The organism is Actinomadura madurae (genome assembly GCF_047130825.1).
In the GTDB taxonomy this organism is placed as follows: Bacteria; Actinomycetota; Actinomycetes; order Streptosporangiales; family Streptosporangiaceae; genus Spirillospora; species Spirillospora madurae.
In genome coordinates this window covers 1,130,502-1,241,858 of record NZ_CP083237.1, presented here as the reverse complement: position 1 = coordinate 1,241,858, position 111,357 = coordinate 1,130,502, and the positions used below count along the sequence as shown (strand labels likewise).

The following is a 111,357-nucleotide window of genomic DNA, read 5'->3' as shown; positions in this document are numbered from 1 at the left end:
CCGTACGGGGCGTGCGGCCGGGCCTCGCCCTCCAGGTCGGCCATCGCCACCTCGGCGCGGCCCGCCAGCCGGTGGTTCCTCGGGAGGACGGCGACCTGCCGCTCCGTCAGCAGGTCCTCGGTGGCCAGTCCGGTGACGTCCTGCCGCGGCGTGTACAGCAGCGCGGCGTCGGCGCGGCCCTCCCGCACCGCCCGATCCGCCCCGTACCCGAGCAGCATCTCCACCGGCACCGCGTCCGGCTCGCGCTCGTAGGCGGCCAGGATCGCCGGGAGCAGCCCGCCGCCGTCCCCGCCCGGCTTCAGCGCCAGGACCAGCCGGGGCCCGGTGTCACCGGCGCGGCGGGTGCGGCGGACGGCGGCCGCGACCGCCTCCAGCGCGGCGGCCCCCTCCGCCAGCAGCGTCTCCCCGGCCGGGGTCAGCACGACCCGGCGGCTCGTCCGCTCCAGCAGCGTCACCCCCAGCCGCCGCTCCAGCCGGCTGATCGCCCGCGACAGCGGCGGCTGCGCGATGCCCAGCCGCTCGGCCGCCCGCCCGAAGTGCAGCTCCCGCGCCACCGCCAAAAAGTAGGTCAGCTCGCGCGTCTCCACCACGTCCATACCCCCAGGGTATTGATCGCGCGCCGATCGGTGTTGGAGCCCGCGGCCCCGCCGGTGGTGGGGTGAAAGGCATGAACGACACCACGACCGCCCTGGTGACCGGGGCGAACAAGGGCATCGGGTACGCCATCGCCGCGGGGCTCGCCGCACGCGGCATGACCGTCCTGATCGGCGCCCGCGACCCGGGCCTGGGCGAGAAGGCCGCCGCGTCGCTGCGCGACGCCGGGCACGACGCCCGCGCCGTCACCCTGGACGTCACCGATCCCGCCACGGTGCAGGCGGCGGCCCGGCGGGTCGGCGACACCACCGGGCGCCTGGACGTCCTGGTCAACAACGCCGGCATCTCCGGCGGCGCCGACCACCTGCCCGACGAGGCCGACCTCGACGCCGTCCACCGCGTGTTCGACACCAACCTGTACGGCGTGATCAGGGTGACCAACGCGATGCTGCCGATGCTGCGCCGCTCGCCCGCCGGACGCATCGTCAACATCTCCAGCGGCACCTCGTCGATGACCGCGATGACCGACCCGGACCACTACTTCTGGAACGCCGCCGCCTCCGCCGCCTACCCGGCGTCCAAGGCGGCGCTGAACATGCTCACCATCCAGTACGCCAAGCGGCTGCGCGACACCGGCATCCTGGTCAACGCCGCCGCGCCCGGAGCCTGCGCGACCGACTTCACAGTGGAGTTCGCCCGCCTGACGGGCCGGACCATCGACCGGACCGCCGAGCAGGGCGCCGCGATCGCGATCCGGCTCGCCACCCTCGGCGACGACGGCCCGACCGGCGGGTTCTTCCACGACGACGGCCCCGTCCCCTGGTGAACCGTCCCCTGGTGAGCCGTCCTCCGGGTCAGGCGGCGCGGGGGTAGCGGGCGCGCATCGCGTCGATGTACCGGTCGCGGGAGACGGGCCCGCCGAAACGCAGCCGGTCGTAGGCGGTGAACGGGGGCGCCAGCGCGTCCAGCTCGTCGATCAGGGCGTGCAGCCGATGCGTCCAGGCCGGCGTCCCCGCGTCCGGCTCCCCCGGCGCCGCATCGATCGCGCTGACCAGGGCGTCCTTGTACTGGATCGTCTGGGGCGTGACCGAGCGCAGGCACACGTACTGGCCGCTCAGGTAGGAGTTCCACTCCGCCTTGCCGGCGGCCTCGTCGTCCCAGTGCGCCAGGAACCACTCCTCCAGCGCGTCGACGCCACCGGCCCGGTCGGCGAGGGCGAACAGGTCGGACGGGACCATCTCCGCGCCGTCGGAGCGCAGGTATCCGGGCAGGGGCAGCCCGCCGTCCAGCATCAGGCGGCGGACCCGTCCGGCGTCGCGGCCGGTGCGGGCGCACAGGTCCTCCAGCTCGGTGAACCACGCGGTGACGTAGGCGTCGTCCTCGGGCGTCATCGGATGGTCGCCGTTGACCTCCCGGAACCGCTCGGCCAGCTGCGCCTTCAGCTCGGAGTCGCTCATCCCCGGACGCTAACCCGGGGTCGTTTCGGCGCCCGCCGAAATGTGACCGCCCCGCCGCCCCCCGCCGCTCACCAGGGCGACAGGACGAGCGCCTGGACGGCCACCGCGGTCGCCGCCTGCGCCGCCAGCCACGCCCGCGGCCGGGACCGGTGCAGGGCCGCGGCGACCATCGCCCATGCCGCGAACGGCAGCCAGATCCGCTCGACCTCGCCCTTGGTGACCCCGGAGGCGTCCAGGGCGAGCACGCCGAGCAGCGCCGCCCCGGCCAGCGCGGCCACCGGACCCGCGGGCGACAACGTCCGCGACCTGCCGTCCCGCCACAGCGTCGCCAGCGCGCGGGGCAGGGCGTGCGCGACCGCGGGACCGGTGAGCAGGCCCAGCACCGCCAGGTTCGCGACCGCGAAGTAGGCGTAGGAGCGCTGCGCCGACCCGCGGCTGACCAGGTAGGTGTCCAGGGTCGCGCGGACACCGTCCGGCCACCAGAACCCCAGCAGCGTGAACGCGGCCGGCGCCACCGCCAGGCCTGCGGCGAGCGCCACGAGCACCCGGACCCTTGGACGGGCGAGCAGCAGCACCGCCAGCGGCACCGCGAACAGCGGCAGCAGGCCGTAGCTCAGATACGGCAGGCACCCCAGCAGCACCCCGCCCGCGACGGCGCAGGCAAGCGCCCACGTCCCCGCCCGGCGTGCGGCCAGCGCGGCCAGCGCCGTGCCCCACGCGCCCACCGCCAGGAAGAACGCGTCCATCGACGTGGCGACCCACACCGCCATCGGCGCCAGCACCAGGAACGGCAGCGCCGCCCGCGCCGCCTGCTCCCCAGCCACGCACCGCACCGTGACCGCGATCGCGGCCACCGCCGACGTCCCCGCCGCGATGATGAACGCCGCCGCCCATCCCGTGCCGCCGAACCCGGCCTTCTCCAGCGCCCACAGCACCAGCATCGGCATCGGCGGATGCCCCCGCACGTGCGTGGTGTAGCCGCCCAGCCGCTCGGTGAAGGTCTGCAGCCACAGGAGCGGGTCGGGCCGCAGCTGGGCCAGGCCCGCCGGATACTCGGTCGGCGCGTCCAAGGGCGCCGCCGGCGCGCCCCACCCGCCGGAGACCGCCAGCGCGACCGTCCACAGCGCGGCGCCCGCCCAGGCGACCGACGGCAGCGCCCGCCACGGGAGCCGCGCCGCGAGCACCGGCAGGGCCGCCACCGCCGCGGCGGCGACCGCGGCGGCGGGCAGCATCTGCCAGGTCAGGGGCCACCCCCGCGCCCGCGCGTGCAGCGGGGGCAGCCGGTCCTCGGTCGCCAGCCCGGCGCGCCGCAGGTACCAGCCCACCGCGAACGCGGCCGCGATCCCGGACGCCCACACGGCGACGGCGATCCACCCCGGCCATCCGCGCCGTCTCGGGGACAGGGTCGCCGCCGGGCGCTTGCGGACATCGGTGAGGGTCATCGGCTCGGTCCCTTCGCAGATGGCCGGGGCGCGCGGGTCGCTCCACCGCCCCGGAGGCGGCGGCGCCCGATGACGGCGCGCGCCACTGCGGTACAGACCGCCACCGCGGCGATGGCGCCCAGCACGATGAGGAGGTTGCGCTCGTAGGGCAGCGGCAGGCGGGACGGCTCCTCGGCGCGGCGCCCGTACCCCAGCACGAGCGGGAGCGCGACCGCCGTGACGCACGCGGCGACGACGAGCGCCGCCCGCACGACGCGCCGGAACCGCGCGGGCAGGAGCCCGGTGACCAGCCCAGCCGCCAGCACCGCCGGGACCAGGACCCCGTCGTGCAGGATCGCCGCCCCGGCGAACCACGCCGCCCACCGGGCGACCGGCACCTCCATCACGATCCCGCGGAGCCCGAGCGCGATGAGCGCCAGACCAGCGGTGTACGCCGCCGCCAGCGCGGCGGTCCGCGCGTTCACGAGACCACCAGCCGGTGCACCCATTTGGTCTGCATGACCCCGGGCCGGTTCGGCGCGATCAAGCGGCAGGGGTAGCCGTGGTCGAGCGCGAGCGGCTCGCCGTTGAGGCCGAGGGCCAGCAGGGTCAGCGGGTCGCGCCAGTGCGGCGGGGCGACCCGCGAGGTGCGGTAGAGCCCGTAGCGCTCCAGCGACTCGACCCGCACCTGCGCGTCGTCGGAGACGCCGGCCATGCGCAGCACGTCCCGCAGCCGGACGCCCCGCCAGGACGCCTCCACGCTCCAACCCTCCACGCACGCGATGGGCAGCCGCGCGGTGTGCTGCGGCAGCGCGCGCAGCTCGTCCAGGGACAGGCTGACCTCCCGGGCGACGCGGCCGGTCACCGTGAGCCGCCAGGCGGGGTCGCGGGCCATCGGGCCGACGCCGGTCGCGGCGGCCGACTTGTTGACCGGGACGCCCTGCGGCCCGTTGCCCGGACGGCGGGGGGCCAGCACCGCCAGCCGCGCCAGCGGGGTGAACGCCTCTCCCACCGTGGTCGCGGCGATGACACCGCTCGCCCCGGCGACGGTGAGCAGGAAGCCGCGGCGGCCCACCGAGTCCTGCGGCCGGGTCATCACCGTCCGGCGCACCTTCGACCACCGCTCGGTCACGTGGATGACCAGCGCGCCGACCAGGATGTAGGCCGTCCAGTAGTGCGCGGTGGTGAAGAAGAACCGGAACGGGTACCAATAGGCGATGTTCAGCACCCCGGTGACGAACTGGAACAGCGCCGCGCCGACCAGCACGAACACCAGCAGCCGCTGCACCCCGTGGACGACCGAGCGGGCCGGCGGCCACTGCCACAGCTTCGGGTAGACCGTCCACATCTTGGCCAGCAGCAGCGGCACCGTCGCCACCCCGCCGATGACGTGCACGCCCTGGGTGACCCGGTAGAGGTTCACCGGCCGGGACGGCCAGCGCATCCACCCGGCGGGCTGCTGCATGAAGTGGCTGACCAGCCCGGTCCCGAACGAGACCAGGATGCAGACGCCGAGCGCGATGCCGAGCCAGGACGCGACGCGCTCGTCGTGCAGGCGGCTGGTGAACCGCCCCGAGAGCGTCGTCAGCACCGCCGGGGGCTTCACGAACGCGGGTCTCACGACCGCAGGGCGACGAACCATCGGCCCGCCTCCTCCCAGAACTCGGTGACGGTCGCGGCGCACATCGCGGCCAGGCCCGCGGCGGCGTCGGCGGACACGTGCGCCCAGGCGAACCACTCGCCGACCGACCGGGGCGAGCGCAGCCGCAGCGGCTCCACCCGCGACCCGGCGCCGGGCGGCTCGACCTCCATCAGCACCTGCCCGCCGGGCGCCAGCAGCGCCAGGACGCGGCGCAGCAGCGCGGCCGGGTCGCCGCCGATCCCGATGTTGCCGTCGGCGAGCAGCACGGTGCCCCAGCGGCCGGTGCCGGGGACGCGGCCGAAGACGTCCCGGCACAGTGCCGGGCCGCCCGCCGCGACCGTCAGCGCGACCGCGGAGGGGGCCACGTCGATGCCCAGCACCGGGAGCCCGCGCCGCGCCAGCGCCACCGTCAGCCGGCCGGGCCCCGAGCCGACGTCGAGGGTCGGGCCCGCGCAGCGGTCCAGCAGGCCGCCGTCGCCGGGGCGGACCGCCAGCCAGTCCTGGAGGGGCAGCGGGCGGCGGCGCCCGTCGGCGTGCTCGATCTCGACCGGGGCGCTGCCGCGCAGCGCCTCCTCGTACAGCTCACCGATCATGCCGGGACGGTCCTGACCCCGAGCTCGCGGACGGCGGCGGCGAACCGGGTCCCGGGCGCGGACGCGGCGACGGCCTCGGCGTCGGCGGGGGTGTCGACGTCGGTGAGCTCGGGCAGCGCCGCCACCCGCAGCCCTGCCGCGCGCAGCCGCGCCAGCTGGACCGCCCCGGTGTCGGGCCGCGACATCGGGACGCCGCGCAGCAGCCGCGCGTCGGGGCGGCGCAGCCCGAGCAGCCAGAACCCGCCGTCGGCCGCGGGGCCGAACACCGCGTCGCCGCGGCCCAGCTCCCGGGCGGCGCGGGCCAGCACGGCGGGCGTGACCTGCGGGGTGTCCATGCCGATCAGCACCATCGGCCGGCCGTCCCAGGCGTCGTCGAAGGCGGCGGCCAGGCGCTCGTCCAGGCCGGCGCCGCGCTGGGCGGTGACGGCGAAGCCGTCCGGCAGCCACGCGCCGGGCGTCCCGGCGAGCGCGAGGGTGCGGCGGGCGGCGGGGGCCGCGGCGACCGCGGCGAGGGTGTCGTGCAGGGCCGCCCGCGCCAGCGCGGCGGCCTCGGCGGGCGTGTAGGCGGGCGTCAGGCGGGTCTTGACCCGCCCGGCGACGGGTTCCTTGGCGATGACGATCAGGTCGGCCTGCGCGGTACCCGTCATGGCGCGACCTCCGCCAGCACGCGGCGCATGTCGCGGACGGCGCGGACCGTCCCGCCGACCGTCCCGGTCACCTTCGAGGCGCCGGTGCGGGGCAGGTAGGGGACGTCGATCTCCCCGATCCGCCATTCGGCGCGGGCGGCGCGCAGGACCATCTCCAGGGGGTAGCCGAACCGGCGGTCCTCCAGCCCGAGGGCCAGCAGATCCGCGCGGCGGGCGGCGCGCATCGGCCCGAGGTCGTGCAGCCGGGTCCCGGCGCGCCGGTTCAGCGACCGGGCCAGGACGGCGTTGCCGAGCCGGGCGTGCGGCGGCCACGCGCCCCGCCCGGACGGCCGCCGCCGCCCGAGCACCAGCCCGGATCCGCCGTCCGACTCCAGCACGCCGAGCGCGGCGGTCAGCCGGGGCAGCTCGGCCGGGTCGAGCGAGGCGTCGGCGTCCATGACGCACACGACCTCGGTCTCGGCGGCCAGGAGCCCGGCGTGGCAGGCGGCGCCGAAGCCGCGGGCCGGCGCCGGGACGACGCGGGCGCCGTGCTCGGCGGCCACGCGCGCGGAGTCGTCGGTGGAGGCGTTGTCGACCACCAGGGCCCGGAAGCCCTCGGGCATCCGGGTCAGCACCCAGGGCAACGCCTCGGCCTCGTTGAGGCAGGGAAGAACCACATCGATCACAGCTCTGACGCTACTTTCCGTGACGGGAGGATGACCCTTACGAACTGGTGACGGGCCGCCGGGCGAACTCGGCGACGCCGTCGGCGAACGGCACCGACGGGGAGAAGCCCAGCTCGCGGCGGGCGCGGTCGGGCCGGGCGACGATGTGGCGGACGTCCCCCAGCCGGTACCCGCCGGTCACCCGCGGCCGCGGGCCGCCGAACACGGCGGCGAGCGCGTCCGCCATGTCGCCGATGGTGCGCGGCTCGCCGCTGGCGATGTTGTAGGCGCGCAGCCCGGCGGGCTCGGGCGGCCCGGCCGCGACCCGCTCCAGCGCCAGCACGTTGGCGCGGGCGACGTCGCGGACGTGGACGAAGTCGCGCCGCTGCGCGCCGTCCTCGAACACCAGCGGCTCCTCGCCGCGCATCAGCCGCGACCGGAAGATCGCCGCGACCCCGGCGTAGGGGGTGTCGCGCGGCATCCGCGGCCCGTAGACGTTGTGGTAGCGCAGTGCCGCGACGGACCCGCCGGTGGAGCGCGCCCAGGACGCCGCGAGGTGCTCCTGCGCGAGCTTGGTGTCGGCGTAGACGTTGCGGGGGCCGGGCGGGTCCTCCTCCCCGACGGCGCCGGGCGCGAGCGGCCGCCCGCACGCGGGGCAGCCGGGCTCGAACCGCCCGGCGCGCAGCGCGTCCTCGGGGCGGGGCCGGGGCCGGACGGGGCCGTGGACGTCGCAGGAGTAGGCGCCCTCCCCGTAGATCACCATCGAGGACGCCAGGACCAGGACGCCGACGCCGGCGCGCGCCATCTCCGCCAGCAGGACGGCGGTGCCCTGGACGTTGACCGAGGTGTAGTCCGGCAGGTCGGAGACGTCCACGCCGAGGCCGACCTTGGCGGCCTGGTGGCACACGGCGTCGACGCCCTCCAGCCGCCGCGCGACCTCGGCGGGGTCGCGGACGTCGGCGGGCCCTCCGCCGAGCCCGTCCGGCCGCAGGTCGAGGCCGCGGACGCGGTGGCCCGCGGCGGTCAGCGCCTCGGCGATGTGCGAGCCGATGAATCCGGCCGACCCGGTGAGCAGTACGTTCATGCGGATGAACGTAGGCCGCCGGTCCCGCCCGCAGCGCCGCGAAGGGGCCCGTCAAGGCACCTTGTTCGAACCTTGTAAGAACTTCACCCGGGCCCCGCCGCGGTCAGGCGACCGCCCCGCCGACGACCGGGGCGAGCAGGCCGACGGCCTTGTCGACGTCGGCCTTGGTGGTGGTGAGGTGGAACGCGCAGCGCAGCCTCCCGGCGCGCACGGTGGCGACCACCCCGTTGCGGCGCAGCATGTCGGCGGTGCCGTCCGGGACGGGCACCGGCACGATCGCCGAGTCCCCCGGCGGCAGGCCGAGGCCGGCGCGGAACCGGCGCGCCAGCCCCACGTCGTGGTCGTGGATCGCGGCGACCCCGACGCGTTCGAGCAGTTCCAGGGCGGGGGCGTGCCCGGCCCAGCACTGCCAGGCCGGGGACAGGTCGAGGCGGCGCGCGTCCGCGGCCAGCCGCAGCGGCAGCCCGTAGATGGAGTCCCAGATGTCGGCGCCGGCGTACCAGCCGGCCCCGGCCGCGGGCAGGTCGTCCAGCGCCTCCCGGGTGCCGGTGAGGAAGCAGGTGCCGCGCGGGCCGAGCAGCCACTTGTAGCCGCCGGCGACGAGCCAGTCGACCCGCTCGGCGGGCAGCGGCAGCCAGCCGGCGGCCTGGGTGGCGTCCAGCAGGATCCGGGCGCCGTGGCCGCGGGCGGCGTCGATCAGGTCGTCCATGGGGGCGACGCGGCCGTCGGCGGACTGCACCGCCGACACCGCGACCGCGCTCGTGCCCGCGCGGACCTCCTCGGCGATCCGCTCCAGCGGGACGGACCGGACGGCCAGGTCCGGGCGGGCCGCGAACGGGAACAGCAGCGAGGTGAAGTCCCCGTCGGCGACCAGGACCTCGGCGCCGGCGGGCAGGGACGCCGCGACCAGCCCCACGAAGTAGGACACCTGCGGCCCGCACGCGACGCGGGCGGCGGGGACGCCGAGCAGCCGCGCGAACGCCTCCCGGCACCTGGTGACCGCCTCGTCGAACGCGCCGGAGGTCATCAGCCCGGCGGCGCGGTCCCGCTCGGTCGCCAGCATCGCCTCGTGCGCGGCGCGCGGCGGCAGCCCGTAGGTGGCGGTGTTGAGGTAGGTGACGCCGGCGGTGAACTCGCGCTGCGCCTCCTGGATGGAAAGGCTCATGTACTGATGGTCGGCGACGAACGACCCATAGCACAAAGTACGGTTTTCTTGGCCACTCATCAGTGCGGTTGATAGCTTGCGGGGATGCTGGACCTGCACCGGGGCCGGATCCTGCGCGAGGTGGCCAGGCTCGGCTCGATGACCGCCGCCGCGAAGTCCCTCGCCTACACCCAGCCCGCCGTCTCCCACCACGTCGCGCGGCTGGAGGCCGAGGTCGGCACCCCGCTGGTGGTCCGGCACGGCCGCGGCGTCCGGCTGACCGAGGCGGGCCGGATCCTGGTCGAGCACGTCGAGGACGTCCTGGCCCGCATGGACGACGCCGAGGAGCAGATCGCCGCGATCGCCGGGCTGCGCGCCGGCCGGGTCCGGGTCGCGGTGTTCCCCACCGCCGCGGGCGGGCTGCTTCCCGACGCGCTGGCCCGGCTGCGCGCCCGCGCGCCCGGCGTGTCGGTCACGCTGGTGGACGCCGAGCCGGCGGAGGCGCTGGCCTTGCTGCGCGCCGGGGAGACCGACATCGCGGTGGTGTTCCGCCACGTGTCCAGGCCGCCCGAGACCGACTCCCGGTTCCGCGAGATCGTGCTGCGCGAGGACCCGCTGCGGCTGCTCGTCCCCGCCGCGCACCCGGTCGCCTCGTCCGGCCGGCCGCGGCTCGCGGACCTGGCCGGCGAGACGTGGGCGTCGGGCTGCGCGCGGTGCCGCGACCATCTGCGGTGGGCGTGCGAGAAGGCCGGGTTCACCCCCGACATCGCCTTCGCCACCGAGGATCATGTCGCGATCCAGCGGCTCGTCGCGCGGGGGCTGGCCGTCACGACGCTGCCGGGGCTGGCGCTCGACCTGCACGCCGAGCCCGGCGTCGCCGTCCCCGACGTGCCGGACGTCGGCGGCCGCACGATCAGCGCGATCGTCCCGGCGGGCCCGCGCCCGCCGGCGGTGGCGGCGCTGCTGGACGAGCTGGCCGCCTCCTCCGCGCCCTCCCCGGCGGGCTAGGACAGGTGGCGGTGCAGGTCGGTGAGGCGGCCCGCGGCGGCGCGGACGGCCTCGGTCAGGCCCGGCAGCCGGTCGTCGCCGAACCGCACCGACGGGCCCTGCAGCGCCAGGGCCGCGAACACCCGCCCGCCGCCGTCGCGGACCGGCGCGGCCACCGCGCGGACGCCGGCCAGGCGTTCCTCGTCGTTGACCGAGTAGCCGCGCTCGCGGACCCGTTCCAGGTCGGCGTCCAGGTCCGCGCGGGCGACGATGGTGGCGGGCGTGTAGCGCGGGAACGGCTCGTCCATCGCGACCGGGTCGTCGTCGTAGGCCAGCAGCGCCTTGCCCATCGCGCACGTGTGGATCGGGTTGCGGTCGCCCGGCGGCTGGTCGTAGCGCAGCGGGTGCACCGACGGCAGGTGCATCAGCACGGCGACCTCGTCGCCGGCGCGCACGCCGAGGCTGACCGCCTCGCCCGTCCCGTCCCGCAGCGCGGTCAGCTCGGGCTGCAGCAGGGTGGCGCCCATCCGCTCCAGCGCGAGCCGGCCGAGGATCGCGGTGGTGGGCCCGAGGAAGTACCGCTCGGTCGCCGGATCCTGCGCCAGCATCCCGGTGGCGTGCAGCGCGTGCACGATGCGGTGCGCGGTGCTGACCGACAGCCCGAGCCGGTGCGCGATCTCCGTCGGGGTCTGCCGGGCGGCGCCCTCGAAGGAGCGGAGCACGGCCACCGACCGGTCCACCGTCTGTGTGCCCGGCTTGGGGTGGTAAGTCCCTTCCGTGCGCTCGTCCGTCACGGGACCCATCCTCCCACCGCGTCCGGGCGGGACGGCCGCAGGGGGCGTGCCATAGTGGGCACGTGGCACCCGACACCCCGGTACGCGCGTCCAGTCCGCACAGGGTCCGCGGGGCGGCGCGCGCCCCGTCCCCGTCGCTGACCGTCCGGCACGGGATCGGGTTCGCCATGAACCCGTGCGCGAGCCTGCTGCGCCTGTACGCCGAGGCGGGCCCGGTCGCGGCGATCGGGACGCGCCGCAAGCCGTTCGTGCACCTGTTCGGCCCGGACGCCAACGCGTTCGTGTTCGCCAACTCCGCCCTGTTCCAGTGGCGGGAGGCGTTCGACCTGCTGGTCCCGGTGAACGGGGAGACCGCGCTCATCGTCAGCGACGGCGCCGACCACCGGCGGCGGCGCCGGCTCGTCCAGCCCGCGTTCCACCACCGCCGCGTCGCCGGTTACGTGGCGCGGATGGCCGCCAACACCGACGCGGCCCTGGACTCCTGGCGCCCTGGCCAGACCCTGGACGCCTACGCCGAGCTGCGCGCGGTGATCCGCCGCAACACGGTCGAGGTGCTGTTCGGCGACCGGCTCGCCGCCGACGCCGAGGTGATCGGCCGGCGGCTGCAGGTCGCGCTCGCCGCCATCGACCAGAACTTCGTCCTGCAGATGATGCTGCGGTCGGTGCCGAACCCGTACATGCGGCGCGTCGCCGCGTCCCGCGACCTGGTCGTCCGCCGGGTCGACGAGGAGGTCCAGCGGCGGAAGGCCGAGGGCGGCGAGCACGACGACGTGCTCGGCATGCTGCTGGCGGCCCGCGACGAGGACGGGACGGGCCTGACCCGCCAGGAGCTCCAGGACCAGGTCATCAGCCTCATCTCCGCCGGCTACGACACCACCAGCGCGGCGATGGCGTGGGCGGTGTACGCGCTGCTGGCGCATCCGGAGGCGGCCGAGCGGGCGCGGCGGGAGGTCGCCGAGGTGGTCGGCGACCGCCCCGTGGAGGCCGCCGACCTGCCCGCGCTCACCTACCTGGACGGCGTGGTGAACGAGACGCTGCGGCTGTTCCCGCCCGCCGTGCTCAGCGCCCGCGTCCCGGTCGAGGACTTCGAGTACGCCGGCCACCGGATCCCGGCGGGCGCGATGGTGTTCTACTCCCCGTTCGTCACCCACCGGATGCCGGAGGTGTGGCCGCAGGCGGGACGGTTCCGCCCGGAGCGGTGGGACCCGTCCTCGGACCTGCACCGCCCCACCACCCCGGCGACGTTCCTGCCGTTCGGCGGCGGCCCGCACCGCTGCATCGGCTCCACGCTGGCGACGACGGAGCTCAAGACCATGCTGGCGTGCCTGCTGCGCCGCACCCGGCTGCGCCTGGTCTCGCCCGCCGTCACCCCCACGAGCGTGACGGCCATGCGGCCCCGCGGCGGCCTGCCCGTGCGGGTCCTGTGACCGGCCGCTCCCGGCGGCCCTACCGGACGGCCCGGGACAGGCGCTCCGCCATGGCGGCCAGCAGGTCGCGGAGCTCGGGCGGCTCGCGGACCTCGAAGTCGATGTCGAGGTAGGCGATGCGCAGCGCCGTCCACTCCAGGGACCCGGGCGCCGTGCGCAGGACGCAGGTGCGGTCGTCGACGGGCTCGACCTCGGCGCCGGTCACCCGGAAGCGGTCGGCCAGCTCCTCCGCGGACGCGTGCACCAGCAGCACCGCCCGCTGCAACGGACGCGACAGCGCCAGCGAGCGGCTCACGAACTCGGCCGCGTCCGCGGCGGGCGGCTCGCGCGGCGGGCACCGGACGCCGGTCGGCAGCGGCGACGACACGCGGTCGACGCGGAACGTCCGCCAGTCCTCGCGCCCGAGGTCGAACGCGACCAGGTACCAGCGGCGCCCGGCCGACACCAGCCCGTGCGGCTCGACGTGGCGGCGGGTCTCGCCGTCACCGGCGTCGCGGTAGGCGAAGCGGACCCGTTCGTGGTCGCGGCACGCGGCGGCCAGCACGGTCAGCGTCGCCGGATCCACGACCGGTCCGGCGGGCGGGCCGGTCAGCGGCGTCGTGGCGGCGTGCAGGGCGCTCACGCGGCGCCGCAGCCGGGCCGGCAGCACCTGTTCGAGCTTGGCCAGCGCGCGCACCGACGCCTCCCCGATCCCCTCGACCGCTCCCCCGGTGGCGGCGCGCAGCCCGACGGCGATCGCAACGGCCTCCTCGTCGTCCAGCAGCAGCGGCGGCATCGCGGCCCCCGCCTCCAGCCCGTAGCCGCCGGCCGCGCCGAGGGTGGCGTGCACCGGATAGCCGAGGCCGCGCAGCCGCTCCACGTCGCGCCGGACGGTGCGGGGGCTCACGCCGAGCCGCTCGCACAACTCCGGGCCGCTCCATTCGCGGCGGGCCTGCAGAAGGGACAGCAGCCGCAGCAGGCGTTCCGACGACATGACCCCAGTATGCGCGGCAATGAGGCCAGGTCCTGACCTCCTTGCCGCCTAGCGTCGCGGTCATGAGCACGGACCACATCGTCATCACCGGGGCCAGGCACAACAACCTCAAGGACGTGTCGCTGCGCATCCCGAAGAACCGCCTCGTGGCGTTCACCGGAGTGTCGGGGTCGGGGAAGTCCTCGATCGTGTTCGGCACGGTCGCGGCGGAGTCGCAGCGGCAGCTGGGCGAGACGCTCAGCTGGTTCGCCCGCGACCGGATGCCCAAGCGGGAGCGGCCGGACGCCGACGCCATCGACCACCTCGCCCCCGCCGTCGTGGTCGACCAGCGCCCGATCGGCGGGAACGCCCGGTCCACGGTCGGCACGATCACCGACATCTCGCCCGTCCTGCGGGTGCTGTTCTCCCGGCACGGGACGCCGAGCGCCGGCGAGGCCGCCGCCTACTCCTTCAACGATCCGCGCGGCATGTGCGCCGAGTGCGACGGGCTCGGCGCCGTCGTCCGCGTCGACCTGGACCGCTTCCTGGACACCGGACGGTCGCTGAACGAGGGCGCGGTCGACTTCCCGCCGTTCGGCGTCGGCACGTTCGTGTGGCAGCTGTACGCCGAGTCGGGCCTGTTCGACCCTGACAAGCCGCTGCGCGACTTCACCCACGAGGAGTGGGACCTGCTCCTGCACGGCAAGGGGTTCCGCGTGCCGCGCCTGAACCGCACCGGTTCGATGGGCCACAACGCCTACGAGGGCATGCTCGAACGGTTCCACCGCCTCTACATCCGGCGCGACATCGGCTCGCTGCCGCCGAAGGCGCGGGACGCGGCCCGCCGCGTCACCCGCGAGGACCCCTGCCCCGCCTGCGGCGGCGCCCGGCTCAACCCGGCCGCGCTGGCGTCCCGCATCGGCGGCCGCACCATCGCCGACCTGCACGGGATGGAGACCGCCGACCTGATCGCCGCGCTGGGCGAGATCACCGACCCGGTCGCGGCGCGGGTCGCCGGCGCCGCGGTCACCCGGCTGCGGCGGCTGGAGGACATCGGCCTCGGCCACCTCACCCTGGACCGCGCGACCCGCACCCTGTCGGGCGGCGAGGCGCAGCGCCTCAAGGTCGTCCGGCACCTGGGGTCGAGCCTGACCGGGCTGACCTACATCTTCGACGAGCCCAGCGCCGGCATGCACCCCCGCGACGTCGACCGGCTGAACGCGCTGCTGCGGCGGCTGCGCGACAAGGGCAACACCGTGCTGGTCGTCGAGCACGACCCGCACGTGATCGGCGCCGCCGACCACGTGATCGACATGGGGCCCGGCGCGGGCGTGCACGGAGGCGAGGTGGTCTTCACCGGCACGGTCGCCCAGCTGCGCGGCGCCGCCACGCCGACCGGCCGCGCACTGCGGCGGACCGCGCCGGTCAAGACCGGGTTCCGGCGGCCGTCCGGCTGGCTGGCGGTGGCCGGCGCCCGCGCCAACAACCTCAAGGACGTGACGGCGCGGTTCCCCGCCGGCGTCCTGACGGTGGTCACCGGCGTGGCCGGGTCGGGCAAGACCAGCCTGGTCCTGGGCGAGTTCGCCGCCCGCCACCCCGGCGCGGTCGTGGTGGACCAGTCGGCGATCGCGGCGTCCCGCCGCTCCACCCCCGCCACCTTCCTCGGCGTGATGGACCCGCTCCGGCGCCTGTTCGCGCGGGCCAACGGCGTCGAGGCCGCCCTGTTCAGCCACAACTCCGCGGGCGCCTGCCCGGACTGCGACGGCAACGGCGTCATCGTCACCGACCTGGCGTTCATGGACCCCGTCACCACCACCTGCGAGGCCTGCCGGGGCGGCCGGTACCGCGCGGAGGCCCTCGCGCACACCCTGCGCGGCCGGACGATCGCGGACGTGCTGGCGATGACCACCGAGGAGGCCCGCGACTTCTTCACCGGCCCGGACGAACGCGGGATCGCCGCCCGGCTGCGGGCCCTCGACGAGGTGGGGCTCGGCTACCTGCCCCTCGGCCGCCCGCTCGGCACCCTGTCGGGCGGCGAGCGCCAGCGCATCAAGATGGCGACCCGGCTGCACCGCACCGGCACCGTCTACATCCTGGACGAGCCCACGACCGGCCTGCACATGTCCGACGTCGACGCCCTCCTCGCCCTCCTGGACCGCCTCGTCGGCGCCGGCAACACCGTCATCGTCGTCGAGCACGACCTGCACGTCGTCAAGCACGCCGACTGGGTGATCGACCTCGGTCCCGGCGGCGGCCGGCACGGCGGCGAGATCGTCTTCTCCGGGACGCCCGCCGAGCTGCCGGACGCCCCGTCCTCCGTCACGGCCGGCTTCCTGCGCCGCGACCTCGCCCGGCTGCCCGCCGCGGCGGTGTAACGCCCGCGGGCCGGATCCGATCTCCGGACGGAGAGGATCCGATCATGACCCTGCGCCGCCGCGCGTCCGCGCTCGCGACCTCCGCCGCCCTCGCCGCGTCACTGGCGGCCGTTCCCACCTTGGGCAGCCCCGCCTGGGCCGGGGCGGCCTGGGAGCCGTCACCGCTGCGCGTCGCCCACGGCGACATCGTCGACGCCCGGGACCGGACGGTGCTGCTGCGCGGCGCCAACGTCAACCAGCTCGTCGACTACGCCGTCAACGACCCCGCCCTCCCCACCGTCGTGCCGCTGACCCGCGACGACTTCGCGCAGATGGCGACGCTCGGGTTCACCGTGGTCCGGCTGAACGTGTCGTGGTCGGCGCTGGAGCCGCGTCCGGACGCGTTCGCCACCGGCTACGTCGCCAAGATCCGGAAAGCGGTCCGCGACGCCGCCGACCACGGCATGTACACGGTGCTGGACATGCACCAGGACGCGTGGGGCAAGGCCGTCGGTACACCGCCCGACGCCACGTGCCCGCCCTTCATGCAGAGGGCCCGCGGCTGGGACGGCGCGCCCGCGTGGGCCACGCTCACGGGCGGCGTCACCACCTGCACACTGGGTGGCATCCGGGAGGTGTCCCCCGCCGTCGCGCTGGCGTTCCAGAACTTCTACGACGACAAGGACGGCGTCCAGAGCCACCTCGTGCGCACCTGGGCGCGGCTGGCGTCCGCGCTGGCCCGCGAACCCGGCGTCGCCGGGTACGACCTGCTCAACGAACCCAACCCGGGCCTGCGACCGCCCGGAACCGCGGCCGCGCAGCTCGGCCGCTTCTACGGCCGCGCGATCGCCGCGATCCGCGCGGCCGAGGACGCGGCGGGCGCGCCCCGGCGGCTGATGATCGTCGAACCGTCCGCGCTGTGGTCGGCCTTCGGCATCGACGCGCTGCCGCCCCGGGAGGCGCTGCGCGACGACCGGCTCGTGTTCTCCCCCCACCTGTACAACGAGTCGATCACGCTGGAGAACTCGGGCGCGCTGATCTCGATCGAGCGCGGCTTCGCGCTCGCCCGCGCCGCCGCCGACCACTACGGGGCGGCGCTGTGGAGCGGCGAGTGGGGCTGGTTCGGCGACCCCGGGACCGACGGGCCGAAGGTCGTCCGGTACGCGGCGGCCGAGGACGCGCACCGCGCCGGCGGCGCCTGGTGGGTGTGGCGGCAGGCGTGCGGCGACCCGCACAGCATCGGCGACGGCGGGACGACGACGGCCGGCGGCCTGAACCGGCTGCGCTGCCCGGACGGCACGCCGCTCGGCCGCCCGGCCGCGTTCACCGGACCGCTGTCGCGCCCCTTCCCACGGGCCGCGCCCGGACGGCTGACCGCGCTGTCGTCCTCGTCCTCACCACGACGCCTGTCACTGACGGGCACAACCGGGCCGTCCGGCAACTGCCGCCTGGACGTCTGGATACCGGGCGAAACCCGCCCCGATCTCACCACGTCCGGCATGACGTCGATGCGAACGGTGAAAGTGCCGGGCGGCTGGCGCGTCACCGCCTGCGCCACCGACACCTACCACTTTCAGGCACACTGACCTAGCCGCCGGTGCGGGTCCACTGCTGGTCGGCCCAGGCGGGGTCCAGCGGGGTGTGGGCGATGTGGTTGGTGTAGTTGGACAGCGTCTTCATCCCCACGCCCAGGATGACGTCCATGACGTGGCGGCGGGTGTATCCGGCGTCCAGGAACGCCTGCACCTCGGCTTCCTCGACCCAGCCGCGGCCCGACACCATCAGCTGGGTGAAGCGGCGCGCCGCCTCCAAGGCGGGGTCGTTCAGCGACTTGCCGGCCCGCAGCGCCTCCACCACCTCGGGTGACACCTTCGAGCGCAGCGCCATGGTGGAGTGGGCGGCCACGCAGTACTCGCAGCCGTTCTCCACGCTGGCGGTGATCCAGACCACGTGCTTGGCCCTCACCGGCAGCGAGGACTTGCCGAACAGCTCGGCCAGCGCGTTGTATCCGGCCAGCAACTCGGGCGACTCGGCCATCACGGCGTTGAGGGAGGTCACGAACCCCATCCGCTTCTTCGCCGCCTCCAGATGGGGACGGGCCGCTTCGGGCGCGGTGGTCTCGTCATGGACGGTGAACTCGGCCATTCTCATTCTCCTTCGGAGGGCTCCGGCAGGCTCAGCGATTGCAGGGCCGCCGTCACGGTCGCCTTCAGATCGGCCGCCGGCGCCCCGGCCCGCGACCGCAGATTCACCCCGTAGGCCAGCAGTGCCAGCACGTCCGCGGTGGCCTCCACCTCCACGCCGCGCCGCAGCTGGGAACGGGATCGCGAGGTCCCGAGCGCCGCGGCCATGGCCGCTCGCAGCCGCGCGTGGTGCTCGTCCAGCAGCTTGCGCACCTGGGCGTCCTGGCCGTCCAGCTCATCCGGACCGCCGGCCCCGGCGTGGGCGTTGGAGACCATGCAGCCCCAGCGGGCGTGCGGGCCTTCGCAGCGCGCCCGGATCAGCTGGTCGAAGAAGGCGGCGATCGCCGGCAGGCCGCGGCCGTCGGCGGCCAGCGCCTCCAGCACCGGCCGGGACCGCCGCTCGACGTAGCGCCGCAACGCCGCCAGGTAGAGTTCCTGTTTGCCGCCGAAGGTGGCATACAGGCTGGAGCGGCTGAGTCCGGTCGCCGCCACCACGTCACCGACTCCGGTCGAGGCCGACCCGCGCCGCCAGAACAGCTCCACCACCTGGTCCAGCACGTGCTCGGGATCGAAGTGCTTGACGTCGGGCACGACCCCTCCCCTATCTTGGAACGATCGTTCCAAGATAGGCATCGGGCTGCACCGCCGCAACCCCCTCCGAAGAGGGCGGTGGCCGCGGTTCTCGTTTCGAGGCCGGTCAGTCCACGAGGCGGGCGGGGAAGCCGCCGGTCGCGATGGGGCCCCAGCGCTCGATGGTGACGCGGATCAGGGACTTGTCCTGGCGGCGCATCGCCTCCCGGTACTCGTCCCAGTCGGGGTGCTCCCCGGCGATGCACCGGTAGTAGTCGACCAGCGCGTCGGCCGCCTCGGGCATGTCGATGACCTCGGCGGTCCCGTCGACCTGCACGTAGGGGCCGTTGAACTCGTCGGACAGCACGCACACCGACACGCGGGCGTCCCGGCGGGCGTTGCGCGCCTTGGCCCGCTCGGGGTAGGTGGAGATCACGATGCGACCCTCATCGTCGACCCCGCAGGTCACCGGCGACATCTGGGGGCGCCCGTCGGACCGGGCGGTGGACAGCAGCGCGTGATGCCGGGGACGCAGGAATTCCAGCAGTTCGGGACGGTCGACGCGGTTCGCGGTGGCGATCGAAGGAGCCATGCCGCAACCTTACGGACCCCCGCACCGATGAGTTCTCGCGCGGTCGCCCGTCTACCCATCGAAGCCGAATCCAGGGAGGACGACGATGAGTGACCGTGAACCCGTCCGGGCGCGCAACCTCGACATCTACGGCAGCGGCGAGCTGGCCTGGGACACCGTCCGCGACGCGCTGACGGCGGCGCTTCCGAAGCCGGAGACGCCGGTGTACCTCGGCACGGTCCGGCCGGACGGCCGCCCGCACTCGGCGGGCGTCGGCGCGCTGTGGTACGAGGGCGACCTGTACATCGTCAGCGGCCCCGGCACGCGCAAGTCCCGCAACCTCGCGGCGAACCCGGCATGCACGATCTCGGTCCGCACGCCCATCGGGGACGTGGTGCTGGAGGGCGACGCCGAGCGCGTCGCCGACCCGGCCGTCCTGGAGCCGGTCGCGGCCGGATACCGGGAGGGCGGCTGGCCCGCGCAGGTGGACGGCGACGCCTTCACCGCGCCCTTCAGCGCGCAGAGCGCCGGACCTCCGCCCTGGTACCTCTACCGGATCACCTTCCACACGGTGTTCACGGTGGGGACGGTGGAACCGTTCGGCGCGATGCGGTGGGAGTTCGAGAGCTGACGGTCGGCCCCCGGTACCGACTTTGGTCTACCCGCCGTGGCCCATCGGGCGATGGACCGGCCGCGGGCGCTGGAAAGACTGGCGGCATGACAGGGGGCATTTCGCCGAGCGGCGCGCCCGCCGGCCGCTGGACGCTCGTCCACGACGGGCACCGGCTGGAGGTCGAGACCGAACGCGCCGGCTGGGACCACAAGGCGCGCTTGTACGTGGACGGCGACCGCACGGAGGAGGCCACGGGCTTCCCCAAGGCCACGCTGGCCTACGGGGAGCTGAGCGTGGTGGTCGCGTTCGACGCCAGGGGCCTGCTCGACGGACAGGCCGCACACTGCGAGCTGCGCCCGCCCAAGCCCGGCGAGGACGCCGAGGATGAGGAGAAGGACGAGGAAGACGAGTCGCCCGCCGATCCGGTGACGTTCGAGCCGCCTGCGGGGACTCGGGCGGCTCGGCGCGAGGCGTTCGCGCGGGCCCATCCGACCCTGTACGCCTCCCGGCACGTGGCGATCGCGACAGGGCAGGTGCTGTTCCCGCTGCTCGGGCTGGGCGCGCTGGTCAAGGTGCTGCTGGACTGGGTCCCGTGGCCCGACGTCCGGTTCCCCGACCTCGATCCGCCGTCGATCCCGTGGCCGGACATCCCCTAGCCCGACGTTCCGTGGCCCGACCTGCCGGACGTGTCCGTTCCACCGTGGGTGGGCGCGATCCTGGCGGCGGCGAAGTACGCGGTGCCGATCCTCGTCGCGGTGGGCGTCGCGGCCAAGGAGGTGGAGCGCCGCAAGCGGTCAGCCGCTCAGCAGGGCGAACAGCCCGGCGCAGGTGAGCGCGACCATGACGGCGGCGATCGGGAGCTGCCCGCGCGCGGTCGCGCCGGGGCCGCGCAGGGCGAGGTCGTGCGCGGCGATCGTCCCGGCGATGTGCCCGAGGACGATGGCGTTGACCTGGACTTGCGCGGTCAGGGTGGGGCCGGCGAGGTCGTGGTCGACGCGGTTGCCGGTGGAGCCGAGGAGGTTCAGGCCCGTCCCGAACGGGTCGCTGGCGAGGATGAACGTGGTCTGCCCTTCGAGGACGAGGAAGGAGAAGTAGTGCGCGACGGTGTAGCCGAGCGCGATGGGGAGCAGGGTCGCGGCGAACCGTCCGGGGAGGGCGGCCGGGTCCTGGCCGGTCAGCCGGGCGCTGAGCCGCAGCGCCGCGGCGTACAGGCCGGTGACGGCGGCGATCGCGGCGGCGAGTCCTAGCGTTCCGGCGGGGACGCTGGAGGGGTCGACGGTGTCGCGCCAGTAGGTGGTGCGCGTGATGCCGTCGAACCCGGTGGAGCCGATCAGCACGCACGCCGTCGCGGTGAGGCCGGGCTCGGCGGCGCCGTTCATGAGCCCGGTGAGCGGCGTGCGCAGGACGAGCGTCCCGTCGCCGCGCCGCCCGACCGGGCAGAGCCGGGCGAGCAGGCTGGAGTAGGCCTCGAACCCGTCCCCGCGGGCGAACCAGTCGCGGCCGAACCACCAGGCCAGCGCCAGATTGACGGACGCGTAGGCGACGACGAGGGTCCCGACGACGCGCGGGTCGGAGCGGTGCGGGGCCACCAGCTCCAGCCATACGAACCCGGCGAGCCACACCGCCGCGGGCCAGTACCCGAGCCGGGCCGGGAGCGCGCGGCGCCCCGACGGCGGGGTCCGGGTGAGGCGGCACAGGGCGGCGTGCAGCGTCCGCAGCGGGTTGACGCGCCGCCACACGGGGCCGAGCAGGACGCTGGCGGGCACGAGACCGACCCAGAACGTCACGAACAGCGCCCAGGGCGCGAGGTTCGCGGTCTCCGAGGGCGGTCCGGCGAACGCGACCGTGACGACGAAGGCGGCCGCGGCGAGCGCGAGAGCACGGCCGGAGACGGTGAGAGCCGGCGCGTCCAACGCACGGGCGAGGGCGGCGGGCAGCGGGCGCCCGGCCGCCGGGTGAAGGCGGGGACGTCTCCACGCCGCCGTGAGCGCCAGGAACGAGGCGGCCACGGCGGCGCCGCCGCCCACGATGGCGGCGACGGCGTCCAGGGGCAGGTCGGTCCGGCCGCCGAGCCCGTGGGCGAGGACGTGCACGGGTCACCCGACCTGCAGTTCGAAGACGCGGGCCCCGGAATGGTGCAGCTCGGCTTCGAACACCCCCGGGGTGACGGCGGTGAACCGCAGGGTGGCGGGGCGCCCGGCCGGGAGCTCCAGCTCGCGGTCGTAGCCGTGCAGGTGGAACTCGTCGGCGGTGTCGCTGGTGACGGTGATCTCGACGGTGGCGCCGCGCGGCACCTTCACCCGGCGGTGCGCGGTGCGCACCTTCCCGCCGGTCACCGTGGCGCTGATGCGGATCGCGGACGGCGCGGACGCCGACGGACCACCGCCCGGCCCGGTGGCCGGGGCGCTGGACGATCCGGTGCTGGACGATCCGGACGGCGCGGGCTCCCCGCAGCCGGCGGCCGTCGCCAGTGCCGCCGCGGCCACGACCGCCCCCGCGATCGACCTCGCCCGCGTCCGCAGCCTCATCGTGCCCCTTCCGTCCCGGTGTCCCACACCACATATTGTGACACTAGACAATGACACATTGGAAAGTGACATACTCCATGCGGGGGTGTTCGCCCCCGTTCTGTCCGGGTTCGCTCGGCGAGGGAGGAGCGGTGTTGGATCACCTCACGGGCATGGAGGCGGCGTTCGCGGTGCCTTTCGCCGCAGGGGCGCCCGCCAAACCCGCGGGCGGTGCGGCACTCGACCAGATCCTCATCGCCTCCGGCGGCGCCGCCGTCCTGACCGCGGTGCTGCTGGTGCTCGGCTGGGGCCACCGCACCGGCCGGGTCACGCTCCTGGCGCGCCTGGCGGAGGCGGCCGCGCGGGGTCCGGGCCGCGGCACGCCCGGCTGGGCGGCGCTGCCGACCCCGGTCGCCATGGTGTCCCTGCTCACCGCGCTGCTCGGAATGTACTGGGACATCTCCCTGCACATATCCCACGGCCGGGACGAGGGGCCCCTCGCCAACATCGCCCACTACCCGATCCTGATCGGGCTGTTCGGCATCTTCACCGCCGGCGTGCTGGCCGTGGTGCTGCCGAAGGGCGAGCGTCCGGGCGCCGCGTCCGTGCGGATCACCCGGGACTGGCACGCCCCGGCGGGCGGCGTGCTCCTGGCCGGCGCCGGCTTCTACGCGCTGCTCGGCTTCCCGCTCGACGACGTGTGGCACCGCATCTTCGGCCAGGACGTGACGCTGTGGGGCCCGACGCACCTGATGCTGATCGGCGGGGCCGGGCTGTCGCTGGTCGCGATGATGATCCTGGAGCGGGAGGGCCGCCGCGCCGGCGCGGACCTGGAGCAGCCGTCCGGCTGGGTGCGGTACGTGCGGCGCTGCATGCACGGGGGCGGCCTGCTGATCGGGCTGTCGGTGTTCCAGGCCGAGTACGACTTCGGGGTGCCGCAGTTCCGGCTCGTCCACCAGCCGCTGCTCATCGCGCTGGCGGCCGGGTGCGCGCTGGTCGCGGTGCGGCTGTGGGCGGGACGCGGCGGCGCGGTGTTCGCCGTCGCGTTCTACATGCTGGTGCGCGGCGGGGTCTCGGTCCTGGTCGGCGGGGCGATCGGGGAGCTGTGGGCGGCGGTGCCGCTGTACTTCGCCGAGGCGCTGTGCGTGGAGGCGGCGGCGCTGCTGCTGGCGCGGCGCCCGCTGGCCCTGGGCGCGGTGTCGGGCGTGCTGATCGGCACCGCCGGGTTCGGCGGCGAGTACGCCTTCTCCCAGATCGCGTTCCGGCTGCCGTGGACGCCCGACATCCTCGCCGAGGGCATGGCCATGGCCGTCGTGGGCGGCGTCGCGGGCGGGCTGTGCGGGGCGCTGCTGGCCGAGGGCCTGGAAGGTCGGACGCCGCGTCCGGCGGTGGCGCGCGGGATCCTGGCGGGGGCGATCCTGGCGGTGGCCGCGGCGGTGGCGAACGGGCTGATCATCTCCGTCCCGCCCGACCGGACCGCCACGGTCACGCTCACCGATGTGCGGGGCGACGCCGCGCACCGCACGGCCGGGGCGCGTATCGAGTTTGCGCCCGCGGACGCGATCGACGGCCCGGCCTGGGTCACCGTCACCGGCTGGCAGGGGCAGGGCCTGCACGTCGCCCACCTGGTGAAGGAACGCGACGGCGTCTACCGGACGAGCGGTCCGATGCCGCTGCACGGCGACTGGAAGACGCTGATCCGCGTCCACGACGGCCGGACGCTGGCCGGCGTCCCCGTCTACATGCCCGAGGACCCGGCGATCGGCGCGCGGGAACTGCCCGCCCCGCAGCGCTTCACCCGGGACCTGCAGGGCGAGCGGACCGTCCTGCAAAGGGAGCTCAAGACCGACGTGCCCGGCTGGCTGTGGGCGGCCTGCTCGGCGGTCGTGCTGCTGTGCACGCTGGCTCTGGTGCTGTCGCTCGGCTGGGGCGTGTCGCGGATCGCGCGGCGGCTCCCCGAGCCGGCCGCCCCCGCCGCGTCCGGAGAGCGCGCGAAGGCGGGCGCATGACGGTCGCGGAAGGGACGCTGGCGTCCCATCCGATCATCACCGCGGTGCCGTTCTTCGTGCCGACGTTCATCGTCGTCGCGGTGATCGTGTTCGTGGTGTGGCGGGACCGCCGCCGCGGCGACGACGACCCACCGCCGGGGCCACCGCCGGGGCCACCGCCGGACGATCCCGGCGCTGCGTAGACTCTGCGATCATGAGCGATCGGCCGTCCACCGCCTCGTACTTGTCGGAGCTGTTCTCGCTGGAGGGCAGGGTCGCGGTGGTGACGGGCGGCACCTCCGGGATCGGCCGGGCCATCGCCGAGGCCCTGGCGCGGGCGGGCGCGTCCGTCGTGGTCGTCGCGCGGCGGGAGGCCGAGCTGGCCGCGACCGTCCAGGATCTGGAGGCCTACGGCTGCCGCGCCGCGTCCGTCAGCGCGGACCTCGGGTCACGGGACGCGGTCGCGCGGGCGGCCGAGGACGCCGCCGCGGCGTTCGGCGAGCCGGACATCCTGGTCAACGCGGCCGGGATCAACCTGCGCCCGCCGATGGACGAGCTCGGCACCGACGTGTGGGACGCCACGATGGCGGTGAACCTGGACGCGCCGTTCCTGCTCGGCCAGCGGTTCGGCCCCGGCATGGCCGAGCGCGGGTTCGGGCGGCTCATCCACATCGCCTCGCAGCAGGCGTTCCGGGCGTCGGTCACCAGCGGCGCCTACGGGGTCTCCAAGTCGGGCCTGGTCGCGCTGGCCCGGTCGCAGGCCGAGGCGTGGTCGAGCCGCGGCGTCACCGCCAACACCCTCGTGCCGGGGTTCGTCATGACGCCGCTCAACGCCCGCCTGTCGTCTGATCCGGCGATGGTGAGCGCGCTCGCCGAGCGGACGATGGTCGGCCGCAACGGGATGGCCGATGACTTCGCCGGCGCCGCGGTGTTCCTGGCGTCACCGTCGGCGGCCTACGTCACCGGCCAGTCGATCTTCGTGGACGGCGGCTTCTCCGCCCACTAGCCCGCGTCCGCGCCCCGGGCCGTCCGGCCGAACAGGCCGGTGGCCTCGACGGCGGCGGCCGGGTCGGCGGCGTGCACGATGCCGCCCGCGGGCCGCCCGTCCTCGTCGTGGACGCGCCATCCGCCGAGCTGCACCACGGGGATCCGGCCGGCGCGCATGGCCAGGGCGATCTCCGACAGCGTCCCCCACGATCCGCCGACGGCGATGAGCGCGTCGGCGGCGTTGACGATGACGTTGTTGCGGGCCTGGCCGAGGCCGGTGGGGACCGCGACGGTCAGGTCCGGCCCGGCGGCGGCGCGGTCGGCGGCGGGCAGCACGCCGACCACCGTCCCGCCGGCGGTGCGGGCGCCGGCGGCCACGGCGGCCATCACGCCGCCGTGGCCGCCGCAGACGACCACGGCCCCGTGCTCGGCGAGGATCCGGCCGGTCTCGTAGGCGTGGTCCCATTCCCGTTCGGTGCACTCGCCCGGCCCGCACACCGCCACCTGGACGGCCACGGCGCGCTACTCCGCGCCGTGCCGGGCCGCGATCTCGTCGATCGTGGCGGCGAGGTCGAAGTCCTTGCCGGTGAGGCCGCCCGCGCTGTGGGTGGTCAGCGCGAACGTCAGGGTGCGCCAGCGGATGTCGATGTCGGGATGGTGGTCGGCGTCCTCGGCGGCGCGGGCGACATCGGTGACCACGTCGATCCCGGCCAGGAACGAGGGCGCCTTCACCCGCCGGCGGATCTCGTCGCCGTCCCGGCTCCAGGCGGGCAGGTCGCGCAGGCGGTCGGCGACCGCGGCGTCGTCGAGCGTGTCGGCCATCGGGTCACTCCCTGGTCGTGGGCGCTGATGACCTTCTCCCTTCCCACCGCGGCCCGCCCGGTCACCCGATGCCGGACGACAGGTCGTAAAGGACGGTGCCGTCGACGGTCGTGGCGGGGAAGCCGGCGGCGACCCACTCGCTGATCCTCTGCGCGGCGTCGCTGCCGCTGCCGCCGCCCCTCATGGGGCCGCCGCGCCCTCCGCCCGCGACGAAGTAGTGGATCTTCCCCTGCCGGACGAGGCGCTGGAACTCGGCGAGGGTCGGCGCCGGATCGGTGCCGTTGAAGCCGCCGACCGCCATCACCGGCTCGCCGGTGGCGAGCTGGTGGCCGGCGGCGGTGTTCGACCCGACGGCCGCCGCGACCCAGGTGTAGGAGGCCGCACCTGCCTTGAGCGCGGACACCACCGCGGCACTCGGGGTCCCGGCGTCCAGGAGCCCGCCCGGACCGCCCCCGGCCGGCCGTCCTGCATTGGGGCCGCCGCCCCGGGGGCCACCGGGCATCCCCGCGCCCGGGCCGAAGCCCTGGGGCGGCCTGCCGGCCGGACCGCGAAATCCGCCGCCCGGACCGCGGCGACCCGGTCCGAAGCCGCCGGACGTCCCCGGGCCGGCGGTCACGATGGCGCCGGTGTGCGGCGTCCGGACCGTCTCGGCCGCGTACGCGGCGGGCCCGGCAAGGCAGGACAGGACCGCGAGGATGACGACCCCGCCGAGGAGCCGCCCGGGAAGCAGCCGCACGGCGGCGAGTCCGGCTGCCGCGATGAGCCCGGCGGCGGCGACCACGGGCGCGAGCCAGGGGTGCCAGTCCGGGGAGCGTCCGAGCAGCACGTACGCCCACACGGCCGTGACCGCGACGGTCGCCGACAGGATCGCGGCGGCCTCGGGCGTGCGGCGCCGCTCCCACAGCAGCGCGGCGCCCATGCCGGTGAGCGCGGCGATCGCGGGCGCCAGCGCGACCGTGTAGTACTCGTGGAAGATCCCCTGCATCCAGCTGAAGACCGCGGCGGTGAGCAGCAGCCACCCGCCCCACAGCGCCAGCGCGGCACGGGCCGGGTCGGTGCGCGGCGCGCGCCGGGTCGCCCACAGCCCCGCGACCAGCAGGACGAGCGCGGCGGGCAGCAGCCAGGAGATCTGGCCGCCGATCACGGTGCCGAACATGCGGCCCCACCCGGCGTCCTGGTTCAGGTTCCCGAGGCCGCCGGTCTCGTCGCCGTTGAGGCGTCCGAGACCGTTGTAGCCGAGCGCCAGCTCCAGCACGGAGTCGTGCTGCGACCCGCCGACATGGGGACGGGACGAGGCCGGCACCAGTGCCACGACCGCGACCCACCACCCGGCCGACACCAGCAGCGCGCCTCCGGCGGCGATCAGCTGCCACAGCCGCCGCCGGACGGGCGCGGGCGCGGTCACCAGGTACACCAGCGCGAACACCGGGACGACCAGGAACGCCTGCAGCATCTTCGCCAGGAACCCCGTCCCCATGCAGGCCGCGGCGAGCACCAGCCAGCGGGTGCTCGCGGTCTCCTGTGCCCGGAGCAGCGCATAGGCGCCGAGCGTGAGCAGGAGCACCAGCAGCGCGTCCGGGTTGTTGAAGCGGAACATCAGCGCCGCCACCGGCGTCAGCGCCAGCGCCGCGCCGGCGAGCAGGGCCGCCCAGGCGGGGAACCGGCGCCGGACCGCCGCGTACAGGACGCCCACGGTCGCGACGCCCATGAGCGCCTGCGGGACGAGGATGCTCCAGGAGTTGACGCCGAAGGCGCGCGCCGCCAGCGCCATCGGCCACAGCGCACCGGGCGCCTTGTCGACGGTGATGGCGTTCGCGGCGTCGGACGAGCCGAAGAAGAACGCCTTCCAGCCGGTGGCGCCGGCCTGGACGGCCGCGGAGTAGTACGCGTTGGCCCAGCCGGACGCGCCGAGCCCCCAGACGTACAGGACGCCGGTCACGGTCAGCAGCGCCAGGAGTGCGGGCCGGGCCCAGGCGGGATCGGCGGCGGGGCCTCGCAGCAGCCGGCGCGGGAGGCCGCCCCACCCTCGCGGGGCGCTCGGCGTGGGCGGGGCGTCGTGGGTCGTGGAGGTCATGTCGTCTCCCTGCGGTCAGCCGAGCCTGTACAGCTGGGCGCTGGACGCCGTGCCGGACGACGTGCCGCCGTACTCGCTCGCGTCGACGAGGGTCCCGTTCCGCTCGACCCAGGCGGTGACATCGGCGTCGCGGCCCTCGGGCCCCATGCGTCCGCCGAGCAGGATGTAGCGGATCTCGCCCTCCTCGACGTACCGCTGGAGCTTGGCGACGGTCATGGCCGGGTCCCTGCCGGTGAAGCCGCCCATCGCGATGACCGGGCGCCCGGTCCGCAGGATCATCGAGGACGCCTCCTGGGCGCTGGAGACCGCGACGAGCCAGCCGGCGCCGCCCTGGTTCCTCTCCAGGTAGGAGATCATCCCCGCGTCCACCTGCCCGCCGGGCCCGCCGCGGAAGCCCCCGGGGCGCTGACCGCGCCCGTCCGAGGGCGGCCCGTTCTGACCGGACGGCTGCCCTGGCGGCCGGAGACCGCCGGGCGCCTGCCCGCCAGGCACGCCGGGAGACCCGCCCCGCCCGGGGCCGCCGGGGCCGCTCCCCGAGGACGGTCCGGCCAGCGGGTTGGTGCCGTTGGTCACGGCCGACGCGGCCGAGACGGCGTAGGCGCCCGGTCCCGCGAGCCCGGCGGCCACCGCGAGAGCGAGCCCGGCGACGGCGGCGCGCGTCCCGGCGCGGCCGCCGAACCGTCCCGCGAGCAGGCCGAGCACCGCCAGGACGGTGGCGGTGGCGACGGCCCATCGCAGCCACGGATGCCAGGACGGTGTGCGGTCCAGCAGCACGAACGCCCACGCGCCGGTGACGGCGACGCCCGCGGGCAGCACCCACGCCCGGGCGGCCGACCGCCGGTGCGCCCCGAACAGCAGGACGGCCCCGGCGCCGGTGAGCGCGCCGATCGCGGGAGCCATGGCGGTCGCGTAATAGGGGTGGAAGATGCCCTCAGCGAAGCTGAAGACGACGTAGTGGACGGCGAGCCATCCGCCCCACAGCAGGAGCGCGGCCCGTGCGGTGTCGGTGCGGGGACGGCGCCGCAGCAGGATCAGCCCGGCGGCGAGCGCGAGAACGGCGAACGGGATCAGCCAGGAGATCTGGCCGCCGAGGATGTCGTTGAACAGCCGCCCGGCGCCCGACTGGCCGCCGAACCCGCCACCGCCTCCGCCTCCGGGGCCGCCGCGTCCGCCCGGTCCGCCGTTCTCGCCGAAGACGCGGCCGAGCCCGTTGTACCCGATGACCAGGTCCCAGGCGGTGCCGTCGGTGCTGCCGCCGACGTAAGGGCGCGAGCTGGCGGGGACGGCGTCCACGACCAGCATCCACCAGAACGACGACACGGCCAGGACGGCGCCGGCGGCGAGCAGGTGCACGACGCGCCGCACCAGGCCCGGCCGGGCCGCCACCAGATAGGCCAGGCCCAGGGCCGGGACGACGAGGAACGCCTGCAGCATCTTGGTGTTGAAGCCGCAGCCGACGAAGAACGCCGCGAGCAGCAGGAACCGCGGCCGTCCGGTGTCGATGGCCCGTCCGCAGGCCCACGCGGCGGCCACCATCAGCAGGACCAGCAGCGTGTCGGGATTGTTGTCGCGGTTGATCGCGACGGTGATCGGGGTGAGGGCGAGCACGGCCGCGGCGATGACCGCGGCGGCGTGCCCGAAGGCGCGCCGCACCGTGGCGTACAGGACGGCGACGGCGGCGACGCCCTCGGCGACCTGCGGAAGCAGCAGGCTCCACGTGGAGAATCCGAGGACCCGCGCGGACAGGCCCATCACCCACAGGGCCATGGGCGGCTTGTCGACGGTGATGAAGGAGCCGGCGTCCAGGGCACCGAAGAAGAACGCCTTCCAGCTCTGGGTGCCGCTCTTGACCGCGGCCGAGTAGTAGGAGTTGGCGTATCCCGCCTTCGACAGCCCCCAGGTGTACAGCACGCACGCGGCGGCGAGGATGATCCAGAGCGCGGGCCTGGCCCAGCGCGGGTCGCCGTCGCGACCGAGGAGCACGCGCCGGACGCGGTCTCCCCGCGCGGCGGACCGTGCCGCGGAGCCGGGCGGCGCCATCGTCGAGGTCATCAGAGGGTCCCTCCGGTCTCCTCGGCCGCCGGGACCGAGTCCCCGCCGGCGGGCCGCCCGCCGAGGCGGCGCGGGTGGAAGATCCAGGCGCGCATCAGCAGGAACCGCACCAGGGTCGCGGCGGCGTTGGCGGTGACGAGCGCGGCGACCTCCACGGCCCGGGACGCGCCGGGCGCCGCGGCGTGCAGCACGGCCAGGCCGCCGGTGCTGAGGGCCAGGCCGAGCAGGAACGCCAGCCCCCCTTCGAGCTGCTGCCGGAACGCCCGGCGGGTGCCGGTGACGCCGAAGGTGAAGCGCCGGTTGGCGGCGGTGTTCCCGATCGTGGTGATCACCAGGGAGAGCGCGTTCGCCGCCAGCGGCCCCATGACCAGGCGCAGCAGGACGAACAGCACTAGCTGCGCCAGGGTGCTGAGAACGCCGATGACGGCGAAGGCGGGCAGCTGCCGGGCCATCCCGTCCGGGAGCGCGGTGGCGGGGCCGGGCCGCCCGCCGACGGGGGCGCGGAACGCGCCGGTGAGCATGCGGCGGGCGACGCGCGCCATGCCGCGCAGGTCGTCGCGGGCGGTGCGCAGGACGTCCACGCGGCTGTCGGGGTCGTCGACCCAGTCGACGGGGACCTCGTGGATGCGCAGCCCGTTGCGTTCGGCGAGCAGCAGCAGCTCGGTGTCGAAGAACCATTCCTCGTCCTCGACCGAGGGCAGCAGCGCCTGGACGATCTCGGTCCGGGCGGCCTTGAAGCCGCACTGCGCGTCGGTGAAGCGGGCGGCGAGCGCGGTGCGCAGGAGCAGGTTGTAGCAGCGGGAGATGACCTCGCGGCGGGGGCCGCGCACGACCGCCGAGCCGCGGGTGAGGCGGGAGCCGATGGCCAGGTCGCTGTGCCCGGAGATGAGCGGCGCGACGAGCGGCAGGAACGCGTCCAGGTCGGTGGACAGGTCGGCGTCCATGTAGGCGACGACGTCGGCGTCGCTGGTCCCCCACACGTGCCGCAGCGCCCGGCCGCGTCCCTTGGCCTCCAGCCGGACGGCCTGGACGCGGGGGTGCAGCGCCGCCAGCTCCTCGGCGATCCGCCAGGTGGCGTCGGTGCTGGCGTTGTCGGCGACGGTGATGCGGAACGGGTAGGGGAACGTGCCGGCCAGGTAGGCGTGCAGGCGCTCCACGCTCGCGGCGATGACGCGCTCCTCGTTGTGGACGGGGACCACCACCTCGACGAGCCGTCCCCGTCCCCCGTGGCCGTGCGGGGGCGGAGGCGGCGCGGCGGGCGTGCCCCGTTCGGTGGCAAGGTGACTCATGTGACCGAGGTTCGGCGGCGGGCGTGGGAGGGCCGTGAGCCGTCCATTAACGCCGCATGAGAAAGGCGCCGGGCGGCCGTCAGTCGGCGGGGGCGGAGGTTCCGGGCAGCCGGACGCGGGCCAGGACGCCGCCGCCGGGGGCGGGTTCCAGGGCGACGCGGCCACCGCACTCGGCGACGACCCGCGCGACGATGGACAGCCCGAGCCCGGACCCGGGCAGGCTGCGCGCGGACGGGGACCGCCAGAACCGCTCGAACACATGCGGGAGGTCCTCGGCGGGGATGCCGGGGCCGTGGTCGCGGACGGTCAGCTCACCGGACTTGAGCCGGACGGCGACGGTCCCCCCGGGCGGGCTGAACTTGACGGCGTTGTCCAGCAGGTTGACGATGGCGCGTTCCAGGGACGCCGGGTCGCCGAGCACGTGCCACGGTTCGGTGTCGGCCTCGATGTCGAGGCCGGGGCCGCGGAGCCGGGCGCGGTCGACCGCGCGGGCCACGACGTCGTGGAGCGCGACAGATTCGTGCACGGGCTCGGCCTCGGCGGGGCGGGCGAGTTCGAGCAGGTCCCCCACCAGGCTGGACAGCTCCCGCATCTGCGCCTTGACGCTGACGAGCAGGTTGCGGCGGGCGGCCCGCGGCAGGTCGCGGCCGGTCGCCTCCGAGCGCAGCAGCAGATCGATGTTGGTGCGCAGGCTGGTCAGCGGGGTCCGCAGCTCGTGCCCGGCGTCGGCGATGAGCTGCTGCTGCCGCCCCCGGGACGCGGCGAGCGCGGCGGTCATGCTGTTGAAGGAGCGGCTGAGCCGCGCGATCTCGTCGGTGCCCTCCTCCGGGATGCGGGTGCCGAGGTCCTCGGTGCGGGCGATGTGCTCGACGGCGCCGGTCAGCTCGTCCACCGGACGCAGCGCCGCCCGGGCGATCATGAGGCCGGCCCCGGCGGACGCCAGGACGCCGAGGGCGGTGACCGCGGTCAGCAGCAGCGCGAGGTTGCCCAGGGGACCGTCGACCTCGTCCAGGGAGATCGCGTAGGACACGGCCGCGGGGGTGCCGTCGCGGGTCAGGAAGGAGCGGGTGAGGATGCGGACGTCGTCCTCGGCGCCGGCGGCGGTGACGCCGCTTCCGTCGTGGTAGACGTACTCGCGCTCGCCGCGGGCGACCTCGGCGTCCTCGGCGGTGACCGCCAGGGCGCCCGCGCCGGGGACCGTGCAGCGCCGCCCCTCGGCGTCGACCAGCTGGAGGATCTCGAACGGGCCCGGCGGCAGCGTCTGCCCGGGGCTGCCGGTCGGGCTGGAGGCGCAGACGCCGAGGGTGCCCTCGGCCTGCACCCCGCGGGGCAGCCGCGGCTCGCGGAACGGCCCGGCCCGCTCGCCGGGCGGGCCGCCGGACACGGCGCCGAGGCGGCGGTCGAGCTCGCGGTACAGCTGGTTGCGGGTCAGGAGCCACCCGGCGGTGGCGCAGGCGGCCACGGCCAGCGCGACCGCGGCGGCGGTCAGCAGCGCCATCCGGGCGCGCAGCGTCAGCCGCCGCGTGACCGGCGCCCGGGTGGTCACGGGGACGCCGCCGTCCGCAGCACGTACCCGACGCCGCGGACGGTGTGCACGAGCCGCGGCAGCCCGCCCGCCTCGGTCTTGCGCCGCAGGTACATCACGTAGACGTCCAGAGAGTTGGAGGCGGGCTCGAAGTCGAAGCCCCAGACGGTCTCCAGGATCTGCTCGCGGGTGAGGACCTGGCGGGGGTGGGCGAGGAACATCTCCAGCAGCATGTACTCGGTGCGGGTCAGCTCGACCGGCCTGCCGGCGCGGGTGACCTCGCGGGTGAGGGTGTCCATGCGCAGGTCGTCGAAGGCGAGTACGTCCTCGGCTTCGCCGTCGCCGGCGGCGGCCGTGTTCATGGCGGCGCGGCGCAGCAGGGCGCGGACGCGGGCGAGCAGCTCGTCCAGCTCGAACGGCTTGGCGAGGTAGTCGTCGGCGCCGGCGTCCAGGCCGGTGACGCGGTCGCCGACCATGTCGCGGGCGGTCAGCATGAGCACGGGCATGGTGGCGCCGAGGGCGCGCAGCCGCCGGCAGGTGGTCAGGCCGTCCATCCGCGGCATGAGGACGTCCAGGACGACCAGGTCGGGGGCCTCCTTCTCGACCTGGTCGAGCGCCATGACGCCGTCGGCGGCGCCGGCGACCCGGTATCCCTCGAACTCCAGGCTGCTGGACAGTGACTCGCGCACCGCGGGCTCGTCGTCGACCACCAGGATCCGCGCAGGCCGCGCCCCCCGCATGCCAAGCTCCATGTACTCACGGTAAGCACCGCCGGTGGGGGCCCTGACCGCCGGAGGGCCTTTCTCATGGTTCTCTCAGAATCTTCTGAGGGGCGGTTCAGGAGGCCCGGTCCCCGGGCGCGCCGGTCTCGCCGGTGACCTCGGCCCACACGTCGGTGCTCTCCACGCTCGCCTGGACGACGACGGCGCCCCCGCCCGGGACGGGGGCGGGGCGGGTGGCGGTGGCCCAGGTGGTCTTGGCGACGTCGACGACGACGTCGCGGGAGACGTCGACGATGATGCCGCGCAGGGTGTCCTGCATGGCGAGCTTGAGCGCGTCGCGCAGCAGCTCCCGCAGGACGGCCTCGATGGCGGCGGTGGCGGCGCGGGCCGCGGCACGGACGGCCAGGTCGCGGGCCGTGCGGGCGACGGCGCTGCCCGCCGCGACCGCCAGCAGCTCCCCGGCGCCGCGGGCGGCGTCGGACCGGCGGGCGCGCGCGGCCAGGTCGGCGGCGGCGCCCGTGAGCGGGGCCAGCTCGGCGGCGACCCCGGTCTCCTCGGCGGTGTCGCGCAGCGCGGCGGCCAGGTCGCGGGCGGCCTGCTCGGCGGTCTCGCGGACGACGCGGGCGACGACGTCGCGGCCCGCGGTCATGGCGGCGTCGACCGCCGCGTCGGCGACCGTGTCCACCGCGGCGTCCACGACGGCCTTGGTGGCGGCCTGTACGACGGGCTGGGACGCGGTCGCGGTGACGGTCCGCCCGGCGACGTCCAGGGCGGTGGCCGTGGCGGCGCGGGCGAGCGGGCTGGTGGCGGCGAGGCGGCGCGCGGCGGCGGCCATGGGGTGGCGGGCGGCCTGCTCGGCGAGGACCATCGCGGCGGTCGCGGCCTCGACCGCGCCCGCGGTGGCGGGGTTGGCCGCCGCGGCGGCGCGGGCCTCGGTGACGGCGCGCTCGGCGGCGCCCCGGGCGACCCTGACGGCGGCGTCCCGGGCGGCCTGCTCGACGGCCTTCATCGCGGGCGTCCCCGCCAGCCGCTCAACGATGCGGGAGGCGGCGAGCGCGGCGGTGTCGCGGGCGGCGTCGCGAAGGGGCTCGCCCGCGGAGACGGCCGCGCGCGCGGCGGACGCCGCGGCCGGGGCGAGCCCGTCCCAGATCTCCTCAAGCCGCTCGGCGGCGGCCCGGTCGGCCCTGCCGGCCCGCTCCGCGAGCCCGCCCGGCCGTTCGTCGTTGTCCTCCACGGTCACGCCCCCTCATCGCGATCCGCCCATACTCACCATAACTTCCGATTGACCATGTCACTCCCCCGGTTTGACCGTCACCGCCCGCAGGACGCGCAGGGGGTGCGGGTGCGGCGCGCGTAGGCGCGGGCGGCGACGGCCATGCCGGCGCCCCACGCGAAGTAGGCGGGGACCGCCACCCAGAAGAACGCCTCCGGCAGGTCGAGCCCCCCTTCGGGCGGGAACGGGTTGCGGCCGTGGAGGCGCTCCCAGCACATCTGCAGCAGCATCAGCCCGAAGTAGACGACCAGGCCGCCGGAGATCGCCGCGCCGGGCCACAGCACCAGCCGGCGGGGGACGCGCCGTCCGGCCAGACCGGGGACCCAGCGCGGCCACACCCGCCCGAAGGAGTGGACGAGGGCGAGCGGCAGCAGGCTCCCGCCCAGCACGAACCCGGCCTCGAAGAGGACCACCGACGGGCCGCTCGACATCGGCGACTCCCCGAACCCCACCGCGGCCTGCGCGGCGATGCGGGCGACGCATCCGGCGACCGCGAGGTAGGCGGCCCAGAACGCCCAGGCGGGCGTGCGGGCGAGGGGGCCGGGCGCCGTGCCGGGACGTCCGCAGGCGGCGCATCCGGTGCGGGCACGGGCGGTGTAGGCACGGGCGGACAGGCCGGTCATGATCCCGGCGCCGACGACCGCGGCCCGCGACAGCGCGCCGAGCGGGTAGAACCCGATGCCGAGCCCGGGAAGGATCCCGCCGACCACGTCGAGCAGCAGCAGCGCGCCGGAGGCCACAAGGCACAGGGCGGTCGCCCAGGCCGTCGCCGTCACGGCCAGCCGGGGCACGCGGCCGAGACGGTCCGCACGCGGCAGCGCGAGCACGGCCAGGACGGCCGCGGCGGCACCGCACAACGCGACGCCTCCCCACCCGGTGAACGCGACGAGGTCGTCCCCGACCGGTGACAGGTCATCCGGCTGGTGACCGGACGCCCAGTACACGCGCACGATCCCGTAGGCGGTGACCCAGGCGAGCGCGACGGCCGGCAGGCGGTGTCCGAGGGCGCGGCCTCTGCCGGTCGCGCGGCCGGTGAACGTGGTGACCATGAGCACGATCGTGCGCGTGGCGGCCGGGCCCACGCCTCCCCGCGGTGGCCGATCCCCCTCCCCCGCGCGGGGGAACACCCATGGCTTGCTCGGCCCGGTAATCCGCTTGGCCGGGCAGGGCGGGGGCGGTAGAGTCGCGCCCGGAACCGAAAGGGAGGTGAGGACGTATGGCCGTCGCCGCGGTGGTTGCTGCCCGCAGCACTCAGCCAGTCCTTCTTCCCTTGGCCGCCGGCTGACCTCCGCGCTCACGCATCCGCGGCACGTCCACGCCGGGGCCCCTTCACGTAAGGGTTCCATTCCGTTGTCTTCAATGTTCACGGGTTCGTCCCGTCTGGCCGCCTATGGCTGGGACGACACCCTGGAGAACGAGTTCACCTCTCATCGCGCCGCGGGCCTGACGCCGGGCCGCGTGGCCGCCGTCGACCGCGGCCTGTGCGACGTGGTCACCGAGGACGGCCCCGTCCGGGCCTCCACGGGCCCGGCCGCCGTCGACGATCCGCTCGCGGCGCCGTGCACCGGCGACTGGGCGGCCCTGGACCCGTCCGGACCGGACGGGCGGCCCGCCGTCGCGGCGCTCCTGCCGCGCCGCACCGCGATCGTCCGGTCGTCGGCGTCCCGCGACTCGCGCGGCCAGGTGCTCGCCGCCAACGTCGACACCGTCGCGATCGCCGTCTCCCTCGCCACCCGCCTCGACCTCGGACGGGTCGAGCGGCTGCTCGCCCTGGCCTGGGAGAGCGGGGCGCGGCCGGTGGTCGTCCTCACCAAGTCCGACCAGGCCGCCGGCGCCGCCGAGGCGGAGATCGAGGTCTCCGCCGCCGCGCCGGGCGTGGACGTCGTGGCGTGCAGCGCCACGACCGGGGACGGCGTCGACGCCGTCCGGGCCGTCCTCGCCGGGACGGTGGTGCTGGTCGGGCCGTCGGGCGCGGGCAAGTCCACGCTCGGCAACGCCCTGCTGGGCGGCGAGGTCCTGGCGACCGGGGCCGTCCGGGAGACCGACGGCAAGGGCCGGCACACCACGGTGCGGCGCGAGCTGCTGCCGCTGCCCGGCGGCGGCGTCCTCATCGACACCCCCGGCCTGCGCGGCGTCGGGCTGTTCGAGGCGTCCGGCGGGCTGGAGCGGACGTTCGCCGACGTCGAGGAGCTGGCCGCCGCGTGCCGGTTCGGCGACTGCGCCCACCGCACCGAGCCGGGGTGCGCCGTCCTGGCCGCGGTCGAGGACGGGACGCTGCCGCGCCGCCGCTTCGACAGCTACCGCAGGCTCCTGCGCGAGAACGCGTGGGCGGCGTCGCGCACCGACGAGCGGCTGCGCGCCGAGCGGGAGAACCAGCGCAAGGCGATCAGCCGCTGGCAGCGGCAGATGTACCGGGAGCGGGGGCGGAACCGATGAGGTGGACGACGAGGCCGGAGACGGCACGCGACGCCGGCGCGATCCGCGCGGTGGTCGCCGCGGCGTTCCCGACCGTCCAGGAGGCCGACCTGGTGGACGCGCTGCGCGAGGACGCCGCGTGGGTGCCGGGACTGTCGGTGGTCGCCGAGACCCCGGACGGGCGCGTCGCCGGCCATGCGCTGCTCACGCGGTGCACGGTCGGCGGCGAGGCCGCGCTGGCGCTGGCGCCGGTGGCCGTGCTGCCGGAGTTCCAGCGGCGGGGCGCGGGTGCCTCCGCCGTCCGGGCCGGGCTCGACGCCGCGGCCGGGCGGGCGGCGGCCGGCGCCGAACGGCTGGTCGTGGTGCTCGGGCATCCGGAGTACTACCCGCGGTTCGGGTTCGTCCGCGCGTCGGGCCTGGGCGTCACGGCGCCGTTCCAGGTGCCGGACGAGGCGCTGATGGCGCTGGTGCTGGACGGGCCGGGCCCGGTGCCGTCCGGGACGGTCGGGTATCCGGCGCCGTTCGGCGTCTGACCACCGGGGTCCCCGGCCCGCGGGTCCGTCCGCGGGCCGGGGGCCCTCAGCGCCCGCGGCGCCGGTACGTCCGCACCGACAGCGGGACGAACAGCGCCAGCAGGACCAGCGACCAGCCGATGGTCGCGGCGACGGGATGGGCGACCGGCCACGCCGCGTCCCCGGTGGACACGCCGGGGTTGCCGAACAGCTCCCGGCAGGCGGCGGTGAGAGCGCTGACGGGATTCCAGTCGGCGATGACCTGCAGCGGCTTCGGCATGCCGCCGGTGGGGACGAACGAGTTGGACAGCATGGTCACCGGGAACACCAGCGGGATCAGCTGGTCGGCGGTCTGCTCGTTCTTCACCACCAGGCCCAGGTAGCAGCCGGCCCAGCTCAGCGCGTACCGCATCAGCGCCAGCAGCAGGAACGCCTCGGCGGTCTGCCAGACCCCGTTGTGGGCGCGCCAGCCGACGACGAGCCCGGCGACGGCCATGATGACCATGCCGAGGATCCCGTTGAGGATCTCGGCGCCGGTCTGCCCGAACGGGACGGCCGAGCGCGCCATCGGCATGGAGCGGAACCGGTCCATGACGCCGCGCGAGGCGTCGGTGGCGACCCGCATGGTGACCGCGATGGTCGCGGTGAAGGTGACCATCGCGAACAGGCCCGGCATCAGGTACTCGCGGTAGTTGCCGCCGCCGGGCACGGAGATGGCGCTGCCGAACACGTACCCGAACAGCACCACCATCACCGCCGGGAAGATCAGCGCGGCGACCAGCTCGCCGGGTTCCTGGCGGATGCGGCTGATCTCGCGGCCGATGAGGGTGAGCCCGTCGGCGAGCGCCCAGCGCAGCCGTCCGGACGGCGACGCGGGGGCGGTGAGGGCGGTCATCGGACGGTCTCCTTCTCACGTTCGGGGGTGTCGGCGCCGCTTCCGGTGAGGCGCAGGAACACCTCGTCGAGAGTGGGGCGGCGCAGCGCGACGTCCCCGACGGCGACGCCGGCGCGGTCGAGGTCGCGGACGACGTCGGCGAGCCGCACGCTCCCCGGCGGCAGCGGCACCGAGAGGCGGTCGCCGTCCAGCGTGGGGTACGCGCCGGCGAGGGTGTGCAGCAGCTCGGCGGCCGCGCCGGCCATCCCCGGGTCGGCCAGGACGACGTCGAGGCGGTCGCCGATCGAGGCCTTCAGCTCGTCGGGCGTGCCGGTGGCGATGACGCGGCCGTGGTCGATCACGGCGATGTCGTCGGCGAGCTGGTCGGCCTCGTCCAGGTACTGCGTGGTGAGCAGGACGGTGGTGCCGTCCGCCACGAGGCCCCGGATCGCGTCCCAGATCTCGCCGCGGCTGCGCGGGTCGAGGCCGGTGGTGGGCTCGTCCAGGAACAGCACCTGCGGGCGCAGGATCAGGCTGGTGACCAGGTCGAGGCGGCGGCGCATCCCGCCGGAGTACCCCGCCACCTGCCGGTCGGCGGCCTCCATCAGCCCGAACCGCTCCAGCAGCTCGTCCGCGCGGCGGTGCGCCTCGCGGCGCGGCAGGTGGTAGAGGCGGCCGAACATGCGCAGGTTGCCGCGCCCGGTCAGCTTCTCGTCCACGGCCGCGTACTGCCCGGCCAGCCCGATGCGGGCGCGGACCTGGTCGGGCCGGCGGGCGACGTCGAACCCGGCGATGCGGGCACGCCCGGAGTCGGCGTCCGACAGCGTCGCGAGGATCCGCACGGCGGTGGTCTTGCCGGCGCCGTTGGGGCCGAGGACCCCGCAGACCGTTCCGGCGGGGACGGCCAGGTCGAGGCCGTCCAGGGCCCGGGTGTCCCCGAAGCGCTTGCGCAGCGCCTCGGCCACCACGATCGGTTCGTCCGTCACGATCCCTCCTTCTGAGTACGGCGTACGCAGCTACGGTAAACAACTGGGTACGATGTACGCAACTAGGATGCTCGGAGGCGGACGGCGAGGAGGTCAGGTGGCAGGCGGCGAGCGGTCCGGCGGAATCTGGTCGATCCCCGAACGGCAGGGCCGGGGACCGCGCCCCGCCTACAGCCGCGCCCAGATCACCGAGGCGGCGATCCGCATCGCCGACGCCGAGGGCCTGGAGGCGGCGTCGATGCGCCGGATCGCGGCCGAGCTCGGCACCGGCGCGATGTCGCTGTACCGCTACGTCCCGTCCCGCGACGACCTGATCGACCTGATGGTCGACCACGCCGCGCTGGAGATGGACGTCCCCGACCGCCCGAGCGGCGACTGGCGCGCCGACCTGACGCTGATCGCCGAGAACACCCGCGCGGTGGGCCTGCGCCACCCCTGGCTCGCCGGACTGGTCCGCCCGCGCGCCACGTTCGGCCCGAACCGGCTGCGGCTGATGGAGTTCGCGTTCGGCGCCCTCGACGTCGGCATCCCCATCGACGACATGCTCACCCTGCTCGAAATGCTGAACGGCTATGTCGAGCGCGCCGTCCGCGGCGAGATCGCCTGGAGACGGGAGAGCGAGCGCGGCATGACCCCGGAGCACTGGATGCTGGAGAGCGCTCCCTACGTCAGGAAGCTCCTCGACAGCGGCCGGTACCCGATGTTCAAGCGCATCGTCGTGGACGCGCGCCTGCCCCACATGACCACCGAGGAGCAGTTCCGCTACGGCCTGGACCGCGTGCTGGACTGCATCGCCAGCGCCCTGCCGTCAGACCGGACCTGAAGAGCGTACACTCGGCGGCGAGCGAGGGGTTCTCGATGTCGGCGACCAGGCCTGCGTCCCCCTGGTTCCCACTACTTGGTCTCCTTCGGGGGCCCGGACAGGCCCGGCGCCGATGACGCCGCACGATCACATCACCCGGATTCGGGTGCTCCTCAGTGCCGGCGCGGGTCCGGCCGCACCGGCCCGCGGCGCCCGCGGACCTCGGATCGGAGACCCGACATGATCATCAAAGACCCTCCCGCCCCGGCCGCCCGGCTCGCCGGCGGATCGGCGGCGGCCTGAACATGGCGGATCCCGCAGCATCGCAGGAGCGAGACGCTCCCCGGGAGGCCCCCCGCAGTGGTGCCATCATCGGGGAAGAGGGCCCGCCGATCAGGTGGCGGCCCCCCGCAGGGCCACGGCCGGCCGACGGGCGGCACCGCCTGGCCGCGTCGTTCGACCTGATGGCGGCCGTCCTGGCCGGCGCCGATCCGGTGGAGGCCCTGGCCCTTCTCGCCGAGCACGCCCGCGCCATGGCACGCGTGCCGCTCGCGTTCGTGGCGCTGCCCGAGGAGGGCGGCGGGACGCTGCGCATCGATGTGGCGGTGGGACCCGCCGCCGACAGGATCCGCGGCCTGACCGTCCGCCGGGGCCGTTCCATGATCGGCCGGGCGTTCAGCTCGCGGCGGCCCCTGTCATCGCGTGTCGCGGTGGACCAGGGGCTCAGCGAGCTGCCGGCCGGGCCCATCCTGATGCTGCCGCTGGAAACGGGTGAGGCCATCCGCGGGGTGCTCGCGGTCGCCGGCTCGCCGGGGGCACCGCCGTTCACCGCCGCGCTCGCGCGGGACCTGCTGCTGTTCGCCGACCTCGGGGCGAGGCTGATCGAACTGGCCGAGGAGCGGCGTGCGGCCGGGCCCGCGCCGGCGGACGGGGCGCACGCGACCTCCTGACGGCGGCCGTGGACGACCGTGACGCGGGCGACCGCGTGTCAGAGCGGGAAGAGCTTGGCGTAGGGGGCGAGGATCCGGACCGTGCGCGCTCCGAAGTCGACGAGGACGGCGTGCGCCTCCACCTCGGTGACGCGGCCGAGGCCGTACTTGTCGTGGGTGACCCGGTCCGCCACGTCGAAGACCTTGACGGGCGGGGCGGGCGGCGGTGGCTCGAAGGGGCTGGTGGGCAGGTGTCGCCGCCGTGCGGCTCGAGGGGGTTTCATCACCGCCAGTATGCGCCTCTCCGGGGCGTGGCGGGAACCGGATCCGCTTTTGATCTGGAATTTCCCGCGCCGCGCCGTCCCCGCGCCCTGGCCATCGCCGAGGTATGTGGTAACGTTCGGTTCAGTTGCGGTTCCCAAGCATTTGCGTGCGCCTGCGGATCAACCACAGGCGCACTTTTTGTTTTCTGGATCTTCCGGATGGGTCATCGCGGCGTCCTCGGACCCACAAGGTGTGGGACCGGGACCGAGCCAAAAGGAGATGACCATGGCCACCGGCACCGTCAAGTGGTTCAACGCGGAAAAGGGCTTCGGCTTCATCGAGCAGGACGGCGGCGGCGCCGACGTCTTCGCCCACTACTCCAACATCGCGGCCCAGGGCTTCCGCGAGCTCCAGGAGGGCCAGAAGGTGTCGTTCGACATCACTCAGGGCCAGAAGGGGCTGCAGGCGGAGAACATCGTCCCCGCCTGAATCTCCCCGGCGGCGCAGCGGGCGGCCCCGTGAGGGCCCCCGTTGCGTCGCCTTGTCGCGCAGCGGAGCACTCCTCGACACGTGCTATCTGCGAGGAAGGTTCCACCTTGCCGTTTCCCGACCGATCGAATCGATCATCAGGCCGGAGCCGCACCGCGCGGTCCCGCCCCGGCCGGCACCGCCGGGGGACCCGCCCGGACGGTGACGGCGGGCGGCCGCCCGCGACTCCGGGCCTCCCCCCGGTCACGTCCTTCTCCGAGCTGCGGATGCCGCCGGAGCTGCTGGCGTCGCTGACCCGCGAGGGCGTGACCGCGCCGTTCCCCATCCAGGCGGCGACGCTGCCGAACGCGCTCGCCGGCCGGGACGTCCTCGGACGCGGCCGGACCGGGTCCGGCAAGACCCTCGCCTTCGGTCTCGCACTCCTCGCCCGCCTCACCGGCCGGCGGGCCGAGTCCCGGCGCCCGCTGGCCCTGGTCCTCGTGCCCACCCGTGAGCTGGCCCAGCAGGTCACCGATGCCCTCGCCCCGTACGCCGGCGCCCTCCGCCTGCGCCTGCTCAGCGTCGTCGGCGGAATGTCGATCGGACGGCAGTCCGCCGCTCTGGCGCAGGGGGCGGACGTCCTGATCGCCACCCCGGGACGGCTCGCCGACCTGATCGACCGCGGCGACTGCCGCCTCCACCAGGTGGAGATCACCGTGCTGGACGAGGCCGACCAGATGACCGACATGGGGTTCCTGCCGCAGGTCACCCGCCTGCTGGAGCAGACTCCCGCCGACGGCCAGCGGATGTTGTTCTCCGCGACGCTCGACGGCGACGTCGACAAGCTGGTCCGGCGGTTCCTCACCGACCCGGTGACGCACTCGGTCGACCCGCCCTCCGGGGCCGTCACCACGATGGAACACCACCTGCTGCACCTCAGCGACACCGACAAGCACGAGACGATCGCGCACATCGCGGCCCGGGACGGCCGTGTGATCATGTTCGTCGGCAAGAAGCACGGCGCGGACCGGCTCGCCCGCAAGCTGGCGTCCCGCGGCATCCGCGCCGCGGCCCTGCACGGCGGCAAGACCCAGTCCCAGCGCAACCGCACCCTCGCGGGCTTCCGGACGGGCGACGTGGCCGTCCTGATCGCGACCAACGTCGCCGCGCGGGGCATCCACGTCGACGACCTCGACCTGGTCGTCAACGTCGACCCGCCCGCCGACCACAAGGACTACCTGCACCGGGGCGGACGCACCGCCCGCGCCGGGCGGCCCGGCACCGTCGTCACCCTCGTCCTGCCGCACCAGCGCCGGGAGACCGACGCGCTGATGGCCGCGGCCGGCATCACCCCGCGGGCGACCGAGGTGCGGCCGGGTGACGGCGAGCTCGCCAGGATCACCGGCGCCCGTTCCCCGGCCGCCGGCGCCCCGGCACCGGTCGGCGAGCCACGCCGGAACCGCTCCGGCGGACGGCGCCGGCGGGGCGTATCGTCGAGGAACACCTGACCTGCGGTACGCCGGGTGATCCGCGCCCTGCCGGTGGCATGAGCGCGGGCACGCGGGGCACCAATCCGATGAGGTGACGACTGCGTGCCGCCCGGCGACGCCGGGCGAGGGTCCGCGGGCCCGGAGCATGTTCGTGATCGGAGAAAGCACATGACGATCCTTCCCGGCCCTGGTGCATCGCGGCCGGTTCCGCACACGGGCCGATGGCAGCTGCCGAGCGGGCGGGCCGCGGCGGGCCACGTCCGCTCGATCGTCCAGAACGCCCTGCATGTATGGGAGCCGGGTCCGGCGGCGGCGAGTCTCACCGATCGGCTCGCGCCGCTGCTACAGGACTTCGTCGCCCGGGCGACCGCCCGGTGCCGCGGATCGCTCGTCCTGCGGCTGGAGCTGCACGCGCCGACCCGCCTGCTGCTCGGCGAGATCCTGCAGCAGACGACCGCGGGGCCGTCCGGCGACGACGCGGCGGACGGCGAAGGCGGCCGCGGTGCCCACATCGCCGCCATCGCGGTCACCTACGGCAGGCGGCCCGCCCGCGGCGACGCGGGCGCCTGGTACGCGCATGCCTTCGTGTGGCCGTCGCTGCCGCTGAGCTACGGCTGACGGGCCGTCAGAGGATCCGGGAGACCTTGTAGGCGACGCCGCCTTCGACCAGGTATCCCGAGCCGGCGCAGACGATGCCGTTCAACCATGCGTACTGCTCGGCGCCGGTCTCGAAAAGCGGGCTGGTGCGGAAGTAGTAGCGGGCCGGGTCGATCCGGTGCCGCTTCTCCGGGTCGGCGATGTCGGCTCGCAGCTCCGGCGGGACGATCCAGCGTCCTCCGTAGGTCATCTGCACCAGGGCGCCGTCGTGGGTGCGCAGGGTCAGCCGGACGTCCAGCGTCATGGACCCGTCCGGGCGGAACACCGCCCAGTCGCCGCCGCCGGGCAGCACGTCCCCGCGCAGGTCGGGGCCTTCGAACGTCCCCCCGGCGCTGCCGAACACGACCCGCTGGCCGGACGGTCCGCCGATGACCAGCGGAGGATCCAGGTCGACGACGATGTCGAACAGGTGCTCCGTCTCGATGCCGCCGATCGGCTTGACGCGCGTGTCGAAGGTCACCGCTCCTCCCCCATCGCGGCGTCCCCGAACAGGAGCTTGCGGACGGCGTCGGTCGACACGCCGCTCTGAGCGCACAGCGTCGCCAGGTCGAAGAAGAACCGTTCACCGGCGATCAGGTCGTCCTTGAAGGTGAACCGGATGAACACGGGCAGCTCGGCGCGGCGGCCGTTCGGGACCACGCCGAACCGGTCACCGGTCATGGTCATCCGCACCGTCCCCCAGCAGACCAGCGAGTCCGCGTTGGAGGCGTGTCCTTCCAGCTCGACGTCGTAGTCCGGGAAGGCCCTGAAGAACAGGGTCAGCACCTTCTCGTTCTCGGCCGTGCCCCTCGCCCTGGTACCGAGGGCGGGGGTCTCCAGCACCATGTCGCGGTGGAGAAGCCGCATGGCCGCGGGCACGTCCTGCCGGCTCTTCGCCACGGCCAGCGCCTGCGCCAGCTCGAACATCCGATCTCCGTTCATCGGCTCTCCCTCTGGTGTGCGGCCGTTGCCCGGGCTCGGAGTTAAACATACGATCGGTCGTATGTCTAGTTTGGCGGGATGTGGCAGGATGGCGCCGATGAACGAAGCAGCGGTGACGGACGGGCGCCTGGTGCGCGGTGCGCGGACGCGGCGGACCATCGCGCGCCATGCCGTGGACGTCGCGTCCCTCGAAGGGCTCAACGGGCTCAGCCTCGGGCGGCTGGCCGGCGACCTGGGGCTGTCCAAGAGCGGTATCCAGACGCTGTTCAGGACGAAGGAGAACCTGCAGCTCGCCGCCGTCGAGTCGGCGCGCGAGCAGTTCGCCGACGCGGTCGTCGGCCCCGCCCTGGCCGCGTCTCCCGGCGTGACCCGGCTCCGCGCCCTGATCGAGCGCTGGATCGTCTACGCGGAGACGCCGCTGTTCACCGGCGGCTGCTTCTGGGCGGCGAACCTGCCCGAGTTCGACAGCCGCCCCGGGCCCGTCCGCGAAGCCCTGTTCCGCCAGCACGGCGAGTGGCTGTCGGTCCTCGCCGGCGAGCTGCGGCACGCCGCCGACGCCGGCGAGATCGCGGACCTGGACGCCGACCTGGCCGCCTTCCAGATCGACGCGGTGCTGATGTCCGCCAACACCGCCCTGCGCGTCGGCGACGCCGGAGCCATGACCAAGGTCCGCCGGGTGATCGACGGCCTTCTCGCCCGCTGACGGGCCGGACGGGGCGCGTTCGGGACCCCGCGCACCACGAACTGGTTGCGCAGCAGCAGCACGGCGTCGCCGCGGAGACTGCCGGTGTCGGGCGGCCGCACCGTCGTGGCCGGCCGCCGGTAAGCGGCAAATCCCGAGCACGACGCGGCTCGGCCAGCGGCGGTACGGCTAGTACCTATTGATGGGGAGTGACATGCGGGCCAGAGGCATCAGTTACGAAACCGGGATCGTCTACGAGGGGGCGGTCGGCAACGCGCGCTTCGGCTCCGAGGCGTTCACCGCCGTCGCCGAACACCATGGACGGCAGATGCCCGAGTGAGGCGTCCTCCGGCTACCGCGAACGGGGCGCGCGACCGATCCCCCACCAGGCCACCAGGGCACCGAGCAGGAACAGCGCGGCGCAGGCGAACATGCTCACACCGAACCCCTGGCTCAAGGCCTCTGGATTGCGAGTGGCGTCCTCGGGCAGGTTCGCGAGCAGCGGCAGCGCGGCCACGACCAGCAGCCCCGCCGCGCGGGCGACGCCGTTGTTGACGCCGCTGGCGATGCCGGCGCGACCGTCCGGCACGGCGGACAGGACCGTCACGCTGATCGGCGCGGTGATCGCCGAGATGCCCAGCCCCGTGGCGACGATGACCGGGAGCACGTCGGGCACATAGGAGGCGTCCGGGCCGACCCGCACCGCCATCAGCGCCCCGATCGCGCAGACCACGGACCCCGCAGTGAGCAGGACGCGGGAGCCGGCGCGGGTGACGAGCGTGCCCGCGCGGGGCGACAGGACGAGGACCACGACCGTGATCGGCAGCAGCGCCGTCCCGGTGGCCAGCGGCGAGTAGCCGCTGGTGATCTGGAGCTGCATCGGCAGCAGGAAGAACAGCCCCGCGACGGCCCCGTAGAGGCAGAACGATGCCAGGTTCGCCGCGCTGAACTCCCGGGCGGAGAACAGTCCCAGCGGCAGCATGGGCGCCGAGGCGCGCCGTTCGACCAGCACGAAGGCGACCATCGCGAGCATGCCGACCGCGGCCGCCGCGACGGCGACCGGCAGGCCGCCGGAAGCGTCGGTGAGGCTGTAGGTCAGGCCGCCGAGACCGATCGCCGCCAGCGCGGCCCCGGCCGCGTCGAAACGGCCGGGCACCGCCTCGTCGCGGGTCTCGGGGACGTGGCGGAGCACCAGTCCCGCCACCACCGCCGCGATCGGGATGTTGATCCAGAACACCCAGCGCCATCCCGCGACATCGACCACCACGCCGCCGAGCAGCGGCCCGGCCGCGCCGGCCACCCCGCTCATGCCCGACCAGGCGCCGACCGCCCGCGCCCGGTCGCCGGGCCGGAACGAGGCCTGGATGAGCGCCAGGGACCCCGGGACGAGCAGCGCGGCCCCGACGCCCTGCAGCGCCCGCGCGGCCACCAGCCAGCCGACGGTCGGCGCGAAGCCGCCCAGCAGCGAGGCGACCGCGAACAGGACGAGGCCCGCCAGGTACGTCCGCCGCCGCCCGTAGCGGTCCCCGAGCGCGCCGCCGACGAGGATCAGCGCGGACAGCGCCAGCGCGAACGCGTTCACCGTCCACTGCATGCCCGCCATGCCCGTCCCCAGCTCGCGCGCGATCTCCGGCAGCGCGACGTTCAGGACCGTGGTCTCCAGCAGCACCAGGCCCGCCCCCAGCGAGGTGGCCACGACCACCCACCGGCCGGCGGGCTGCGACAGCCGCAGCCCGCCGGCGGCGGTGACCGGAGACTTGAGCACATGTGTCATGGAGACCTTCAGACCTGGAGGAGCAGCCCGTACTGCCTACGAGGGTGGGCATCGGCGGGATCGACCGGCAACACCGATCTGTGCAACGATCGATGCGGACGCCGCATGGATAGTGACCGACCTGGCCGGAGACGTCGACGATGGATTTACGGCAGCTGGAGGTCTTCCTGACGCTGGCCGACGAACTGCACTTCGGCCACACCGCCGACCGGCTGCATCTCACCCAGCCGCAGGTGAGCCGGGCCGTGGCCGCACTGGAGCGCCACATCGGCGCCCCGCTGTTCGAGCGCACCAGCCGCCGGGTCCGCCTCACCCCGCTGGGCCGCCGCCTCCGCGCCGAGGCCGAACCCGCCTACCGCCTGCTGCTGGACGCTCTCCGCGACGCCCGCGCCGAGGCCCGCCAGGCCGGCGGAACGCTGCGCGTCGGATTCCTGCTGCCAACCGGTGGCGAGGCCCTCAGCCATCTGATCCGCGCCTACGAGGCCCGCCACCCCGGAAGGCGCCTCTCCCTGAGCAACGTTCCGTACGCCGACCTCTACGAGCCGCTTCGCGGCAACGAGATCGACGTCCTGATCTCGTATCTCATCCTCGATCGCGACGAGCAGTCCGACCTGACCGCGGGCCCGGCGATCGACCACACCGCCCGGGTGCTGGTGGCCGCGGCGGCCGACCCGCTGGCGGCCAAGGACTCGATCTCGGTGGAAGACCTCGCCGGCCGCCGCACCAGCGCGCTGCCGCCCCGGTTCCCCCGCGTCCTCTTCGACCATTTCGTGCCGCCGGCCACCCCCTCGGGCAAGCCGATCCACCGCACCTACGACCTCGGTGATGACGACTACGGCGTGATGACGGCCGCGGTCGCCCGGGGGCACCTCGTCCACCCGAGCGTCGACGCCTTCACCTCGCTGCTGACCCACCGCCACGACCTCAAGCTCATTCCCATCCGCGATCTGCCCGCGGTTCCGATCGGCCCCATCTGGGTGACCGCCCGCGAGAACGCCCGCATCCGCGCCCTCGCGGACGTTGCCGCGAACCTCCCGCCTGTGAAGCCCGGCGGCCCCGACGCCTGAGCCGACGGCGGGCACGCCGGCGGCGCGGTCAGGGAACCGCGTATCCGGTGATTCCTTGACCACGCCGCATCGGGGTGATCCGCCGAGGATCAGGGGTGGGCGAGCAGCGCCTCGGCGCTGTCGGCGTCCACCGCGCCGTCGGCGTCCTCGACGGGCGCGTTGTCGGGACGCGGCGTGTTCATCAGCACGGCCACGACCAGCGCGCCGACCAGGATGATGCCCGCGGCCCACGCACTGGCCGTCGCGAACCCCTCCACCACCGCCTGCCTGGCCGTGACGGGGCTGGTGCCGTGCGAGGCCAGGTAGTCCACGGTCGCGCTGGTGGCGATGGTGTTCAGCAGGGCGGTGCCGATCGAGCCGCCGATCTGCTGCGCGGTGTTGACGGTGGCCGAGGCCACGCCCGCGTCGTCCCTGGCGACGCCGTGGGTGGCGTAGTTGATGGCCACCGGCATGATCATGCCCGCGCCGAAGCCGAGCAGCAGCTGCGCGACCAGCACGCCGGCGGCGTACCCGGTGTCGGTCTCCAGGGTGAGCATCCACAGCATGCCGGCGGAGCTGATGACCATCCCGGGCACGATCAGCGCCCGGGGCGGCACCTTGGGCAGCAGCCGGGTGGTGAGCCCGCCGGCCGAGAGCAGGACCACCGTGGCCATCGGGAGGAAGGCCACGCCCGTCTTCACCGGCGAGTACCCCTTGACGACCTGCATGTAGTAGGTCATGAACAGGAACGCCCCGAACATCCCGATCACGGCCATGCCCACGGCCATGTAGGCGCCGCCGCGGGTGCGGCTGGCGACCACGCGCAGCGGCAGCAGCGGCTGCCGCACCCGGCTCTCGACGAAGGCGAACGCGGCGAGCAGCACCGCGCCGGCGGCCAGGAGGCCGACGACCTTCGCCGAGCCCCAGCCGTCGGACTCGGCCTGGCCGGTCCCGTACACGACCGCGACGAGCCCGCCGGTCACCAGCAGCACGCCGGGGACGTCGAACCTGGCCTTGCCGTCGCGCCGCGACTCCTCCAGCAACGCGAACCCGCCGACCGCCGCGAGCAAGGCGATGGGGATGTTGACGTACAGGCACCAGCGCCAGTCCAGGTAGTCGGTCAGCGCCCCGCCGACCAGCAGGCCGACCGCACCGCCCGCTCCGGCGATGCCGCCCCAGATCCCGAACGCCTTGGCGCGGTCCTTCGGCTCGGTGAACGTCACCGTCAGCAGCGACAGCGCGGACGGCCCGAGCAGCGCGCCGAACCCTCCCTGCAGGGCACGGGCCACCAGCAGCATCTCGACGTTCGCCGCCGCGCCCCCGAGCGCCGAAGCGGCGGCGAAGCCGAGCAGCGCGACCAGGAAGGCCCGCTTGCGGCCGGTGTAGTCGGCGATCCGGCCGCCGAGCAGCAGCAGGCTGCCGAACGCCAGCGTGTACGCGGTGATGATCCACTGCCGGTCGCCGTCGGAGATCGCGAGGTCCCGCTGGAGCGACGGCAGCGCGATGTTCACCACGGTGGCGTCCAGGATGATCATTAGTTGGCCCAGGCCGATGAAGAGAAGCGCGGCCCAGCGGCGCGGCGAGACCGCCGGGCCCGGCGCCTTCGTGGTTGCCATGAGTGCGTCCTTGTCCGCGAGGTGTGCGTGCCGCGCGAATCGTCGGCGCGGCGTCCTGACGCACATGGAGATGCCGGCGGTCCGATCCCTGTGACAGCGCCGCGATGTGTCGTACACCACCGTCACAAATCAGTGGGTACCGCTGTCTTGTGCGTGTGGCACAGTCGAGACCGAAGGAGCGGGCCATGAGCGAGGACACCACGGGGGCGGACGAGCCTCGCACTCCCGGCGATCAGGTGGACTCCGCCACCGCGGCGTTCGTCACCCACCGCAACCTGCTGTTCACCGTGGCCTACGAGATGCTCGGCTCGGCCGCGGACGCGGAGGACGTCCTCCAGGAGACCTGGCTGCGATGGGCGGGCGTCGATCTGGACACCGTCCGGGACCAGCGTGCCTACCTGGTTCGGATCACCACCCGCCAGGCGCTCACCCGGTTGCGCACGCTCGGCCGCCGCAAGGAGTCCTACGTCGGACCCTGGCTGCCCGAGCCGCTGCTCACCACGCCGGACGTCGCCGAGGACGTGGAGCTGGCCGACAGCGTCTCGATGGCGATGCTGCTGGTGATGGAGACGCTCTCCCCGACCGAGCGGGCGGTGTTCGTGCTGCGCGAGGTGTTCGATCTGGCCTACGACGAGATCGCCGAGGCCGTCGACAAGAGCGCGGCCGCCGTCCGCCAGATCGCGCACCGGGCACGGGCGCACGTCGCGGCTCGCCGCCCGCGTGACGTCGTCGTCTCCCCCGCCGACACCCGAGCCGCACTCGCCGCCTTCCAGAAAGCGGTCGAAACCGGCGACCTGCAGGACCTCCTCGACATCCTCGCGCCCGACGTCGTCGCCCTGAGCGATGGCGGCGGACTCAAGCAGGCCGTTCCGCGGCCCATCGTGGGAGCCCGCAAGGTGGGACGCGTGCTCTCCGCCGGCCTGACCAGGTTCACCCACGACGCGTCGGTCGAGCCGGTCCAGGTCAACGGCTGGCCGGGCCTCATCATCCGCCTGAACGGGGAACTCGACGGCGTCCTGGCGATGCGCGTGGAGAACGGCCTGATCACCGGCCTCTACTTCGTCCGCAACCCCGAGAAGCTGTCACGCGTGCAGCAGGAGACCGCCCTGAGCCGCTGAGCCGTCGACACGGGGGTCGCAGCAGGCCGCCGCGATGGCGACCCCGGCGTTTCCCTGGGTCCGTTTGCCGACCGGCCATCTGATCGGGTCCTGTGGACCACGGCGCGCACAACCTGGCGCGCCGGGTCCCGGCCCCCGACCTCGACGGCGCATGCATATCCCATGATGGCAGAGTCGAACTATCGATCCTCATGCACTCGGGTTGAACGTGCTCCGCCTGCTCCACCTGGAACGCTGATCAGACGGCGAACACCTATGCCGCAGAGAAGTCACAATCTCCACGCTGTCTAGCGTCTCAGGAGGTTAGATGACACCCGTGGGCGTGGCTTTCTCATTCTTGCGGTGGTTGGCATGGAAGCGTGCCTTCTTCTGGCGATTCCCGCACGTGTTCATGTCGCACCATTTGCGGGTGCGGCTCTGGCTGGTGTCGAAGAAGGCGGCCTGGCACGTTGGCGACGCGCACAAGGCCAACTTTCCGTCTCGCTCACCTGCGAGGATGCTGATCGCATCGGCGGCGATCACGCTCAGGGCATCTTCTACACAGGAATCCGCACCGAAACGCCACTGACGATCACCGTCGGGCGTCAGGACGGCCGCGGCCCGACCCTGAATGCTGCAGTCATTGATGATCTGGATCGCCGACACAGGGAGAGCGCTCTGAAGCGCGGCCGCCGTCGCGGCGGCGTGGATCGCTTCCCTCAGTTCCCGAGCACGCTCGAGTTGGGCAGTGGTGCAGGAGTCCACGGCTAGGTCGTTCACTGCCAGCCAGTCGACGAGTCGCTGCGGTGTGGGAATGCGCTCCAATGGGGTGCCATTACGTTCTGTCAGAGTCCCCGTGAAGCTGGTCGCCAGCACGCTACCGAGGCGAAAGTCAGGGAACCCAGCACGCATGGAACCACCTTAGCCTCGATCGCCCATCCGGCACCCCGAAGCCGCGGGGGCAGGCGGGCGTGTATGCGAGCCGGCGGCTCGTCACGGGTTGCGCTGCGAACGCCCCGCCCCCGGGGTGGGGCTTCCTGAAGGATCCCGGGGCCGGCGGGTTGCGCGCGGGTATGAAGACACACTAGAACCGTCTTAGCCGGTTCCGCCAAGCCAGGAGGTCTCATGTTCCGTCCGACCAGCGACGTCCAGGCATTCGAAGCCCATGCGACTGACGCTGACCTCGACGATCTGCGCGGGCGACTGGCCGCGGCGCGCCTGCCAGAGGCCGAGACGGTGCATCGCGCCGCGCCTGACCCTCGCCGATGGGACCAGGGCGTTCCTCTCGCCGACCTGGTCGATGTCGTGGACTACTGGCGCACCGGGTACGACTGGCGGTCGTTCGAAGAGCGCCTCAACCAGATCGGCCAGTTCCGCACGACCATTGACGATCTGGGGATCCACTTCCTGCATCGCCGATCCGCGCGCGCAGACGCCACGCCGCTGATCCTGACGCACGGCTGGCCGGGCAGCATCGCCGAGTTCATCGACGTGGTGGACGAACTGGCAGATCCAAAAGACGCGGGCACGCCGGCGTTCCACGTCGTGTGTCCATCGCTGCCAGGCTTCGGTTACAGCGACAAGCCGGCCACCACCGGATGGGGAACCGAGAAGATCGCGGCCGCGTGGGTGGAGCTGATGGGAAGGCTCGGCTACAGCAAGTTCGCAGCCCACGGCGGTGACTGGGGAGGAAATATCACCACGGTCATCGGCGGCAGGTTCCCGGAGCAGGTTCTCGGCATCCACACCACCTTCGCGGAGGGACCACCCGGGCTGACAACGGACGGGCTGACAACGGTCGAGCGCAGGTGGACTGAGGAAACCCACCATTTCTGGCACCACCGGGCGGCGTACGCGAAGCAGCAGGCGACCCGACCGCAGACCATCGGCTACTCGCTCGTCGACTCACCGGTCGGGCTTCTTGCCTGGATCCTCGACAAGTTCGCCGACTGGTCAGATACCGAAGACAGCCCGTTCGAGACGATCTCCAGAGACCGAATTCTCGACGATGTCACGCTGTACTGGCTGACCCGGACCGGCGCATCGGCAGCCCGCATCTACTACGAGAGCCACGCCTCAATGGACCCGGAACTTCGGGTCGACGTCCCGTCAGCGATCAGCATCTATCCCCGCGACATCGAGAAGTGCCCGCGCCCCTGGGCGCAGGAGCGGTACCGACAGATCGTCCGGTGGAGGTCCCCCGCAAAAGGCGGGCACTTCCCGTCGCTGGAGGTTCCCGAGTACTTCGTCAAGGACCTGCAAGAAGGCCTCGCGGCAGTACTAGCCGCCAACCGGTGAACGCGACCCGGCGCCGAGTCGGCGGTGGCGACCGTGTCCCTGGCGTGTCGGACGGACCACGAGGGCATGAGCGCCCGCCGGGGAGGACACGGAAGATCAAGTCCAGGGGGTGGGGCCCGCTGGCCGATACCTATCGCTCATTCGTCTGGGCATAGGTTGGGCGCTATGACGCTGCGACTTGTTCAGGTGAACTACAAGGCTGGGGACGACTCGCGCCTCGGCCGGTTCTGGGCGGAGGCGCTCGGCTGGGGCGTCTCCAGCGAGGGACCGGGTGTGACCAACGTCGAACCCGTGGGCTTCTCCTGGCCGGACCCCAGCGCCGTCTGCATCGATTTCGTCGCCGTCCCGGACCCCGAAACGGTGAAGTACGGCGTGCACATCGATCTCGCCACCACCTCCGAGGCCCACCAGGCGGAGCTGGTCTCGCGCCTGAAGGATCTCGGGGCGACGCCCGCGGACGTGGGCCAGGGCGACGTCCCGTGGACGGTCCTGGCCGACCCGGAGGGCAACGTGTTCTGCGTGCTGGAGCCCCGGGAGATCTACCGTGACACCGGGCCGATCGCCGTGGTGGTGGTCGACTGCGCGGACCCGCGGGCCATGGCCCGGTTCTGGGACGAGGCGCTGGACTGGACCCTGCACGAGGTGACCGACGATCACGCGGTGCTGCGTTCTTCCGAGGGCATCGGACCCTACCTGGAGTTCCTCCGCGCACCTGGCGAGAGGTCATGGTGGAACCGCGTCCATCTCGACCTTCTACCGGACCCCGTTGACGGCAAGGAGGCGGAGGTGGCCCGCCTGCGAACCCTCGGGGCGGTCGACATCGACCTCGGCCAGGGCGACGTCCCGTGGACCGTCCTAGCGGACCCGGAGGGCAACGAGTTCTGCGTCCTCGGCCGGGCCGGGAGCTGAGCCGCCTTCGCGCAGAGGGACCTCCATTGACCTTGACGGAACCTCGGCCATAAACCGTTTGATGCTTCCTTCCGCGCTCCCATAGGTTGCCTACGGCCCGTCGTAGTGAGGACAGAGGACAGACCGCGTGACCCCGCCTGCTCTTTAAACCTGACACCTTCTTCCGCTCACCTGTAGCCGACGCTGCCGTCGGTTCCGCCGGGCTGCCCAGGCGCGCCCGGTCATACAGCGTTCGAGGCCGCGCGTAATCGGCCTCGTGTCAGGTCTAGAGAGATCATGTCTTCACAACCTCATATTGGGCTGCCCTGGGTCGTCCGCCGAACCAGGCTGCCTCTCCTGTCCCTACGGTGCGTGGACTGCCGGTCGGAGACGGCCACGACCGGCGAGGGCAGGTTCCGGGTCAACGCCAACGGCAAGCTGCTGGACGTGTGGCTGCTGGTCCAATGCGTGTCCTGCAACCGGACGAGCAAGCTCACCGTGCACCAGCGAGTACCGGTCCGATCCTTCGATCCGGCCGCACTCCACGCCTACCGCGTCAACGATCCGGAAATGGTGGCGTCCAGGCTGCTGGATCCGCTGCTCGCCCGACGCAACCGCTACACCCTGGACTGGAGGGGGGCCTGGAGGCTGCACACCACACCGGTTCCGCTGGACGAGGCGTGGCCGGTACAGGTGCAGGTCGTCCTCGAGGACCCGGTCCCGGTCCGCCCGGATCGGCTCATCGCGCGCGGGCTCGGCCTCAGCAGGAACGAGGTACTGCGGCGGATCAAGTGCGACACTCCGCTGCGCCGCACGACGAGCACCGGCTTCACCTTCACCCTGATGGCCGGGTACTAGCGAAGGTGGAGCCGGGCGGGCCACTCGTGCCCGCCCGGCTCCACCTCCCGACGGCAACGCGGCCTCCGACGGGCGCGCACCGCCGCACGGTGCGGTCATGCCCGAAGGGACGGCCCTTCGATGCGCAGGAGCCGGTCAGTTCGTGGACTCGAGCTCGCCTGGAGGTAAGGGCGCTGGCCATCGAACTTCGCAGCGAGCTGTTCCTCTTCGGTCACCGGTCCCCCGGTCTACGACGGTGTCACCACCAGGACGCACCGCACGACGATGAGGTAACACGCCTCGCCCAGGGGCCTCCAAGGGTGGCGCGGTCGATTGCGTGTTCGGCTCTCGGCACCGTCCGGGTCCTCCCGCGCCTGCCCAAAGGCCGCACCACCGGGTGGGCATACATGACCGACCGTCGCGCGCCCCCACCTCCGGACGGCGCACCCCGGCGACACGCCGCCCCTCTGCCCGCCGCAGCAGCGCTGACCGTCCTCACCGCCTGCCGGGCTCCCCGCACCCGGTCTAACTCGGCTGCCCACATCGTCCTCATTTGCGGCTGGTGACACGTCGGTCAACGGCTCCCGCAATGGTCGACCTTGAAGCGCCGGCGTCGCGTGATGCGACTCGCCGCCACCGCCCGGGGCTGCCGGAGTCGGCACACACCTGTTGGCGGGCGCCACTACTGGGTTCTCAGCGCGGTTGAGCTCATCGATGAATCGGGACATGATGGGCTTGCAGGAAATGTTCGACCTGTAGAGTCGACGCCCATGACGGCAGAGTCACCGGCGCAGACTGTACAACGCTTGTTCCCCCTGCTGGCCGAGGGGAAGAGCGCGGAGGCGGCGGCATTGTTCGCTGACTCGGTGTCGTTCTCGATCCCGCATCCGCCGGGCATTCCATGGGTGCCGGAGGTCGGCTCGGCGGAGGACATGCGGACGTTCTTCGAGTTGCTCCAGACCCATGTGCAGGCCAAGGAGTTCGAGCTCCATCAGGTAATCGCCGAAGGCGACGACGTTGTGCTCATTGGGCGCATGCTCTCCGAGGTCAAGAAGACGGGCCGGGAAATCGACACCGCGTTCGCTCTGCACACCACGGTCCGGGAGGGGCGGATCACCCGCTACCACCTCTACGAGGACACCTACGCCGTTGCCAGGGCCTACTTCGACGACTGATCGATCGCAGGCGTGCCCTGGCCTCGTCACGTCCCACGTGCCGAATGAATCGTTGCGAGAGACGGGATGTGAAGTTGCTGTTATCGCTGACCGCTGTCCCGTTGTCCCTGAAGGTCGGTGAGGAGGTCATCGAGGGCCTTGTTAAGGGCTTCGGAATTGGCCTGGTCGAACCATGTGGTGCGGATGCGTTCGTTGATTCCGTTCGGGGTCTCGTGGTCGGCGGCGAGCTGGTGCAGGGAGCGGGTCTTGTCGCCCAGGGCGCGGCCGACGCCCTGGAAGAGGCCGCGAACGTAACTGTCAGCGTCGTCGGGGGCGATGCCGTGGCCGGCGGCCCACGAGGTGAGGGTGGCGAGATACCAGTAGTGGGTGGTCAGCGTGCCCGTCAGCGCGGAGAAGACGTCGAAGGCCGCCTCGTCCCCGACCGGAAGCACTCCGCCCAGGCGCTCGAAGAGGGCGTCCACCGTCGGATGCGACGGGCACGTCACCGTGACGGAGCGGCGTTCGCGTACGGCGGGCAGAGGAATGGCCCGGACCAGCGGGACGTCGGTGGCCAGTGTCTGACGCAGATCATCGATGCCAACGCCGGCCATCACGCTGACCACCGGTTTGTCGCCCTCCACTCTGAGGCCGGTGAGGGCTTCGTCCCGGTCCTGGCGGCGTACGGCGATGATCACCACCTCGGACCGGTCCACCACATCCTGGTTGTCGGCGCACACCCACACGCCCTCGAAGCGCTCGGACAGTTCCGCGACCGTGCCCGTTCCTCGAGGTGAGAGGAATATTTCCGGCGGCTCGTCGTGCCCGTCACACAAGCCCGTCACGATGGCCCGGCCGATCTCGCCCACTCCGATGATGCCGATGCGCTTCACTGCGCTTACCTCCATTGTTGTGTGGTGGTCATAACCCAAATCGGTCCGGGTCGGCGACGATAAGTCGGTATCAGTAGAGCCGGTCTCACCGGCCGCGACCCTCGTCCACGGCAGTGGTGGCCAGAAGCGCTGCCGGATGGGGGGCCGTCCTGGCCCGGCCCAGCGTCTCCAAACGGCTCAGCGGCGGATGCGGTAGCGGATGTGGGTGGCCTCCGGTGTGTCGATCACCCGGACGACGTCGAGCTCCACGCGCGACGGCAGCACGTCGAACAATCGCCGGCCACCTCCGAACAGCACCGGCACCAGATGGACCTGCACCTCGTCCAGCACCCCGGCCTCGATCGCCCGCTGCGCCGTGTAGGCGCCGATCACGTGCACGTGCCGATCCCCGGCGGCGGCCTTGGCTTGCGCCATCGCGTTTTCGATGCCGTCGGTCACGTAGGTGACCAGCGGATAGTTCGCCACGGACGGGTCGGGTGGCCGATGGCTGGCCACGAAGATCGGGATGCCCTGGCCGTTGTGATCACCGCCCCAGTGATCGACCTGCTCCGCGGTACGCCGTCCCGCCAGGACCGCGCCGGACGTCGCCATTTCGCCGAGCACCTCCCCGGCCGGACCGGACCGGCGGAACTCCCCGTCCGCCGTGAGGCCCCATTCGTGGAGCCGGACGAAGCCGTCGCCACCGGCGTTGCCCGGTTTGTCGTTCGGGCCCGCGATGTACCCGTCGAGCGACATCGACATGTCAAGCACTGATACCGACATGAACCTGCTCCTGTTCCTCTGCGCCCCGCCCCTTCAGCGCGCCTCCTGTTCGCTCGCCCTCAACCGCCCCAATGCCTGTTCGGGACGCGGATTGGCGCCGGTCAACACCGTCGCCAATCGATCGCCGGAAACCATGCCCTCGGCGATCGCCGCCAGGCCCGCCGCTCCCGCCGGTTCCAAGACGATCCCGAGCGTGTGCGCGGCCAGCTCCATGGCGGCGGCGATGGCTTCGTCGGTCACCAGGATGATCTCGTCCACCAGGGTGCGAGCCCGCCGCACCGAGGCCTCCGGCGGGTTGCGCACCGCGATGCCGTCAGCGAAGGTGCGAGTGCGCTCGATGCAGACCGCGCGGCCGGCGCGCAGGCTTTCCAGCATCGAGGGGGCGCCTTCGACGTTGACCCCCACGATCCGCGTGCCGGGAGCGTGCTCCTTCATCCAACGTCCCACGCCGTTGATCAGCGCGCCGTCGCCTACCGGAAGCACGACGGCGTCAAATCCCGGACCACCAGCGCCGCCCGGTCCGCCACGGGTCAGTTCGACCCCGATCGTCCCGGCGCCTTCGGAGATCGCGGCCTGGACACCGTCTTGCAGGTAGACGCGGTCGGGATGGCGCCGAGCGTGAGCGGCCGCGGCTTCTCGCGCCGAGGCCCCGTCGCCCTCGGCCACGATGACCTCGGCGCCGAACGTCTCCATCCGTTCCCGCTTGCGGGGATTGATCGTCTCGGACACGAACACTTCGACCGGCATCCCGCGAGACCGTCCCGCATAAGCGATGGCCTGCCCGAAGTTGCCCGAACTCGCGCACACCACAGGCGTGCCGGGGGCAAGCGTGCTCAGCATCAGATCGGCGCCTCGGCCCTTGAAACTGCGCACCGGATTGGCCGTCTCCACTTTCACCGTCACCGCACGGCCGCCCAGCGCCTGGCACAACTGCTCGTCGACGTACTGCGGGGTGTGCAGAAACACCGGATCGATCACCTGCATGGCCTTCTCGATCCGCGCCAGGTCCAGATCCACGCGCCTCACCTTTCCTTCGGGGCCTCCCGGACCTGCCCGACGCTAATGGAACCCCCGATCGAACCGATTGAGAATTCTTGCACCGCCACGCAATAATCTTGCATGCCCGAACCGCCACCCCCGCGTCTCGACGAGATCGACGCACTCCTGCTGGACCTTCTCCAACACGACTCCGGACGCACCCTGCACGACCTGGGCGAACAGGTCGGGCTCTCCCCCAGCGCCGTCCAGCGCCGGATCGCCCGCTACCGCAAGGACGGCCTCATCACCAGGCAGGTCACCGTCCTCGACCCGCACCGCTTCGGCCCCACCATCCTGGCCACGGTCCTGGTGACTCTGGCCCAGGAGTCGTTCGAGCACCACCGAGAATTCGCCGAACGGATGCGCGCAGAACCCCAGGTCCAGCAGTCCTACCGGGTCGCCGGACCGTGGGACTACGTGGTCGTTCTAGCCGCGCGGAGCATGCGCGACTGCAGCCGGCTCGGCGACCGCCTGTTCAAAGCGGACGACAACATCAAGCGGTACGAGACCCTGGTCGTCTTCGACACCATCAAAACCGGCTTGGCCCTCCCACTTCCCGCACCACAACCCTCGCAGCCACAAGCCAAACGGCCGTAGGCAGGACCCCCGCCGCCTGGATGGCCCACGCAAAGGCACTCGCTTGGCCAGTCGAGCGAATAGGGTGGCGCACCTGGCGGCAGCACCCCAGTGCACCGTGAGGTGGCCGAGCCCGGGTGCGCGGTACTGGTCACCCGTACCTTCGACGGCCCCGCCCCCGACCGTGCTCGGGCACTGCCCGCCGACCTGTTCACCGCCGGAACTAGGGTGCTGGCCGCCGAAGGGCTGATCGCCGCGCCCTTCTACAACGGCCTGGACGGCAACCACGTGTTGAACTGCGCGTTGTAGACCAGCACCCAAGGCCGCCATCGAACACCGACCGCCACCCCTGCCCGACGGCCCGCACTGGCAACGCGCCCACACCGTGCTACGACTACGTTCCACCACGTTCCGATGGTGCCGACCATTGTTCTTCTGGACCCCTGACTACCCTGCCCGCTGTCGTGATGGCGGCCCTAATCCACCGGCGCCGCCGGTGACGGACGTCCACCATGGGGCCCTGGTGCCCCTCGGCCTTGCCGTGTACGGGGACGCCCAGGGCGCGGATCGACATGCCGACCGCTTGGCGAACTGCTCGTTCAGCCGGAACGGGACGGAGCCGGCAGGTCTTGAGGTCAGGCGAGATGGGTGGTGAGCAGCTCGTGGAGGTTGCCACCGAGGATCTTGCGGATGTCGGGCTCGGGCAGGCCGCGGGCGAGAAGTTCGCGGGTGAGCAGGGGGAGGCCCGAGGGGCCGGCCAGGCCGGGGAGGGTGGCCATGACGTCGAAGTCGACGGTCGCCGCAGGGTCCTCGCAGCAGGGCGGGGTGAGGTCGGTGAAGACCTCGCGGACGAAGTCCGGGCCAAGGCCGACGTGGTCGAGGCCCGCTACAGACGCGACGTGCTCGATGTGGTCGGCCAGCCGGGCGACGGTGTAGCCGGACGGATCGTCGGCCAGGAAGCCCGGCAGGAAGTTCACGCAGACCACGCCGCCGGACGCCGCTACGCCCCGGATCTGGTCGTCGGTCAGGTTGCGGTGGTGATCGCGCAGGGCGCGGGCACTGGAATGGGTCGCGATCACCGGCCGGGACGCGATCTCGAGAACGTGCTCCACGCCGCTCGCGCCCAGATGGGAGATGTCCAGCAGGATGCCGAGCCGTTCCATCTCACCCACGGCCTCGACGCCCGCGGCGGTCAGACGGCTTGCGGTAGCGTCCTCGCCGCTGCCGTCGGCGAGCGGGGTGCGTCCCCAGTGCGCCAGCGAGGCGACCCGGACGCCCAGCCGATGCACGGTCGCGAGGAGCTCGACGTTCGCGTCCAGCCCGGGCATGCTCTCCAGGGCCAGGACCAGCGCGATCTTCCCCTCGACCAGTGCCGCGTCGATCTGCGGCCCGTCGAGGCAGAGCCGGACGTCCTCGGCGTTCCCCTCGGCGATCGCGTGCGCGCACTCGATCATCCGCAGCGTCTCGCGCAGCGCCCCCTCGGGCCTGAACTGGCCGTCGATGAACACCGGGAGCACCTGGAGATCGACTCCGCCGGCGCGGAGCTGCGGCAGCCACCGCTCCCTGAAGAAGGACGCCCACCGTGCGGGCGGACGGGCCACCACCGCCATCAGCAGGTCGTTGTGCGCGTCGGCCACCACCGCGCTCTCATGCAAGTCGGCACCCATGATCGACACTGTAGGGCGTGGCCGGACAAACGGCAGAAAGACACCACAGGTGACCGGCTCGGGCATCGGGACGTTCGTCTAGCTATCCGTTTGATGAACGCTCGCCGGGCGGGTACTGGTCATGCCACCGTGTCCCGTTCAGTCATTTATCTTGCCGTTCGTTTTTCGTTCTGTTTCTCCTGGTCAAGCGGAGGGAACTCCGACGCGTCCCAAAGGAGTCGGTGCCCACTGTCGGCGTACTGACCAGCGTGCTCGCGTATGGGGTTAGTTCGATCGCCCGCTCGGCGATCTGGATACGGTTGGTGGCCGGTGGCTGAAGCCGACCCCCATGATCGGGGCGATGACAGGCGATCGGATGTCGTGGCCTTACTGGACGTCGAAAATGGGGTGAGGAGCGCACGGTTATGGGCGTAGCGTCGGCGACCATGACCAGTGAGGCGAACACGGGAGATGACCCGGCGGACGGCTGGTTCCCCGAGAGCGTGGCCGCGCGCTACGACGCTCCGGGCGGCGCGAACGCACCCGAGGTGGTGACGCCCGCTGTGGACGTCCTCGAAGACCTTGCCGAGGGCCCGGTACTCGAGTTCGCCGTCGGCACCGGGCGGATCGCCGTGCCGCTGGCCGCTCGCGGGGTTCCAGTGAGCGGCATCGAACTGAGCCGGGCGATGGCGGCACGGATCGCGGGCAAACCGGGGGGCGACGCGGTCGAAGTCACGATCGGCGATATGACGACGAAGCGGGTGGCCGGTCAGTTCTCGCTGGTCTATCTGGTGTTCAATACGATCAGCAACGTGACCACACAGGACGGGCAGGTCAACGTCTTCCGCAATGCGGCTGCGCACCTGCGGCCGGGCGGGCTGTTCCTCATCGAGGTGGGCCTGCCGGATCTGCGTCGCCTACCACCCGGACAGGACGTCGTCCCGTTCGCGGTGGCGCCCGACGCCGACGGCGGCGGCTATGTCGGGTTCGACCAGTACGACGTCGTCACGCAGGAGTTCACGTCGAACCACGTCACCGTGTCGCCAGGCGGGACGGGGCGGTTCCGCCGCATTCCCTTCCGGTATGCCTGGCCGTCCGAGATGGACCTCATGGCGCGCATCGCCGGGCTGAGCCTGAAGTACCGCTGGGCGGACTGGTACCGCTCGAAGCTCACTGCTGAGAGCACCAAACACGTATCGATCTGGCAGAAAGACCCGACCACCTAACAGCGCGCCACATCCAACCTGACCCGACCCCACGGGTTCTCGGCGGCCTCGACCGGTCGCGTTGGCTGGGCTGGTCCCGATACGTTCACCCGTACGCGGCTGAGTTTCCTTCATTATCCGAAAGCGGCAGTATCGCTCCTCATGGAGTGCGTCTTCTGTGACCTACTCAAGTCGAACAGCGCGCGCTGGGTCGCTCGTGAGTCCTCCGCCGCCGCGTTCGCGCCGCTACGCCCCCTCGCGCCAGGACACGCGCTGGTCATCCCGACAGATCACTACACCGATATCTTCGACACGCCGTCCGGGCCGCTTGCCGAAGCCATGGCATTGGTCCAGCGCCTGGCCAAGGCCATACGCGTCACCCTTGATGCCAGCGGTGTGAACATTCTTCATGCCAGCGGGCCCGACTCGGAGCAATCGGTTCCGCATCTGCACTTCCATCTGATCCCGCGTTGGCCGGACGACGAATTCTCGACCTGGCCCACCGGACGGTCTCGTCATCGCGTCACCGCCGACCCGATCGCGCAACTGGCCAACGCGATGAGATCACAAGAGTAGGTAGCACTAATGGATCGCCTCCGAGCTCCGAGTCGGGCTGCGGCAGGTGGAGAAGTGGCGGCGGACCTGGCGTGAGGGCGGGGCCGAGGCGCTGCGGTCCAAGGGCCCGCACCGCAGGCCGCGGCTGGACCAGGCCGCCTTCGCGCGGTTGGAGGCCGAACTGAACCGCGGTCCGGCCGCGCACGGGTATGCCGATGACCAGCGGCGGACGCTGGGCCGGGTGGCCGCGCTGATTCGCCGGCTGTTCGGGATCGACTACACCCTGCCGGGGGTGTCGCTGCTGCTGCGCCGCAACGGCTGGTCGGTACAGGTGGCCGGACGCCGCGCCGTCGAACGCGACGATCACGCCGTGCAGGTGTGGAAGGACCAGGTGTGGCCGCAAGTGAGGGTGCACGGCGGCGAACACGGTGCCCGCATCTCGGTCGCCGGGATGGTCTGCTACCGGCCCGGCGAGCGGTCCCGGCTGATCTACCGGCTGCACCACTACCGCCGCCGCAAAGGCGAACGCGCCGCCTTCACCCTGAACGAGTACAAGAGCATGCTGAACGGCGCCCACCAGCACCTGCCCGGCGGGAAGATCGTGCTGATCTGGGACAACCTGAACATCCACCACTCGGCGGCGATGCGGGCGTTCATCGACGCCCACGCCGACTGGCTGTCGGTGTTCTACCTGCCGGCCTACGCCCCCGAACTCAACCCGGCCGAGAGCGTGTGGTCGCTAATGAAACGCTCCATGGCCAACTTCCTGGCCACCGACCTGGACCACCTCACCCGCATGATCAAGCACCGACTCAAAGTCATTCAGCACCACCCCGGCGTGATCGACGGTGCCTCACTACCAGGGGTGCCGGTAAGAGACGTGTCATGAGCCCCAAACGGCGTTGATCTTGCTGTAACTTGCCTGGTCAATGCTGGGTGGTCATGAAACACCCCCCGATGCACATCGACGAGTTGGTCGAGCACTGGACGATCCTGGATGAAGAGCGCGACCTGATCGCCGGAAAGCGCGACGCCACGCGACTCGGCTTCGCGATCTTGCTGAAGTTCTACACGCAGCACGGCAGGTTCCCGCGCGGCCGTTCAGAGCTGCCGGAAGACGTGGTTGAGCACGTGGCCAAGCAGGTCCGGGTTCCTGCCTCGGAGCTCGGCTTTTATGAGTGGTCCGGCTCCACGATCGAGTACCACCGCAGTCAGATCCGTACGCACCTGGGCTTTCGCACCTGCACGACCGAGGACGCAACGAAGCTGGCGGTGTGGCTGGCCGAGGAGGTCGCGCGCGCCGAGCGGCGGCCTGAACGGGTTCGGGAGGAGTTGCTCAAGCATCTGCGCGAGGAGCGGATCGAACCGCCGGCGCCTGGACGGATCTCCCGGATCGTGGCCTCGGCCCTGTACAACGCGGAGGTCGCCTGGTCGGTGCGGATCGCCTCCCGGTTGAGTCCCGAGACCACGCAGCGGATCTACGCGCTGGTCGGCATCGAAGATGCGAGCCGCGCGGTGAACGAGGGGGCCGGTGACCGTCAGGAACCTATAGGTGAGGCACCTGCCGAGGACGATGACGACGTCGACTCCGGCCTCCTGGCGTTGATCAAGTCCGCGCCGGGCAACGTGAGCCTGGAGTCGATGATGACCGAGATCCGCAAGCTGGCGGCGGCGCGCTCGATCGAGCTGCCGCCCGGGTTGTTCGTCGACGTGGCGCCCAAAGTGCTGGCCGCTTGGCGGGCCCGGGCGGCGGTGGAAGCGCCCTCCCACATGCGCACGCATCCGCGCGAGCTGACGGTGCTGCTGCTGGCGGCGCTGGTCCAGGAGCGGGAGCGGGAGATCACCGACGCGCGCTGGTGGAACTGCTGATCGCCACCGTGCACCGAATCAAGGCGCGGGCCGACAGCAAGGTGACCAAGGAGCTGATCAACGCGTTCAAGCGGGTGACCGGCAAGGAGAACATCCTGTTCAAGGTCGCCGACGCCGCGCTCGGCCAGCCCGACGATTCGGTCCGCCAGGTCATCTTCCCGGCTGTCAGCGGCGGCGAGCATACGCTGCGGGATCTGGTGCACGAGTTCAAGACCAAGGGCCCGGCCTACCGAACCACGGTGCAGACCACGCTGCGCGCCTCCTACACCAACCACTACCGGCGCGGCCTGATCGCGCTGCTGGACAGCCTGGAGTTCAAGAGCAACAACACCGCCTTCCAGCCGGTGATCGAGGCGCTGAAGTTGATCCGCCGCCACGCCAAGGCGGGCAACACCACCTATTACCCGCGCGGCGAGGTGGTGCCCGAACACCGCGGCACCGCTGGTGAGTGGGAGGACCTGGTGTTCAAGGACGACAAGCGCGGGCGTCGGCGGGTGGTGCGGATGGTGTATGAGATCGTCACCTTCCAGGCGCTGCGCGAGGCCCTGCGGTGCAAGGAGATCTGGGTGGTCGGCGCCCACTCCTTCCGCGACCCGGAGGAGGACCTGCCCAAGGACTTCGTCGCCCGCCGCGTGGAGAACTACGCCGAGCTGCGCAAGCCGCTGGACCCGAAGGACTTCATCGCCGAGTTGAAGGCCGAGATGCGCGCCGAGCTGGAGTCGCTCGACACCGCGCTGCCGAAGCTGGACTGGCTGGCGATCTCCGAACGTAAGTCTGGCGCGATCAAGCTGACGAAGCTCGGCCCGGCGGATGAGCCGCGGAACCTGCGCAAGATCAAGAACAAGGTGGGCCAGCGCTGGGGATCGGTCCCGCTGATCGACATGCTCAAGGAGGCGGTGCTGCGCACCGGCTGCCTGAAGGCGGTCACCTCGGTGGTGGGCGGCTCCAGCCTCAAGCCCGAGGTGCTGGCCGAGCGGCTGATGCTCGCGATCTTCGGGTACGGCACCAACACCGGGATCCGGGCCGTGGCCTCCGGTGGCCACGCCCACAGCGAAGACGATATCCGCTACGTCCGGCGCCGCTATCTGACCCCGCAGGTCGCCACCGACATCGCGATCGCGATCGCGAACGCCACCTTCACCGCCCGGGACGTGGCGCTGTGGGGCGAGGGGACGACCACGGTCGCCTCCGACTCCACGCATGTGCGCGCCTATGATCAGAATTTTTCACTGAGTGGCATTCGCGGTACGGCGGCCGCGGCATCCTCATCTACTGGCACATCGAGCGCGGGTCCATGGTGGTGCACTCGCAGACTCTGCGCGCCTCGGCCTCGGAGGTGCACGCGATGATCGAGGGCGCGGTCCGGCACGGCACCACCATGAAGGTCGAGGGAAACTATGTCGACTCCCATGGCCAGACCGAAATCGGGTTCGGCGTGACCAGGCTCTTGGGCCTTGACCTGCTACCGCGCATCAAGCAGATCAACAAGGTCAAGCTCTACCGGATCGAGAGCGGCGAAAGCGACCTGTACCCGCGGCTGACGCCGGCGATGACCCGGCCGATCCGCTGGGACCTGATCGAACAGAACTACGACCAGATGATCAAATACGCCACCGCGATCAAGCAGGGCACCGCCTCCACCGAGGCGATCCTGCGCCGCTTCACCGAGTCCGCCTCCCATCCCACCTACCAGGCCATGCTGGAGGTCGGCCGGGCGCAGAAGACCATCTTCGTCGCCCGCTATCTGCGCCTGCGCGAGCTCCAGCGAGAGATCCAGGAAGGGCTCAACGTGGTGGAGTCCTCCAACGGAGCGAACTCGGTCATCTTCTACGGCAAGGGCGGCGACATCGCCACCAACCGGCGCGAGGAGCTAGAGATGAGCGTGTTGTGCCTGCGCATTCTGCAGGCCGCGCTCGTGTACATCAACACCCTGATGCTCCAAGATGTCCTGGCCGACCCCGAATGGGCCACCATGCTCAAACCCGCCGACCGGCGCGGGCTGACCCCGCTGTTCTGGCAGCATGTCCAGCCCTACGGCGAGGTACGGCTGGATGTGGCCAAGCGCCTTTCGCTCGGCGGCGCTGCGCAAGCTCCGGAGGCGGGCAACCCGGATTAGCTTCATGATCGTGGTAGGGCGTGCGCGCCCCTGGGAAACGGGTCCCGGCGCCGCCGCCGACTGAGGTCGCGGGACGCCCGGCTGCTTGACGGCCGCGGCGCAAGATTGCATGGTTAGCTACACAAGTAGCTAACCAGTTGGGCGGCTAAGCCAAAGATGGACGACGACCGACCGATCTTCCTTCAGATCGCCGAGCTGATCGAGAACTCGATCATCGACGGGTCGCTGGTGGAGGAGGCCCAGGTCCCATCCACCAACGAGCTTGCCGCCTTTCACCGGATCAACCCGGCCACCGCGGCCAAGGGCGTCAACCAGCTCGTGTCGGAGGGAACGCTCTACAAGCGACGCGGCATCGGCATGTTCGTCGCCGGTGGCGCCCGGGCCAGGCTGCGCGAGCGGCGACGGGAACGGTTCACCGAACAGTACGTGGAACCCCTGCTCGCCGAGGCGCGCAAGCTCGGCATCGGCCACGACGAGCTTATGAAGATGATCGATTCATTCGGTGCGGTTGCCGGGAGGGACCTGAGATGACGGCGGTGGTAACCGCACACGGGGTGACCAAGCGCTTTGGTGACGTCACGGCGCTCGACGACGTGAGCTTCGCGCTGGCCGAGCACACGATCTACGGCCTGCTCGGGCGCAACGGGGCGGGCAAGACCACCCTGATGCAGATCCTCACCGGGCAGGCGTTCGCGTCGTCGGGGAACGTGTCGGTCTTCGACGCGCCACCGGTGGAGAACCCGGCCGTCCTGTCGAAGGTCTGTTTCGTCCGGGAGAGCCAGCGCTACCCCCACGTCTACACCGTGCGCCACGTCTTTCGCACCGCACGCCGGCTGTTTGCGAACTGGGACGACACGTTCGCGCACGGCCTCGCCGCGGACTTCCAGCTACCGGCCGGGCGGCTGGTCCGCAGGCTCTCGCGGGGCATGCTGTCGGCCCTCGGCGTGACCGTCGGGCTGGCCGCGCGGGCGCCCCTGACGTTCTTCGACGAGCCGTACCTCGGGCTCGACCCGGCCGCCCGGCAGCTTTTCTACGACCGCCTGCTCGCCGACTACGCCGGGTATCCCCGCACCGTGGTGCTTTCCACCCACCTCATCGACGAGGTGAGCGATCTGGTCGAGCGGGTGCTGCTCATCGACCGTGGCCGGCTGCTGCTCGATGAGGACGCCGACGACCTGCGCGGGCGGGCGGTGGCGGCCACCGGTCGGGCGGAGGCCGTGGACGGGTTCGCGGCCGGACGCACCGAGTTGCACCGCGAGCGGTTGAGCGGCCTGGTCCGGTCGACCATCCTCGGTGGGCTCGGACCGCACGCGAAGGCGCTCGCGCAGACGCTGAACGTCGAACTGGAGCCGCTGTCGTTGCAGCAACTCGTGGTCCGCCTGACCGCAGGGCCGACGACAACGGCGCCGGCGGACCGGGAGGCCGCCCGATGAACCGCATCCGTCAGGTAGCCCGTCTCCAGATGCCGGCCTGGCCGCAGATCCTGGGCTGGACGTGGGGCATGACGGCCGTCACGTTCGGCATCAACCTGTTGACCTTCATGGCGAACTACGACCCGGGCGACGGCGTGAGGAACACCGGCGGCCTGGTCAGCCTGTGCGGCGTTGCGATCGGGATGGCCACCGTCTCGGTCACCCAGATCTTCCCGTACGCGCTGGGCATGAGCGTGACCCGCCGGGAGTTCTACCTGGCCTGGTCGCTGCTCGCGGTCGTCCAGTCGGTGGTCTACGCGCTGGTGCTCTGCCTGCTGCGCGCCGTGGAACAGGCCACCGGCTACTGGGGGATGGGGATGCGCTTCTTCGGCCTGCCGTTCATGGATGACGCCAACCCGGTGCTGCTCCCGCTCGGGTACGCGGTTCCCATACTGGTCGTGACCCACCTCGGGATCCTGCTCGGCACGTTGTACCTGCGCTGGGGCACCACCGGCGTCCTCGCCAGCCTCACCCTGGCCTTCACAGCGCTCGGGCTGGCCGCCGCGCCGATCACGTGGACCCGGCAATGGCACGCGATCGGCCGCTGGTTGCTCGACCAGTCCCCCACGGCGCTGCTCGCCGGCTGGCCGGTCCTGGTCGCCGCCGCGTTCGCCGTCGGCGGGTACAGGGTCATCCGCCGTGCCACGGCGTAGCCGCGGCGGGCACTCGGCCGCTCCGCACCACCGGACAACGCGAACACCAACATCCGCCGTGATGGGCCGCCAGATTGTCAGCCCTGTCCGCCCGCGTCCTTAGGAGAGATGCAATGACGAGCAACACGCCCCCGCCCGCAGGTCTCGGGATCTGGGCAAATCTCGGGATCTGGATCGCATTTGGCGCTGCCTTCGGCCTCCTCGTCGGAGGTCTTTTCGACAACGTCGCTCTCGGCATCGCGCTAGGTCCGGCCCTGGGTGTGGCTGTCTGGGCCGTCTTCATCGCGCCGCGAAGGAATACCCGCCGCGACTCCTGAGCGTCGCGCCCGAGTATCGGCTACGGAGGTCGTAGGCGCCACCGGGAAGTCCAGGAAGCAACGCAACGGCGCTGGCGATGGTGGCCGCGTCACACTCAGCGTCATCGACGCAGCCGGCGGTCCAGGCGCTCCCGGCGTCGCGCCTGCCGTCATAGCACTCGCCGACCGGATCGTCGACTGGGCGGATGGCTACGCTGCCCGTCGTGTTGAGGTGTGACCAGGTCTCGCGGTCATAGGTCTTCGACGTAGTCGGCGGCGATGTCGTCGGGTGGGTTGGTGTACAGGCGCAGGTAGCGGTCGTTGGCGTGGCCGAGGCGGCGCTCGAGTTCGGCGCGGTTGTGGCCGGAGGCCTGCGACAGGCCGTAGGCGAAGGTGTGCCGGGCGTCGTGCGGGCGCAGGGTGCCGAGCTTGCGGTCGGGGTCGGGCATCTGGGCGTCGTGCAGGCGGCCGATCTCGCCGACGATGGTGTTGATGGAGCGGGCCGAGAGGCGGCCGTCGGGGCGGCGGGCGGCGATGGAGGCGGCCGATAGCAGCAGCGCGGCCGGGCCGGCGCTGGCGGCGGCGTCGCCGGGCCGCTCCTGGTCGAGGTAGTCGGCCAGCGCCTGGCGGGCGTCGCGGCCCAGGAACACGGTGCGGCTGGTGCGGCCCTTGCCGCGCACGCCGACAAGGCGCGCCTTCTTGGCCTGGCGCAGCCGCTCGGGGGCGGCCGGCTCCACCTGGTCCAGGTCCAGGCCGACCAGCTCCGCGCGGCGCAGCCCGGTGCCGAACAGCAGGTAGATGATGGCCCGGTCGCGCAGCGGGCGAGCGTGGGCGTGCACCCGGGCCGTGGCGGCGCCGCGGTGACGGCGGCCCCTGAGCTCGTGGAAGGTCTCGATCCGGTCCACGACGTTCTTGACGGTGCGCACCTGGGCGACGGCCAGCGCTCGCGGCTGCGGGGCGGGCAGTGGTAGCGGGGGGACTTTCTTGGTCGGGTCGCCGTGGCGCAGCAGCCCTTCGGGGGCGTGCGCGGTGATCCAGGTGAACAGCGCTGACAGGTGCGCGAGGTGGTTGTTGACGGTCGCTGGCGCCATCGGCGCGGGCATGTTGTCGCGGCCGCGGTTGCCGGCGGCGGCCAGGTGGTCGCGCCAGGCTGTGATCTCGCGCGGGGTGACGGCCGAGAGCCGGTTGTGCCCGAGGCCGTCGGTGATCCAGGCGCCGAAGCGCTCCAGGTGCCGGGAGATCTTGGCGGTGACCTCAGCTGAGCGGACTCCGCGCACGGCGAGATCGAGGTAGCGCTCCGTCCAGACCGGGAGGCTGTCGTCGGCCGGATCGAGGCGTTCGGGAAGCCCGACCACCTTTCGTGAAGTGATTTCGGCGTGATCCTGCCCGGCGAGCAGGGACGCCGAACTGGGGGTGGAGGACAGCATGCAGCCACATTACTTCACGGAAGGGGCATTTCCTGAAGAGAGTCAGCCAAGCGCGAGCTTGGGCCAGCAGCTCGTTTGGGGCTCATGACACGCTTCTTACCGGCACCCCTACCACCGGCCTCACTATCACCACCACACCCGCCATCACCAATCAAACCTGGTTAGGCGACAAGACACCCGACCACCTCTGCATAGGGATCTGTGCGCCGACAGCCCCGCTTATGTCGCCCACCCGGCGGCCCTCGTCGAGCAGGCCGAGGATATCCGCTCGGCGGCATAGCGGAGGTGAGCGGCGACCAGACAAGCGCCCGGCCCGAAGGTCCGGGGCAGCGAGCTGGAAACTCCACACCGCCGGATACACCGACCCCGTAAAATGAAGCCCACCGGGTTCGATGAAGTCCGGTTTGCCTGGCGTCGGTCGGCGCGCGCAGATTGTTGGTACGAGCCCTCACCACATCGATGGTCTCGCGCTCCATACTCGCGACGTCCCGTACGAATAGGGGTGCCGTTAAGGATCGCCGCATCAGGGGCGAAGTGGCGGTAGGCCGCTTCCTGCCACCGCAGTTGGGCAGTTTTGGGGACACGGGGAGAGTGTTACCGCCAGCATTGCCCCGTATTCGGGGGTGAGTGGCGCTGGGTTTGTTGGGCTCGGTGCTCGGCGGGGTCTGCTTCCTGGATAGGAGCTGGCGAGGTGGCTGAGCCGCTGGACCTGGACGAGTTGGTTGAGCACTTCACGCTGCTGCCGGAGGATCTGGCGCTGCTGCGGAACAAGACCGGTGCGACCAGGCTGGGCTTCGCCCTGATGGCCAGGTATCTGCCGTGGAGGGCCGGTTCCCGCGGGGACGGTCGGACCTGCCGGACGAGATGGTGGAGTTCGTGGCCAGGCAGGTCAAGGTGTCGGCGACCGACATCGCCTTCTACGACTTCGGCGGCCGGACGATCAAGGGCCACCGTAGGGAGCTGCGCGAGGCGCTGGGGTGGCGTCCGTGCGGCGTGCCCGACGCTGAGAAGCTCACCACGTCGCTGGCGGAGGACTTGTGCACCAAGGAACGCCGTCCCGAGCAGGTCCGCGTCGAGCTGTTGTCCCGTTGCAGGGCCGACAAGATAGAGCCGTCGACTGCGTTGCGCATCGACACGATCGTCCGGTCGGCGCTGCGCCAGGGGGATCAGTCGCTCATCGCCCGCGTGCAGGCGCGGTCCGGGCCGGAGGCGCGACAGCGGATCCTTGCTCTGGTGGCCCGTCCCGGCAGCGGTGACGGCGATGCGAGTGGTGAGCAGGCTGACCGGGAGGAGGTTGAGGACGAGGCCGCCGGCGTCCTGGGACAGATCAAGCAGGCGCCGGTCGACGTCAGTTTGAACTCGATGCTGACCGAGATCTCCAAACTGGACCTGACGCGGGGCCTCCAGCTGCCGGACGGCTTGTTCGCAGGGATCTCCCCGAAGATCGAAGGGGTGGCGGGACCGGGCCTTCGCCGAGTCGCCTAGCCACCTGCGCGCCCACCCGGAGCCGGTCCGGCTGGTTTTGCTGGCCGCGCTGGTGTACCCGCGGCAGCGGGAGATCACCGACACGCTGGTGGAGTTGCTGATCTCCGCGGTGCACCGGATCAAGGCGCGCGCGACCAAGCGGGTCGAGCAGGCGTTCATCCGGGAGATCCGCCGTCTGCGGTACGTGCGGCGCTGCTACCTGAGCGAGGAGGCCGCCCGGCTGGTCGCCGCTGCGATCGCCAACGCCACCTTCGCCGCCCGGCAGGCCTGGCTGTGGGGCGAGGGCAGTACGGCGGTCGCGGCCGACTCCACCCACTTCTCGGCGTTCGATCAGAACATCTTCACCGAGTGGCACTCCCGGTACGGGGGCCGCGGCATCTTGATCTACTGGCACATCGAGACGGGTCGGTCGCCGTCCATAGCCAGTTGCTGGAATGCTCGGCGTCCGAGGTGGCCGCGATGATCGAGGGCGTGGTGCGGCACGGCACTGACATGACCATCAACGAGGCCTACGTCGACCCGCACGGCCAGACTGAGATCGGGTTCGGCGTGGCCCGAATGCTGGGGTTCAAGCTGATGCCGCGGATCAAGCAGATCAACCGGTGCGAGCTGTACCTGCCTAGCCCCGGAACGCGTGAGGACTACCCGCGGCTGGCGCCCGCGCTGGCGCCCCGCCCGATCCGCTGGGACCTGATCGCCCCAGCAGTACGACCAGATGGTCAAGTACGCCTCCGCGATCCGCACCGGCACCGCCTCCACCGAGGCGATCCCGCGCCGCTTCACCCGCAGCGCCTCCCATCCCAATCATCCACTTCGGCAAGCGCGGCGACATCGCCTCCAACCGCCGCGACGAGCAGGAGCTGGAGATCTTGTGCCCGCACATCCTGCAGGCCGCCCTGGTCTACATCAACACGCTCATGATCCAGGACGTGCTCGGCGAGCCCGAGTGGGCCGACGCGCTCACCGACGCCGACCGCCACGGCCTGACTCCGCTGTTTTGGACCCACGTCCTGCCCTACGGCGAGGTTCACCTCGATCTTGGCAAACGGCTGTCCCTGGGGGCCGCGCTGGACGCGCCGCCAGGACCTGCGACCGCGGGCAAGGCACCGTGAACGTCCGGGCGGCGTCGTCACCTATCTCGCGATCGTTGTGGAGGCAGGACGGTCGGTGATCCAGCGGGCGGCCAGCAGGCCGGATGCGGCGGTGAGGGCGGCGGCGGCGATGACGGTCGTGTTGAGTCCGGCCAGGTCGGCGAGGATGCCGGCGAGCAGGGCGCCGGCGGCGTAGCCGATGTCGCGCCAGAACCGGTAGGTGCCCAGGGCGTTGACGCGCCAGGTGGGGTGGGCGTGGTCGGAGACGGCGGCGATCAGCGCCGGGTAGACCATCGCGGTGCCGATCCCGAGCGCGATCGCCGAGCCGACGCCCGCCAGCAGTGGCCACTCCAGCAGGGCAAGGGCGAGGACGAATCCGGCGGCCTGGACGAGCATGCCGGTGACGATGAGGGGTTTGCGGCCGATGCGGTCGGCGAGGTGGCCGGTGGGGATCTGGCCGAGGCCCCACAGGATCGGGTAGAGGCCCTTGATCAGGCCGACGGCGGCCAGGCCGAGGCCGTGGTCGGTGAACAGCAGCGGGAACACGCCCCAGGTGAGGCCGTCGTTGAGGTTGTTGACCAGGCCGGCCTGGCTGGCGCCGCGCAGCGACCGGTTCCGCCAGGAGGTGCGGGCGAACGCGGTCGCCAGCCCGGGTGCTTCTCCGGCCGGGGCGGGCCGGGGGTGCTGGGCCAGCTCCACGGCGACGTGCGCGGCGGTGTCGCGGACGATCAGCGACAGCGCCAGCCCGGCGGCCACGAACACCACCCCGATGAGTTCGGGGGCCGGGCGCAGGCCGTGGGCGGTGGCCAGGTAGCCGGTGGCCAGGGCGGTGGCGCCGACGGAGACGTAGCCGGCGGCCTCGTTCAGGCCGGTGGCCAGGCCGCGGCGAGCCGGGCCGACCAGGTCGATCTTCATGTTGACCGTCATCGACCAGGTCAGGCCCTGGTTGACGCCCAGCAGCACGTTCGCGGCGATGATCCAGGACCAGGACGGTGCCCACGCCAGCGCGAACGGCACCGGGACGCCGACGAGCCATCCGGCCAGCAGGAGCTGCTTGCGGCGGAACCGGGCGGTCAGCGCCCCGGCGGCCAGGTTCGTGACCGCTTTGGTGATGCCGAAGGCGATGATGAAGGAGAACACCACCAGGTCGCTGGTCAGCCCGAACACCTGGCTGCCGATCAGCGGGACGGTGGTGCGCTCCAGCCCGACCAGGCCGCCGACGCAGACGTTGACGATGACCAGCACGGTGAACTGCGGCCAGTTCTCCCGCAAACCCAGCCGGACCGGGCGCCCGGCCTGCGGCGCCTTGGCGGTCGCGCTCACGCCGCGTCTCCCTGCGGGCCGTATTCCAGGCTCAGGTCGCGGGCGGCGGCGTACTGGTCGGGGCTGCCGTCCAGGACGGTCACGTCGGTGCGGCCGGCGCGCTCCAGCAGGCTGGCGGCGGTCATGGCGCGCTCGCCGTGCCCGCAGGCCACGATCGCGCCCGCGGGGGCGCCGGCGGCGTGGCCGGGCAGGTCGCCGAGTTCGAGGTTGAGGGCGCCGGGAACGTGCCCGGCGGTGTACTCGGCCTGCTGCCGCACGTCGATGTAGGGGCCGTCCGGGGCCCGGTCGGCGGGGACGAACGCGGTGGTGGCCACCGGATGCCCGGTCGCGGTCCAGGCGGCCATGCCGCCGGTCAGGTGCCCGGCGAGCCGCTCGTACCCGATCTTGTAGGCGGGCCAGGCGATCTCGTTGAGGTCCTGGCCGGGGCCGGTGACGAAGGCGAGGGGGGCGGTGGCGGGCAGCAGCCAGCCCAGCCAGGTGGCGAACTGCTCGCGCAACGGGATCGAGATCGCGCCGGGGATGTGCCCGGCGGCGAACTCGGCCGCCGGCCGCACGTCGACCACGTACCCGCCGTCGTCCAGCAGTGCCTTGACCTGCGCGGCGTCCAGCCCGGGCAGCGGAGGCGGGGCGGTGAGCACGGCCGGGCCGCGCCGGTTGGCCTCGGTCAGGCGGGCGAAGTAGGCCGGATAGGAGCCCAGACTGGCGACCAGGTCGCGGACGAAGGTGTCGGCGTCGGGCGCGGCCAGCAGCGGGTTGGTGCGCCTCTGGGCGCCGATGGTGGTGGTGCGCTCGGCGCCGGGCGGGGCTGAACAGAACGAGCCCGCCCCGTGCGTGGGCCACACCGCCGTGGCGTCCGGCAGCATCGCCAGGCGGTGCAGCGAGAGGTACTGCGCGCGGGCCAGCGCCTGGGTGCGGTCGGCGCCGAGCAGGTCGGTGCGGGCGGCCGAGCCCACGATCAGCGACCCACCGGTGAACACCCCCAGCTCCCGGCTCCCGTCCAGCAGCAGGAACGCAAGATGCTCGTCGGTGTGCCCGGGCGTGGCCAGCACCCGCAGGATCAGACCGCCCAGGTCGACCTCGTCGCCGTCGGCCAGGCCCCGGTGGGGGAAGGCGCGGCGCCCGGCGGCCGAGGCGAGCACCGTCGCACCGGTGTCGTGGCCGAGCTGGACGGCGCCGGACAGGAAGTCGGCGTGCAGGTGGGTGTCGGCGGCGAACGCGACGCTCAGGCCGCGACGTTCGGCGGCGGCGCGCAGCGCGCGCAGATCGCGGCTGGCGTCCACGGCCAGGGCACGGCCGTCGCCCAGATCGACCAGGTAGGCGCTGTTGCCCAGCCCCTCATCGACCAGCGGAATCAGGTGATCGTCGGCGAAGCCCACGGCGGTCCTCCCAAGGCAGTGCGGCACGGTGGCGGGGATGCTGGTGGCAGCACCCGCCATCGACTACAATATTCCATGGATTTATGGAGGATGTCATGGTGGAGAACACGGCCCCCCAGGCCAAGGCGCGGTTGTACGAGGCGTTCGCGACCAGCGGCAAGGCGCTGGCCAGCGGAAAGCGCCTGGAGTTGCTGGACCTCCTGGCCCAGGGCGAGCGCACCGTCGATGCTTTGGCGCAGGCGGCCGGGCTGAACCTGACCACCGCCTCGGCGCACCTGCAGACGCTCAAGCAGGCCGGGTTCGTGGCCACCCGCCGCGAGGGCGTGCGCATCCACTACCGCCTCGCCGGCGACGACGTAGCGCAGCTGCTGGCACTGCTGCGCAAGGTCGCCGACACCCACCAGCCCGCCGTCCCGGCGGCCCGGGGCGCCTACCTCGGCGACGACGGCGGTGTGGAGATGAGCCGCGAGGAGCTGCTCGTCCGGGCCGAGGCGGGCGAGGTGCTGGTGCTGGATGTGCGGCCGATGGAGGAGTACCGCGCCGGGCACATTCCCGGCGCGGTCAGCGTCCCGGTCGCCGAGCTGGCCGACCGGATCGGTGAGCTGCCCGACGAGGTCGAGATCGTGGTGTACTGCCGCGGCGAGTACTGCGTGCTGGCCTACGACGCGGTGCGGCTGCTGACCGGCCGCGGCCGCCGCGCGATCCGGCTGCACGATGGCATGCTGGAGTGGCGGCTGGCCGACCTGCCCGTGGCCGTCGGGGCGCCGGCGTGACCGGCCCGGTGCCGCCGCATCCAGGGCTGGCCGGCGGGCCGGTCTACCTGGACTACAACAGCACCACACCGGTGGACCCGCGGGTGACCGAGGCGATGCTGCCCTATCTGACCACCCATTTCGGCAACCCCTCCAGCGGTCATCCCTACGGCGCCCGGCCCCGGCAGGCGCTCGCCCTGGCCCGCCGACAGGTGGCCGCGCTGGTCGGCGCCGCCCCTGAGGAGGTCGTGTTCACCGGCAGCGGGTCGGAGGCCGATGCGCTGGCCGTCCTCGGCACCGCGCTGACCCGCCGCCCCGGCGAGGCGCACGTGATCACGCAGGCCACCGAGCACCCGGCGGTGCTGCAGGCGTGCCGGGCGCTGCACCGCCGCCACGGCACCCGCATCACCTACCTGCCCGTCGACGCCCGCGGCCGCGTCGACCCCGCCGACCTGGCCGCCGCGCTCACCCCCCGCACCGCGCTGGTGTCGATCATGGCCGCCAACAACGAGACCGGCGTGCTGCAGCCCCTGGCCGAGCTGGCCGCCCTCACCCGCGCGCACGGCGCGCTGCTGCACACCGACGCCGCCCAGGCCGCCGGAAAGATCCCCTTGGACGTGGCGCGGCTGGGCGTGGACCTGCTCAGCCTGGCCGGGCACAAGCTGTACGCGCCCAAGGGCATCGGCGCCCTGTACGTGCGTACCGGTGTGCCGTTGGAGCCGATGGTGCCCGGCGGCGGCCAAGAGCGCGGGCTGCGCGCCGGAACCGAGAACGTCGCGCTGGCCGTCGCGCTCGGCGCCGCCGCCGATCTGGCCCGCACCGACCTGACTGACGGCACCCTGGACCACCACGCGCGGCTGCGCGACCTGCTGCAGCGGCGGCTGGAGAACCTGCTGCCCGGCCGCCTCGCCGTCACCGGCCACCCTGCGCCGCGGCTGCCCGGCACCCTGCACCTCACCATCACCGGCGTCGGCGGCGACGACGTGCTGGCCGCCACCTCTGCCGTCGCGGCCGCCACCGGCTCGGCCTGCCACACCGGCTCCCCAGAACCCTCCCCGGTACTGCTGGCCATGGGCCATGACCGCGACCAGGCGCTGGCGGCGCTGCGGCTGAGCGTGGGCCGCTGGACCACCGGCGCCGATATCGACCACGCCGCCCAAGCCATCGCCGTCACCGTCCACCGCCTCCTGGCCGACCCGGCGGCCGCCCGATAGCCTCCAGCCGCCGCAGGCGGTGGCCGGAGACGCGACGATCAGCAGGTCTCCTGCGCGATCCGCTCCAGCAGATGGTCCACCGTGGCCACGAATCCCTCCAGGTCGGCCGCCGCCACCCCGTCGAACAGCCGCGCCGCGCCGGCGTCGTACTCGCCGCGCAGGCCGTCCATGGTGGCCTCGCCCTTTCCGGTCAGCGCCACCAGCGTCGCCCGCCGGTCGCTGGGGTGCGGGCCGCGCGCCACGAACCCGTCGGCCTCCAGCGCGTCCACCAGGCCCGTCACGTTGCGCGGCGACACACTGATCGCCTCGGCCAGCGCGCGCTGGGTCATCGGCCCACCGTGCCGCAGGTTCCACAGCACCGTGGCCCGCGCCCGCGACAACCCCCGATCGGCCAGCCCGGCCTCCATGAACTGGTGGGTCACCACCGCCAGCGCGAACAGCTTCTCCAGCGCATGCCCCGCCCCGGCACCCGGCGTCTCATCCACAGATTCTGAGCCTGCATCATTGTGAAGTTGCTTCACTATGTCGTAACCTCCGGAATCGAGCGTAGCGTCCCGCCCGGACCCGTAGAAGGAGGCGACACCGATGGACCGCAGCAGCACCCCGGCCGCGCCACGCAGGCAGGGGCACCCGCTGTTCGCCCGCATGTACGCCCGCCTCGCCCCCGCCATGGAAGACGGCGGCGTCACCATGTACCGCCGGGAACTGCTGACCGGCATCGCCGGGCGGGTGCTGGAGGTCGGCGCCGGCACCGGCGCCAACTTCGCCCACTACCCGCCGCAGGTCACCGACGTGGTCGCGGTCGAGCCCGAACCCCGTCTGCGCGCCCTGGCCGAACGCGCCGCGCCCGACGCCCCGGTCCCGGTCACCGTGATCGACGGCGTCGCCGAGCACCTGGCCGCGCCCGACGCCGCCTTCGACGCCGTGGTGGCCTGCCTGGTGCTGTGCTCGATCGGCGACCGCGACGCCGCCCTGGCCGAGATGTACCGCGTGCTGCGACCCGGCGGGCGACTGCACGTCTTCGAGCACGTCAGCGCTGAGACCTCCGCGCTGCGCCGCGCGCAGCGGATGCTGGACGCCACCGTGTGGCCGTTGCTGAACGGCGGGTGCCATCTGGCCACCAACACCGACACCGCGATCGACCGTGCCGGTTTCACTCACCGGCGGCTCCGCCGGGTGAACTGGCCCGAGACCCGCCGGCGGCTTCCGTTCACCCCGCACATCCTGGGCACCGCCACCCGCCCCGACGCCCACCCCACCGTTCCCGACAGGCAAGGACGATCGTGACGCCGCCACCCGCCCTGACCGCCCTTAGCAGCACCGACTTCGACCAGTACCTGACCGCCGCATCCCAGCCCCTGCTGGTGGAGTTCTGGGCCAGCGGCTGCCGGCCATGCCAGGCCCTGATGCCGATCCTGCGCGACCTCGCCGCCGAGCACACCGGGCGACTGCGCGTGGCCACCGTCAAACTCGACGACGCCCCCGACCTCGCCCGGCGCTACCAGATCATGACCCTGCCCACCCTGATCCTGTTCACCGCCGGCCGCGAGAGCACCCGCATCACCGACCTCTCCAGCACGGCCGCGCTCGCGACCCAACTGCAGGCGTTCCTGGATTGACCACCCGCCACCCGCCAACCCGCGGGCAGGGTGTGACACAGAATTCCGATTACCTGTCACACTGACGGGCGTCGGGCCGCGTCCGCCCAGTTCGCCGCCCGCCGCGGCGCAGGTGACTCGGCAACGTTATGTGTCACATCACCGCCGTGGAGGTTCCCGCCGTGTCCGTCGTCGCCTTCCCTGGCCGCCTCGGCCCGACCGGCGCGGCGACGCTCGCGGCCGCCGTCGACCGCTACCTGGATTCCATCCCGGCCGCCACCACCCGCGCCAGCTACGACGACACCCTCGCCCGCCTCATCGACCTCGCGGGCGGCGCCAGTCCGGTCGCCGACCTGACGCCCGACGACTTCGCCGCGGTGATGCAGCGGTGGAACACCGCGGCGGCCGCCACCTGGAACCGGCACCTGTCCGCGCTCACCTCCTTCACCACCTGGGCGCAGCGCCAGGAGCTCCTGGCCACCAACCCGGCCCGGCGGCTGACTCGCCGCAAGCCGGCCCGCCGTGGCGCCCGCGCCGTCCCGCTCGCCCGGCTGGAGAAGCTGTTCGGCGAGGACGCGCACGGGCTGCGCGAGCGGGTGCTGTGGCGGATGCTCTACGAGACCGCCGCCCCGCGCCGAAGAGATCCTCTCCCTCAACTTCGAGGACCTGGACCTGGAGCTCCGCCGCGCCCGGGTGACCTCCAAGGGCGGCGCGATCGAGTACGTGCACTGGGCCACCGGCACCGCCCGCCTGCTGCCCCGCCTGCTCAAGGGCCGCACGACCGGGCCGGTGTTCCTGGCCGACCGCCACGCCCCCGCCTCCGGCCCCCGCGCGCCCGCGGCCGCCGACATCTGCCCCGCCACCGGCCGCGGCCGGTTGTCGTACCCGCGCGCGGAGTACCTGTTCAAGACCGCCACCCGCGCACTCGACCCGCACGGCAAGGGATGGACCCTGCACCAGCTGCGCCACTCGGCGTTGCAGCACCTGGCGGCCGCCGGCCGCACCGCCGCCGAACTCCAGGCCAAGTCCCGCCACGCCCACCTGGCCAGCCTGGGTACCTATGTCCGCCTCGGCGAGGCCACCTCCGCCAAGGTCACCGCCTACGCCGACCCCGCCGCCCGCCGACGCACCCGCTGATCACCCTTACCTCGCCCCCGGTGTAGCGGTCCTTAACGGCACCCCGAATACGGTCAACCCTTCGTCCACCCTCTCGCAACGCAGCAGGACATGGCGGGCAGGCCCCCACCCGAGCCGAACAAACCGATCACGCCACTACGCGACGGCCGCTCGTCACCAATGGCGTCGAGCGGCCGCTTCACCAGATCTGTCATCCAGCACGTGGCCGTCCCGATACGGCCCGTGCCGCCGATCAGGACCGGGACACCGCAGTGAGCTTGGCGATATCGGCGGCGTAGACGCTCATCCAGTGCGGACGCAGCCGGTAGTAGACCACGTCGTTGTCCCAGTCGAAGGAGTCGGCGCCGTAGAAGTCCTTGAAGTAGGCGAGCAGATCCGGCCAGTCCGCGGCCGGCTCGCCGTCCTGGGGATTGAGGATTTCCACCGTGCCATGCGTGAACACACCCAGATCCTCACCGCGCATGTGCGCGGCGCTGGCGGCCGGGCGGGCGGCCAGGTGACGGGCCTTGGCGGCACCGCGCGCCGTGCCGAAGTGCCATTTGCCGTGCAGGAAATGCCCGTCCACGCCGCTGATCCGCGGTTCGCCCTTCGCCGTCACGGTGGACAGGGCCAGGGTGCACATGCCGGTGAGGACCCCGGTGAGCTGCTCCGCGGTCAGTGTGCTCTCGGTGTTGATGATCGAGCGGAGGTGCGAGGTGGAGCGGGACAGAGAGGCGTCCAGCAGGGCCTGCAGCTCTTTGAGATCTTCTCGCGTTTCGCGCATGCAGCTCCTCCTTGTCTGTTCGTGGGATCCGGTCCGCGTCCACCATCGGCGCCGACCGGTGAACCCATGATCGCTTCAAAGCCTGACATCTTGTGTCATGTTTTCATCCGTCCAGCGGACGCCACCGGGCCGTCTGGCCGACGTCCTTCTTCCGGAACGTATCCCCGGCCGCCAGGTACGCGAGCGGCCGGTCAAGTCGTCTCGGTGATGGTCAGCGTCCAGACCCGCAGGGCCGATCTGCGCCGTCGGCGCCTGCCTGTTCGTCGTTGCCCGGCCGGCGCCGCGTCCATACGGTCGTCCTTCCCACGGTCACGTGCCTGGCAACGACGGATCGCAAGGACTGATCGCCGCCCGTGCCGGGGTTACACGCGTCCTCGTCTACCCGGCCGTCGGGGACCTGTCCGAGTGGCCGCAGGCGGCTCACCGCAGCTTTAGGACTCCCAGGCCGTGTTGGAAGCGCATGGTGTCGTGTCCTCCTGGGTGGTCACGTGGCGCTGCCGCGACGTCAATGGCAGCGTGCGGGTGGGCAACGAGTCTTACGGCTACAGGCCGATCTCGGCCTCCAGTTGGCGGGCCAGCGCTGCGCCGTCGCGCCAGTACTGCATCACCATCAGCAGCGTCTTCCAGCGGCCACGGTCGGCGATGGTGGTCGGTGGGATGTTGGCCTCGCCGGCGCTGGTGGCCAGGCCCGCGCGGAGCCCGTGGGCGGAGTAGGTGCGCGGGTCGCCAAGTGGGGGCTTGCGGCCGCGGGCTACCGCGTCGGCGTTGGCGCGGGCTACCGCGTCGCGGACCAGGTCAGTGAGGTAGTTCTTGCCGACCCGGCCGTCGGCGTTGGCGCGGGCGGCGTAGCCCGGCGTGCCCGACAGCCGGTCGTACTGGTCCACCGCTCGGATCAACGGCCCGGCGGTGACGCCCTGTGCGGCCAAGGTGTCGATCCATGCCTGTGTGAGGCGGACCGGGCAGGTCTCCACATGCTTGCCCCGTTGGACGTGCTGGACCGAGCCGCCGGCGTTCTGGTCGGTCTTGGAGGCACGGATGGTGACGCTTATCCAGTCTGCGGTGAAGGTGACGTCGGCGATGTCCAGGGCGGCCATCTCGCTGGCGCGACCGCCCAGCACCAGCCCCAGTACCAGGGACACGATGGTCTGCTGTGCGCGCAGCGGGCTGATCCGGTCGGCCAGTCGGGGGGTGGTGACCGCGTCCAGTGTCGCGTGCACCAGCAGCGGCAGGACCCGTTGGGCGGTGATCGGTGCCGAGCGACGAGGCCGGTGCCCGGCGGCGCTGCGCTCGCGCGCGTAATCCTTGAGGACGCTGCGGGCCAGCCGCACGTCGACTGAGTGCCCGGTGGCCTTGTGTACACCCTGCAGGGCACCCAGCACCTTGTTCAAGGTGCCGGGCGCTGGCGGGGTGCCGCGGCTGGTCGGTGTCCGGGTGAGGTGGTCGAGGTAGGACGCCAGGGTTTGGGCGCTGGCCGGCAGCGTGGTGCGGCCGGTCAGCCAGCACCAGCGCGCGAACGCTGCCCACTCGCGCGCGTACACCGCCCGGGTTCCGGCCGCGAGCGACCGTTCGATTCGCTCGGTGGCGCCCGCCGACAGCGTCCGGTCGAGCTGATTCCAGTGCGCGGCCTCGTCGCCGGCTTGGCCGGTGGCGTCGAGATCGGCCTCGGTCTCGGGAGCCGGTACGGCGGCCGGTCGGGGTGCCCGCACCGGCACACCGCTCAGCACGGTCGAAGCGTCCTGGTACGCGGCGCGCACGCTCGATTCGCCCAATTGCCCGGCCTCGATCGGCGGCGTCGCCCACCCGGAGATGGCCGGTGTGCGACCGAGCGCTGGGACATCGGCGTCGGCCGCCGACTCGGTCGCGGGGTGGTCGGTAGGCGTCATGTAGCAGTGCTCCCATCGGGCAAGGCCGTCGCCGACGGCCGCTCGACAGCCGATCCTACCCAAGCATGATCATCAAGGTAGGGAAGAACTTCTAATACTTCCCTACGAAACCGATAGATTTTCGTCATCGATAAATCCGCAAAACTGTTTCGCGTTTCTGGGTTTTCCGGACCGCGAAACGCTAGGATGGCGATCATGATCATGTCTGCGGCCGTGGATGCTCGACCTTCCGCACGCGGTGACCGCCCCGCCCACTCCCCCAGTCACTCCGCTGCCGTAGCGCTCGGAACCGGTGAAGTGCTGGCCGCGGCCGCCGCGCCTGCCGCCCTCTGTCGGGTGACCGGAGGTGCGAAATGACCGACGTCGACGCGGAACCGACGGACGGCGGCTCAGGCGTGGCCGACCCTGCGGTTCCCGATCCGGCCGCGCCACACGGCCGCTGCCTGCACTGCCTCGGTCCACTGCCGCCACCGAAGGCCACCGGGCGGCCGCGCGAGTATCACGCACGCGGCCACGGCCCTGGCGGGATCGACTGCAGGGAGGCCGCCCGCCGAGCCCGCGGCACCGAAACCGGCATCGCCATCGAGCAGCCGTTGACCACCCTCATCGCAGCGGCCGGTGAGGAGGCCGCCGCCCGGCGCGCACACGCAGTCGCACTGACGGAACTGAGCGGGCGGTTGACCGACGCCGCAGCCCGCGATGAGCGCCTCGCCACCACGCTGGAGGAACTCCAGAGCACCATCGCCACACGCAACGCCTCCCTGGAGCAACGGGCCAGGCAGGCTGTTCGAGAGCAACAGGCCGCCGAGCGCGCCGCCGAAGCCGCGCGAACCGAGGCCGGCGAAGCCCGCACCGCCGCCGACCAGGCGGCCGCCGGGCAAGAGCGTGCCGACGAACGCGCCACCGCCGCAGAGCGCCTCGCCCAGCAGGCCGATCAGGCCCGCCAAGCCGCCGAGCGAGAGACCCGACTGGCGGTTCAGGCCGGCGAGGACGCCCGTGACCGGCTCCGCACCATCACCCAGGAACTGCGTCAGGCATCCGCTGACCGCGATGCGGCCCGCGCTGCACAGGCCGAGCTCGACCGGCAGCACGTCACCGACACTGAGACGATCCGCGACCTGACCACGCAACTCGAAACCGCGCGCAACGAGCTTGCCACCGCCCGCGCCACCGCGGAGGAGGCCGCCGCTCGCGCGGCTCGGACCGAAGGTGCCCTGGCCGAGACCCGCGACCAGCTTGCCGCGCTACGCACCGAACGCGACGAACTAGATCGTGAACGGCAGGCCGCCCTGACCCAGGCCGAGCACGAGCGCTCCGCCGCAGCCGTCGCCCAGGAGGCCGAGCGCACCGCCCGCGCGGAGGCCGACGCGGCCCGCGACCGCGCCACACGAGCCGAAACCGAAAACCAGCAGACCACCGTCACGCTAGCCGCCCTGCGCAAGGAACTCGCCGCCGCACACGCCGAAGTCGCCGCGCAACGCGAGCGCGCTGCCGCCGCCGAACAACGTGCAGAGCCCCCCACAGAAGGGCTTCCATAGGCACCCACCCCACTTGAGGGGAAGGGCGACTGATGACGCCACAGATGCCCAGCTAGATCTGCGACGGCCCGACAAGGAACGAGCTGAGCTCCGCGCCGGACGTCCCACCTCCCCGTCGAGCAACGCGGACCTCGGCCTCGATTCACCGAGGACGATGGTGAGAACGCCTTCTATGACCACCTCGAAATGAAGTGGAGGGCCGCGGAGCGCGCCAGCCTTCCGCCGCTGCCTGCCAGCCCTGCAGCACCGGCCCGCCGAGGATGACAACGTCGGTCGAGATCTCGTCCGACGACCGACAGGCGGTGGCTTAGTTCGTCGCACTCGCTGAGACGGCCGTGCGCCACGCCAGCGCGCAGCTGAACCCACCTCCCGCGATGATCGCGGAGTTTCCCGCAGACGCCGAGGTACTCCGCGGCATGACCCCCGAGTCCTGCGGTGTGTGCGCACCGAGGACGCCGCCGAGGAGATCCGCCCGCTGGGCGAGTATCGCGCCCTGCTGCGCGCGGAAGAGGCCAGCGTGGTCGAGCGGCTACGCGCTTCGACCGTGGAGCACCTGAGAGCCCGCACCCTCACGTGGGCCCGCGCCGCCAGCGAGGCGCGGGTCAGCCCTGACACGCTGAGCCGCTGGACGAGCTAGCCACGGCTCTCCCCTCCTGGCGCCCCGTCGCGGGATCCCTCGGCGCGGAGGTCATGCCGGCCGGGGCGTGTACAGGTTGACCGAACCGGCCGGGCGGCCAGGCGCGCGGGGCTATGGCCGCCGCAAGTCCGGCCCGGCCTTCCCGCCCTCCCAGGGCGGCCGGTGTCCACCGGTCGTCGTTGCGGCCAGTTGGTGGCTGGATACGGGCGGCCAGGACCGGCATTCATCCGCCGGTCCGAGCCGCGACCCGCAGCTGGGGCGAGGTCGAGGCCAAGCGGCGGATCCTGGATCTCTTCGAGGAGACCGAGACCTGGGCAGGCCAACACGAGGGCGCGCACTACGGCGCGCAGTACCTCGCAGACGTCGCCAAGCTGCTCGCCCTGCCCTACACCGCCCACCCGGGCTACCGGGACGCATGGCGCCCGTGACCCGCAACGAGGGGAGCCCGCATTGACTGAACCAGCCGCGGTCATCCCGACCAGCCCGGCCGAGGAACTCGCCCAGCTCGTCACCGAACTCTGCGACGAAGTCACCACGGAGGAGGCGATCACCCGCTACCAGGTGTTCCCCGCCACTCAAGATGAGGATGTAGCTGGGGTAGTTGGTCGTTGAGTGTTAGGACGGGCCCGTGGGGTGGCGTGGTTGCTGTCCGGTTTGGTGTGCGACAACGTGGTGAGGACGAAGCCGGGTGTGCTGGGCGTTCGCGGCCCGGATGTGACGATGCGGAATCGATCGGTTCGTTTGAGTTCTTCAAGCTGGATCTGGCCGTAAGCGGCGGCGTCCCCTGGAGCGCACCGGCGGCCGGCCGGGCCGGCACTGTGCATGTCGGCGGGTCGGCAGCCGAGATCGCCGAGGCCGAAGCACTGGTGTGCCGGGGCGTGACGCCCGAACAGCCGTTCGTCCTGGTGGCCCAGCAGCACATCGCCGACCCAAGCCGCACCTCAGGCGATGTGTGCCCGGTGTATGCCTACGCGCATGTGCCGGACGCGTACACCGGTGATGCGGCCCCGGCGATCATCGAGCAGATCGAGCGGTTCGCGCCCGGCTTCGGTGAGCGGATCCTTCAGGTGTGGGTGACTACGCCGGGCGCCTTCGAGCGCGTGAACCCCCAACTACGTGGGCGGAGACATCGCCGGAGATTCCAATACCCCGCGGGGCATTGTTGGGCGACCCGTGGTGTCAACGAACAACTACGCGACCTCGCTCCCCGGGGTCTACCTATGCTCCGCCTCGACTCCACCAGGCGCCGGGACCCATGGCATGTGCGGGTACCACGCCGCTCGGATGGCACTGGCGGATCTGCGCTGACATCCGCCCAACCAGACTGGAAGTTCTTCTGATATGTCTGGTCTCAGCTGATCCCCGCGGCCGGAGGTCCCATGGGTTTTCTCACCCAAGACGCACCCGTTATCGAATATGCGGAATGGACCAAGGGCACGCGCTCGGAGAAGATAAAGCCGATGGCCCGCCACTGGGCCGAGGTCGGCTTCGGAACCCCGGTCATACTGCACCTGTTCTACGTCTTCAAGATCGCGGTCTATGTCCTCGCCGCCTGGCTGCTGGTCCTGGCAACCGACGGCGTCGACGGCTTCACCAACGTGTCGCAATGGTACGACGAGCCCGTCGTGTTCCAGAAGATCGTGCTGTTCACGATGCTCTTCGAAGTGGTCGGCTTGGGCTGCGGCTTCGGCCCGCTCAACAACCGATTCTTCCCGCCGATGGGTTCGATCCTGTACTGGTTGCGTCCCGGGACCATCCGCCTCCCCCCGTGGCCGCGACACATACCGCTGACCAGCGGGGACACGCGGACCCCGTTCGACGCCCTGCTCTATGCGGCGCTGCTGATCGTCCTGGTGATAGCACTGTTCTCCGATGCCACGGAAACCGTTTCCGGGCTGTCCTCTGACGTCGGGCTGCTGCCCGCCTGGCAGATCTGGATCGTTCTAGGTCTGCTGGCGGTCCTCGGCCTGCGCGACAAGGTGATCTTCCTCGCCGCCCGCGGGGAGGTCTACGCACCGTTCACGGTCGCCTTCCTCTTCGCGAGCCACTCCGTCCTCGATTTCATTCTCGCTGCCAAGCTGGTCTGCCTGATGATCTGGCTCGGTGCCGCCACCTCAAAGCTCACCAAGCACTTCCCCTTCGTCATCTCCACGATGATGAGCAACAACCCGGTGCTCCGGCCACGCTGGATCAAGCGCCGCTTCTTCGAGAACTTCCCCGACGACCTACGCCCAGGACGCCCCTCCCGGCTCCTGGCTCACACCTCCACCGCCGTCGAAGGATTCGTACCGCTACTCCTCTTCTTCAGCCACGGCGGCCGGCTCACCACGCTGGCGGCTGCGCTCATGCTTTGCTTCCATTTCTGTATCCTGTCGTCCATACCGATGGGTGTGCCGTTGGAATGGAACGTCTTCATGATGTTCAGCGTGATGGCGCTATTCATAGGCCACAACGAGGTCGGTTTCAGTGAAATGACCACTCCGTTCCCGCTGGTTCTCTTCACGATTGTGGCCGCCGTAGTCATCATCGGCAACCTGTTCCCCCGTAAGATCTCCTTCCTTCCCGGGATGCGTTATTACGCGGGGAACTGGGACACCACGTTGTGGTGCATCACGCCGTCGGCGATGGCCAAAATGGACGCCAACGTCGCATCCATAGCGAGCATGCCCCAAGCGCAGATGGAGAAGTTCTACGGAAGTCCTGAAACCGCCGAGGTGTACCTTTACATGGGGTATGCGTTCCGCAGCTTCAACAGCCACGGCAGAGCCATGTTCAGCCTCGCCCACCGTGCCATGGCCGGACACGACGAGGCTGGCTACGTGCTGATGGACGGCGAACGGATCTGCAGTACCGCGGTCGGGTGGAACTTCGGCGACGGCCACATGCACAACGAGCAACTCATCGCCGCCCTGCATGCGCGCTGCCACTTCGAACCCGGCGAGGTACGCGTTGTGCTCATCGATGCCCAACCCCTCCACCGACAGCGCCAGGACTACCGGCTCGTCGACGCAGCAGTCGGCGAATTCGAACGCGGATACATCAACGTCGCCGACATGGTGACTCGCCAACCTTGGGACGACACCACACCGGTCCACGTGCTCGAAACCATCCCACTCCCATGAGGCCCGTACCCCGAGGCCGGGCACGCCTTGAAGGAAGTCATCGCGACGCCCGCTGTACGGTGACCGCGTGACCAGTCTCAACTGCACTCTCGGCGGCCCCTAATGCGCACCCACGGAATAGGTCGGCGACACCCCCATCAGCGACGAGGAAGCCATCGAGCGCATTCTGACGACCGCCCGACGACATATCGATGAGCGCAACCGCGCCATTCACATCGCCAACATCGCCCAGGACCTCGGCGTCACCCGGCAAACCGTGTACTGGTATTTCCCCAGCACCGAGGCCCTCCTCCAGCACACCACCATGGAGGAAACCGGCTCCTACCCAGACCGCATCCAGTAAAGACAACCAGACCCACCACAAGATTACACACTTCGAGTTACAAGCTCCCTTCACTTCAGAGATATCTGAGCCTCTACGACCAGACGGCCACGCGTTAGGCTTGGTCGTGGCCGCGTAGATACTGTGTGCGCCCCGCAGGGGCACCTTTCAAGGATCAGCGCAATCAAGCCGCTGACCAGCACAGACACCCAAGAACCGGACAGAACCTCAGTCCAACTGAGTCCCGCCCGATCTCACCGTTGACATAGAGGAAGTGCTCGGCGAGGCCGTCGATGTGGTGGAGCTGCGACTCGATCGCGTGGGAGTTGAAGGTCGGCAGCCTCCCCCGCCCACCGAAGATGTCCCGGTGGTCCACGACGGTGAGCCCGGGGACGCGGACGTCCAGCCATCCGGGGACCTGACCCGCGGTGACCAGCCAGATGTGCCGCACCACGGCGCGTACTGCGCCAGCGAACGCAGCGAGTAGCGCAGCCCGTCGCGGCTGACGAAACGCGAGGCGTTGGCCGCCTCCGGGTTCAGCGGGACGGCTCCCAGGCTTGCCAACGCCTCGTCCCGCTGGGCGCGCCCCAAGGTCACCTGCGGCTGGGACCTTCGTTCCCATTCCTGTCTGAGCGGGACGGCCACGCGTCCACGTTCTGCGGCGCCGCGTGAACGACCACCACCGGGATCTCCCACGGCGGCGAGCCGGGCCTTACGGCGGCACGGGAAGACCGAAAGTCCCTATAGCGGACGCCTCAAGCAGACGAATTCTGGTGGCATTGATCCCTTCCCCCCGAGGAGGCACACGGTGCCTGGCACACTTTCGAACGAGCTCCCCGTTCGGGTCACCACCATCAGGAAGGTGCCGCAGGAGGACGTGGAGCGTGCCCGCGAAATCATCGTCCGGGTGCTGGCACATGCCCCACGTCCGATCTTGGACGCCAAGGTCACGCTCAACGTTCTTCCAGACCCCGCGATCCCGAGGCCGAACTTGGTCTCCTTCCGGATCGACCTCAATGGCCTGGCGGTGACTGCCTATGCCGCTGCGGCCTCAATGCCCGAAGCCATCAATCTGGCCGGTGCTCGCCTACGTGCCCGGATAGCGCACCTGATCCGCTATCGAGAAGCACACCGAAAGGCGCACCACAACGCCGCGTCAGCCGACTGAACGGTTCGCCACGCACACGCCGCAGACGGTTTCACCGGGACTGATGGAGGCAGGCCCCGGGGCATCTCCCTCAACACCACCGCAGCCGAGCACAGGCCTCACCGACCCGGCGACCTGACCGGGTGCTGAGGGACTTGCGAATCAGGGCGATCTGCGAGCGCTGCAGACGGGTCGAGCAGCGGCGCCGGGGACGAAGGTCCCTACCGACGTGCCGCTTCGCGGCCGACGCTGGAATGGCCGGCCCCCTCCCCGAGGAGAAGACACATGTCCGATCAACGCTCGACAATCCTGGTCGGAAGCGATGGCTCCGCTCCGTCCGACCGCGCCATCGGCTGGGCAGCGGATGAGGCCGCGCGATACGGCAAGATCCTGCGCATCCTCCATGTCGTCGAGACCTCCGCCCTGGACCTGCCGGGACACACGACGGATGGCATCTCGGAGGGGCTCGTCGAGTCGGGAAACCAAATCCTGCGGAACGGGCTGGCCCTTGCCCTGCAACGGCAACCCGGGCTCAAGGTCGAGACCGTGCTCGTCCATGACCGCGACGTGCCGGCCGGGCTGCGCCAGTACGCCGGCGAGGCCGTCGAGGTCGTGATCGGCCATCGTGGACGCGGTGGGTTCACCGAACTGTTGCTCGGCTCCACGGGACTGCGGCTGGCCGGACACTACCCGGGCCCGGTGATCGTGGTGCGCGACCAGGCCGGCACCACCGCGGGCGAGGTCGTGGTCGGGCTGGACCTGACCGAGGACCCGGAACCGGCACTCGACTACGCCTTCGCCGCGGCCGCCGCCCGAGGAACCCGGCTGCGCGCGCTGCACGCCTGGCGGCCCGCACCGCTCGCAGCCAAAGCGGGCGTGGATCTACAGGGCGCCGCCCGCACTCTTCTCAACCACCTGGCCGCCGTCCTGGCCCCCTGGCAGGACCGGCACCCGGACATCGAGATCGTCGGGGACGTCGTCATCGGACACCCGGTCGACGAGCTGGTCGAATCTGGCGCCACCGCCGAGCTGGTCGTCGTCGGCTCCCGCGGACGATCGTTCCCGCTCGGTTCGGTCAGCCACGGTGTGATCCACCATGCCCGCTGCACCGTCGCCGTCGTCCGCCCATACGACTGACGCCGACCAAAAGGCATCGATACACCTAATCAAAAGGTGGGAATGAATTCGAGGTAGGGCACAAATGTGCAATTACTGTGGTTGCCGGGAATTCCCGCTGATCGGCCAACTCTCACGGGAACACTGGAAGATCAAGGAGTGCGCCGGCGCGCTGCGCCGAGCCATCATCCAGAACAGATACGGCGATGCCGCGAACCTATTGGACGAGCTGCTCGCCCTCTTGCTGCCGCATACCGCCACAGAGGAAGGCGGGCTCTTCGCCGAGCTGCGCGCCGAAGGTTCGCTGACCGAAGAGGTGGAGCGGCTCTGCGCCGAGCACGACGAGATCCACACCGTGCTCGGTGCGATCGACCGCCAGGCTCCGGACTGGCCGGCCGTGCTGGAGGCGCTGGCCAAGCTGCGTGATCACATCGACCGCGAGGAGCACGGGTTGTTCCCAGCATCGATCATCATCCTGCCGATAGCCGCCTGGGACCGCATCACCCCCGAGCAGTCGGCGATCGGCGGGTAGCCGCCCTGGCTGCGGTGCGGGGCGACCACAAGCTCAACGCCCCACATCTATGACCCGGCGAACGGTGGCGCGCGGCCATAGCAGCACCTGTTCTGGTTCTTCGGCCTACCCCGAGGTGAGCTTGACGTCGCAGACCGGTCTGCCTCTCGGACCGCGGAGGGGCCCAGGGTCGGCATGCCATCGCGGACCAGTTCGAAGAGCAGCGTAGAGGGCGACTCCTCCGCGGCCCCAGGACGGGACCTTCTCCCATTGTGGCCCGGCCGCACGTGGGTATGTGCTGAAGAACGTCGGAGAGGAGAAGGTTGATGCGAGCCTTACGGCTGGAGGCATGGAAGTCCGATCCGGTGCTGGCCGACGTCCCCGATCCCGAGCCCGGGCCGGGGCAGGCCGTCATCCGGGTGGGCGGCGCGGGGGCGTGTCACTCGGACCTTCATCTCATGCGCGAGTTCGAAGGCGGGCTACTTCCGTGGGAGCCGCCGTTCACCCTAGGGCACGAGAACGCCGGATGGGTGCTGGCCCTCGGCGACGGCGTGACCGGGCTCGAGATCGAGCAGCCGGTCGCCGTGTACGGGCCATGGGGCTGCGGGACGTGCGCGCGCTGCCGCCCCGGCTCGGAGAACTACTGCGAGGACCCGGCGAACGCCCCCGTGCCGAGCGGTGGCGGCGGACTCGGCCTCGACGGTGGCATGGCCGAATACATGCTCATCCCTGACGCACGGTTCCTCGTGCCGCTGCCCGACGGCCTGGACCCGCTGATCGCGGCACCGCTCACCGATGCCGGCCTCACCCCCTACCACGCCGTCCGGCGCTCCTGGGGGAAGTTGCCGCCCGGCGCCACCGCGGTCGTGATCGGTGCCGGCGGGCTCGGCCACATGGCCGTCCAGATCCTCAAGGCCACCACCGCCGCGAACGTCATCGCCGTCGACACCCGCGCCGAGGCCCTTGACCTGGCGCTGAAGAGCGGCGCCGACCTCGCCGTCCCGTCCGGCGACGACACGGCGGCGGGCATCCGCGAGGCCACCCGGGAACGCGGCGCCGACGTCGTCCTGGACTTCGTCGGCTCCGACTCGACCCTCGCCATGGCCGCGGCCGCAGCCAGGACGCTCGGAGACGTGACCATCGTCGGCATCGGCGGGGGCACCCTGCCGCGGTCCTTCTTCTCCGTCCCCTACGAGGTGTCTCTGCAGACCACGTACTGGGGGGCCAGGCCTGAACTGGTCGAACTCCTTGACCTGGCCTCGCGCGGGCTGCTCCGCCCCGACATCGTCCAGTTCCCCTTGAACCGAGCAATGGACGCCTATCGCCAGATGGAGGCAGGAAACCTCAACGGACGAGCGGTCATCGTCCCCTGACACGAGCGGTCGGCGCGGTGAGCTCGGCCAGGGATCGCTCGTCCACCTCCGACCTCGCCGTCCTCCTCTCAGGCGATGCGCTCCTGCGCCGCGGCGCGGCGGCGCACGTCGTCCATGTCCACGGCCCGCGCTTCCTCGATCAGCTTCTCCAGTTCCGGCTCGCGCAGCGCACCGGGCTGGGCGTACAGCACGACCCGGCCGCGGATGACCACGAGAGTCGGGATGGAAGAGATCCGGAAGGCACCGGCCAACTCCTGCTGGGCCTCGGTGTCCCCAGGTCATGGCCACGGTGAGTGAGCAACCGGGACTCGGACCGGTCGCCGACGACGCGGCCGGGAGGCTCACCGCGGCGGTGGAGCCCCTGCCCCGCTGAGTCGGCCGGTTCACAGGACCGAGTCGTCGTTCACACGAATTCGACGCCTTGGGCGAGCGGCAGTCCGGTGGAGTAGTTGATGGTGTTGGTCGACCGTCGCATGTAGGCCCGCCAGGCGTCGGAGCCGGACTCGCGGCCGCCGCCGGTCTCCTTCTCACCGCCGAACGCGCCACCGATCTCGGCGCCCGAGGGACCGATATTGACGTTGGCGATGCCGCAGTCGGAGCCCAGGGCGGACAGGAACGTCTCGGCCTCGCGCACGTCGAGCGTGAAGATCGACGATGACAGGCCCTGCGCGACCTGGTTGTGCAGGGCGAGCGCCTCGTCGAAGTCGGCGTAGGTCAGCACGTACAGCAGCGGGCCGAAGGTCTCGGCCTTGACGATCTCGGTCTGGGCGGGCATGGCCTCGAGCGCCAGCGCCTGGCACCCGAGCGCCGTCAAGATCGCCTTCTCCGACGGCTTCCACACCACGGCGTCGCCGCACACCAACGCCAGCGCGGCGTTCCACGACCAGACCGCGACCGGGAAGTTGAACGCCGAGATGACGCCGATGACGCCCAGCGGATGCCACTGCTCCATCATCCGGTGGCCGGGGCGCTCGGTCGCGATCGTCAGGCCGTGGAGCTGGCGCGACAGACCGACCGCGAGATCGCAGATGTCGATCATCTCCTGGACTTCGCCGAGGCCCTCCGACACGATCTTGCCCGCCTCGATCGAGACCAGCGCGCCGAGGTCGTCCTTATGCTTACGCAGCAGCTCGCCGAGTTCACGGACGAACTGCCCGCGCACCGGGGCCGGCACGGTGCGCCACCGCTCGAACGCCGCGTGGGCCCTGCCGATCACCTCGGCCGCCTCCTCGGGCGTGTGCGAGCGAAGCCTGCCGATCTCGCTGCCATCGATCGGCGAGCGGCTGACCAGGTCGCTGTCGGGGGTGAAGGGTTCGGCCGCACCGAGACGGTTGAGGATGTCGTGCGCACGGGTGGCGATGTCGGTCATGTCAGATCTGTCCTTGCTCGGCGAAGTGGTGCCCGGCCCTAGTGGAGAACAGCCGCTCGAGCGGGATGTCCTCCTGCTTGATGAACCCGGCCCGCGGTAGCACGCCGTCGGCGACCAGTTCCACGACGCTGACCGCCGACGCCGCGGTGGTCCACGAGATGGCTCGCCAGGCGCGTCCGGAGATCACCAGTGGCTTGTAACCGCGGACGTGGTTCTCTCTCAGCGGGGCGCCGTGCTTGACGCCTTCGACCGCCGCGTGGACGTAGACGACGTCGTCCCAGACCGGCGGCTTGGCATCGACCAGCATGCGGCCGACCAGCTCGCGCTGGTCGCGGAGGTTAAGCTCGTCGAACAGGAACTGCATCTGGTCGAAGTGCCCGGGGTAGCGCAGCGTCTTGTAGTCGAGCCGGTGCACCGAGCCCTCGTAGGTCCCGCACATTGTGCCGAGGCCGCCCGAGGTCAGCGCGGCCTCAAGCTCAACGCCGCCGATCACGACGCGCTCCTTCTCGGTCATCGCGGGCACCATCTGGCGGTGCCCCGACCGCAGCACCTCGCAGTCGTTGAGGTACTCGTTGACCACACCCTCGGGCGACCAGTTGATCGCGTAGCCGAGCAACCCGGTCGGGTTCTGCGGCAGCGCGCCGACCTTGAGCTCGATCGATCGGATCTCCTCGAACGTCTTGGCGATCGAGGCACCGATGATGCGATCATCAAGCTCGCCGCCCGGCGCGGCTTCCAGGTAGGCACCCCCGCTACTGGCGACGCAACCATCGATGCCGTCGTCGCCGGATACCTCGCCACCAGGACCAACCAGCTGCGTCACTACGTCATCCACGGCGACCTGACCCCCGCGCGGCACACTGAAAAAGATGGCCCGCAACGGTATCGGTGTCAGCTTCAACCCCACAATCAACAGGTCTACGGCCGCTTCTTCGACACCACTCTCGGCCCCGAACGCGTCGACTACCAATGGCCCTTCCGTACGGCGCTCGATTCCGGGGTCCAGGCGTCGAGCGCCTCCGACGCGGCTGTCGTCACACCCGACTGGCTCATCGGCGTCGCCGGAGCCGTCACCCGCCTCGGCTTCGACGGCAAGGCCGGCGGCATCGAACAGGCCATCACCATCGAAGAAGCCCTGCATTCCTACACCAGCACCCCCGCCTGGCAGGACCACGCTGAACACTGGAAAGGCCAACTCCGGGTGGGCTACCTGGAAGATGTGTCCATCCTCAACCGAGACATCCTCAACGCCAAGACCGCTGAGGAGATCACAGGCCTGGACGTCGCGGGCACCATCATCAGCGGCGAGGTCGTCCATGACGCATCCACGACCACCGCCCCCGCGGTACGCCGCGGGGCCGCGAAGGTCGCCGCCTACCGCCACCAGGCTTCAGCCGCATGTGGTGCCAAGGGCGTCACCTGCTGCTGCCAGGCCAACGAAAGGCGACTCGCCCACACCACCGCCTGACCGCCCGCAACCACATGAAGGCGCCGACCTGCGCAATGGCCGACGCCTTCGCTGCCGTAACTTATCGGCACGGCGGCGCTGCGGGCCGCGGCTCGCGGCGGCGACATTCGGTGAGGAGATACGCCACTGATCGAGCAGTACTTGACGGCGTTTGCGAGTCTCTGTACGACTGAGCAGCCTTGTAACACCGCCGTGGCAGGCCCTTACGATCAGTCGCGATGTGGCGCCGCCGGCCGGGCGGCAAGACCGGAGCGCGCGAGCCGCCGGCGCCCCACACCCCCGGTCCGCGGCGCGGCCGCTGGAACCGTTCGTCACCAGTTGTCGCCGCCAACCGCGGCGCACAGGTCACCAGCCTCGTGTCAGGACCTCATCCAGCGTCTGGGCCAGCTCGTCGGCATCCTCGACGCTGAAGGTCAGCGGGGGCTTTAGCTTAAGAACATTCCAGTGCGGTCCGGTCGGGTATACCAGGATGCCCTCGTCCTTGAGGCGCTCGCAGATCATCAACGTCTCGTCGGCGGCCGGTTCCTTGGTGTCGCGGTCTCGCACGAACTCGACCCCGCTGTAGAGGCCCTGCCCGCGAACGTCGCCGATCAGCGGGTGCCGGCCAGCCAGAGCGCCGAGATTGTCCCGAAGGTATTCGCCCACTACCAGGGCGTTGTGCTGCAAGGCCTCGTCCTGGACGATGTCCAGCAGTTCCAGGCCCACCGCGCAGGCCACGGGGTTACCGCCGTAGGTGGAGAAGAACCGCCCGGCGGTGTCGAACGCCTGGGAGATCTCTCGCGTCGTGACCAGCGCGGCCATCGGGAAGCCGTTACCCATCGCCTTGCCCATGGTGACGAAGTCGGGTATTACGCTCTGGGTCTGGAAACCCCAGAATGCCTCGCCCAGCCTGCCGAATCCCACCTGCACCTCGTCCGCGATCGTCAGGACTCCCCTCTCGGCCGCCGCGGCGAAGATCGGCGCTAGGTAGCCGGGCGGCAGCACGATCTGCCCACCCCCGGCCAGCAGCCCCTCGAACAGGTACGCGGCCGGCGGGCGTCCTCCGGCGGTGATCCGGTCGAAGGTCTCGATCACGTGGTCGGCGTACGCCGCGCCCGCCCCGGGATCGCCGTAGCCGTAGGGGCCGCGGTAGCGGTCGGGAACCGGTGTCGGATGCGTGGTGTCCGGCTTGCCGTAATGCTTGTAGCGCGATGGGCTCACGTCAGCGACCGCTGAGGTGTAGCCGTGGTAGGCGTCGTCGATGATGACCACGTCTTGCCGCCCGGTCAGATACCGCGCCATCCGCAGCGCCAGGTCGTTGGCCTCACTTCCGGAGTTGACGAAGTACACGATGTCCAGCCCGTCGGGCAGCGTCGCGGTGAGACGCTCGGCATATTCGCCTAGCACGTCGTAGACGAATCTAGAGTTGGTGTTCAACCGGCCCAGTTGCCGGGCGGCCGCCTCCACCAGTCGGGGATGGCCGTGCCCGACGAGGGTCACGTTATTGAGCGCGTCGAGATACGACCGGCCGCGTTCGTCGTAGAAGCGGCAGCCCCGCGCCCGCACCATTGCGATCGGCTGCCGAAAGTAGGTGGGGTGGCTGACCGGCAGATGCTCGTTCCGCCCGCTCAGTACCCGGCCGACCGCAGGTTCCCAGGCGGCGACCCGCCCCGCCACACCTGCCACCTCCAGCAGAGGCGTGGGATCGGGGAACAAACCTCGCCAAGCCTCGAACTCTGCATCTGGGACGTCTGCGGGAATCTCGGCCCACCCGGTGACGGGGACGCACGACACCTGTATCCGCACGTGCGGCGACAGGTCATCGGTTCCGTGCCAGGCCACTGTGCCCAGTGATTGGCCTGCGGCCACCGCCTCACCCGGCACCAGTGCGGTGCGCAGCCCGCCGTAGAGGAGCCTGAATGTCGGCCCGTCGGCAGGCTCATGCAGGAGGACCAAGTCCACTCCGGCCGTGCCGGTCGCCTCGACCCGCCCGGCCAATGGTGCTCTCACCGCGTCCCCCACCCTGGCGAACAGGTCGACTCCCAGATGCACCGATGCATGAGGCCCCGACCCGGTGCTGCGTTTGACCGGACCGAGGAACCGCGGCTCCCCGTATCGCCCTACCGGTACCCTGCGGGCAGGGTCCCCGTCGGCAGGCGTCGCAGCGGTGGTGACGGCCGCGCGGGCAGCGGCGCGAAGAAGGTCGGGACGCCCGGGGTCGACGCCGTCGAAACAGTCGCCGGTCACGCTGAGGTCGATCGGGCACAGGCGGCCGGCGACCGGTGCCGACGTGGGGGTCTGATCGGCGATCCAGCCTGTGACAGCTGTGCTGGCAGGATGCGGGGGGAGGCCGCAGGCATTTCTGATCATCGCGGTCCCGAGACCGGGCGGTAGGGCGGCCAGAGCCAGCACCAGTTCGGCGGTCGCGGACGAACGGTGCCGCGGGTCGCCGTGCCGGTGTTCGTCGTTGAGCCTTGCGGTGGTCGCCGCGACGGCGGCCGCCCGCAGCCCGGTTAGCGGGAACACGACGTTCAATTCGTCCTCGGTCAGTGGGCAGGCGGCGTGATAGGCGGCGGCCAGTCGCGCGGCCGCCTCCAGCGGGCGCGCTGCATCACGCAGCGCGCTGGACAGCAGCACCGCCAGGTCGGCGATCCGCGCGGTCGGCAGCGCGTCGCCGAAGTCGATCACCCCCGAAACCCGGCGGCGCACCCCGTCATGCCGCGTGAGAAGGTTGAACGTGTTGAGATCATGGTGCACCACTGCTGTGGGAAGGTCGCGCAACCGGTCCAGAACCTCCAGGTCGGCGTCGCGGAGCCGGGTAATCGCCCGGTGCAGCGCGCTGTCGGCAACGCTGGGCAGGGCGTGCTCCAGCACCGTGGCGACATGCCCGAACTCCCAGTAGTGCGGCGCGGGCGGGGCGGGATCGGTGAACGCGGCGGTGACCGCGGCCAGCCGGCCTGCCACCGTGCCGACATCGGCTAGCAACTCGGCCGACCGTGCTGCCATGTCGGCCAGCGGCGTGCCGGGCACCCAGGTCAGAACGCGGCCCACCAGGTCGTCCGGCAGCGAGACCAACGCGTCCTCGCCGGGGCCGGTCACCACCCGCGGCACCGACAGGTCAGGATCTCGGCGCGCTATATGGCGCAGCAACGCGGTTTGGAACTCAAGAGCCCGCTTTTCGGTACTGCGGGTGAGTTTGAGGACGTATTGCTCGCCTGAGTCGTCCACGACGTGCAGGTTGCGGTCTGTCTCACCGGGCAGCGTACGCAGCGAGTCCGCGCGCAACCCGAAGTGCTCGCGCAGCACGGCGCGCGCCAGGTCATGGCTCATCTCGGGTGCGCCGGCGGTGATCCGCTCGTATCGCTCGTCGGGCTCATCGGCCGCCAGTTGGGTCTGCGCGTTCAACGCACGCTCCTTTCGGGGTCTGTCGCGTTGCGGCTCATGAACATGATCAGGCGATGGCGGGCGCTGGGGGACCAGGCCGCGGCGTCAGCTGGTGTTGCGACACCGGTGTCGGCGACGACCGCCTGTTGGTCGGGGTTTCAGCTGAGCGTGACCGACTCACCGGGCATGGCCGGCAGCGGCGCGCCACACGACCATGCCGATCGGGCAGAGGAAGAACAACAGCGGCAACGCGGCGGACGGCAGGATGAACCAGCCGGGCATGCCCCGCCTCGCCCGGTGCGGGCGGGAGGAGGCGGGGACCGCGGTGATGGTCACCGGGGACGTGGACTTCGTGAAAGTCGACATCGCAGGATCACCCGGTGAGCCATGCCGTGTAACGCCTGCTAACTTCGTCGAAGTTCTTGCCCCACCACGCGGCGTCGCTGCGGACCACGCTGTTTCGGTGATCGGAAGAAAACGCGTCGATCTGTTGCTGGATGCTGTCGAAGCTCGGCTTGATCTGCTCGTTGACCGGCTGCACCGACGCCATTCGCGCGAATTCGGCCGACGGCTTGTCCCGGGCGGCGAAGGCGATGAGTTTCATGGCGTTCGCCTTGTTCGGGGCGCCCTTCGGGATGACCAGGTCGTCCCAGTTCACGATCGTCTTGTCCCAAACGGGCCGGAACGGGGCCCCAGCCTTGAGCGCCTGGTAGGCCCGTGCGGTCAACACCAGACCCATGTCGACCTGGCGATCGACGAGCATCTGCTGCATCTGGCCGTAGGTCTGGGCGAAGATGGTCACCTTCTTGATCGGCCCCAGCTTCTTGAACGCCCGGTCCAGATCCAGCGGATAGAGCTTATCCGGGGGGACACCGTCGGCCAGCAGCGCGGCCTCCAGCAGGCCGACCGCGATCTCGGGCGGCACGATCCGCTTACCTGGGTACTTCTTGATGTCGAAGAAATCGGCGATGGTGGTGGGCGGGTCGTTGGCGTACTTCTGGGTGTCGTACATGAACATGAGGCTGTAGAAGTACGCGGGGACACCGCACTCGCTGACGGTGCCCGGCGGGAAGATTTTCTTGTCGATGATGGAGAAGTCAAGCTTCTCCAGGTACTTGCCGCAGTACTGCTCGGTGGCCGCGGCGCTCGTGTCGACAAGATCCCAGGTGACCTTGCCGGCCTCGACCATCGCCCGCATTTTCGCCTCGTTCACCGGCCCGTCGTTGCGGACCTTGACGCCCGTCTCACTGGTAAACGGCTCTTGCCATGCCTTCTTCTGGTAGTCCTGGAACGGACTTCCGGTGGACACGAAGGTCAGTGTGCCGTCGCCGCCCGAGGAATTGCCGATGCCGCAGCCCGCGGCCGCGGCCGCGATCAGACCGATGGCCACGACCCTGGTGCCCTTACCCGCTCGACAACCCACAACTGCCTCCCTGATTTCATACGGATTCACAGACCGACCCGCGCGAGGGTGTCCACCGTTTCTGATGATCATCGGTGCGGGATGTGATCTTCCTCGGGGCGACCATGTCCAAGCTCGACGTCCCCGTTCGCCACTCACCGTCGATCATCAAGGGTGGCCGTGGGTCCGCGGACGGCTCCATGGACATCTCGTGCGCTCCTAGCAAGGGTGGTCGGCGCGCCCTTGGCGTGCCGTGTGACGTCGGTGGTGGTTTCGGATGACTCAGTCTCACTATCGGATGTTGTGCTGTCAACACTTAGCCCACAGCCAACTTCACGTGGCATCGCCTTACAGTGGGCCACGAACGCCCGTCCGACCCCTTCGCGTGCCAGCGCAGACCCGGTCTCCCGTGCGGAAGCCGTCCATGGTCGACACCGCGACGCGCCGCTGCCGTATCACCTACACCGGATGACCAATGCCCTGTCTCCCAGCGCTGCGTTGCGTCAGAGGCAGTGGTTCGGCGTCAGTCCGCGCGAGTGCACGGTTCCGCTCCAATGAGCTGCTCGCCGCTCAAGCGGCTCCTCCGGCTGGCTGGGCTGGACAAGGCTCAGCGAGCCGGGCGTCGGGGCTGGCTGACCGTGATGCGGTCTGGTGCAACTGACGCCGGGACCGAGGTACTCGACTCAACTCACCCCCCTGACGCACGCTCTGGCGTTCGCTCTACAGCGGACTCGTCGCCGCGGTGAACGAGCACAACGACGCCTTCCCCGCTTGCCTGCCCCCGATTGAACAGGAGGTTTTCGACTCCACGTTGCGCAAGTTGGCGCCCCCTTGACCGTGCCCTGGAACGTGCCGACCCGCTGAGCCGTCCGGCCGAGCCGCTCACCATCTTGTTGATAATGTCAACACATAGCGGTCTTCTTGGCTCTCACCACCCCCATCGTCGACCCGATTTGGGTTCCGGCCTCAGTGCGCGAGCCCGGTGCTGGCCGAGCCAGAACCGGTCGGAATTCCCGGACGCGGCGTCGTAGCTGCGGCTCATGATGGCGAACATCGTGGCTCTGCCCACGCCGTTCGAGCTGATCAAACCTGTGAAATCGGGTTTCCTCGCCCCGCTTATCAAATGGGCATACCGAAACGAATTCTCCGCTGAGCACTGATCTCGCTCGGGCTCAGCCCGATATGCTTGATCGTGAGCTCGGTACCATCGCGAGCGGCGACCTTAAGATGATCGACATTGCCCGGGCGCCGATGGCCCGTCCTTGCCTGCTCGCCTTGGACGAACCGGCATCCGGCATGAACGACCACGAGATCGAGATCTTGCTCCACCGGTTGAAGCAGTTGCGCGAAAGCGGGATGTCCGTACTGATCGTCGAGGACAATGTCCGAGTCGTCACAGACATCTATGACCGCATAACCGTGTTCAGCGACGGCGAGAACCTCGCCGAGGGGCCTCCGAGGGATGTTTTACGCAGACCTGACGTCGTGGCCGCCTACCTCGGTGAGGACAACGGCGAGTCAGCGAACCCGTCCACAGCATCGCTCGGTAACTTGGGATAGGGCAACACCCATACCACACTGAGCGCACAACTGACAAGGATATCTGGACGCCCTCAGTTCATATCTCTGATCTATCCAAAGCGCACATACAAACTTCTAGTCGGCAGTGTGATTCCGCGCCCGATCGCCTGGGTGTCGTGCGCGGCGGCAGACGGCGCCCGCAACATCGCGCCATTCAGCTTCTTCAACATTGTGTCGCCATTTCCTCCGATGCTTGGCATCTCGATCGACAAGACCAAGACGGATGGCCTGGAAGAGAAGGACACGCTACGCTGTATCTCAGGAACCAAGGAGTTCGTCGTCAACATCGCGACGGTCGACTTACTCGAGTCGCTGGTCACGACATCGCTGGAATTCCCGATCACCGTGGATGAGTTCGACGTCGCCAGCCTTACCCCCGTCCCGAGCGTCACCGTTGCAGCTCCCCGCATCCTCCAGGCCGCGGTCAATTTCGAATGCACCCTGCATACGGTGGTGGACTTGGGAGCCAGCATGCTGGTCATCGGGGATGGGCAACACGTCCATTACCACCCCTTGTTGCTCGATGAGAATTTCACGATGCGCATCGAGCGGTGGCGGCCGGTTGGCCGCATGCCCGGACCAACATTCTGCACCGAGATGAACCGGGTAAGCCGCTCCCCCTCGCTCGCGGACTTCCAGCAGGTCGCACCACCCCTGCCACCGTGGGCTGTGGAGCAAACACGACCGCCGCCCAGCAAGTAGGAGTGCCACATTGGTCGAGCGCGACCTCGACCGGTCGGCCGGTGGTGATGTCGATGAGGATCGAGCCGTAGACGCGTCCACGGCGCAGTGCGAAGTCGTCCACGCACAGCACACGGGGTGTTTGCGCCGCGGCTTCGGGCAGGCCGCGGCTCAGTCGGGTCAGCGTCGTGCGACTCACCGCCCCAACAGCCGTTCGGCCAGGCGGGCACCCGCCCGGCCACCCAGCGCCAGCGCGAACGACCGCAACGCTTCCCCGGCCCCGGTGCTGCGACGGCCGTAGCGGACCGTCAAGCCCGGGACCTGCTCGGCGAAGGTCTGCCTGGCGCAGGCGTCGTTGCCACACCGGAACCGGTAAACCCGCAGGTGGATCAGCACTTCCTGCCGGCCGACCGCGGTGTCGGTGAGCCGCCGTTCGTAGTGGCTGTGCCTGCGCCGCGACACCGTCCCGCCCTCCGGGCATCCGGCCTCACGCGTCGTCGTTCCAGCCTTGATCTGCACCGAGGTCCCACAGCGGGTCACCCGGTCCACGCACACGCGGGCCAGATGAGGGAACAGCACAGTCACCAGTTCCTTGATCGACGCACCGGCGATGCTCGCGATCACGACGCCGACTACCGGCCAGAACCCCCGAACCGTGACCCACCGGGCCAGCGCCTTCACGGAATGTGCGCCAGAGCCGGTTTTCACGTGTCGCCGACACCGTCATCGGCGGAGCCGTACAGACGAAGTCGAGATTCTTCGGACTCCTGCGTCTCTAGATCCTCCACACCGACTGAGTGTCGGCGACTGTCCACGATCGATTCGCGACGAGCGGGTCAGCACCGTTTCTCATAATGGCTGTTAGGTGGCCTGAGCGCCCATCACGGGCGCGGGCTGACGGCTGATTCGCGAGTTGGCTGACCCGGCCACCAGAGACGACGCTCTGAACCCCGCCGCTGACCGCCCTGTTCCAAACGCCTGGCCGTCATCAAGACCGACCAACCGGCAGCTGACCTGGATGGTTCCGGGCGCCGTGCCTTCGCCACGACAAAGGTCGCGACGATTCTGGAGTCACTGCCCCCGCGACCTGGCTCGAACATGGTGGCTGAGCCGCAATCGAGAACCGTGTGGATGTTGCTGGTCGGTCGTCAGCGGGATACCTCGAGTTGAGGATTGAAAAGGCTTGAGGACAAAGGTGGTTCTTTGGTTGGTGATGCTGGGAGTCGGTGGGGCTGGCCGGTGGGCGGGGGGTGGGGTGTGCCCCCGGCGGCGTGGTGTGTTGCCCATAGTGTTCGCGGGGTGTGTTGTGGCTAGCTTTGTCGCGCATGACGATGGTTCTGAGTGTCCGGGCCAGGTGGGTCCTTGTGCTCTTGTCGGCGCTTGTGGCGGGAGCGGTGGCCACGGTGGCTCCGGCCGCGGCGGCGCCGCGCGGCAACTGCGATCACAGACCTACTGAGCGGGCGCTGGATGTGCTCACCGGTGAACACGGGCTGGCGGGCGTGGCGGTGGAGGTGGACGACCCGCGTTGTGGCCGCTGGTCGAGGGCCAGGGGAGTGGCCGACCTGGCCAGTGGCCGGCCGATGAGCGCTGCTGAGCGGTTGCGGATTGGCAGCATCACCAAGACGTTCACCGCAACGGTCGTCCTGCAGTTGGCCGCCGAGGGGCAGGTGGTGCTGGACGCGCCGGTGGAGCGTTACCTTCCTGGCCTGATCCATGGCGGCGGGTACGATCCCCAGACCATCACCGTGCGGGATCTGCTTCGGCACACCAGCGGTCTGCCAGACCACGTCGATGCCATGGACTGGGACCATGTCGCACAGATTCGCTACCGCCACTACGAGCCACGCGAGCTGGTGGAACTCGCCCTTGCGCAGCCTCCCCTCGATGGGGGGTGGCGCTACTCGACCACCAACTACGTCATCGCGGGCCTGATCGTAAAGAAGGTCACCGGCCACTCGATCGGATCTGAGATCACCCGGCGCATCGTGCGGCGGCTGGGGCTGCGCGACACCTACTGGCCGGGCGACTCGCTACGCATCCTCGGGCCCCACTCGCACAGCTACTTCGTCCAAGAGCACGATGGCGTGCCGGTCCGCGTCGACGGCACGGCGTGGAACATGACCTTCGGCGACGCGGGCGGTGCGCTGATCTCCTCCCCACTCGATATGAACAGCTTCTTCACCGCCCTGTTCAGCGGCGGCCTGCTACCCGCCGCGCAGTTGCGGCAGATGATGACCACGGTTGCGGCGGATGCCGAGCGGCTGTGGCCGGGTGCCCGCTACGGACTGGGGTTGATCGCCAGCCCGCTGGAGTGCGGCGGCTGGTGGTGGGGGCACGGAGGCACCGTGCCAGGCGGTCATCGGGCCTGGGAGGCGACGACCATCGACGGGCGTCACGCCGCGTTCGCGCTCACCCAGGTCCCCTCCACTCAACAGGCCGAAAACGACTTCCTGGACACCGTCCAGACCGTCCTGTGCGAAAGCCGCTGACCCGATCTTCCCGGAGAAGCCAATGTCTGTCATCAACGCACTCCGCGCGGTGGGCCTGATAGCTACCGCTCCCCTATCACTGATCTTCGCCCTCCCAACCGCCGCTTCCGCGCCCAACGACCTGGCCCGCTACTCCCACCAGCATCCGGCCTGGTCCCGGTGCCGCCAGGGTCCCGGCGATCAGACCGGTACCAAACTCGACCAGGCCGGAGCCCAATGCGCCACCGTCACGGTGCCGCTGGATTACGGCGACCCCGGCGGACGGACGATCAAGGTGGCGATGTCGCGGCTCAAGGCGACCGATACCGCCGGGCGGATCGGCACGATGCTGCTCAACAGCGGCGGACCCGCCGGAACCGCCATCGACATGCCACCGGACTGGCGCACCATCATGGGAAGCACCGGAGGCAAGTACGATCTGGTCGGAATGGACCCGCGGTTTGTGGGCCGCAGCACGCCGCTGGACTGCGGCTGGCCCACCGGCCACTGGATGCGCTCCCCCGGCCTGGACCGGGCGGCTTTCGACCGTTCGGCCGCCTTCGCCCGCGACCTCGCGCACCGCTGTGCACAGAAGGCGGGCGATGTGCTCCCGCACGTCACGACCCGTAACACCGCCCGCGACATGGACCTCATCCGGCAGATCCTCGGCGAGCGCAAGATCTCCTACCTCGGGTACTCCTACGGCACCTACCTCGGCGCGGTCTTCTCGCAGATGTTCCCCGAACGCATCGACCGCATGGTGTTGGACGGCGCCATCGACCCCCGCAAGTTCGGGCCCCTGCTACTGGCCGACGCGGCCCCGGCCAACGAGCGGGCCCTGCACGCCTGGGCGGCCTGGGCCGCCGAACGCGATGCCACCTACCATCTCGGCTCCACCCGCCGCGCCGTGCTGGCCACGATCGATCAGATCATCCATGCGTCCGCGCGGCAGCCGCTGCACATCGGGGCCTATCAGGTCGACGCGCACATAACGCCGATGGTCATCGTCAATGCCCTCGCCGACGACCGCTCCGCTCCACGGACCGCTCTGGCCGAAACCGTCCGCGTCCTCCACCGGGCCGCCACCCGGGGACACGCCGAGCCGACGCCGGAACTGGACGAAGGCCTGCGATTCTTGCTGACGGGGGCCGAATCGGCCTATGGCAGCCAGCAAATCTCCATCATCTGCGGCGACGTGGCCGGCTCCCGCGATCCAGAGACCTACTGGCATGACATCCAGCGCAGCCGCCCGCACTTCCCGGTCTCCGGGCCTGCGGTGAACAACATCAGCCCCTGCGCCTACTGGCCCGAACCGCCCCGCGAACAGCCCACCCACATTCACAACGACACGCCCGCGCTGATCGTCGCCGCCACCGGCGACCCGCGCACCATCTACCAGCACGGTCAAGCACTCCACCGATTCATGACCCGCTCACGCCTACTCACCCTCAACGACGCCACCATCCACGCCGTGTATGGCAACTACGGAAACACCTGCGTGGATGGACAAGTCAACCGCTACCTCGACACCGGTATCCTCCCCGCCCAAGACCTGTCCTGCGCCAACAAAGCAGAAGCACACAACGCCTGGACCACCGGCTGAGCCGTACCGGGTTTGGTGAAGTCCTTTGATGTGCCCCGGCTTCGGTGGGGTCGGCTTACGGGAATCCATCGAGCAGGAACTCGGCGTGGCCGCCGCCGGACTGCTCGGCATCACCCCGCGCCCCAGTCAAATCCAGGATCGTCTCGGCGCCCTGCTTCCGCGACGACCGCCTCGCCGACGCCTGCCACCAGTGCGGCTTCGCCGTCATCACAAATCCCCTTGCGGCCCGCGCCCACTACGGCAGACAACGGGCAGCCGACGACACGTGCAACGCAGCCTCCTTCCGCAACCTGGAGAACAAACCGACCTCACCCGCATCCTTGCCCGCCGCCACACCGGATCCCGCGTCCTGTCCTGACCGACGTGAGTGCGAGCGGGTGGTGGGATGCCTGTGCTTCAGGCAAGCTCGTTTCCTTGTGTTCGCTGACCTCACCGCCGGTCTGGGCGTCGGTTTCGACCGGCTAGGGAGGGGCGGCTTGTGCGGAGGCCTCTCGCCTCGCTTTGGTCGTTATTAGGGTCGGCGTCTGTCTTCGGGCGGGCGGGGCGTGTGGGGAGGCGCCAGGCGGCGTCGCCGAGGAGGGTCATCACGGCGGGGACGAGCATGGTGCGCAGGACGAAGGCCTCCACGGCCACGGCGCCCGCCAGGCCGGCGCCGACCAGCATTCCCTCCATGTCGCCGCTCAGCACGAAGGCGCCGAACACCGAGATCATGATGACGGCGGCCGAGACGATCACGCCGCCGCCGCGGACCAGGCCGGCGTGCACCGCCTGCCGCGCGTGCCGGGTCCGCAGCCACTCCTCGCGCATCCGCCCGGTGAGGAACACCTGGTAGTCCATGGCCAGGCCGAAGAGCATCGCGATCATGATCACCGGCAGGAACGAGGTGATGGGCACCGGCTTGCCGATGCCGAGGACGCCGGTGCCCCAGCCCCATTGGAACAGCGCCACCGTGATGCCCAGCGCGGTGCCCGTCGCGGCCACGTTCAGGACGGCGGCCAGCAGCGGCACCGCCAGGCTGCGGAAGGCCACCAGCAGGAGGACCGAGCCGAGCGCGACGAGCGCGGCCAGGAAGAGCGGCAGCCGGGAGGTCAGCGTCGAAGCCAGGTCCTTGTTGAGCGCTGTGCCGCCGCCCACCAGCACTTCCAGGGAGCCGTCACGCGCCGCGGGGCCGGCGCGGAGTCGGTCGATCAACGTGTCGGTTCTGGCGTCTTGTGGTGAGGTCGCCGGTATCACCTGCACGACCGCCGAACGCGCGGAGCCTTCGCCGGCCTGGCCGGGGAGCGGGATCGTGGTGGCCCTTGCCACGCCCGGTGTTTCGCGGACGTCGTCGACGAGCCGCTGCAGCGCCGCCGGCGGCACCGTGCCGCCGCGGGGGCGCACCACCAGTTGCAGCGGCCCGCTGAATCCCGGCCCGAACGCCTCGGCCAGCAGGTCGTAGGCGCGGCGCGCGGTGGTGGACTCCGGCAGTGTGCCCTGGTCGCTCATGCCGAGCCGCAGCGCGAACGTGGGCAGCGACAGCACGGCGACCAGGACCAGTGCGGCGGCCGCGAAGGTCTTCGGACGGCGCTGCACGGTGTCGGCCCAGCGCACGGCGGTGCTGCGCACGGCGTCTTCGCTGTTGCTCGGGGCGGCGAGCAGGCGGCGACGCCGGCGACGGCTCAGCACGCGGGTGCCCAGCAGGCCGAGCAACGCGGGCAGCAGTGTCAGCGCGGCGGCGACGCTCAGCAGGACGGTCAGGCTGGTGGCCACGGCGACGCCGTTCAGGAACTCCAGGTTCATCGCGAACATCCCGAGCAGCGAGACGCAGACGATGGCTCCGGCGAGCAGCACGGACCGGCCGGAGGTGCGCGCGGCGCCCATCGCGGCCTCCTCTGGCGACAGTCCGTCATGGAGACCGGCCCGGTGCCGGGAGACGATGAACAGGGCGTAGTCGATGCCGACCCCCAGACCGATGAGGGTGCTCAGCAGCAGGGCGGCATCCGGGATGGCCATCGTGTGGCTGAGCAGCCCGATCCCGAGCAGCCCGAGCCCCACGCCGAACAGCGCGGTGACGAGCGGCAGCAGCATGGCCAGGAACGACCCGAAGGCCAGGAAGAGCACGACCGCGGCGGCGGCGAGGCCGACGAACTCCGCCAGGTGGGGTGGCGGCTGGTCGGTGGTGCCCGCGGCCGGCCCGCCCACCTCGACCCGCAGTCCGACCGTCGCGGCCGACCTGGCGGTGTCCACGACGCGTTCGACCTGGTCCGCGGCAAGGTCGTCGGACGGACGGGAGTAGGTGACCTGCGCGTAGGCGGTGCGTCCGTCGGAGCTGATCTGGCCCGCCCCTTCGGCGCGGTAGGGGCTCACCACCCGGCCGACGTCCGGCAGCGCGGCGATTCTGTCGAGAGCGGACTGCATGCGGTCACGCACGGCTGCGTCCTTGACGGTGCCCGCACCGTCGACCTGCCAGACGACGGCGTCGGTGTCGCCGGATTGCGCGGGAAAGGCCGCCTGCATCAGATGGGCGGCCCGGACCGATTCCGAGGCGGGCAGCTTGAAGTCGTTGGAGTAGGCGCTGCCCGCCAGCCGTCCGGCCAGGACGGCGCCGCCGAGCGCGGCGGACCAGAGCAGCAGGACGATGAGGCGATGCCGGAAGCACCAGCGCGCCAGAGGGACCACGGCGAGGCTCCTGTCATGTTCGGTGCGGGGCTGGGAGGCCTCAGCTTCGGCCGCCGCCCGCGCCCCCGGCCATGGGCTCGGCGCCTTTCACAACCGATTCTCAAGGTCCTCCGAAGCCGCTCGCAGCCGGCGGCGCCCCGGCCTGCCCGATACTGAGGGCGGCAGCGAGAAACCGGACGAACAGGGGCCGTCGTTGGAGGCACCGACCGTGCTCGTGGTCGAGGACGAGCCGAGCCTGGCCGACATCCTGCGGATCACCCTGGAGTTCCACGGCTTCCGGGTGCTGCGCGCGGCGACCGGGGCGCGGGCGGTGGAGATGGCCCGCAAGCACCGTCCGGATCTGCTGCTGCTGGACGTGATGCTGCCGGACGGCAACGGCTGGCAGGTGTGCCGGACCGTCCGGAGCGAACGCGAGGACGTTCCCGTGGTCTTCCTGACGGCCCGGGACGCCCCGGCCGACATCGTCGGCGGCCTCGCGTTGGGCGGCGACGACTACATCACCAAGCCGTTCAATATCGACGAGGTGGTGGCACGGGTGCGGGCAGTGCTGCGCCGCGTCCGCCTGCAGAGCCCGCCACCCGCGGTGCTGCGGCACGGCGACGTCGAGATGGACGAGGCGACGTACACCGTGCGGCGCGCGGGCACTCCGGTGGACCTCACGCCGACCGAGTACGCGCTGCTGCGCTACCTGATGCTCAACGCCGGCCGGGTCGTCACCAAAGAGGAGATCCTCCGCGAGGTGTGGAAGTACGGCTTCTCCGGCGAGACCACCGTGGTCGAGACCTACGTCGGTTACCTGCGGCGCAAGCTGGACCCGCTCGGGACACCGCTGATCGTGACGCGGCGCGGGCGCGGCTATCAGCTGCGGGCGACGGAATGATCCGGAGGCGGGCGCGTCCGCGGTCCCTGCGCGCGCAACTCACCACCGCCAACGTGCTGCTGTTCGCGGTGGGGCTCGCGCTGTTCTGCGTAGCGGGCTTGGAAGGGCTGGACCGGTTCCTTGTGAACGCGGTCGACGACAGCCTGCGCGACGCCAGGCGCGCGGTCGCAGGCATGAACGCCGACATGGCCGCCATCCAGCGCTACGCGGACCTCGGCGTCGCGGCCGGTGCCGCCCCGGCGGCGAAACCCGCCACGGAACGGGACCTGGTCCTGATCCCGCTCTCCCGTAGTGGCCGGGCACTCGCGCTCGGCCGTTCCCAGTCCCCGGACGAGCGCCAGCGGGCCCTCGCCCGGGCGCTCGGC

General features: G+C 71.6%; 114 protein-coding genes and 3 pseudogenes (2 of these 117 running past the window's edge). 63 read left to right on the top strand and 54 right to left on the bottom strand.

Annotated elements, in window-relative coordinates; all coding sequences use genetic code 11:
* Positions 1-596, bottom strand: the 5' portion of a protein-coding gene (locus K8Z49_RS05730; protein ID WP_181663457.1) for a LysR family transcriptional regulator. Its footprint begins 262 nt before the window's first position; 596 of the gene's 858 nt are visible here — the first part of the coding sequence; its start codon is at positions 594-596; the stop codon falls past the left edge of the window.
* Positions 597-667: 71 nt separating this feature from the next.
* On the opposite strand from K8Z49_RS05730, the gene K8Z49_RS05725 reads away from it, so the two are divergent.
* Positions 668-1,420, top strand: a complete 753-nt coding sequence (locus K8Z49_RS05725; RefSeq protein WP_021599427.1) for an SDR family oxidoreductase — start codon at positions 668-670, stop codon at positions 1,418-1,420.
* Between the two features lie 28 nt (positions 1,421-1,448).
* Here K8Z49_RS05725 and K8Z49_RS05720 read toward each other — a convergent pair whose 3' ends face one another.
* From K8Z49_RS05720 to K8Z49_RS05680, 9 genes are all read right to left on the bottom strand, one after another.
* Positions 1,449-2,051 carry a DUF6058 family natural product biosynthesis protein gene (locus tag K8Z49_RS05720; RefSeq protein ID WP_412517777.1) on the bottom strand — a complete coding sequence of 201 codons (603 nt, stop codon included), beginning with the start codon at positions 2,049-2,051 and terminating at the stop codon, positions 1,449-1,451.
* Between the two features lie 68 nt (positions 2,052-2,119).
* Positions 2,120-3,493, bottom strand: a complete 1,374-nt coding sequence (locus K8Z49_RS05715; protein WP_075022362.1) for a hypothetical protein — start codon at positions 3,491-3,493, stop codon at positions 2,120-2,122.
* Positions 3,490-3,957 (bottom strand): hypothetical protein, encoded by a 468-nt coding sequence (locus K8Z49_RS05710; RefSeq protein WP_218163747.1) that lies wholly within the window; start codon positions 3,955-3,957, stop codon positions 3,490-3,492. Before K8Z49_RS05710 ends, K8Z49_RS05715 begins: the two co-directional genes overlap by 4 nt.
* Complete coding sequence (locus K8Z49_RS05705) at positions 3,954-5,093, bottom strand: molybdopterin-dependent oxidoreductase (protein ID WP_021600398.1); 1,140 nt, start codon at positions 5,091-5,093, stop codon at positions 3,954-3,956. The genes K8Z49_RS05710 and K8Z49_RS05705 overlap by 4 nt, the downstream gene beginning before the upstream one ends.
* Positions 5,090-5,707: a methyltransferase domain-containing protein gene (locus tag K8Z49_RS05700; RefSeq protein ID WP_024936688.1), complete on the bottom strand. Its 618-nt coding sequence runs from the start codon at positions 5,705-5,707 to the stop codon at positions 5,090-5,092. Before K8Z49_RS05700 ends, K8Z49_RS05705 begins: the two co-directional genes overlap by 4 nt.
* The gene (locus tag K8Z49_RS05695; protein WP_412517776.1) at positions 5,704-6,354 is read right to left on the bottom strand and encodes a TIGR04282 family arsenosugar biosynthesis glycosyltransferase; all 651 of its coding nucleotides are present in this window, start codon (positions 6,352-6,354) and stop codon (positions 5,704-5,706) included. The genes K8Z49_RS05700 and K8Z49_RS05695 overlap by 4 nt, the downstream gene beginning before the upstream one ends.
* Complete coding sequence (locus K8Z49_RS05690) at positions 6,351-7,019, bottom strand: glycosyltransferase family 2 protein (RefSeq protein ID WP_412517775.1); 669 nt, start codon at positions 7,017-7,019, stop codon at positions 6,351-6,353. Before K8Z49_RS05690 ends, K8Z49_RS05695 begins: the two co-directional genes overlap by 4 nt.
* A gap of 37 nt (positions 7,020-7,056) precedes the next feature.
* The gene (locus K8Z49_RS05685) at positions 7,057-8,082 is read right to left on the bottom strand and encodes an NAD-dependent epimerase/dehydratase family protein (RefSeq protein ID WP_412517774.1); all 1,026 of its coding nucleotides are present in this window, start codon (positions 8,080-8,082) and stop codon (positions 7,057-7,059) included.
* Positions 8,083-8,185: 103 nt separating this feature from the next.
* A complete protein-coding gene (locus tag K8Z49_RS05680; protein WP_412517773.1) occupies positions 8,186-9,247 on the bottom strand; it encodes an aminotransferase class V-fold PLP-dependent enzyme in 1,062 nt (353 codons plus the stop codon).
* 84 nt (positions 9,248-9,331) lie between these two features.
* Here K8Z49_RS05680 and K8Z49_RS05675 point away from each other — a divergent pair, with 84 nt between their 5' ends.
* The gene (locus K8Z49_RS05675) at positions 9,332-10,234 is read left to right on the top strand and encodes a LysR family transcriptional regulator (protein ID WP_024936235.1); all 903 of its coding nucleotides are present in this window, start codon (positions 9,332-9,334) and stop codon (positions 10,232-10,234) included.
* Here K8Z49_RS05675 and K8Z49_RS05670 read toward each other — a convergent pair.
* Entirely contained in the window at positions 10,231-11,007 is a 777-nt protein-coding gene (locus tag K8Z49_RS05670; protein WP_021597668.1) for an IclR family transcriptional regulator, read from the bottom strand. The genes K8Z49_RS05675 and K8Z49_RS05670 overlap by 4 nt on opposite strands.
* Positions 11,008-11,069: 62 nt before the next feature.
* Between K8Z49_RS05670 and K8Z49_RS05665 the strand changes: the two genes are divergently transcribed.
* Positions 11,070-12,434 (top strand): cytochrome P450, encoded by a 1,365-nt coding sequence (locus tag K8Z49_RS05665; protein WP_412517772.1) that lies wholly within the window; start codon positions 11,070-11,072, stop codon positions 12,432-12,434.
* 19 nt (positions 12,435-12,453) lie between these two features.
* Here the strand turns inward: K8Z49_RS05665 and K8Z49_RS05660 are convergent, their stop codons facing one another.
* Entirely contained in the window at positions 12,454-13,407 is a 954-nt protein-coding gene (locus K8Z49_RS05660; RefSeq protein WP_412517771.1) for a helix-turn-helix transcriptional regulator, read from the bottom strand.
* A gap of 62 nt (positions 13,408-13,469) precedes the next feature.
* Between K8Z49_RS05660 and K8Z49_RS05655 the strand changes: the two genes are divergently transcribed.
* Both K8Z49_RS05655 and K8Z49_RS05650 read left to right on the top strand, forming a co-directional pair.
* Positions 13,470-15,761 carry an ATP-binding cassette domain-containing protein gene (locus K8Z49_RS05655; RefSeq protein ID WP_075022357.1) on the top strand — a complete coding sequence of 764 codons (2,292 nt, stop codon included), beginning with the start codon at positions 13,470-13,472 and terminating at the stop codon, positions 15,759-15,761.
* A gap of 44 nt (positions 15,762-15,805) precedes the next feature.
* The gene (locus K8Z49_RS05650) at positions 15,806-17,326 is read left to right on the top strand and encodes a glycoside hydrolase family 5 protein (RefSeq protein ID WP_412517770.1); all 1,521 of its coding nucleotides are present in this window, start codon (positions 15,806-15,808) and stop codon (positions 17,324-17,326) included.
* 1 nt (position 17,327) lies between these two features.
* Here the strand turns inward: K8Z49_RS05650 and K8Z49_RS05645 are convergent, their stop codons facing one another.
* The 3 genes from K8Z49_RS05645 to K8Z49_RS05635 form a co-directional block, all read right to left on the bottom strand.
* The gene (locus tag K8Z49_RS05645; protein ID WP_412517769.1) at positions 17,328-17,885 is read right to left on the bottom strand and encodes a carboxymuconolactone decarboxylase family protein; all 558 of its coding nucleotides are present in this window, start codon (positions 17,883-17,885) and stop codon (positions 17,328-17,330) included.
* 2 nt (positions 17,886-17,887) lie between these two features.
* Complete coding sequence (locus K8Z49_RS05640) at positions 17,888-18,514, bottom strand: TetR/AcrR family transcriptional regulator (protein WP_021597674.1); 627 nt, start codon at positions 18,512-18,514, stop codon at positions 17,888-17,890.
* A gap of 106 nt (positions 18,515-18,620) precedes the next feature.
* Complete coding sequence (locus K8Z49_RS05635) at positions 18,621-19,085, bottom strand: PPOX class F420-dependent oxidoreductase (RefSeq protein ID WP_412517768.1); 465 nt, start codon at positions 19,083-19,085, stop codon at positions 18,621-18,623.
* 85 nt (positions 19,086-19,170) lie between these two features.
* On the opposite strand from K8Z49_RS05635, the gene K8Z49_RS05630 reads away from it, so the two are divergent.
* The gene (locus tag K8Z49_RS05630; protein ID WP_111833474.1) at positions 19,171-19,695 is read left to right on the top strand and encodes a pyridoxamine 5'-phosphate oxidase family protein; all 525 of its coding nucleotides are present in this window, start codon (positions 19,171-19,173) and stop codon (positions 19,693-19,695) included.
* An 86-nt stretch (positions 19,696-19,781) separates the two neighbouring features.
* The gene (locus K8Z49_RS05625; protein WP_412517767.1) at positions 19,782-20,333 is read left to right on the top strand and encodes a hypothetical protein; all 552 of its coding nucleotides are present in this window, start codon (positions 19,782-19,784) and stop codon (positions 20,331-20,333) included.
* A gap of 138 nt (positions 20,334-20,471) precedes the next feature.
* Here K8Z49_RS05625 and K8Z49_RS05620 read toward each other — a convergent pair whose 3' ends face one another.
* Complete coding sequence (locus K8Z49_RS05620; protein ID WP_412517766.1) at positions 20,472-21,770, bottom strand: hypothetical protein; 1,299 nt, start codon at positions 21,768-21,770, stop codon at positions 20,472-20,474.
* A gap of 3 nt (positions 21,771-21,773) precedes the next feature.
* On the bottom strand, positions 21,774-22,205 hold the full coding sequence (locus tag K8Z49_RS05615) for a hypothetical protein (protein WP_412517765.1): 432 nt from the start codon (positions 22,203-22,205) through the stop codon (positions 21,774-21,776).
* Between the two features lie 134 nt (positions 22,206-22,339).
* On the opposite strand from K8Z49_RS05615, the gene K8Z49_RS05610 reads away from it, so the two are divergent.
* The 3 genes from K8Z49_RS05610 to K8Z49_RS05600 are packed head-to-tail and all read left to right on the top strand — an operon-like array spanning position 22,340 to position 25,178.
* Positions 22,340-24,193: a hypothetical protein gene (locus K8Z49_RS05610; protein ID WP_412517764.1), complete on the top strand. Its 1,854-nt coding sequence runs from the start codon at positions 22,340-22,342 to the stop codon at positions 24,191-24,193.
* Positions 24,190-24,375, top strand: a complete 186-nt coding sequence (locus K8Z49_RS05605) for a hypothetical protein (protein WP_111833469.1) — start codon at positions 24,190-24,192, stop codon at positions 24,373-24,375. The genes K8Z49_RS05610 and K8Z49_RS05605 overlap by 4 nt, the downstream gene beginning before the upstream one ends.
* Before the next feature lie 11 nt (positions 24,376-24,386).
* The gene (locus K8Z49_RS05600) at positions 24,387-25,178 is read left to right on the top strand and encodes an SDR family NAD(P)-dependent oxidoreductase (protein WP_021600185.1); all 792 of its coding nucleotides are present in this window, start codon (positions 24,387-24,389) and stop codon (positions 25,176-25,178) included.
* On the opposite strand, the gene K8Z49_RS05595 is transcribed toward K8Z49_RS05600, so the two are convergent.
* From K8Z49_RS05595 to K8Z49_RS05555, 9 genes are all read right to left on the bottom strand, one after another.
* Positions 25,175-25,675 (bottom strand): TIGR00725 family protein, encoded by a 501-nt coding sequence (locus tag K8Z49_RS05595; protein WP_024936232.1) that lies wholly within the window; start codon positions 25,673-25,675, stop codon positions 25,175-25,177. The genes K8Z49_RS05600 and K8Z49_RS05595 overlap by 4 nt on opposite strands.
* A gap of 6 nt (positions 25,676-25,681) precedes the next feature.
* Positions 25,682-25,981 carry a 4a-hydroxytetrahydrobiopterin dehydratase gene (locus tag K8Z49_RS05590; protein ID WP_021599133.1) on the bottom strand — a complete coding sequence of 100 codons (300 nt, stop codon included), beginning with the start codon at positions 25,979-25,981 and terminating at the stop codon, positions 25,682-25,684.
* Between the two features lie 61 nt (positions 25,982-26,042).
* Complete coding sequence (locus tag K8Z49_RS05585; protein WP_412517763.1) at positions 26,043-28,055, bottom strand: ArnT family glycosyltransferase; 2,013 nt, start codon at positions 28,053-28,055, stop codon at positions 26,043-26,045.
* A gap of 15 nt (positions 28,056-28,070) precedes the next feature.
* Complete coding sequence (locus K8Z49_RS05580) at positions 28,071-30,107, bottom strand: glycosyltransferase family 39 protein (protein WP_412517762.1); 2,037 nt, start codon at positions 30,105-30,107, stop codon at positions 28,071-28,073.
* The gene (locus K8Z49_RS05575; protein WP_412517761.1) at positions 30,107-31,396 is read right to left on the bottom strand and encodes a glycosyltransferase; all 1,290 of its coding nucleotides are present in this window, start codon (positions 31,394-31,396) and stop codon (positions 30,107-30,109) included. The genes K8Z49_RS05580 and K8Z49_RS05575 overlap by 1 nt, the downstream gene beginning before the upstream one ends.
* 79 nt (positions 31,397-31,475) lie before the next feature.
* Positions 31,476-32,942 (bottom strand): sensor histidine kinase, encoded by a 1,467-nt coding sequence (locus K8Z49_RS05570; RefSeq protein WP_412517760.1) that lies wholly within the window; start codon positions 32,940-32,942, stop codon positions 31,476-31,478.
* On the bottom strand, positions 32,939-33,673 hold the full coding sequence (locus tag K8Z49_RS05565) for a response regulator transcription factor (protein WP_063747814.1): 735 nt from the start codon (positions 33,671-33,673) through the stop codon (positions 32,939-32,941). The genes K8Z49_RS05570 and K8Z49_RS05565 overlap by 4 nt, the downstream gene beginning before the upstream one ends.
* Positions 33,674-33,758: 85 nt before the next feature.
* Positions 33,759-34,883 carry a hypothetical protein gene (locus K8Z49_RS05560; protein WP_412517759.1) on the bottom strand — a complete coding sequence of 375 codons (1,125 nt, stop codon included), beginning with the start codon at positions 34,881-34,883 and terminating at the stop codon, positions 33,759-33,761.
* A 71-nt stretch (positions 34,884-34,954) separates the two neighbouring features.
* Positions 34,955-35,965 (bottom strand): hypothetical protein, encoded by a 1,011-nt coding sequence (locus K8Z49_RS05555; protein ID WP_412517758.1) that lies wholly within the window; start codon positions 35,963-35,965, stop codon positions 34,955-34,957.
* 310 nt (positions 35,966-36,275) lie between these two features.
* Between K8Z49_RS05555 and rsgA the strand changes: the two genes are divergently transcribed.
* Both rsgA and K8Z49_RS05545 read left to right on the top strand, forming a co-directional pair.
* Positions 36,276-37,352, top strand: coding sequence for a ribosome small subunit-dependent GTPase A (gene rsgA / locus K8Z49_RS05550; RefSeq protein ID WP_075022344.1), 1,077 nt, complete (start codon positions 36,276-36,278; stop codon positions 37,350-37,352).
* On the top strand, positions 37,349-37,864 hold the full coding sequence (locus K8Z49_RS05545) for a GNAT family N-acetyltransferase (protein ID WP_111833463.1): 516 nt from the start codon (positions 37,349-37,351) through the stop codon (positions 37,862-37,864). Before rsgA ends, K8Z49_RS05545 begins: the two co-directional genes overlap by 4 nt.
* 46 nt (positions 37,865-37,910) lie before the next feature.
* Here the strand turns inward: K8Z49_RS05545 and K8Z49_RS05540 are convergent, their stop codons facing one another.
* Together K8Z49_RS05540 and K8Z49_RS05535 are read right to left on the bottom strand one after the other, a co-directional pair.
* The gene (locus K8Z49_RS05540) at positions 37,911-38,738 is read right to left on the bottom strand and encodes an ABC transporter permease (RefSeq protein WP_021594814.1); all 828 of its coding nucleotides are present in this window, start codon (positions 38,736-38,738) and stop codon (positions 37,911-37,913) included.
* Positions 38,735-39,703 (bottom strand): ATP-binding cassette domain-containing protein, encoded by a 969-nt coding sequence (locus tag K8Z49_RS05535; RefSeq protein WP_021594813.1) that lies wholly within the window; start codon positions 39,701-39,703, stop codon positions 38,735-38,737. The genes K8Z49_RS05540 and K8Z49_RS05535 overlap by 4 nt, the downstream gene beginning before the upstream one ends.
* 97 nt (positions 39,704-39,800) lie before the next feature.
* On the opposite strand from K8Z49_RS05535, the gene K8Z49_RS05530 reads away from it, so the two are divergent.
* Complete coding sequence (locus K8Z49_RS05530) at positions 39,801-40,526, top strand: TetR/AcrR family transcriptional regulator (RefSeq protein ID WP_021594812.1); 726 nt, start codon at positions 39,801-39,803, stop codon at positions 40,524-40,526.
* 443 nt (positions 40,527-40,969) lie between these two features.
* The gene (locus tag K8Z49_RS05525) at positions 40,970-41,455 is read left to right on the top strand and encodes a GAF domain-containing protein (RefSeq protein WP_021594811.1); all 486 of its coding nucleotides are present in this window, start codon (positions 40,970-40,972) and stop codon (positions 41,453-41,455) included.
* Positions 41,456-41,493: 38 nt separating this feature from the next.
* Here K8Z49_RS05525 and K8Z49_RS05520 read toward each other — a convergent pair whose 3' ends face one another.
* Positions 41,494-41,718, bottom strand: coding sequence for a hypothetical protein (locus K8Z49_RS05520; protein WP_024936226.1), 225 nt, complete (start codon positions 41,716-41,718; stop codon positions 41,494-41,496).
* 265 nt (positions 41,719-41,983) lie between these two features.
* Between K8Z49_RS05520 and K8Z49_RS05515 the strand changes: the two genes are divergently transcribed.
* The 3 genes from K8Z49_RS05515 to K8Z49_RS05505 all read left to right on the top strand — a co-directional run bounded on the left by K8Z49_RS05515 (position 41,984) and on the right by K8Z49_RS05505 (position 44,274).
* A complete protein-coding gene (locus K8Z49_RS05515) occupies positions 41,984-42,187 on the top strand; it encodes a cold-shock protein (protein ID WP_024936225.1) in 204 nt (67 codons plus the stop codon).
* A 107-nt stretch (positions 42,188-42,294) separates the two neighbouring features.
* A complete protein-coding gene (locus tag K8Z49_RS05510) occupies positions 42,295-43,674 on the top strand; it encodes a DEAD/DEAH box helicase (RefSeq protein ID WP_412517757.1) in 1,380 nt (459 codons plus the stop codon).
* A 150-nt stretch (positions 43,675-43,824) separates the two neighbouring features.
* Positions 43,825-44,274: a hypothetical protein gene (locus K8Z49_RS05505; protein ID WP_021594807.1), complete on the top strand. Its 450-nt coding sequence runs from the start codon at positions 43,825-43,827 to the stop codon at positions 44,272-44,274.
* Between the two features lie 7 nt (positions 44,275-44,281).
* Here K8Z49_RS05505 and K8Z49_RS05500 read toward each other — a convergent pair whose 3' ends face one another.
* Together K8Z49_RS05500 and K8Z49_RS05495 are read right to left on the bottom strand one after the other, a co-directional pair.
* On the bottom strand, positions 44,282-44,773 hold the full coding sequence (locus K8Z49_RS05500; protein ID WP_412517756.1) for a DUF3237 domain-containing protein: 492 nt from the start codon (positions 44,771-44,773) through the stop codon (positions 44,282-44,284).
* Positions 44,770-45,234: an ester cyclase gene (locus tag K8Z49_RS05495; protein WP_412517755.1), complete on the bottom strand. Its 465-nt coding sequence runs from the start codon at positions 45,232-45,234 to the stop codon at positions 44,770-44,772. The genes K8Z49_RS05500 and K8Z49_RS05495 overlap by 4 nt, the downstream gene beginning before the upstream one ends.
* A gap of 97 nt (positions 45,235-45,331) precedes the next feature.
* Between K8Z49_RS05495 and K8Z49_RS05490 the strand changes: the two genes are divergently transcribed.
* The gene (locus K8Z49_RS05490) at positions 45,332-45,937 is read left to right on the top strand and encodes a TetR/AcrR family transcriptional regulator (protein ID WP_412517754.1); all 606 of its coding nucleotides are present in this window, start codon (positions 45,332-45,334) and stop codon (positions 45,935-45,937) included.
* Positions 45,938-46,130: 193 nt separating this feature from the next.
* On the top strand, positions 46,131-46,256 hold the full coding sequence (locus K8Z49_RS05485; RefSeq protein WP_021594803.1) for a hypothetical protein: 126 nt from the start codon (positions 46,131-46,133) through the stop codon (positions 46,254-46,256).
* 12 nt (positions 46,257-46,268) lie between these two features.
* Here K8Z49_RS05485 and K8Z49_RS05480 read toward each other — a convergent pair whose 3' ends face one another.
* Positions 46,269-47,690, bottom strand: coding sequence for an MFS transporter (locus K8Z49_RS05480; protein ID WP_111833455.1), 1,422 nt, complete (start codon positions 47,688-47,690; stop codon positions 46,269-46,271).
* A gap of 140 nt (positions 47,691-47,830) precedes the next feature.
* Here K8Z49_RS05480 and K8Z49_RS05475 point away from each other — a divergent pair, with 140 nt between their 5' ends.
* Positions 47,831-48,757, top strand: coding sequence for a LysR family transcriptional regulator (locus K8Z49_RS05475; RefSeq protein WP_021594801.1), 927 nt, complete (start codon positions 47,831-47,833; stop codon positions 48,755-48,757).
* Between the two features lie 89 nt (positions 48,758-48,846).
* On the opposite strand, the gene K8Z49_RS05470 is transcribed toward K8Z49_RS05475, so the two are convergent.
* The gene (locus K8Z49_RS05470; protein WP_111833454.1) at positions 48,847-50,352 is read right to left on the bottom strand and encodes an MFS transporter; all 1,506 of its coding nucleotides are present in this window, start codon (positions 50,350-50,352) and stop codon (positions 48,847-48,849) included.
* A 185-nt stretch (positions 50,353-50,537) separates the two neighbouring features.
* On the opposite strand from K8Z49_RS05470, the gene K8Z49_RS05465 reads away from it, so the two are divergent.
* On the top strand, positions 50,538-51,470 hold the full coding sequence (locus K8Z49_RS05465; RefSeq protein ID WP_075022338.1) for an RNA polymerase sigma-70 factor: 933 nt from the start codon (positions 50,538-50,540) through the stop codon (positions 51,468-51,470).
* A gap of 303 nt (positions 51,471-51,773) precedes the next feature.
* Here K8Z49_RS05465 and K8Z49_RS05460 read toward each other — a convergent pair whose 3' ends face one another.
* The gene (locus tag K8Z49_RS05460; RefSeq protein WP_412517753.1) at positions 51,774-52,361 is read right to left on the bottom strand and encodes a CGNR zinc finger domain-containing protein; all 588 of its coding nucleotides are present in this window, start codon (positions 52,359-52,361) and stop codon (positions 51,774-51,776) included.
* Positions 52,362-52,574: 213 nt separating this feature from the next.
* Here K8Z49_RS05460 and K8Z49_RS05455 point away from each other — a divergent pair, with 213 nt between their 5' ends.
* From K8Z49_RS05455 to K8Z49_RS05440, 4 genes are all read left to right on the top strand, one after another.
* The gene (locus tag K8Z49_RS05455; RefSeq protein ID WP_412517752.1) at positions 52,575-53,747 is read left to right on the top strand and encodes an epoxide hydrolase family protein; all 1,173 of its coding nucleotides are present in this window, start codon (positions 52,575-52,577) and stop codon (positions 53,745-53,747) included.
* Positions 53,748-53,912: 165 nt separating this feature from the next.
* Positions 53,913-54,656, top strand: coding sequence for a VOC family protein (locus tag K8Z49_RS05450; RefSeq protein WP_075022335.1), 744 nt, complete (start codon positions 53,913-53,915; stop codon positions 54,654-54,656).
* A 351-nt stretch (positions 54,657-55,007) separates the two neighbouring features.
* Entirely contained in the window at positions 55,008-55,493 is a 486-nt protein-coding gene (locus tag K8Z49_RS05445) for a DUF1062 domain-containing protein (RefSeq protein WP_021594795.1), read from the top strand.
* 749 nt (positions 55,494-56,242) lie between these two features.
* Positions 56,243-56,647 carry a nuclear transport factor 2 family protein gene (locus tag K8Z49_RS05440; protein ID WP_412517751.1) on the top strand — a complete coding sequence of 135 codons (405 nt, stop codon included), beginning with the start codon at positions 56,243-56,245 and terminating at the stop codon, positions 56,645-56,647.
* Positions 56,648-56,727: 80 nt separating this feature from the next.
* Here the strand turns inward: K8Z49_RS05440 and K8Z49_RS05435 are convergent, their stop codons facing one another.
* The 3 genes from K8Z49_RS05435 to K8Z49_RS05425 form a co-directional block, all read right to left on the bottom strand.
* Entirely contained in the window at positions 56,728-57,516 is a 789-nt protein-coding gene (locus K8Z49_RS05435) for an NAD(P)-binding domain-containing protein (protein WP_412517750.1), read from the bottom strand.
* Between the two features lie 177 nt (positions 57,517-57,693).
* A complete protein-coding gene (locus K8Z49_RS05430) occupies positions 57,694-58,278 on the bottom strand; it encodes a dihydrofolate reductase family protein (RefSeq protein WP_412517749.1) in 585 nt (194 codons plus the stop codon).
* 33 nt (positions 58,279-58,311) lie between these two features.
* The gene (locus K8Z49_RS05425; protein ID WP_412517748.1) at positions 58,312-59,295 is read right to left on the bottom strand and encodes a threonine/serine dehydratase; all 984 of its coding nucleotides are present in this window, start codon (positions 59,293-59,295) and stop codon (positions 58,312-58,314) included.
* Between the two features lie 102 nt (positions 59,296-59,397).
* On the opposite strand from K8Z49_RS05425, the gene K8Z49_RS05420 reads away from it, so the two are divergent.
* The gene (locus tag K8Z49_RS05420) at positions 59,398-59,913 is read left to right on the top strand and encodes an Lrp/AsnC family transcriptional regulator (RefSeq protein WP_412517747.1); all 516 of its coding nucleotides are present in this window, start codon (positions 59,398-59,400) and stop codon (positions 59,911-59,913) included.
* A 102-nt stretch (positions 59,914-60,015) separates the two neighbouring features.
* Entirely contained in the window at positions 60,016-60,201 is a 186-nt protein-coding gene (locus K8Z49_RS05415; RefSeq protein WP_412517746.1) for a hypothetical protein, read from the top strand.
* Positions 60,202-60,527: 326 nt separating this feature from the next.
* Here K8Z49_RS05415 and K8Z49_RS05410 read toward each other — a convergent pair whose 3' ends face one another.
* Positions 60,528-61,559 carry a dipeptidase gene (locus K8Z49_RS05410; protein WP_412517745.1) on the bottom strand — a complete coding sequence of 344 codons (1,032 nt, stop codon included), beginning with the start codon at positions 61,557-61,559 and terminating at the stop codon, positions 60,528-60,530.
* Positions 61,560-61,984: 425 nt separating this feature from the next.
* Between K8Z49_RS05410 and K8Z49_RS05405 the strand changes: the two genes are divergently transcribed.
* From K8Z49_RS05405 to K8Z49_RS05365, 9 genes and pseudogenes are all read left to right on the top strand, one after another.
* Positions 61,985-62,764, top strand: coding sequence for a methyltransferase domain-containing protein (locus tag K8Z49_RS05405; protein ID WP_412517744.1), 780 nt, complete (start codon positions 61,985-61,987; stop codon positions 62,762-62,764).
* A gap of 141 nt (positions 62,765-62,905) precedes the next feature.
* Positions 62,906-63,319 carry an HIT family protein gene (locus K8Z49_RS05400; RefSeq protein ID WP_412517743.1) on the top strand — a complete coding sequence of 138 codons (414 nt, stop codon included), beginning with the start codon at positions 62,906-62,908 and terminating at the stop codon, positions 63,317-63,319.
* A gap of 46 nt (positions 63,320-63,365) precedes the next feature.
* Positions 63,366-64,187: a transposase gene (locus tag K8Z49_RS05395; protein ID WP_412517742.1), complete on the top strand. Its 822-nt coding sequence runs from the start codon at positions 63,366-63,368 to the stop codon at positions 64,185-64,187.
* Between the two features lie 68 nt (positions 64,188-64,255).
* On the top strand, positions 64,256-65,167 hold the full coding sequence (locus K8Z49_RS05390; RefSeq protein WP_412517741.1) for a DUF4158 domain-containing protein: 912 nt from the start codon (positions 64,256-64,258) through the stop codon (positions 65,165-65,167).
* A 503-nt stretch (positions 65,168-65,670) separates the two neighbouring features.
* Positions 65,671-67,283 (top strand): annotated as a pseudogene (locus tag K8Z49_RS05385) (transposase).
* Positions 67,284-67,439: 156 nt separating this feature from the next.
* Positions 67,440-67,814, top strand: coding sequence for a GntR family transcriptional regulator (locus K8Z49_RS05380; RefSeq protein WP_075022316.1), 375 nt, complete (start codon positions 67,440-67,442; stop codon positions 67,812-67,814).
* On the top strand, positions 67,811-68,716 hold the full coding sequence (locus tag K8Z49_RS05375) for an ABC transporter ATP-binding protein (RefSeq protein ID WP_075022315.1): 906 nt from the start codon (positions 67,811-67,813) through the stop codon (positions 68,714-68,716). The genes K8Z49_RS05380 and K8Z49_RS05375 overlap by 4 nt, the downstream gene beginning before the upstream one ends.
* Positions 68,713-69,408, top strand: a complete 696-nt coding sequence (locus K8Z49_RS05370) for a hypothetical protein (RefSeq protein ID WP_075022314.1) — start codon at positions 68,713-68,715, stop codon at positions 69,406-69,408. The genes K8Z49_RS05375 and K8Z49_RS05370 overlap by 4 nt, the downstream gene beginning before the upstream one ends.
* 113 nt (positions 69,409-69,521) lie before the next feature.
* Entirely contained in the window at positions 69,522-69,725 is a 204-nt protein-coding gene (locus K8Z49_RS05365) for a glycine zipper family protein (protein ID WP_143118576.1), read from the top strand.
* Positions 69,726-69,955: 230 nt separating this feature from the next.
* On the opposite strand, the gene K8Z49_RS05360 is transcribed toward K8Z49_RS05365, so the two are convergent.
* On the bottom strand, positions 69,956-71,131 hold the full coding sequence (locus tag K8Z49_RS05360; protein ID WP_412517740.1) for a tyrosine-type recombinase/integrase: 1,176 nt from the start codon (positions 71,129-71,131) through the stop codon (positions 69,956-69,958).
* A gap of 819 nt (positions 71,132-71,950) precedes the next feature.
* Between K8Z49_RS05360 and K8Z49_RS05355 the strand changes: the two genes are divergently transcribed.
* The 3 genes and pseudogenes from K8Z49_RS05355 to K8Z49_RS05345 all read left to right on the top strand — a co-directional run bounded on the left by K8Z49_RS05355 (position 71,951) and on the right by K8Z49_RS05345 (position 73,728).
* Positions 71,951-72,616: a DUF4158 domain-containing protein gene (locus tag K8Z49_RS05355; protein WP_412517739.1), complete on the top strand. Its 666-nt coding sequence runs from the start codon at positions 71,951-71,953 to the stop codon at positions 72,614-72,616.
* Between the two features lie 52 nt (positions 72,617-72,668).
* A pseudogene (locus K8Z49_RS05350) lies at positions 72,669-73,537 on the top strand (Tn3 family transposase).
* The gene (locus tag K8Z49_RS05345; RefSeq protein WP_412520992.1) at positions 73,420-73,728 is read left to right on the top strand and encodes a Tn3 family transposase; all 309 of its coding nucleotides are present in this window, start codon (positions 73,420-73,422) and stop codon (positions 73,726-73,728) included. The pseudogene K8Z49_RS05350 and the gene K8Z49_RS05345 overlap by 118 nt, the downstream one beginning before the upstream one ends.
* A gap of 21 nt (positions 73,729-73,749) precedes the next feature.
* Here K8Z49_RS05345 and K8Z49_RS05340 read toward each other — a convergent pair whose 3' ends face one another.
* Positions 73,750-75,030, bottom strand: a complete 1,281-nt coding sequence (locus tag K8Z49_RS05340; RefSeq protein ID WP_412517738.1) for an MFS transporter — start codon at positions 75,028-75,030, stop codon at positions 73,750-73,752.
* Positions 75,027-76,466, bottom strand: coding sequence for a rhodanese-like domain-containing protein (locus K8Z49_RS05335; protein WP_412517737.1), 1,440 nt, complete (start codon positions 76,464-76,466; stop codon positions 75,027-75,029). The genes K8Z49_RS05340 and K8Z49_RS05335 overlap by 4 nt, the downstream gene beginning before the upstream one ends.
* 35 nt (positions 76,467-76,501) lie before the next feature.
* Between K8Z49_RS05335 and K8Z49_RS05330 the strand changes: the two genes are divergently transcribed.
* Both K8Z49_RS05330 and K8Z49_RS05325 read left to right on the top strand, forming a co-directional pair.
* On the top strand, positions 76,502-77,179 hold the full coding sequence (locus K8Z49_RS05330) for an ArsR/SmtB family transcription factor (RefSeq protein ID WP_021592260.1): 678 nt from the start codon (positions 76,502-76,504) through the stop codon (positions 77,177-77,179).
* The gene (locus K8Z49_RS05325; protein ID WP_021592261.1) at positions 77,176-78,372 is read left to right on the top strand and encodes a cysteine desulfurase family protein; all 1,197 of its coding nucleotides are present in this window, start codon (positions 77,176-77,178) and stop codon (positions 78,370-78,372) included. The genes K8Z49_RS05330 and K8Z49_RS05325 overlap by 4 nt, the downstream gene beginning before the upstream one ends.
* Before the next feature lie 38 nt (positions 78,373-78,410).
* Here the strand turns inward: K8Z49_RS05325 and K8Z49_RS05320 are convergent, their stop codons facing one another.
* Positions 78,411-78,857: a MarR family winged helix-turn-helix transcriptional regulator gene (locus K8Z49_RS05320; RefSeq protein ID WP_021592262.1), complete on the bottom strand. Its 447-nt coding sequence runs from the start codon at positions 78,855-78,857 to the stop codon at positions 78,411-78,413.
* Between the two features lie 100 nt (positions 78,858-78,957).
* Between K8Z49_RS05320 and K8Z49_RS05315 the strand changes: the two genes are divergently transcribed.
* The 4 genes and pseudogenes from K8Z49_RS05315 (at position 78,958) to K8Z49_RS05300 (ending at position 81,107) form a co-directional block, all read left to right on the top strand.
* Positions 78,958-79,659: a class I SAM-dependent methyltransferase gene (locus K8Z49_RS05315; RefSeq protein WP_021592263.1), complete on the top strand. Its 702-nt coding sequence runs from the start codon at positions 78,958-78,960 to the stop codon at positions 79,657-79,659.
* Positions 79,656-79,991: a thioredoxin family protein gene (locus K8Z49_RS05310; RefSeq protein WP_021592264.1), complete on the top strand. Its 336-nt coding sequence runs from the start codon at positions 79,656-79,658 to the stop codon at positions 79,989-79,991. Before K8Z49_RS05315 ends, K8Z49_RS05310 begins: the two co-directional genes overlap by 4 nt.
* A 128-nt stretch (positions 79,992-80,119) precedes the next feature.
* Positions 80,120-80,377 (top strand): annotated as a pseudogene (locus K8Z49_RS05305) (hypothetical protein); the annotation flags it as partial.
* A gap of 115 nt (positions 80,378-80,492) precedes the next feature.
* Positions 80,493-81,107 (top strand): tyrosine-type recombinase/integrase, encoded by a 615-nt coding sequence (locus tag K8Z49_RS05300; protein WP_412517736.1) that lies wholly within the window; start codon positions 80,493-80,495, stop codon positions 81,105-81,107.
* Positions 81,108-81,339: 232 nt separating this feature from the next.
* On the opposite strand, the gene K8Z49_RS05295 is transcribed toward K8Z49_RS05300, so the two are convergent.
* Together K8Z49_RS05295 and K8Z49_RS05290 are read right to left on the bottom strand one after the other, a co-directional pair.
* Positions 81,340-81,870, bottom strand: coding sequence for a pyridoxamine 5'-phosphate oxidase family protein (locus K8Z49_RS05295; RefSeq protein WP_021592266.1), 531 nt, complete (start codon positions 81,868-81,870; stop codon positions 81,340-81,342).
* A gap of 542 nt (positions 81,871-82,412) precedes the next feature.
* On the bottom strand, positions 82,413-83,753 hold the full coding sequence (locus K8Z49_RS05290) for a hypothetical protein (protein ID WP_412517735.1): 1,341 nt from the start codon (positions 83,751-83,753) through the stop codon (positions 82,413-82,415).
* Between the two features lie 353 nt (positions 83,754-84,106).
* On the opposite strand from K8Z49_RS05290, the gene K8Z49_RS05285 reads away from it, so the two are divergent.
* The 7 genes from K8Z49_RS05285 to K8Z49_RS05255 all read left to right on the top strand — a co-directional run bounded on the left by K8Z49_RS05285 (position 84,107) and on the right by K8Z49_RS05255 (position 89,393).
* Complete coding sequence (locus K8Z49_RS05285) at positions 84,107-85,291, top strand: hypothetical protein (protein WP_412517734.1); 1,185 nt, start codon at positions 84,107-84,109, stop codon at positions 85,289-85,291.
* A gap of 439 nt (positions 85,292-85,730) precedes the next feature.
* A complete protein-coding gene (locus K8Z49_RS05280; protein ID WP_412517733.1) occupies positions 85,731-85,928 on the top strand; it encodes a hypothetical protein in 198 nt (65 codons plus the stop codon).
* Between the two features lie 113 nt (positions 85,929-86,041).
* The gene (locus K8Z49_RS05275) at positions 86,042-86,356 is read left to right on the top strand and encodes a DUF6221 family protein (RefSeq protein WP_412517732.1); all 315 of its coding nucleotides are present in this window, start codon (positions 86,042-86,044) and stop codon (positions 86,354-86,356) included.
* 22 nt (positions 86,357-86,378) lie between these two features.
* A complete protein-coding gene (locus K8Z49_RS05270) occupies positions 86,379-86,540 on the top strand; it encodes a hypothetical protein (RefSeq protein ID WP_412517731.1) in 162 nt (53 codons plus the stop codon).
* Between the two features lie 26 nt (positions 86,541-86,566).
* On the top strand, positions 86,567-87,268 hold the full coding sequence (locus K8Z49_RS05265) for a hypothetical protein (RefSeq protein WP_412517730.1): 702 nt from the start codon (positions 86,567-86,569) through the stop codon (positions 87,266-87,268).
* Positions 87,269-87,307: 39 nt separating this feature from the next.
* Complete coding sequence (locus tag K8Z49_RS05260) at positions 87,308-89,050, top strand: DUF3556 domain-containing protein (protein WP_412517729.1); 1,743 nt, start codon at positions 87,308-87,310, stop codon at positions 89,048-89,050.
* A 136-nt stretch (positions 89,051-89,186) separates the two neighbouring features.
* Positions 89,187-89,393, top strand: a complete 207-nt coding sequence (locus K8Z49_RS05255; RefSeq protein ID WP_412520990.1) for a TetR/AcrR family transcriptional regulator — start codon at positions 89,187-89,189, stop codon at positions 89,391-89,393.
* A gap of 163 nt (positions 89,394-89,556) precedes the next feature.
* Here the strand turns inward: K8Z49_RS05255 and K8Z49_RS05250 are convergent, their stop codons facing one another.
* Positions 89,557-89,826 carry a hypothetical protein gene (locus tag K8Z49_RS05250; protein WP_412517728.1) on the bottom strand — a complete coding sequence of 90 codons (270 nt, stop codon included), beginning with the start codon at positions 89,824-89,826 and terminating at the stop codon, positions 89,557-89,559.
* Between the two features lie 408 nt (positions 89,827-90,234).
* On the opposite strand from K8Z49_RS05250, the gene K8Z49_RS05245 reads away from it, so the two are divergent.
* The 4 genes from K8Z49_RS05245 to K8Z49_RS05230 all read left to right on the top strand — a co-directional run bounded on the left by K8Z49_RS05245 (position 90,235) and on the right by K8Z49_RS05230 (position 93,519).
* On the top strand, positions 90,235-90,540 hold the full coding sequence (locus K8Z49_RS05245; protein WP_412517727.1) for a hypothetical protein: 306 nt from the start codon (positions 90,235-90,237) through the stop codon (positions 90,538-90,540).
* 264 nt (positions 90,541-90,804) lie between these two features.
* Positions 90,805-91,656, top strand: a complete 852-nt coding sequence (locus K8Z49_RS05240) for a universal stress protein (RefSeq protein ID WP_412517726.1) — start codon at positions 90,805-90,807, stop codon at positions 91,654-91,656.
* 64 nt (positions 91,657-91,720) lie between these two features.
* Positions 91,721-92,167 carry a hemerythrin domain-containing protein gene (locus K8Z49_RS05235; protein ID WP_412517725.1) on the top strand — a complete coding sequence of 149 codons (447 nt, stop codon included), beginning with the start codon at positions 91,721-91,723 and terminating at the stop codon, positions 92,165-92,167.
* A gap of 305 nt (positions 92,168-92,472) precedes the next feature.
* Positions 92,473-93,519: an NAD(P)-dependent alcohol dehydrogenase gene (locus K8Z49_RS05230; RefSeq protein ID WP_412517724.1), complete on the top strand. Its 1,047-nt coding sequence runs from the start codon at positions 92,473-92,475 to the stop codon at positions 93,517-93,519.
* A 68-nt stretch (positions 93,520-93,587) separates the two neighbouring features.
* Here K8Z49_RS05230 and K8Z49_RS05225 read toward each other — a convergent pair whose 3' ends face one another.
* The 3 genes from K8Z49_RS05225 to K8Z49_RS05215 form a co-directional block, all read right to left on the bottom strand.
* On the bottom strand, positions 93,588-93,731 hold the full coding sequence (locus tag K8Z49_RS05225; RefSeq protein WP_412517723.1) for a hypothetical protein: 144 nt from the start codon (positions 93,729-93,731) through the stop codon (positions 93,588-93,590).
* A gap of 191 nt (positions 93,732-93,922) precedes the next feature.
* Entirely contained in the window at positions 93,923-94,888 is a 966-nt protein-coding gene (locus K8Z49_RS05220) for an aldehyde dehydrogenase family protein (RefSeq protein WP_412517722.1), read from the bottom strand.
* 1 nt (position 94,889) lies between these two features.
* Positions 94,890-95,711: a saccharopine dehydrogenase family protein gene (locus K8Z49_RS05215; protein WP_412520988.1), complete on the bottom strand. Its 822-nt coding sequence runs from the start codon at positions 95,709-95,711 to the stop codon at positions 94,890-94,892.
* Here K8Z49_RS05215 and K8Z49_RS05210 point away from each other — a divergent pair.
* Positions 95,595-96,356 carry an amidohydrolase family protein gene (locus K8Z49_RS05210; protein WP_412520986.1) on the top strand — a complete coding sequence of 254 codons (762 nt, stop codon included), beginning with the start codon at positions 95,595-95,597 and terminating at the stop codon, positions 96,354-96,356. The genes K8Z49_RS05215 and K8Z49_RS05210 overlap by 117 nt on opposite strands.
* Before the next feature lie 345 nt (positions 96,357-96,701).
* Here K8Z49_RS05210 and K8Z49_RS05205 read toward each other — a convergent pair whose 3' ends face one another.
* The 3 genes from K8Z49_RS05205 to K8Z49_RS05195 all read right to left on the bottom strand — a co-directional run bounded on the left by K8Z49_RS05205 (position 96,702) and on the right by K8Z49_RS05195 (position 101,109).
* Positions 96,702-99,740 carry an aminotransferase class III-fold pyridoxal phosphate-dependent enzyme gene (locus K8Z49_RS05205; protein WP_412517721.1) on the bottom strand — a complete coding sequence of 1,013 codons (3,039 nt, stop codon included), beginning with the start codon at positions 99,738-99,740 and terminating at the stop codon, positions 96,702-96,704.
* A gap of 156 nt (positions 99,741-99,896) precedes the next feature.
* Positions 99,897-100,085: a hypothetical protein gene (locus K8Z49_RS05200; protein WP_021592303.1), complete on the bottom strand. Its 189-nt coding sequence runs from the start codon at positions 100,083-100,085 to the stop codon at positions 99,897-99,899.
* Between the two features lie 7 nt (positions 100,086-100,092).
* Positions 100,093-101,109, bottom strand: coding sequence for an ABC transporter substrate-binding protein (locus K8Z49_RS05195; RefSeq protein ID WP_021592304.1), 1,017 nt, complete (start codon positions 101,107-101,109; stop codon positions 100,093-100,095).
* 1,194 nt (positions 101,110-102,303) lie between these two features.
* Here K8Z49_RS05195 and K8Z49_RS05190 point away from each other — a divergent pair.
* Entirely contained in the window at positions 102,304-102,681 is a 378-nt protein-coding gene (locus K8Z49_RS05190) for a hypothetical protein (RefSeq protein ID WP_021592305.1), read from the top strand.
* 108 nt (positions 102,682-102,789) lie between these two features.
* Positions 102,790-103,404, top strand: a complete 615-nt coding sequence (locus K8Z49_RS05185) for a flavin reductase family protein (protein ID WP_412517720.1) — start codon at positions 102,790-102,792, stop codon at positions 103,402-103,404.
* A 174-nt stretch (positions 103,405-103,578) separates the two neighbouring features.
* Here the strand turns inward: K8Z49_RS05185 and K8Z49_RS05180 are convergent, their stop codons facing one another.
* Positions 103,579-104,007 carry a transposase family protein gene (locus K8Z49_RS05180; protein WP_412517719.1) on the bottom strand — a complete coding sequence of 143 codons (429 nt, stop codon included), beginning with the start codon at positions 104,005-104,007 and terminating at the stop codon, positions 103,579-103,581.
* A gap of 701 nt (positions 104,008-104,708) precedes the next feature.
* Here K8Z49_RS05180 and K8Z49_RS05175 point away from each other — a divergent pair.
* Positions 104,709-105,872 carry a serine hydrolase domain-containing protein gene (locus tag K8Z49_RS05175; protein ID WP_412517718.1) on the top strand — a complete coding sequence of 388 codons (1,164 nt, stop codon included), beginning with the start codon at positions 104,709-104,711 and terminating at the stop codon, positions 105,870-105,872.
* A gap of 22 nt (positions 105,873-105,894) precedes the next feature.
* The gene (locus K8Z49_RS05170; protein WP_412517717.1) at positions 105,895-107,454 is read left to right on the top strand and encodes an alpha/beta fold hydrolase; all 1,560 of its coding nucleotides are present in this window, start codon (positions 105,895-105,897) and stop codon (positions 107,452-107,454) included.
* Positions 107,455-107,509: 55 nt separating this feature from the next.
* Here the strand turns inward: K8Z49_RS05170 and K8Z49_RS05165 are convergent, their stop codons facing one another.
* Positions 107,510-107,662 carry a hypothetical protein gene (locus tag K8Z49_RS05165; protein ID WP_177287771.1) on the bottom strand — a complete coding sequence of 51 codons (153 nt, stop codon included), beginning with the start codon at positions 107,660-107,662 and terminating at the stop codon, positions 107,510-107,512.
* A 221-nt stretch (positions 107,663-107,883) separates the two neighbouring features.
* Positions 107,884-110,112 carry an MMPL family transporter gene (locus tag K8Z49_RS05160; protein WP_412517716.1) on the bottom strand — a complete coding sequence of 743 codons (2,229 nt, stop codon included), beginning with the start codon at positions 110,110-110,112 and terminating at the stop codon, positions 107,884-107,886.
* 193 nt (positions 110,113-110,305) lie between these two features.
* Between K8Z49_RS05160 and K8Z49_RS05155 the strand changes: the two genes are divergently transcribed.
* The gene (locus K8Z49_RS05155) at positions 110,306-110,992 is read left to right on the top strand and encodes a response regulator transcription factor (RefSeq protein ID WP_244938647.1); all 687 of its coding nucleotides are present in this window, start codon (positions 110,306-110,308) and stop codon (positions 110,990-110,992) included.
* Positions 110,989-111,357, top strand: the beginning of a protein-coding gene (locus K8Z49_RS05150; protein WP_412517715.1) for a sensor histidine kinase. 1,119 nt of this gene lie beyond the right edge of the window; the window shows 369 of its 1,488 coding nt (coding positions 1-369); the start codon lies at positions 110,989-110,991; its stop codon lies beyond the right edge, outside the window. The genes K8Z49_RS05155 and K8Z49_RS05150 overlap by 4 nt, the downstream gene beginning before the upstream one ends.

Bases quoted from the DNA above. Each gene is read 5' to 3' on its own strand.
- K8Z49_RS05725 (WP_021599427.1), top strand. From the start codon at position 668: ATGAACGACACCACGACCGCCCTGGTGACCGGGGCGAACAAGGGCATC.
- K8Z49_RS05720 (WP_412517777.1), bottom strand. From the start codon at position 2,051: ATGAGCGACTCCGAGCTGAAGGCGCAGCTGGCCGAGCGGTTCCGGGAG.
- K8Z49_RS05715 (WP_075022362.1), bottom strand. From the start codon at position 3,493: ATGACCCTCACCGATGTCCGCAAGCGCCCGGCGGCGACCCTGTCCCCG.
- K8Z49_RS05700 (WP_024936688.1), bottom strand. From the start codon at position 5,707: ATGATCGGTGAGCTGTACGAGGAGGCGCTGCGCGGCAGCGCCCCGGTC.
- K8Z49_RS05695 (WP_412517776.1), bottom strand. From the start codon at position 6,354: ATGACGGGTACCGCGCAGGCCGACCTGATCGTCATCGCCAAGGAACCC.
- K8Z49_RS05685 (WP_412517774.1), bottom strand. From the start codon at position 8,082: ATGAACGTACTGCTCACCGGGTCGGCCGGATTCATCGGCTCGCACATC.
- K8Z49_RS05680 (WP_412517773.1), bottom strand. From the start codon at position 9,247: ATGAGCCTTTCCATCCAGGAGGCGCAGCGCGAGTTCACCGCCGGCGTC.
- K8Z49_RS05675 (WP_024936235.1), top strand. From the start codon at position 9,332: ATGCTGGACCTGCACCGGGGCCGGATCCTGCGCGAGGTGGCCAGGCTC.
- K8Z49_RS05660 (WP_412517771.1), bottom strand. From the start codon at position 13,407: ATGTCGTCGGAACGCCTGCTGCGGCTGCTGTCCCTTCTGCAGGCCCGC.
- K8Z49_RS05655 (WP_075022357.1), top strand. From the start codon at position 13,470: ATGAGCACGGACCACATCGTCATCACCGGGGCCAGGCACAACAACCTC.
- K8Z49_RS05650 (WP_412517770.1), top strand. From the start codon at position 15,806: ATGACCCTGCGCCGCCGCGCGTCCGCGCTCGCGACCTCCGCCGCCCTC.
- K8Z49_RS05645 (WP_412517769.1), bottom strand. From the start codon at position 17,885: ATGGCCGAGTTCACCGTCCATGACGAGACCACCGCGCCCGAAGCGGCC.
- K8Z49_RS05635 (WP_412517768.1), bottom strand. From the start codon at position 19,085: ATGGCTCCTTCGATCGCCACCGCGAACCGCGTCGACCGTCCCGAACTG.
- K8Z49_RS05630 (WP_111833474.1), top strand. From the start codon at position 19,171: ATGAGTGACCGTGAACCCGTCCGGGCGCGCAACCTCGACATCTACGGC.
- K8Z49_RS05625 (WP_412517767.1), top strand. From the start codon at position 19,782: ATGACAGGGGGCATTTCGCCGAGCGGCGCGCCCGCCGGCCGCTGGACG.
- K8Z49_RS05615 (WP_412517765.1), bottom strand. From the start codon at position 22,205: ATGAGGCTGCGGACGCGGGCGAGGTCGATCGCGGGGGCGGTCGTGGCC.
- K8Z49_RS05605 (WP_111833469.1), top strand. From the start codon at position 24,190: ATGACGGTCGCGGAAGGGACGCTGGCGTCCCATCCGATCATCACCGCG.
- K8Z49_RS05600 (WP_021600185.1), top strand. From the start codon at position 24,387: ATGAGCGATCGGCCGTCCACCGCCTCGTACTTGTCGGAGCTGTTCTCG.
- K8Z49_RS05590 (WP_021599133.1), bottom strand. From the start codon at position 25,981: ATGGCCGACACGCTCGACGACGCCGCGGTCGCCGACCGCCTGCGCGAC.
- K8Z49_RS05585 (WP_412517763.1), bottom strand. From the start codon at position 28,055: ATGACCTCCACGACCCACGACGCCCCGCCCACGCCGAGCGCCCCGCGA.
- K8Z49_RS05580 (WP_412517762.1), bottom strand. From the start codon at position 30,107: ATGACCTCGACGATGGCGCCGCCCGGCTCCGCGGCACGGTCCGCCGCG.
- K8Z49_RS05575 (WP_412517761.1), bottom strand. From the start codon at position 31,396: ATGAGTCACCTTGCCACCGAACGGGGCACGCCCGCCGCGCCGCCTCCG.
- K8Z49_RS05565 (WP_063747814.1), bottom strand. From the start codon at position 33,673: ATGGAGCTTGGCATGCGGGGGGCGCGGCCTGCGCGGATCCTGGTGGTC.
- K8Z49_RS05555 (WP_412517758.1), bottom strand. From the start codon at position 35,965: ATGGTCACCACGTTCACCGGCCGCGCGACCGGCAGAGGCCGCGCCCTC.
- rsgA (WP_075022344.1), top strand. From the start codon at position 36,276: ATGTTCACGGGTTCGTCCCGTCTGGCCGCCTATGGCTGGGACGACACC.
- K8Z49_RS05545 (WP_111833463.1), top strand. From the start codon at position 37,349: ATGAGGTGGACGACGAGGCCGGAGACGGCACGCGACGCCGGCGCGATC.
- K8Z49_RS05540 (WP_021594814.1), bottom strand. From the start codon at position 38,738: ATGACCGCCCTCACCGCCCCCGCGTCGCCGTCCGGACGGCTGCGCTGG.
- K8Z49_RS05525 (WP_021594811.1), top strand. From the start codon at position 40,970: ATGGCGGCCGTCCTGGCCGGCGCCGATCCGGTGGAGGCCCTGGCCCTT.
- K8Z49_RS05520 (WP_024936226.1), bottom strand. From the start codon at position 41,718: ATGAAACCCCCTCGAGCCGCACGGCGGCGACACCTGCCCACCAGCCCC.
- K8Z49_RS05515 (WP_024936225.1), top strand. From the start codon at position 41,984: ATGGCCACCGGCACCGTCAAGTGGTTCAACGCGGAAAAGGGCTTCGGC.
- K8Z49_RS05505 (WP_021594807.1), top strand. From the start codon at position 43,825: ATGACGATCCTTCCCGGCCCTGGTGCATCGCGGCCGGTTCCGCACACG.
- K8Z49_RS05495 (WP_412517755.1), bottom strand. From the start codon at position 45,234: ATGAACGGAGATCGGATGTTCGAGCTGGCGCAGGCGCTGGCCGTGGCG.
- K8Z49_RS05490 (WP_412517754.1), top strand. From the start codon at position 45,332: ATGAACGAAGCAGCGGTGACGGACGGGCGCCTGGTGCGCGGTGCGCGG.
- K8Z49_RS05485 (WP_021594803.1), top strand. From the start codon at position 46,131: ATGCGGGCCAGAGGCATCAGTTACGAAACCGGGATCGTCTACGAGGGG.
- K8Z49_RS05480 (WP_111833455.1), bottom strand. From the start codon at position 47,690: ATGACACATGTGCTCAAGTCTCCGGTCACCGCCGCCGGCGGGCTGCGG.
- K8Z49_RS05475 (WP_021594801.1), top strand. From the start codon at position 47,831: ATGGATTTACGGCAGCTGGAGGTCTTCCTGACGCTGGCCGACGAACTG.
- K8Z49_RS05470 (WP_111833454.1), bottom strand. From the start codon at position 50,352: ATGGCAACCACGAAGGCGCCGGGCCCGGCGGTCTCGCCGCGCCGCTGG.
- K8Z49_RS05465 (WP_075022338.1), top strand. From the start codon at position 50,538: ATGAGCGAGGACACCACGGGGGCGGACGAGCCTCGCACTCCCGGCGAT.
- K8Z49_RS05460 (WP_412517753.1), bottom strand. From the start codon at position 52,361: ATGCGTGCTGGGTTCCCTGACTTTCGCCTCGGTAGCGTGCTGGCGACC.
- K8Z49_RS05455 (WP_412517752.1), top strand. From the start codon at position 52,575: ATGTTCCGTCCGACCAGCGACGTCCAGGCATTCGAAGCCCATGCGACT.
- K8Z49_RS05450 (WP_075022335.1), top strand. From the start codon at position 53,913: ATGACGCTGCGACTTGTTCAGGTGAACTACAAGGCTGGGGACGACTCG.
- K8Z49_RS05440 (WP_412517751.1), top strand. From the start codon at position 56,243: ATGACGGCAGAGTCACCGGCGCAGACTGTACAACGCTTGTTCCCCCTG.
- K8Z49_RS05430 (WP_412517749.1), bottom strand. From the start codon at position 58,278: ATGTCGGTATCAGTGCTTGACATGTCGATGTCGCTCGACGGGTACATC.
- K8Z49_RS05420 (WP_412517747.1), top strand. From the start codon at position 59,398: ATGCCCGAACCGCCACCCCCGCGTCTCGACGAGATCGACGCACTCCTG.
- K8Z49_RS05410 (WP_412517745.1), bottom strand. From the start codon at position 61,559: ATGGGTGCCGACTTGCATGAGAGCGCGGTGGTGGCCGACGCGCACAAC.
- K8Z49_RS05405 (WP_412517744.1), top strand. From the start codon at position 61,985: ATGACCAGTGAGGCGAACACGGGAGATGACCCGGCGGACGGCTGGTTC.
- K8Z49_RS05400 (WP_412517743.1), top strand. From the start codon at position 62,906: ATGGAGTGCGTCTTCTGTGACCTACTCAAGTCGAACAGCGCGCGCTGG.
- K8Z49_RS05390 (WP_412517741.1), top strand. From the start codon at position 64,256: ATGCACATCGACGAGTTGGTCGAGCACTGGACGATCCTGGATGAAGAG.
- K8Z49_RS05380 (WP_075022316.1), top strand. From the start codon at position 67,440: ATGGACGACGACCGACCGATCTTCCTTCAGATCGCCGAGCTGATCGAG.
- K8Z49_RS05375 (WP_075022315.1), top strand. From the start codon at position 67,811: ATGACGGCGGTGGTAACCGCACACGGGGTGACCAAGCGCTTTGGTGAC.
- K8Z49_RS05370 (WP_075022314.1), top strand. From the start codon at position 68,713: ATGAACCGCATCCGTCAGGTAGCCCGTCTCCAGATGCCGGCCTGGCCG.
- K8Z49_RS05365 (WP_143118576.1), top strand. From the start codon at position 69,522: ATGACGAGCAACACGCCCCCGCCCGCAGGTCTCGGGATCTGGGCAAAT.
- K8Z49_RS05360 (WP_412517740.1), bottom strand. From the start codon at position 71,131: ATGCTGTCCTCCACCCCCAGTTCGGCGTCCCTGCTCGCCGGGCAGGAT.
- K8Z49_RS05335 (WP_412517737.1), bottom strand. From the start codon at position 76,466: ATGGCGGGTGCTGCCACCAGCATCCCCGCCACCGTGCCGCACTGCCTT.
- K8Z49_RS05330 (WP_021592260.1), top strand. From the start codon at position 76,502: ATGGTGGAGAACACGGCCCCCCAGGCCAAGGCGCGGTTGTACGAGGCG.
- K8Z49_RS05315 (WP_021592263.1), top strand. From the start codon at position 78,958: ATGGACCGCAGCAGCACCCCGGCCGCGCCACGCAGGCAGGGGCACCCG.
- K8Z49_RS05295 (WP_021592266.1), bottom strand. From the start codon at position 81,870: ATGCGCGAAACGCGAGAAGATCTCAAAGAGCTGCAGGCCCTGCTGGAC.
- K8Z49_RS05290 (WP_412517735.1), bottom strand. From the start codon at position 83,753: ATGACGCCTACCGACCACCCCGCGACCGAGTCGGCGGCCGACGCCGAT.
- K8Z49_RS05285 (WP_412517734.1), top strand. From the start codon at position 84,107: ATGACCGACGTCGACGCGGAACCGACGGACGGCGGCTCAGGCGTGGCC.
- K8Z49_RS05275 (WP_412517732.1), top strand. From the start codon at position 86,042: ATGGCCGCCGCAAGTCCGGCCCGGCCTTCCCGCCCTCCCAGGGCGGCC.
- K8Z49_RS05260 (WP_412517729.1), top strand. From the start codon at position 87,308: ATGGGTTTTCTCACCCAAGACGCACCCGTTATCGAATATGCGGAATGG.
- K8Z49_RS05240 (WP_412517726.1), top strand. From the start codon at position 90,805: ATGTCCGATCAACGCTCGACAATCCTGGTCGGAAGCGATGGCTCCGCT.
- K8Z49_RS05235 (WP_412517725.1), top strand. From the start codon at position 91,721: ATGTGCAATTACTGTGGTTGCCGGGAATTCCCGCTGATCGGCCAACTC.
- K8Z49_RS05230 (WP_412517724.1), top strand. From the start codon at position 92,473: ATGCGAGCCTTACGGCTGGAGGCATGGAAGTCCGATCCGGTGCTGGCC.
- K8Z49_RS05220 (WP_412517722.1), bottom strand. From the start codon at position 94,888: ATGACCGACATCGCCACCCGTGCGCACGACATCCTCAACCGTCTCGGT.
- K8Z49_RS05200 (WP_021592303.1), bottom strand. From the start codon at position 100,085: ATGTCGACTTTCACGAAGTCCACGTCCCCGGTGACCATCACCGCGGTC.
- K8Z49_RS05190 (WP_021592305.1), top strand. From the start codon at position 102,304: ATGCTTGATCGTGAGCTCGGTACCATCGCGAGCGGCGACCTTAAGATG.
- K8Z49_RS05175 (WP_412517718.1), top strand. From the start codon at position 104,709: ATGACGATGGTTCTGAGTGTCCGGGCCAGGTGGGTCCTTGTGCTCTTG.
- K8Z49_RS05170 (WP_412517717.1), top strand. From the start codon at position 105,895: ATGTCTGTCATCAACGCACTCCGCGCGGTGGGCCTGATAGCTACCGCT.
- K8Z49_RS05165 (WP_177287771.1), bottom strand. From the start codon at position 107,662: ATGACGGCGAAGCCGCACTGGTGGCAGGCGTCGGCGAGGCGGTCGTCG.